The 115,343-nt window shown below is 43.6% G+C and carries 72 protein-coding genes, 1 pseudogene and 1 riboswitch (1 of these 74 cut by a window edge); of the genes and pseudogenes, 31 read left to right on the top strand and 42 right to left on the bottom strand.

The genetic code is table 11. The annotated features are described in order from the left end of the window. Nucleotides 1-223 precede the first annotated feature (223 nt). Nucleotides 224-1,765: an alanine/glycine:cation symporter family protein gene (locus tag AACU28_RS15385; protein WP_121603171.1), complete on the top strand. Its 1,542-nt coding sequence runs from the start codon at nucleotides 224-226 to the stop codon at nucleotides 1,763-1,765. A gap of 143 nt (nucleotides 1,766-1,908) precedes the next feature. Here AACU28_RS15385 and AACU28_RS15380 read toward each other — a convergent pair whose 3' ends face one another. From AACU28_RS15380 to AACU28_RS15370, 3 genes are all read right to left on the bottom strand, one after another. Continuing rightward, a complete protein-coding gene (locus tag AACU28_RS15380; protein ID WP_102488449.1) occupies nucleotides 1,909-2,151 on the bottom strand; it encodes a hypothetical protein in 243 nt (80 codons plus the stop codon). A gap of 323 nt (nucleotides 2,152-2,474) precedes the next feature. Continuing rightward, on the bottom strand, nucleotides 2,475-3,209 hold the full coding sequence (locus tag AACU28_RS15375) for a chromosome partitioning protein ParA (RefSeq protein ID WP_102548786.1): 735 nt from the start codon (nucleotides 3,207-3,209) through the stop codon (nucleotides 2,475-2,477). Nucleotides 3,210-3,381: 172 nt separating this feature from the next. After that, complete coding sequence (locus AACU28_RS15370; protein ID WP_004733573.1) at nucleotides 3,382-3,540, bottom strand: hypothetical protein; 159 nt, start codon at nucleotides 3,538-3,540, stop codon at nucleotides 3,382-3,384. A 301-nt stretch (nucleotides 3,541-3,841) separates the two neighbouring features. After that, nucleotides 3,842-3,976: riboswitch (glycine riboswitch) on the top strand. Nucleotides 3,977-4,104: 128 nt separating this feature from the next. On the opposite strand from AACU28_RS15370, the gene AACU28_RS15365 reads away from it, so the two are divergent. The 4 genes from AACU28_RS15365 to AACU28_RS15350 all read left to right on the top strand — a co-directional run bounded on the left by AACU28_RS15365 (nucleotide 4,105) and on the right by AACU28_RS15350 (nucleotide 9,240). After that, nucleotides 4,105-5,475, top strand: a complete 1,371-nt coding sequence (locus AACU28_RS15365; protein ID WP_102456111.1) for an alanine/glycine:cation symporter family protein — start codon at nucleotides 4,105-4,107, stop codon at nucleotides 5,473-5,475. 376 nt (nucleotides 5,476-5,851) lie between these two features. Beyond that, entirely contained in the window at nucleotides 5,852-6,730 is an 879-nt protein-coding gene (locus tag AACU28_RS15360; protein WP_121603170.1) for a winged helix-turn-helix domain-containing protein, read from the top strand. Further along, a complete protein-coding gene (locus AACU28_RS15355) occupies nucleotides 6,727-7,188 on the top strand; it encodes a hypothetical protein (RefSeq protein ID WP_121603169.1) in 462 nt (153 codons plus the stop codon). The genes AACU28_RS15360 and AACU28_RS15355 overlap by 4 nt, the downstream gene beginning before the upstream one ends. Nucleotides 7,189-7,764: 576 nt before the next feature. After that, nucleotides 7,765-9,240 (top strand): aerolysin family beta-barrel pore-forming toxin, encoded by a 1,476-nt coding sequence (locus tag AACU28_RS15350; protein WP_121603168.1) that lies wholly within the window; start codon nucleotides 7,765-7,767, stop codon nucleotides 9,238-9,240. A gap of 154 nt (nucleotides 9,241-9,394) precedes the next feature. Here the strand turns inward: AACU28_RS15350 and AACU28_RS15345 are convergent, their stop codons facing one another. Further along, nucleotides 9,395-10,030: a LysE family translocator gene (locus tag AACU28_RS15345; protein WP_017077131.1), complete on the bottom strand. Its 636-nt coding sequence runs from the start codon at nucleotides 10,028-10,030 to the stop codon at nucleotides 9,395-9,397. 298 nt (nucleotides 10,031-10,328) lie between these two features. On the opposite strand from AACU28_RS15345, the gene AACU28_RS15340 reads away from it, so the two are divergent. Continuing rightward, a complete protein-coding gene (locus tag AACU28_RS15340; RefSeq protein ID WP_029222940.1) occupies nucleotides 10,329-11,801 on the top strand; it encodes a carboxypeptidase M32 in 1,473 nt (490 codons plus the stop codon). A gap of 102 nt (nucleotides 11,802-11,903) precedes the next feature. Here AACU28_RS15340 and AACU28_RS15335 read toward each other — a convergent pair whose 3' ends face one another. Then, the gene (locus AACU28_RS15335; protein WP_121603167.1) at nucleotides 11,904-12,908 is read right to left on the bottom strand and encodes a metal-dependent hydrolase; all 1,005 of its coding nucleotides are present in this window, start codon (nucleotides 12,906-12,908) and stop codon (nucleotides 11,904-11,906) included. Between the two features lie 226 nt (nucleotides 12,909-13,134). Then, on the bottom strand, nucleotides 13,135-13,944 hold the full coding sequence (locus AACU28_RS15330) for a sulfite exporter TauE/SafE family protein (protein ID WP_054542162.1): 810 nt from the start codon (nucleotides 13,942-13,944) through the stop codon (nucleotides 13,135-13,137). A 343-nt stretch (nucleotides 13,945-14,287) separates the two neighbouring features. On the opposite strand from AACU28_RS15330, the gene AACU28_RS15325 reads away from it, so the two are divergent. After that, nucleotides 14,288-15,265, top strand: a complete 978-nt coding sequence (locus tag AACU28_RS15325) for a DUF1852 domain-containing protein (RefSeq protein WP_029222390.1) — start codon at nucleotides 14,288-14,290, stop codon at nucleotides 15,263-15,265. A gap of 45 nt (nucleotides 15,266-15,310) precedes the next feature. After that, a complete protein-coding gene (locus AACU28_RS15320; protein WP_121603166.1) occupies nucleotides 15,311-16,339 on the top strand; it encodes a methionine synthase in 1,029 nt (342 codons plus the stop codon). A 107-nt stretch (nucleotides 16,340-16,446) separates the two neighbouring features. Here AACU28_RS15320 and AACU28_RS15315 read toward each other — a convergent pair whose 3' ends face one another. After that, the gene (locus tag AACU28_RS15315) at nucleotides 16,447-16,884 is read right to left on the bottom strand and encodes a MarR family winged helix-turn-helix transcriptional regulator (protein ID WP_017072718.1); all 438 of its coding nucleotides are present in this window, start codon (nucleotides 16,882-16,884) and stop codon (nucleotides 16,447-16,449) included. 84 nt (nucleotides 16,885-16,968) lie between these two features. On the opposite strand from AACU28_RS15315, the gene AACU28_RS15310 reads away from it, so the two are divergent. Further along, a complete protein-coding gene (locus tag AACU28_RS15310) occupies nucleotides 16,969-17,415 on the top strand; it encodes a hypothetical protein (protein ID WP_102453794.1) in 447 nt (148 codons plus the stop codon). Between the two features lie 44 nt (nucleotides 17,416-17,459). On the opposite strand, the gene AACU28_RS15305 is transcribed toward AACU28_RS15310, so the two are convergent. The 13 genes and pseudogenes from AACU28_RS15305 to AACU28_RS15245 form a co-directional block, all read right to left on the bottom strand. Further along, nucleotides 17,460-17,942, bottom strand: coding sequence for a tetratricopeptide repeat protein (locus tag AACU28_RS15305; protein ID WP_102451575.1), 483 nt, complete (start codon nucleotides 17,940-17,942; stop codon nucleotides 17,460-17,462). A gap of 27 nt (nucleotides 17,943-17,969) precedes the next feature. Next, a complete protein-coding gene (gene cyaB, locus AACU28_RS15300) occupies nucleotides 17,970-18,521 on the bottom strand; it encodes a class IV adenylate cyclase (RefSeq protein WP_121603165.1) in 552 nt (183 codons plus the stop codon). A gap of 89 nt (nucleotides 18,522-18,610) precedes the next feature. Further along, nucleotides 18,611-19,003, bottom strand: coding sequence for a hypothetical protein (locus tag AACU28_RS15295; protein WP_050621150.1), 393 nt, complete (start codon nucleotides 19,001-19,003; stop codon nucleotides 18,611-18,613). Next, the gene (locus tag AACU28_RS15290) at nucleotides 18,996-19,445 is read right to left on the bottom strand and encodes a GNAT family N-acetyltransferase (RefSeq protein ID WP_121603164.1); all 450 of its coding nucleotides are present in this window, start codon (nucleotides 19,443-19,445) and stop codon (nucleotides 18,996-18,998) included. Before AACU28_RS15290 ends, AACU28_RS15295 begins: the two co-directional genes overlap by 8 nt. Before the next feature lie 69 nt (nucleotides 19,446-19,514). Then, nucleotides 19,515-20,015: a hypothetical protein gene (locus tag AACU28_RS15285; RefSeq protein ID WP_050644724.1), complete on the bottom strand. Its 501-nt coding sequence runs from the start codon at nucleotides 20,013-20,015 to the stop codon at nucleotides 19,515-19,517. A gap of 61 nt (nucleotides 20,016-20,076) precedes the next feature. Further along, complete coding sequence (locus AACU28_RS15280) at nucleotides 20,077-20,517, bottom strand: hypothetical protein (protein ID WP_121603163.1); 441 nt, start codon at nucleotides 20,515-20,517, stop codon at nucleotides 20,077-20,079. A 400-nt stretch (nucleotides 20,518-20,917) separates the two neighbouring features. Continuing rightward, the gene (locus AACU28_RS15275; RefSeq protein WP_010438444.1) at nucleotides 20,918-21,391 is read right to left on the bottom strand and encodes a response regulator; all 474 of its coding nucleotides are present in this window, start codon (nucleotides 21,389-21,391) and stop codon (nucleotides 20,918-20,920) included. Continuing rightward, complete coding sequence (locus AACU28_RS15270; RefSeq protein ID WP_121603162.1) at nucleotides 21,378-22,733, bottom strand: ATP-binding protein; 1,356 nt, start codon at nucleotides 22,731-22,733, stop codon at nucleotides 21,378-21,380. The genes AACU28_RS15275 and AACU28_RS15270 overlap by 14 nt, the downstream gene beginning before the upstream one ends. A 6-nt stretch (nucleotides 22,734-22,739) precedes the next feature. Continuing rightward, on the bottom strand, nucleotides 22,740-24,158 hold the full coding sequence (locus AACU28_RS15265; RefSeq protein ID WP_004733551.1) for an SLC13 family permease: 1,419 nt from the start codon (nucleotides 24,156-24,158) through the stop codon (nucleotides 22,740-22,742). A 240-nt stretch (nucleotides 24,159-24,398) separates the two neighbouring features. Then, nucleotides 24,399-24,610: pseudogene (locus tag AACU28_RS15260) on the bottom strand (hypothetical protein); the annotation flags it as partial. Between the two features lie 141 nt (nucleotides 24,611-24,751). Further along, nucleotides 24,752-25,516 (bottom strand): 3-methyl-2-oxobutanoate hydroxymethyltransferase, encoded by a 765-nt coding sequence (panB, locus tag AACU28_RS15255; protein ID WP_121603161.1) that lies wholly within the window; start codon nucleotides 25,514-25,516, stop codon nucleotides 24,752-24,754. Between the two features lie 202 nt (nucleotides 25,517-25,718). Next, on the bottom strand, nucleotides 25,719-27,257 hold the full coding sequence (locus tag AACU28_RS15250; protein ID WP_121603160.1) for a hypothetical protein: 1,539 nt from the start codon (nucleotides 27,255-27,257) through the stop codon (nucleotides 25,719-25,721). 135 nt (nucleotides 27,258-27,392) lie between these two features. Beyond that, a complete protein-coding gene (locus tag AACU28_RS15245) occupies nucleotides 27,393-28,196 on the bottom strand; it encodes a hypothetical protein (protein ID WP_121603159.1) in 804 nt (267 codons plus the stop codon). A gap of 621 nt (nucleotides 28,197-28,817) precedes the next feature. On the opposite strand from AACU28_RS15245, the gene AACU28_RS15240 reads away from it, so the two are divergent. Both AACU28_RS15240 and AACU28_RS15235 read left to right on the top strand, forming a co-directional pair. After that, the gene (locus AACU28_RS15240) at nucleotides 28,818-30,641 is read left to right on the top strand and encodes a M4 family metallopeptidase (protein WP_121603158.1); all 1,824 of its coding nucleotides are present in this window, start codon (nucleotides 28,818-28,820) and stop codon (nucleotides 30,639-30,641) included. 324 nt (nucleotides 30,642-30,965) lie between these two features. Beyond that, complete coding sequence (locus tag AACU28_RS15235; RefSeq protein WP_121603157.1) at nucleotides 30,966-32,177, top strand: DUF3103 domain-containing protein; 1,212 nt, start codon at nucleotides 30,966-30,968, stop codon at nucleotides 32,175-32,177. 92 nt (nucleotides 32,178-32,269) lie between these two features. On the opposite strand, the gene AACU28_RS15230 is transcribed toward AACU28_RS15235, so the two are convergent. Beyond that, nucleotides 32,270-32,587, bottom strand: coding sequence for a Dabb family protein (locus AACU28_RS15230; RefSeq protein ID WP_102510859.1), 318 nt, complete (start codon nucleotides 32,585-32,587; stop codon nucleotides 32,270-32,272). Nucleotides 32,588-32,800: 213 nt separating this feature from the next. After that, a complete protein-coding gene (locus tag AACU28_RS15225) occupies nucleotides 32,801-33,040 on the bottom strand; it encodes a hypothetical protein (protein ID WP_017081013.1) in 240 nt (79 codons plus the stop codon). A 256-nt stretch (nucleotides 33,041-33,296) separates the two neighbouring features. On the opposite strand from AACU28_RS15225, the gene AACU28_RS15220 reads away from it, so the two are divergent. Continuing rightward, complete coding sequence (locus tag AACU28_RS15220; protein ID WP_121603156.1) at nucleotides 33,297-34,181, top strand: LysR family transcriptional regulator; 885 nt, start codon at nucleotides 33,297-33,299, stop codon at nucleotides 34,179-34,181. A gap of 166 nt (nucleotides 34,182-34,347) precedes the next feature. On the opposite strand, the gene tnaA is transcribed toward AACU28_RS15220, so the two are convergent. From tnaA to AACU28_RS15205, 3 genes are all read right to left on the bottom strand, one after another. Further along, complete coding sequence (tnaA, locus tag AACU28_RS15215; protein WP_102441962.1) at nucleotides 34,348-35,820, bottom strand: tryptophanase; 1,473 nt, start codon at nucleotides 35,818-35,820, stop codon at nucleotides 34,348-34,350. A 743-nt stretch (nucleotides 35,821-36,563) separates the two neighbouring features. Further along, entirely contained in the window at nucleotides 36,564-38,264 is a 1,701-nt protein-coding gene (locus tag AACU28_RS15210) for a GTPase family protein (RefSeq protein ID WP_121603155.1), read from the bottom strand. Further along, nucleotides 38,251-39,363 carry a YcjF family protein gene (locus tag AACU28_RS15205; RefSeq protein WP_029225580.1) on the bottom strand — a complete coding sequence of 371 codons (1,113 nt, stop codon included), beginning with the start codon at nucleotides 39,361-39,363 and terminating at the stop codon, nucleotides 38,251-38,253. Before AACU28_RS15205 ends, AACU28_RS15210 begins: the two co-directional genes overlap by 14 nt. 239 nt (nucleotides 39,364-39,602) lie before the next feature. Between AACU28_RS15205 and AACU28_RS15200 the strand changes: the two genes are divergently transcribed. Then, nucleotides 39,603-40,130: a peptide-methionine (S)-S-oxide reductase gene (locus AACU28_RS15200; RefSeq protein ID WP_029222391.1), complete on the top strand. Its 528-nt coding sequence runs from the start codon at nucleotides 39,603-39,605 to the stop codon at nucleotides 40,128-40,130. Nucleotides 40,131-40,297: 167 nt separating this feature from the next. Here the strand turns inward: AACU28_RS15200 and AACU28_RS15195 are convergent, their stop codons facing one another. Then, nucleotides 40,298-41,914 (bottom strand): polysaccharide lyase 6 family protein, encoded by a 1,617-nt coding sequence (locus tag AACU28_RS15195; RefSeq protein ID WP_121603154.1) that lies wholly within the window; start codon nucleotides 41,912-41,914, stop codon nucleotides 40,298-40,300. Nucleotides 41,915-42,000: 86 nt separating this feature from the next. Beyond that, on the bottom strand, nucleotides 42,001-43,773 hold the full coding sequence (locus tag AACU28_RS15190) for a sodium:solute symporter family transporter (RefSeq protein WP_017092962.1): 1,773 nt from the start codon (nucleotides 43,771-43,773) through the stop codon (nucleotides 42,001-42,003). Nucleotides 43,774-44,282: 509 nt separating this feature from the next. Between AACU28_RS15190 and AACU28_RS15185 the strand changes: the two genes are divergently transcribed. From AACU28_RS15185 to AACU28_RS15170, 4 genes are all read left to right on the top strand, one after another. Then, nucleotides 44,283-44,891 (top strand): toxin-antitoxin system YwqK family antitoxin, encoded by a 609-nt coding sequence (locus AACU28_RS15185; RefSeq protein ID WP_004733536.1) that lies wholly within the window; start codon nucleotides 44,283-44,285, stop codon nucleotides 44,889-44,891. A gap of 476 nt (nucleotides 44,892-45,367) precedes the next feature. Beyond that, nucleotides 45,368-46,921, top strand: coding sequence for a methyl-accepting chemotaxis protein (locus AACU28_RS15180; protein WP_017092961.1), 1,554 nt, complete (start codon nucleotides 45,368-45,370; stop codon nucleotides 46,919-46,921). A 781-nt stretch (nucleotides 46,922-47,702) separates the two neighbouring features. Continuing rightward, nucleotides 47,703-48,962: an alginate lyase family protein gene (locus tag AACU28_RS15175; protein ID WP_102450741.1), complete on the top strand. Its 1,260-nt coding sequence runs from the start codon at nucleotides 47,703-47,705 to the stop codon at nucleotides 48,960-48,962. A gap of 76 nt (nucleotides 48,963-49,038) precedes the next feature. Beyond that, nucleotides 49,039-49,713, top strand: a complete 675-nt coding sequence (locus AACU28_RS15170; RefSeq protein ID WP_065682232.1) for an oligogalacturonate-specific porin KdgM family protein — start codon at nucleotides 49,039-49,041, stop codon at nucleotides 49,711-49,713. A 137-nt stretch (nucleotides 49,714-49,850) separates the two neighbouring features. On the opposite strand, the gene AACU28_RS15165 is transcribed toward AACU28_RS15170, so the two are convergent. The 3 genes from AACU28_RS15165 to AACU28_RS15155 all read right to left on the bottom strand — a co-directional run bounded on the left by AACU28_RS15165 (nucleotide 49,851) and on the right by AACU28_RS15155 (nucleotide 53,376). Then, complete coding sequence (locus AACU28_RS15165; protein WP_017077162.1) at nucleotides 49,851-50,567, bottom strand: 3'-5' exonuclease; 717 nt, start codon at nucleotides 50,565-50,567, stop codon at nucleotides 49,851-49,853. After that, nucleotides 50,567-52,429 (bottom strand): DUF294 nucleotidyltransferase-like domain-containing protein, encoded by a 1,863-nt coding sequence (locus tag AACU28_RS15160; RefSeq protein WP_004733532.1) that lies wholly within the window; start codon nucleotides 52,427-52,429, stop codon nucleotides 50,567-50,569. The genes AACU28_RS15165 and AACU28_RS15160 overlap by 1 nt, the downstream gene beginning before the upstream one ends. Nucleotides 52,430-52,656: 227 nt before the next feature. Further along, nucleotides 52,657-53,376: a FadR/GntR family transcriptional regulator gene (locus tag AACU28_RS15155; RefSeq protein ID WP_004733531.1), complete on the bottom strand. Its 720-nt coding sequence runs from the start codon at nucleotides 53,374-53,376 to the stop codon at nucleotides 52,657-52,659. Nucleotides 53,377-53,718: 342 nt separating this feature from the next. Between AACU28_RS15155 and AACU28_RS15150 the strand changes: the two genes are divergently transcribed. From AACU28_RS15150 to AACU28_RS15140, 3 genes are all read left to right on the top strand, one after another. Continuing rightward, entirely contained in the window at nucleotides 53,719-54,495 is a 777-nt protein-coding gene (locus AACU28_RS15150; protein ID WP_004733530.1) for an SDR family NAD(P)-dependent oxidoreductase, read from the top strand. Between the two features lie 200 nt (nucleotides 54,496-54,695). Further along, nucleotides 54,696-55,418 carry a FadR/GntR family transcriptional regulator gene (locus tag AACU28_RS15145; protein WP_004733529.1) on the top strand — a complete coding sequence of 241 codons (723 nt, stop codon included), beginning with the start codon at nucleotides 54,696-54,698 and terminating at the stop codon, nucleotides 55,416-55,418. 147 nt (nucleotides 55,419-55,565) lie between these two features. Next, the gene (locus tag AACU28_RS15140; protein ID WP_017081002.1) at nucleotides 55,566-56,933 is read left to right on the top strand and encodes an MATE family efflux transporter; all 1,368 of its coding nucleotides are present in this window, start codon (nucleotides 55,566-55,568) and stop codon (nucleotides 56,931-56,933) included. A 259-nt stretch (nucleotides 56,934-57,192) separates the two neighbouring features. On the opposite strand, the gene AACU28_RS15135 is transcribed toward AACU28_RS15140, so the two are convergent. Then, nucleotides 57,193-58,230, bottom strand: coding sequence for a polysaccharide lyase family 7 protein (locus AACU28_RS15135; RefSeq protein WP_004733527.1), 1,038 nt, complete (start codon nucleotides 58,228-58,230; stop codon nucleotides 57,193-57,195). A gap of 538 nt (nucleotides 58,231-58,768) precedes the next feature. Between AACU28_RS15135 and AACU28_RS15130 the strand changes: the two genes are divergently transcribed. Both AACU28_RS15130 and AACU28_RS15125 read left to right on the top strand, forming a co-directional pair. Continuing rightward, nucleotides 58,769-59,629, top strand: a complete 861-nt coding sequence (locus tag AACU28_RS15130) for an oligogalacturonate-specific porin KdgM family protein (RefSeq protein WP_004733526.1) — start codon at nucleotides 58,769-58,771, stop codon at nucleotides 59,627-59,629. A 192-nt stretch (nucleotides 59,630-59,821) separates the two neighbouring features. After that, on the top strand, nucleotides 59,822-61,621 hold the full coding sequence (locus AACU28_RS15125) for a hypothetical protein (protein ID WP_102442564.1): 1,800 nt from the start codon (nucleotides 59,822-59,824) through the stop codon (nucleotides 61,619-61,621). A gap of 707 nt (nucleotides 61,622-62,328) precedes the next feature. On the opposite strand, the gene AACU28_RS15120 is transcribed toward AACU28_RS15125, so the two are convergent. The 6 genes from AACU28_RS15120 to AACU28_RS15095 form a co-directional block, all read right to left on the bottom strand. After that, the gene (locus tag AACU28_RS15120; protein WP_065606746.1) at nucleotides 62,329-63,897 is read right to left on the bottom strand and encodes a polysaccharide lyase family 7 protein; all 1,569 of its coding nucleotides are present in this window, start codon (nucleotides 63,895-63,897) and stop codon (nucleotides 62,329-62,331) included. A gap of 422 nt (nucleotides 63,898-64,319) precedes the next feature. Then, entirely contained in the window at nucleotides 64,320-66,062 is a 1,743-nt protein-coding gene (locus AACU28_RS15115; protein WP_102568821.1) for a polysaccharide lyase family 7 protein, read from the bottom strand. Between the two features lie 237 nt (nucleotides 66,063-66,299). Further along, a complete protein-coding gene (locus AACU28_RS15110) occupies nucleotides 66,300-68,171 on the bottom strand; it encodes a methyl-accepting chemotaxis protein (protein WP_121603153.1) in 1,872 nt (623 codons plus the stop codon). 1,058 nt (nucleotides 68,172-69,229) lie between these two features. Next, nucleotides 69,230-70,111, bottom strand: coding sequence for an NAD(P)-dependent oxidoreductase (locus AACU28_RS15105; RefSeq protein ID WP_121603152.1), 882 nt, complete (start codon nucleotides 70,109-70,111; stop codon nucleotides 69,230-69,232). Nucleotides 70,112-70,760: 649 nt separating this feature from the next. Next, nucleotides 70,761-72,839 carry a DUF4962 domain-containing protein gene (locus AACU28_RS15100; protein WP_017086751.1) on the bottom strand — a complete coding sequence of 693 codons (2,079 nt, stop codon included), beginning with the start codon at nucleotides 72,837-72,839 and terminating at the stop codon, nucleotides 70,761-70,763. A 218-nt stretch (nucleotides 72,840-73,057) separates the two neighbouring features. Continuing rightward, nucleotides 73,058-74,836, bottom strand: a complete 1,779-nt coding sequence (locus tag AACU28_RS15095) for a sodium:solute symporter family transporter (protein ID WP_076648068.1) — start codon at nucleotides 74,834-74,836, stop codon at nucleotides 73,058-73,060. 985 nt (nucleotides 74,837-75,821) lie between these two features. Between AACU28_RS15095 and AACU28_RS15090 the strand changes: the two genes are divergently transcribed. The 4 genes from AACU28_RS15090 to AACU28_RS15075 all read left to right on the top strand — a co-directional run bounded on the left by AACU28_RS15090 (nucleotide 75,822) and on the right by AACU28_RS15075 (nucleotide 79,282). Next, on the top strand, nucleotides 75,822-76,292 hold the full coding sequence (locus AACU28_RS15090; protein ID WP_121603151.1) for a hypothetical protein: 471 nt from the start codon (nucleotides 75,822-75,824) through the stop codon (nucleotides 76,290-76,292). A gap of 25 nt (nucleotides 76,293-76,317) precedes the next feature. After that, nucleotides 76,318-77,244, top strand: coding sequence for a tripartite tricarboxylate transporter substrate binding protein (locus tag AACU28_RS15085; protein WP_017080996.1), 927 nt, complete (start codon nucleotides 76,318-76,320; stop codon nucleotides 77,242-77,244). 85 nt (nucleotides 77,245-77,329) lie between these two features. Then, a complete protein-coding gene (locus tag AACU28_RS15080; protein WP_029222392.1) occupies nucleotides 77,330-77,785 on the top strand; it encodes a tripartite tricarboxylate transporter TctB family protein in 456 nt (151 codons plus the stop codon). Between the two features lie 9 nt (nucleotides 77,786-77,794). After that, nucleotides 77,795-79,282, top strand: coding sequence for a tripartite tricarboxylate transporter permease (locus tag AACU28_RS15075; RefSeq protein ID WP_121603150.1), 1,488 nt, complete (start codon nucleotides 77,795-77,797; stop codon nucleotides 79,280-79,282). Between the two features lie 288 nt (nucleotides 79,283-79,570). Here the strand turns inward: AACU28_RS15075 and AACU28_RS15070 are convergent, their stop codons facing one another. The 4 genes from AACU28_RS15070 to AACU28_RS15055 form a co-directional block, all read right to left on the bottom strand. Then, complete coding sequence (locus AACU28_RS15070; RefSeq protein ID WP_108111442.1) at nucleotides 79,571-80,287, bottom strand: FadR/GntR family transcriptional regulator; 717 nt, start codon at nucleotides 80,285-80,287, stop codon at nucleotides 79,571-79,573. A 390-nt stretch (nucleotides 80,288-80,677) separates the two neighbouring features. Further along, nucleotides 80,678-81,532, bottom strand: a complete 855-nt coding sequence (locus AACU28_RS15065) for a fumarylacetoacetate hydrolase family protein (RefSeq protein WP_121603149.1) — start codon at nucleotides 81,530-81,532, stop codon at nucleotides 80,678-80,680. Between the two features lie 498 nt (nucleotides 81,533-82,030). After that, nucleotides 82,031-84,184: a heparinase II/III domain-containing protein gene (locus tag AACU28_RS15060; RefSeq protein ID WP_102444754.1), complete on the bottom strand. Its 2,154-nt coding sequence runs from the start codon at nucleotides 84,182-84,184 to the stop codon at nucleotides 82,031-82,033. 2 nt (nucleotides 84,185-84,186) lie between these two features. Further along, on the bottom strand, nucleotides 84,187-86,394 hold the full coding sequence (locus AACU28_RS15055) for a heparinase II/III domain-containing protein (RefSeq protein ID WP_121603148.1): 2,208 nt from the start codon (nucleotides 86,392-86,394) through the stop codon (nucleotides 84,187-84,189). A 333-nt stretch (nucleotides 86,395-86,727) separates the two neighbouring features. Between AACU28_RS15055 and AACU28_RS15050 the strand changes: the two genes are divergently transcribed. The 5 genes from AACU28_RS15050 (at nucleotide 86,728) to AACU28_RS15030 (ending at nucleotide 92,435) form a co-directional block, all read left to right on the top strand. Further along, a complete protein-coding gene (locus AACU28_RS15050; protein WP_004733502.1) occupies nucleotides 86,728-87,063 on the top strand; it encodes a cupin domain-containing protein in 336 nt (111 codons plus the stop codon). Between the two features lie 34 nt (nucleotides 87,064-87,097). Next, a complete protein-coding gene (locus AACU28_RS15045; protein WP_017077178.1) occupies nucleotides 87,098-88,030 on the top strand; it encodes a sugar kinase in 933 nt (310 codons plus the stop codon). A gap of 73 nt (nucleotides 88,031-88,103) precedes the next feature. After that, entirely contained in the window at nucleotides 88,104-88,730 is a 627-nt protein-coding gene (locus AACU28_RS15040; RefSeq protein WP_017069898.1) for a bifunctional 4-hydroxy-2-oxoglutarate aldolase/2-dehydro-3-deoxy-phosphogluconate aldolase, read from the top strand. An 859-nt stretch (nucleotides 88,731-89,589) separates the two neighbouring features. Continuing rightward, a complete protein-coding gene (locus AACU28_RS15035) occupies nucleotides 89,590-91,356 on the top strand; it encodes a sodium:solute symporter family transporter (RefSeq protein WP_004733505.1) in 1,767 nt (588 codons plus the stop codon). A gap of 314 nt (nucleotides 91,357-91,670) precedes the next feature. Next, on the top strand, nucleotides 91,671-92,435 hold the full coding sequence (locus AACU28_RS15030; protein WP_076648086.1) for a transporter substrate-binding domain-containing protein: 765 nt from the start codon (nucleotides 91,671-91,673) through the stop codon (nucleotides 92,433-92,435). A 120-nt stretch (nucleotides 92,436-92,555) separates the two neighbouring features. Here the strand turns inward: AACU28_RS15030 and AACU28_RS15025 are convergent, their stop codons facing one another. Further along, a protein-coding gene (locus AACU28_RS15025) for a retention module-containing protein (RefSeq protein WP_121603147.1) crosses the window boundary here: on the bottom strand, nucleotides 92,556-115,343 show its 3' portion. Its footprint extends 2,535 nt past the window's final position; 22,788 of the gene's 25,323 nt are visible here — the last part of the coding sequence; the start codon falls outside the window, past its right edge; the stop codon is at nucleotides 92,556-92,558.

Genomic DNA, 115,343 nt, shown 5'->3' with positions numbered 1-115,343 from the left:
GTAGGACTTGGTAGGCCGAATACCATAGTCTTATTGGTTCACATACCAAAAGGATATCCATACAAAGCAAGATCAGTACTTATATTTATTTCGTTTTTCGACCTAGCTACAGCCGTTTATGTTGCCGTCGAATGAAGTAGATAAACCACTGAAATGTAAAAAATCAAATAAAAAACAAACACAACAGCAGCAAACATAATTTAATAAAAAGACAGGGAAAACCATGAAAAACTTACGTGAATTATTTTTTGGGTTTATATTATTGTTTAGTTCCAGTGCATTTGCAGAAGAAGGATCATTTAGTCAAAGTATCAGTAACTTGAGCCAAAGTGTTGATGGTTTTTTCAATGACTACACAGGTTGGTTCGTTGGATTAATATTTAAAAGTATTCCACTTGGTGAAGCAAACTTCCCAATCATTGTTGGCTGGCTATTGCTCGCCGCGATTATCTTTACTGTTTATTTTGGCTTTGTTCAATTTAAACGTGTTGGCATGGCCATAGACATTATCAAAGGAAAGTATACCGACCCTAACTCCAAAGAGGATGGCGAAGTTTCTCACTTTCAAGCGTTAACAACTGCGCTTTCTGGTACTGTCGGACTTGGTAATATTGCCGGGGTTGGTGCTGCACTTGCGATTGGTGGCCCTGGTGCGACATTCTGGATGATCTTGTGTGGTCTTCTGGGTATGGCGTCTAAATTTTGTGAGTGTACTTTAGGTGTAAAATACCGAACTATCTTACCTTCAGGTGTCGTTTCGGGTGGTCCAATGTACTACCTAAGCCAAGGCCTGAGCGAAAGAGGACTCGGTGGACTAGGTAAAGCCCTTGCAATTGGTTTTGCATTAATGTGTATTTTAGGTGCGTTGGGCGGCGGTAACATGTTCCAAGCTAACCAAGCACATGCCATGTTAACTTACGCATTCGATGTACCAAGTGAATACGGTGTCATCACAGGGCTTGTACTCGCTACCTTAGTGTTTTCCGTTATAGTTGGCGGTATGCCTTCTATTGCGTCCGTAACAGAAAAAGTTGTTCCTTGGATGGCTGCTCTGTACATCGGTATGGCTCTGATTGTTATCGGTTCTAATCTTGATCAAGTTGGCCCTGCGTTCAGCGCAATCTTTACAGGTGCATTTACCGGTGAAGGTGTGGTTGGTGGATTTATTGGTGCCCTAATCCAAGGTCTAAAACGTGCAACATTCTCAAATGAAGCAGGTGTAGGTTCAGCAGCAATTGCTCACTCAGCAGTTAAAACAAAAGAACCAATCACTGAAGGTCTTGTATCACTACTAGAACCATTCGTTGATACGGTAATCATTTGTACAATGACGGCATTGGTAATCACTATCGCTGGCTTAAACGTAGGTCCATATGATGGAACAGGTTTAACGGGTGTAACGCTTACTGCTGCATCATTTACTGAAACGGCAGAAGTATTTAAATACACACTTGCTCTCGCGGTAATCATGTTTGCGTTCTCGACGATGATTTCTTGGTCGTACTACGGTCTTAAGGCTTGGACTTACCTATTTGGTGAAGGCAAAACAACGGAACTGATTTTTAAAGTGATGTTCTGTGTGTTTGTTGTTATTGGTGCGACGATTCAGTTTGGCGCGGTAATCGACTTCTCTGATGCGGCTATCTTTGCGATGTCTATCTTCAACATTCTTGGTCTGTACTTCCTAATGCCTGTTGTGAAGAAAGAACTGCAATCATTTGTTGCTCGTGTGAAATCAGGTGAAATCAAAACTTACGATAAATAACATTTAGTGGAATGATGTTGATCTAATAACTAATTTAGGTCTCATAACGATACAGTTCTAATAAACGAGACTGTTCTAAAAATTTTTGTAAGACCCTTTGCTTGAGAAAGCGAGAACAGGACTGCAACTTATCCAAATCCCTACTAGCTTTGCTTGTGGGGATTTTTTATGCCTGAATGATTAGGCGAGTTGCTATCCTCAATGCCCTGCTCACTCTTTTCACTCTTTTCACTCTTTTCACTCTTTTCACTCTTTTCATCATCGTGTTCAACGTCGAAACGACGAACTAATTCTTCTACTTCGATCATATCTTTTTGCGCTAATGGCGAACAACAATCATCGAAACAATAAGCTATGGTGCAGTTCTCACAAAGATACTCTGGCATCACTTCATCCCTTGTCGTCAAAGCAGCCAAATGCGAGCTAGCAATCGACTGCGTGTTCATCCTGAACAGCACTATTATGCAGCGACTCTGATCTGAAAATATGTATGCAAAGTCATTTAATAGACAACAAGTAACATATCGTTGTGGATATACGTAACTATTCACAAATATCTAAGCAAACAATGAAAACACTCAAATAATCAATAATGAGAAAGCACCGGATCTATACTGTCGAGAAAACGCAAAACGCCCACATCACGTGTGTGATGTGGGCGTTTCAATATTTACTGCAAACTATCTTTGGGTTGATTAAAGCCTGTGGCTTATAGACCCATCTCTTCAGTGAGCGTTTTGATCTGCTTAAGATCCATGGTGTGGACTTCAATCATTTGTCTGATATCACTCAGACGAGAGTTGGCGTTATCCTGCTTCTCACACGCGTCAGATTTAGCATCCCATGATGTGCCATCTAAGAAAACGTCGCACGCTTTCTTTAGAGAACCAAGGTTCTGCTCAAGTTCATTTTTTTCTTTCTCAAGCTTTTCAAGTTCTTGAGAGATCTGTAATTCTTTTCGGAAAACTTCACGCGAACGCTCAAACAAGGTCGATTGCATGTCAGCCTGACGATTAAGTTTCTGGTTGTCTTGCTGAGTTTGCTCTAACGTTTGCTTCTGTTCGTTTAGCTGCTGCTCTAACGAGTAGTTCGCTTTCTCTAAAACCGAAGACTGCTTCGCTAGGTCTTGGAGCTCTTTTTGATGTTCTTCTGTTTGTTTTACTAGAGCGGCTTCTACTTTTGCATCGATTTCGGTATCGACTTTTGCCACTTTACTTTCAACGGATGTCATCAACTGTGTTTTGCTGTCATGCAGTTCTTGATAACGAGTTTCGAGTACCTGATAAGTGGACTCCCACTTCGAAGCCGTGATTGTAGAACCGATCAAGCCACCTAACGCCAAACCTATAACCGCAGCAATGCCGATATAAAGCTGACTGCGCTTATCGCGTTCTTCAATAACAACCACTTCATCTTGTTCGCTTTGTCCAGATTGCTGGTTCACTGCGGGTACTCCCAAAAATTTGTTTAACGTTACACGGTCACTGATACTGATACTGATACTGATACTGATACTGATACTGATACTGATACTTTAAGCTCAGTTAAACCTATTGCCCAAGCCCGAAGCACTTGAGCTTTGCTAACACGTTTATCCTATCTGCTCACAGACAGATTTAACGAGTTAACTCCGAAATCATCAGGCTGGCAGTATACAAAAGGAAGCTGCTAACGATAACAATCACTACCCATTTTTGCAGTTTTTCGTTTGTCCGGTAACGAAACAGCACAAATGCCAAAGCCAATAAAAAAACAATCGCTATTAATCGAGTCATAACTCCTCCTTGTTTCTCTATTTTATACCATTTAAATAAGCAAGTTACGTCAGAGACTCGTTGTTTGATCATTTAGTTGAACAACATTTGAGCAAACAGATATTTTGTAGCTGACATCACATTTTATATGATCTAGGATACGCCTACAGATTACCTAATTATTTAGGTAATTGTTCCGATGAAGACTGCAGGAGAGTGGTTTTTAACTAAATATTAACATTTAGTTAGATAAACCCGCCGAAGAAGTAAATCTTTCAGGCGCTTTGTGCTGGAGAAATCCAGAAAAGTGAGGACTGTCGTTGGAGGAACCTCTGGAGAGAACCGTACTACTTTTTTTGTAGCAAGCGGTCGCCGAAGGAGCAAGCTTAGTGCCCGTTACTTATCTATAAGTGATTCGCTAAGTGAAACTCTCAGGCAAAAGGACAGAGGAGTGGAAAGCAACAGCCTTAATTAACAAAAGAATTCTATCTAGAAATCCGTATGTATTAAGTAGTGCTATCGATCCCTGTGATCTGCACTGCCTTCCCTCTTCTCCTTAAATTTTATATTTATTAAGGGGAAACTATGAACCATCTACAAGCTACACTTCAAACCATCAACCAATTCGTTTGGGGACCACCACTGCTTATTCTGCTAGTGGGTACAGGTATCTACTTTACTTTTCGCTTAGGCTTACTCCAGTTTAGACACCTTCCAACTGCGCTAAAAATGGTGTTCACCAAAGACAAATCAGGTACGGGTGACGTATCGAGTTTCGCCGCTTTGTGTACTGCACTTTCCGCAACTATTGGTACAGGTAATATCGTTGGTGTAGCGACCGCAATCAAGATTGGTGGCCCTGGTGCCCTATTCTGGATGTGGCTTGCCGCTGTATTTGGTATGGCGACCAAATATGCAGAATGTCTACTTGCCGTTAAATACCGCAGAACCGATAGCAATGGCGAAATGGTTGGCGGCCCAATGTACTACCTGCAATACGGTGTCGGCTCACGAATCTTAGCGGTAATGTTCGCTATCTTCGCGTTAGGTGTTGCCTGCTTCGGTATTGGTACCTTCCCACAAGTCAACGCAATCTTAGACGCAACTCAAATTTCATTTGGTGCTTCTCGTGAGATGTCTGCTGTCGTTCTTACGATATTGGTGGCAGTTGTAACCCTTGGTGGTATTCAATCTATCGCGAAGGTGGCAGGAAAAGTGGTTCCAACCATGGCAATTATGTACATCGTCGCGTGTTTGAGCGTGCTGGTTTCAAATGCCGACCAACTACTGAATGCCATTACCCTTGTGGTTACCTCTGCGTTTACCAACACCGCTGCAACCGGTGGTTTCTTTGGTGCAAGCATCATGCTTGCTATCCAATCAGGTATCGCTCGTGGTGTATTCTCGAACGAATCTGGTCTAGGTAGCGCGCCTATGGCAGCAGCAGCGGCTAAAACGGACTCGTGCGTGAAGCAAGGCCTTATCTCGATGACAGGTACCTTCTTTGACACCATCATCATCTGTACGATGACAGGCTTGGCGCTAATCTTAACGGGTGCTTGGCAAACCGACCTCTCTGGTGCAGCGATGACCACTCATGCATTCGCTGTGGGTTTAAACGCCGATACTTTAGGTCCAATGTTAGTTTCGATTGGCTTAATCTTCTTTGCGTTTACAACGATTTTAGGCTGGAACTACTATGGTGAGCGCTGTGTTGTTTTCTTACTAGGTACCAAAGCCGTACTGCCTTACAAAATCATCTTCATTGCGTTGGTTGCCTCTGGTGCATTCCTAAAGCTCGACATGATCTGGCTGATGGCGGATATCGTGAACGGCCTAATGGCTATTCCTAACCTAATCGGTCTTATCTTGTTACGCCACGTTGTCATCGAAGAAACAAAGCTATTCTTCAAACCTTTAACTTCTTCAAATGATTGTGAAGCCGTTAAAGCATAACTTGAATTGATTGAATACAAAGCCCGCAATAAATGCGGGCTTTTTTATTGATTCAACACTTAAAGTGACTACATTATTACTTGCCCTATATACCCACAAATATAATAAGATATTTATTCGGCGACTGTTCTAATTAAAATAATGCAAAGACTAATAAAAAGGCCACTAATAAAACCAACGCTTAATTAGATGTTACTTATATTTAACAGGTTGTGTCTAAATAGCGTCATTTTTATCATAAACGAATAAGAAACATTTTGTTCCAACCACACAAAAAGACACCATAATAAAATATGTGACTTTAATTCACATATGAGTCAGTTTATAGTCATCTACACTCTTGAGAGAATTATAATAAAAATAAAATGTTGGCTATATGATCAGATTTGACCCAATTAAAAACCGTATTTATAACGACGAACGTTCTATTAAAATAGGATATCGTGAGACTCGCGTTTTAGAGTTATTACTTAAAAAATCTCCCGAAATTGTGCGCAAGCAAGATATTATTAGTTTCGCATGGGGAAGCGAATTCATTGGTGATACGTCACTAGCGAAATGTATCAGCTTGCTTCGCCAAGGATTCGTTAAGCTCGGTATCAAAGAGACGCCAATCGTGACTGTGCCAAAGGTTGGTTACCGCCTTATCGATGGTTGTGTCTTGATCGAATCGCAACCACAAATTGGAGCCACTATTCCTCTCACTCCAGTGAGCGACCACATATCACTATGTCATACCAGTTCACTAGGTCATAGCGGTACACTAGGTAATCGCTGTTCACTAGGTCATGACAGTTCACAAGGTCAAAGCAGTATTGCGCTCTCTCTTGCAAGTAGCCATGAATCTGAATCTAAACAGGCGACACCTGCTTATCATCAAGTCGGCTCATACCGAAATAGACTGTGTTATTTCACTACTGGATGTTTGCTGCTGGCATCTGCGTTGTTGGCTTTCGCTAAAGTTAATGAGAGAAACCTCATTGATATCAACCCTGTTAATCGACTCAACGAGCAGTGGATTGGTCAAGTGCAAGTTTTCCAAGATCCTGAAATGGCGATGACTCCTGAGCTAGAAAGGATCCTCTATCAGTATCAATGTGATTGTGTGGCGTACGTTAGCGAAGAGCCCGGCTATTCAGAACTCTCCGTACTCAACAAAGCAACACGCCAGTCTGTCAATATCTTTTACACGTCAACACAATTGGATCAAGCCAGCACCGAACTGGCGCTATTCTTAGAGAGAGGCCAGCTATGATGCCATTCGTTGCACTCATTTCCGCATTCGCTTTATTAGTTGGTATATGGAATATCCCTTCGCCCCAACCAAAAGAAGAGCATCGCTATCAACATAGCGTGGTGGACTTCATAGTGGATGACAATGTATTACGTACCGATGGATTAACAAAAATAAGTAACAACGAAGTCCTGCATCTTATGTCAGTCCAATACGACAACATGCCCAACCCGATTGTCCTGAGATTCAAAGGAAAAGCTAACCCTTCTCAATCATTTTTCTTTTCTATATCTGGCACCATCGACTTAGTCTCTGTACAAAAAATAAATAAAACAATGAATGACAGCCTATTGTCACCTTATCTTTTAATCAACAATGACCCATTAACGGTAAAGATTGATATCTTAAGTTCAAATGATTTATTTGCCATAATAAAAACGTGTAATACAGGCCGAACACAACTTCTGGCTAAGCGATAATTAGGAACAGTTTGGCCACCAGCAACCGCTACTTTATTATCAAATGACGATCCTTGTCGATATTACACATAGAAAACGGATGGTTATTTTTATTCATCTATCAGTAATACAATGACGACTTGATCCTGACTTAAGGTGTTTCAATGTTAAAAAGGTCGCACATCAAGATATCCAATCTAGATTTAGACTCCTTATGGTTAAATAACCACCTTAAAGTTACGAACATTGTGAATGGTTATATCTAGCTTTCTACTTAACCATTCACATCAAGCGTAACGAAATAACATCAAGCGTAACGAAATAACATCAAAGCGTTTTGACGTTTAAGCCAAAATAATAACACTCTATTTTTCTAAAAACGGTTTGAGCCCCATCAAATAATTTCCTTTAAGTTGCACACACTTTCACCATATAAACACATTCAACAATACAACCCGATGAATTTAAAGGGCAAATTAATTCAAGCCTTTTCAGTATCTATCTATTTATCAACATGAAAAAGTGAACTTGTCTTGTTAACTACACGGCACACAAAACATTATCAAAATAGAAAAATTACAAACGAGGGAATTGTTAATGATTAGTATAAACAGAAGTCTCTTAGCAACCGCAGTGTTGTCTGTTCTATCAACCGGTGTAAACGCAAAGGTGTACCCGGACCAAATAGTGTTTGACCAACTTGGTGAAGATGTATGTCGCTCTGGTTATCGTCCTTTAGACCGTTATGAAGCCGAAGAGCAGAAGAGTGCTTTGGTCGCTCGTATGGGCACTTGGCAGATTACTGGGTTAAAAGGAAACTGGGTAATCATGGGGCCGGGTTATCATGGCGAAATTAAACAATCAAATAGCGGGTCGACGTTCTGTTATCCGAACAATGACCAATCTGAAATACCAAATTACTCTGCTAAAGCCGTCACAGAAGGCAGCGAGATAGACGTTGAATATGACTTAGTGAACAACCGCAATGATTTTGTACGCCCTCTTAGCTATCTAGCTCACAACCTAGGTTATGCATGGGTTGGCGGTAACAACAGTCAGTATGTTGGTGAGGACATGACGATTAAGCGCTCGGGTGACTCTTGGGTAATACAAGGCAACAACAGTGGCTCTTGTGATGGTTATCGCTGTAACGAAAAGACTAAGATCACCGTCGACAACTTTACCTACACCGTTAACGACAATAACTTTTGGCACGGCGATGTCGTCGAGTCCGATCGTGAACTGGTTAAAACAGTTTACGCTACCGCGAGAAACAGAAGCGACATCGCGCAGCAAGTCGTTGTCGACCTAAAAGTCGATGAGTCTACAAATTGGTCGAAAACGAATAGCTATGGGTTCTCCGAAAGTGTTCAAACAGAGAATACATTCAAATGGCCTTTGGTTGGCGAGACTAAGCTAACGATTAAATTAGAAGCGAATCAGAGCTTCGCTGAAACCAATGGTAACTCCACGAGTGAGCAAGTCACACTTCAAGCTCGTCCTATGGTTCCAGCGAATTCAGAACTGCCGATTCGAGTTGAGCTGTATCGTTCAACCATCTCTTATCCTTACCGATTCAACGCCGACATCAGTTACGATGTTGAATTTAACGGCTTCCTTCGTTGGGGTGGTAACGCATGGCACACCCACCCAGACAACCGCCCGTACAAAACTCACACCTTCACTATGGGCCGCAGCAGCAATGAATCAGCCGATATTCGCTACCAATGGGATCACCGATACATCCCAGGCGAAACGAAATGGTGGGACTGGGGCTGGGCGATCAAAGAAGCCGGTTTATCAAGCATGCAGTACGCGACTGGAGGAAGCTTACGCCCATTCCACTCCTACGTATCCGGTGATTTCAACGCTGAATCTCAATTTGCAGGCACCATTGAGATTGGCCAAGCGACACCAATTACTAACAGTGTTCGAAGCAAAAGAAGTGTTGATTCAGTCAACGAAACCACTGAGCGCATTGGCGATATCGAAGTTACCACCAACTTCAATGCAGATGAGTTGAGTGACTTAGGTTTTGAAGGTGCTGAGATGAACATTAGCGTTGTTGAATAACGCAGTGGCTCACATCTAACACTCGAATTACCAATAACAAAAAAGCCCACGGCAGTGTTTATATACAAACCTGACGTGGGCTTTCTTCTTTTTAATTCAATTGTGTAGAGCCTTTAGGACGACTCTCAATAACCTATACCCAAAACGGTTCAGGTTATACTGGCTCTTCCATCAGAAGCTTAACACCCAGCCCCACCAGCACCATACCCGTCACACCTTCCATCCACTTCATAAAACTCGCGTTCTTGAGCAAGTTTTTAGCTGAGTTAAGTGCCCCAGCCAAGCCGCATTGCCACACCATCGCAATCATAAAGTGGACCGAAGCCATCAACATAGATTGCAATAAAGGCGAACCTTCAGGGTTTACAAATTGAGGTAAAAAGGCCAAATAGAAAACCGCTGTTTTGGGATTAAGAACGTTAGACAAGAAGCCTTCACGCAAAGAACGTTTTGCACTGTATGCTTGCTGAGCTTGTTCACCAACCTTCAAACCGCCACCGTTTTTCATCAAAGCGCGTAAACTGCTTAAGCCAAGCCAGATGAGGTAAACCGCACCCACCATCTTAACGGCTTGAAAGAGTTCAGCAGACTGGGCAAGAATTGCAGAAATACCCACAGCAGAGAAAAAGGCGTGTACATAAAGGCCGCTACAAATACCAAAGCTCGTCATAACACCGTCAGATAAACCCGAGCGGCTCGTGTTGCGAATCACCAAAGCCGTATCTAAGCCCGGCGTTAGCGTTAAAATAGTGATGGCAATTAGAAATGCCTCAAAGTTCAAAATATCCATATTATTGTCATTGTTGTTCAGCGAACTATCATCAATACCGCTTATCTGAACAATTCGCAAGCAACAATTGCCATCTGCTATACAAGTCACTGATTTTGTGCACAATGGAACAGTTTGATTTGTTAAGAAATAGTAAATTCTAGGCATCGTACTGCCTCATGCTTTTATCGCTATATCTTCGACTGCGAAGGTCAGCGTCATTAAAAAGCAGAGCCATAATCAAAGTACACCAGAGATGAACCTTAAAGCTGACGCTGTCCTAGGGATCATTTAAAGAAACCAAATTAAGAGTAGTCAAATGAGCGCATTCAAAAAACTAGTCGAGCACTCTCAAAAATGTTCACGCTTTCAACACCTCGCCTCTATTTGTGGTTGGGACCAAGCTTCAATGATGCCTGCCGGTGGTAACCAAGCTCGTAGTGAAGCGATGGCCGAACTTTCGGTTCATATTCACGGGTTGATGACACAACCACAGCTTGGCGATTGGATTGCAGACGCTGAAAACGAAGCGCTAAATGGCGAGCAACAATCGTCTCTACGTGAAATTAAACGCCAATGGCAACAAGCGAACCTACTTCCAGAAAAACTGGTTGAAGCGAAATCTCTAGCGGGTTCAAAATGTGAACATGCATGGCGAAGCCAACGTGGTAACAACGACTGGGTTGGATTCGAAAAGAACTGGCGTGAAGTGGTTGAGCTATCTCGTGAAGAAGCGCAGATACGCGCCGATGCAGCGAACCTAACGCCTTATGATGCAATGCTGGATATCTATGAACCGGGCACCAGCTCTGCTTCGCTTGATATCTTGTTTGCAGACGTTAAAACTTGGCTTCCAGGCTTGATTGATGAAGTGATCGAAAAGCAGTCGAGCGAGCAATTTAATGCGCCATCTGGCACCTATTCAACCGAGAAACAGAAAGCACTGGGTTTAGAAGTCATGAAGCTGCTTCAGTTCGATTTTGAACACGGTCGTTTGGATGAAAGTGTTCACCCATTCTGTGGTGGCGTACCTTCAGATGTGCGAATCACAACCCGCTACGATGAAGCGGAATTCGTTCAATCATTGATGGGCATTGTCCACGAAACTGGGCACGCACGTTATGAGCAAGGTTTACCAAAGCACCTAGCAGGCCAACCAGCGGGCGAAGCGCGCTCTATGGGCATCCACGAATCTCAATCTTTGTTCTTCGAGATGCAAGTTGGCCGCAGCGACCCATTCATCGGACACTTAGCAAACTTGGCGGGGCAGCAATTCTCAGGTTCAGAGTTTGAGAAAGAGAACTTCCAGAAGATCTACACTCGCGTGAAGAAAGACTTCATACGTGTCGACGCTGATGAACTCACCTACCCTGCACACGTTATCTTGCGCTACGAGATTGAACGTGACTTGATCAACGGAAAGATCAAACACACCGATGTGCCAGAACTATGGAATACCAAGATGCAGTCATACCTTGGCTTAAGTACTCAAGGTAATTTCACTAACGGCTGTATGCAAGATATCCACTGGACAGATGGAGCCTTTGGATATTTCCCTTCATACACATTAGGCGCTATGTACGCGGCTCAGTTCATGGCTTCAATGAAGAAAACTGTCGATGTGAACGCTGTGATTGAAAGTGGCGACCTATCACCTATCTTCACTTGGTTAGAATCGAATATTTGGAGTAAAGGCAGCCTGCTTAACACCGATGACTTGGTGAAAGGCGCAACCGGTGAAACCTTGAATGCGCAATACTTCAAAGACCACCTAAGAAGCCGTTACCTTTAATGTTTTATTAAAGAGTTTTCGAACAAATAAAACTAGGTAATAGACGAATAAAAAAGGCTGAGCAGATTATCTGACTCAGCCTTTTTACTGTTTAAAACTAGCTCATTTATCGCCAGTAAGCATATCGAAGAAGATCTGTCTCGATTCTGGAGTGTTGTCTCTGTGCGTTTCGTATTTTACATGCGTATTTGCATCAACTGCTTTTGATAGCTTGATGCTCCAAAGTGCTTTCATTTGATTCGGTACAATTGAATATCGGACATCGATAATACGTAGCTCGTCTGTTGGGTCCTGAGCAATATAACCATTTGAAAACCAGCGGAAGCGCTCAATGTCTTTGGCTTGTTGAGAGTCAGGATCAAGCCAAAGTAAATCCCTGCTAACGTTCAGCTTCGCAATCGACTCTCCGGGATATACGTTTACCGATGTGCCAAACCGCACGGCGTCTACATGATATTGAGCCTCTGTTTCGTACACCACTTTCCAAACCAAGATATTAGCAAAGCTTGGTTTTGCCTCTAATCGAATCGGTGTGTGTTGCCTTTCTTGCGCTAATTGCCACCCAACCGCCTCTGCCCTGTCTCGCTGAATCATCCCTAACGTTGGATAAATTAGCGCCCAAGCAAATGCGACACGCGCTAGCCAAGGCGCTCGTTTCAACGTTGCACACACAAGCAACACTAGGATGGGAAGCGTATAAGCAGGATCGATGATTGAGATGGTGTTCCAAGCAAAACGTGCGTTGGTGAAAGGCCAAAGTAACTGCGTACCATAAGTGGTACAAGCGTCTAACAGTGCATGAGTGCCATAACCCAAAGCACAAAACAGCCAGCTTTGTTTGAAAGAAAGCCCGCGCCTTTTTGCAATGAGATGATGCAGAGCCAAAGCACAGATCAAACTGCCAATGGGGATAAAGAAGAGTGAATGGGTAAATTGTCTATGAAACTCCAAAGCCAACAAAGGGTCACTTTGAGACTTAATCAGTGCATCTAAATCTGGAGCCAACCCGGAGAGCAGCCCTAATACCCCAGCAACAACCAAATGTTGTTTTTTGCTGGCTGATTGTGACAAAGAAGCGCCTAACACGCCCTGCGTTAAAGGATCCATAAATCACTCATTGATAGCATTCCGTTGAATCAAACAAGATACATTTAGCTATAGTGGTGAACTGCTCATAACTAAACGGTTTTATCAATATACTCATGTACATAGCTGTATAAGCATAGACCGATAAACAAAAAAAGAGCAGTTATGAAACTGCCCTTTTCTAATTATTGGTGGTTGATCAATTTATTCGTTTTTATTCTATATATTCACACTGAACGGTCTTTAATTAACGCGCCACCATGCTTGCCGCGATAACAACCAACAGTACTGAGAAGATTTTCTTAATCGTCGGAACAGGTAAATGGTTGGTTGCTTTTGCACCTAACGGAGCCGTAAACCAAGACGTGCACACAATACCCAACAGCGCAGGCAGATAAACAAAGCCAGCAAAACCGTCTGATAGAGCAAAGTGGCTGCTACCTGAACTGATGTAACCTATCGAGCCAAATAGCGCGATCACAATGCCACAAGCTGAGGCACAACCTATGGCCTTTTTCATATCGACAGAGAAGAACGTTAATAGCGGAACCAGCAATGCACCACCACCAATGCCTATCATGGCAGACAAGCCACCCGTAATGGTTGTCAGCACAGTTAGCACGCCCTTGTTTGGCAGTTTTCGTTCCTTAGGTGCATCATTTTTACTGCTTAAGAACATCTTGATCGCAATAAGAACCACACTCACGGCGAACACAATACGAACGACTTTTTCCGGCAACAGAGCCGCCATAAAGCCACTAACCAGTGCACCTAGAGCAACACCGAGCATGATCCAAGGCGCCAGATCCCAAGGCACGTTTCCATTCTTGTGGTGAGCAAGTGCAGAAGAAGTTGAGGTGAACAGTATCGATGCCAACGAAGTAGCGATGGCCGCAACAACCACTTGATCCGCAGGTAGAATCTCTAAGTGAAGTAAAATGCTGCTTAGCACCGGAACAATGATCAGCCCTCCGCCAATCCCCAAAAGCCCGGCAAGAAAACCAACACCACTGCCTAATAATGCACAGTATAAAATCAACAACAGCAATTCACTCATTTCATCCATCTCTTAATTAAATTAATCGTCTTAAATAACACACTATTAATGTGGTTATATTTCCATCAAGCTAATTAATATAACTGACACCGGCTTAAATATTCAAACAGAATAGATCATGAATATTCCTCATGTTCAATGTGAAGTAATACCATTGTTAATGGTGAACCTATCAACGTATAAAAACCTTAAGCGATTAACTTTATACGACATTAATTCTGCTAAGCATTAATGTCAGACAGCATAGCCTTCGATTCTTAATCCGGTCACAAGCAAAAAATAAAAGCCGTTTTAATACTAAAGACCGAGAGAATCAGCAAACAAATTGGGATACCAAATCAGCATGAATAAAGAATTTAATTTTACGATTAAGAGCATTAGCCTCGACGAAAACTACCAGCCTGCAGACAGCACGCGTATCACAACCAACTTTGCTAACCTGGCTAGAGGCGACAGCCGCCAAGCGAACTTGCGTAATGCGCTACAAATGATCGATAACAGTTTCAACGCGTTAGCACACTGGGACAATCCTAAGGGCGACCGTTACTCTGTTGAGCTTGAAATCATTTCTGTTGATATGGACATTGAAAGCAACGGCGAAGCATTCCCTTCAATTGAAGTACTGAAAACCAATATCCTGGACCGAAAAACGAACGAGCGTATTGAAGGTATTATCGGAAATAACTTCTCTTCTTATGTTCGAGATTATGACTTTAGCGTACGTCTATTGGATCATAATAAAGGCCAAGATAAATTCAGCATTCCAGAAGATTTTGGTGATTTACACGGCAAGCTATTTAAATATTTCGTTAACTCTGACGCTTACAAAAAGAACTTTAATAAGCCACCTGTTATTTGCTTAAGCGTGTCAGATAATAAAACCTATTACCGCACTGAAAACCAACACCCAGTATTAGGTTTTGAATACCAACCGAATGAGTCTTCTTTAACTGAGCAATATTTTAAGAAGATGGGCTTACAGGTTCGTTATTTCATGCCGCCAAACAGTGTTGCACCTTTGGCCTTCTATTTCTTTGGTGATCTGCTGAACGATTACTCTAACCTCGAGCTTATCAGCACCATCAGCACAATGGGTACGTTCCAGAAAATCTACCGTCCTGAGATTTACAACGCGAACGCGGTTGCAGGCAACTGTTACCAACCAAACTTGAAAAACTTGGATCACTCGCTGACTCAAATTGTGTATGACCGTGAAGAGCGAAGCCAGCTAGCTGTTGAACAAGGTAAATTCGCAGAAGAGAAATTCATTAAGCCGTACCAATCAGTTCTAGAGAACTGGTCGGCAAATTACGCACTTTAATCGCCTATTGCGCTCTCAAACCACCCAAGGATAGGCAGTATTATTATGAAAACACTATTACCGACTTCAACAGCGGGCAGCTTGCCGAAACCGTCTTGGCTTGCAAAACCAGAGACGCTTTGGTCGCCATGGAAACTTCAAGGCGATGAACTCACAGACGGCAAACAAGATGCGCTGCGTGTCTCTCTGCACGAGCAGCAGCAAGCAGGCATTGATATTGTGAGTGACGGTGAGCAAACACGTCAGCACTTTGTAACGACCTTCATTGAACACTTGAATGGCGTTGATTTTGAAAAGCGTGAAACCGTTAAAATCCGCGACCGTTACGATGCAAGTGTTCCTACAGTCGTTGGCCCTGTTTCTCGTCAGAAATCCGTGTTTGTTGAAGATGCGAAATTCTTACGTCAGCAAACGGATCAACCGATTAAATGGGCTCTGCCGGGGCCTATGACCATGATAGATACACTTTACGATGCGCATTACCAAAGCCGTGAAAAACTGGCGTGGGAATTTGCGAAGATCCTCAACGAAGAAGCGAGAGAGTTAGAAGCAGCAGGCGTTGATATTATTCAGTTCGATGAACCTGCGTTTAACGTGTTCTTTGATGAAGTGAATGATTGGGGCATCGCGTGCTTAGAAAGAGCCATTGAAGGGCTTAAGTGCGAAACAGCAGTACATATTTGTTATGGCTACGGCATTAAAGCGAATACGGATTGGAAAAAAACGTTAGGCACCGAGTGGCGCCAATACGAAGAAGTATTTCCTAAGCTGCAGCAATCGAATATCGATATCATCTCTTTAGAGTGTCACAACTCTCATGTACCTCTTGAGCTACTTGAACTGGTACGAGGTAAGAAAGTGATGGTCGGTGCAATCGATGTGGCTACCGATTCCATTGAAACACCAGAAGAAGTGGCTAGCACTCTTAGAGAAACACTTAAGTACGTTGATGCCGATAGGCTCTACCCTTGCACCAACTGCGGCATGGCACCCCTGCCTCGCGAAATTGCCTCAGCGAAGCTTAATGCGCTCAGTGCTGGAGCAGAGATCGTTCGTAAAGAGCTTTCAGCGTAACGCTTTCCTAAAGAACAAACGCTATCCCCTGAAGCCTAAGTATCACATTGATGCTTAGGCTTCCGTACTCTTCTCAACTTCCACTCTCTATTTATTTGTCTATTTGTCTATTTGTCTAAGAAGGTAGCCATCTTCTTCAGAGTGATTAGCGCCTTATCAAGCTCGTCTCTTTCAATGCCTTCAGCGCCACTTTCAGCCCATACTTCCTGTTTTTTATCTAATAGCGAATACGCTTCCTTGCCCTTTTCAGTCATGTTAACCAATTTTGCTTTTTTGTGATTCGGGTTATCAAGCCAAGTTAGCAGGCCATCTTTCACCATGATGTCGGTAACACGCTGAGTCGCTTGTCTGCTTTGCCCCATAATACGAGCAATTTGAGAAACGGTGACCAGATCATCGGACTTCTCGATCGCACCCATCACCTTCCATCTGGCACTGCTTAACCCTAACTCTTCGGTTAATTTGTCACCCTCAGCATTCAATAGACCACTGACCTTAAAGATCTCTAGTGCGATCTTTGTGAAAACTTCTCCATTCGTATCCATAACACTCACTTTGACAACATGCTGTCATTAAATTAGACTTAAACCAAATTGACAACATGTTACCAAATTAAAGGCGCAAATGATATGAAACCAATAATCCACAAAACAGCGGCATTAACAGCAACACTGTGTGTCGCAACATTCTTTACCAGCACATTGCTTGTAGAACTGTTTGGCACTTTGGAATCAGTGAAGCTAGTCAAGTCGATGATCGTTTTTCCGGGCTTGTTTATTCTTGTCCCAGCCATTGCTATCACTGGTGCGACCGGCGCAGCTATGGCAAAACAACGAAAAGGGAAAATAGTTGAGCGTAAGAGTAAACGCATGCCAATTATCGCGTTCAACGGGATCGTTATTTTGATTCCGGCCGCTTACTTTTTAAATCAGTGGGCAAGTTTAGGAGAGTTCGACTCAGTGTTTTATGGCGTTCAGGTTTTAGAACTGATAGCAGGCGCGACCAACCTAACACTGATGTCTTTGAATATCATGGACGGCAGAAAGTTTCGTCCTAAGAAGGCAACACAAAGCTAAGCTCATCGTATTTAAGCAAACAGATGAGCTTTATACGCGGCTGTTTACCAGGTTTTATCTAAGTCTTGAGCATATAAAGAGATCGCTCGTTGGTACTCTTTGATCGCTTCGCTATTCGTCGTGGAAACTAAAAGCTCAAGTAACAGCGATGTCGCCTCTTTATGGCGACCTAAATTGTACAAACACATTGCGTAAAAAGGTTTCACTTCTATCGAGTCAGGATACTCAGCCATAGTCTGTTCGAAATAGCCTAAAGCCTCTGCATAAAGGCCAAGGCTTCGATAAGTACTCGCCAAGCCGAACAGTGCATCAAAACGCTCTACTGAAGAAAGCACACCAGACAGAGACTGCACATAGTGATCAATCGCCTGTTGCTCTTTGCCTTGGTTGTCGTAAGACCACGCAATCTGTAAATGAGCTTTCGCCGCATAGTTTTCATCAGTGAGTAGCGTTGCCAGTAAGTCACGCGACGCTTGATACTTCTCTTCTTTTCGCAATTCGATTGCTTGTTTGATAATGGTGTCCATAACTCTCCCTTACGCTTAAGCGCTTTGCTATGCGTTCATTTCCTCGAACATCTGTTTATAAGACTGAGTTTGTAGTGCCGATTGAGTCAACCCGAACTTACTGGCTAACAACTCAAGCTCACTTTTATACACAGACAACTTAGATTCATCGTCCGTCATGATAGCAAACTCAGCAAAATCACCGATACCCGCAAGAGAATCGACCGTGATGTGGAACTCTCCAACAAAATAGATACTGCGAGTTTTCTGCGCTTCAAGAATCACTTCGTAACCCAAGTTCTCAAGCATACTCTTCGCATTCGACGCATCGGTGATGTTTGTCGCTTCGCATCGGTCAGACTCTGGGCCTTTTACAATCCATAGCTTAATGCCCGATGGCTCCATTGTGCGAATACACAAGCTTTTATTCTGAGCCTGTAAGCTTCTATCAGGGCTATCGAAATACCAATCACATTCTTGATTGTCTTGCAGCATTACTTCATGAGCAATTAGGTTCAACGTTTTCAAGAACTCAGACTTAGAGCTAAGTCGGTACTTCAGCTCAACCTCATATTTGCCTTTGAAATGATCGTTAGTCATGGATTAGCTCGATGCAAAAAAAGCGATACTAGCACACGAACCAAATCCGAAATACAAACTGACGCACAACACAAACGAAAGCAGTGGAACTATGTTCGACACGCTAACACACGCTGCCATTCATCTTGGTTCATGGCTCCTTTCGGAAGGTAAATATTGCGTTTTTGCATCGCACCTTTTGTGTAGGAAAGCTTGATAACTGACCCGATCCCAAAAGGAAGAATATTTCCCTGTAACTTGATATCGCAAGCGTGACCATCGAAACAAACATGGTTGTTCGATATTTCAAAAGAGCGATTGCGGAACTGCCACCATAACGTGACGACTTTTAATACCGCAACAGCACTGAACATCAACCCAATAGTTGGCAGTGATTGAGGGTTATCACCAAATAGCCAATAAATAGACACTAATAAGAACGCAGCAAGTACGAACTCAAGCAATGTATATTTAACAAAATTTAATCGTATACGGTTATCCATGACACCCTCTCAATGATGATCCTAAAAGCAGCTCCATTTCAACGAGCCCTTTCACTTCAGACAACTTAGTAAAACCTTTTGATTGATAAAGCTTAATCGCGGGATTCTCACTGAACACTCGCAACACTAACTGAGCCGATGATTGATTGTTCGCATGTTCAATAGCTAAATCGAGACACTTAGAGCCAAAGCCTCTACCTTGATATTCAGCTAATATCTGCAAGTCCCTAAGAAACGTTGTATCACTGGTGTAACTGAAGCGGATAACACCAATACGGCTATCCCCTACATAAATTTCATAATTATCCAGTTCATCCCAGCTACGTAAAAACTGACTATGACCCCAAGCGATTCCACGAGCTTGATAGTAACTCGCCATATTCGTTTTGGTGATCGATTCAGCGAACTTAGGATCGGAACCTTTGACCAACCTTACTTCCATATTGTGTCCTTTGTTTTCAAATCACATCTTAATACGGCATAGCAAAATGCCGCATATGTTGAATCACTTTTAGGTACATTCTGGTTTCACTTCCTCCCATTGTGTATCCCAATCTTCGCCTAACAAATTAGAAAGTTTTTCACAGTCGTATAGATAGCGAAGACTATCTTTACAGTACGCAGTAAGTATTTCAGTTAACTGAGCAGACGCTTTCTCGTTGTCTTTGAGTTTTCCGTACATCATCAAACCAGTCCTAAAGGTGTCTTGATCGAGGTCAGACGCTTGCTTCGATAACATCCCAAAGGAAATAGCGTTAATAGACAGGGTTAATGCAATCGCATCGCCTTCATCTCCCTCTAATTCACAGGCGCTGTAGCGCGCTAACAAGTTCGATGTTTTTATTAATGAGGTAAGATCATCTGTGTTTGCATATTTATAGGTTTCAAAACCTTGCCGAACCGCAGCTTTATGACTGTCTTTAATGCTCACAACATAGTCTGTCAAAACATGTAAGCTCGCATATGCGCCTAGCCCGAAAGCCACAATGAACACGGCGATTAATCTGATCACTTATCTCTCCTAAAAGAACCTTGTGCTGGTTAATTTTAAACGGCGTCTTGTAGTAACAACCCTACTTGCCATCGACCGTTTCTAGAAACCAACTTCCTTGGCACGGGCCATTGGTTAAGTGCCAACGGCCATCAAATGTATTGCCACTGCCATGTGCGGAAAAACGATAATCCCATTGGCGATGTTTGGCATATAAACGTAAGTCGCCGCTTTCCGTAATCCAGCCCTCTAACGGGGTTCCATTGTAGGTAAGCCTTATGGTAACTTTGCCCTCACGAATGGTTCCGGTAATAGTTGTGCGTTCACACATATTATTGCCAGTGGTGTTAATGCGACGGCCTAGCCACTCACCGTCGAAATCGGTAGAAGGAACAAATTGGGGAATATCAGGAAGTTTAGGAAACAACTCGGAATTACTAGACCCGAACCACTGAAGAGCACGACCAACAAGGGAGAAGACAACAAAGCCGATTGACATCGCTATCACAAATCCCTTTTTCATTATCCTCTTCCTAATCAGATGACCTCAAGAAAAGAACCCTAACATAATGAAAAGTAATAACTTACTATCAATTTAATTAATTTTGATATATTCCACAAATTGCATTCAAATGTTGAATATAGAGAAAGCGGCATTGAACGAAGTTCTGCTGCATGTTCAGGGAATCTTTCGTGAAGAAAGCACAACGCATCCGTTGGCGTAGCGTATGAGTTTTAGACTTAAGCCAGCAACCAGTGTGTTAATAACTGAATACTAAAACCTAAATTACTAAAAGAGATAGGTAATATATGCACCGAAGATTACATCTTTCAAAGACAAAATCCTTCAGAAAGCGTCCTTCGGTGCATACAATTTCAAGCGACTGACATAGATGACTAGCGTAAGTCGCTAACATAAGTGACTAGCGTAAGCGTCTCAACACAACCTGCTGGTCGAGCTCATTCTGATAGTCCGTGTAATCAAGCCCTTGATCAAATATGTACTCAGTGACAAGAGTGCGAATGCATTCAACTAATGTGCTTGCTTGCCAAGGTTTTTCAAAGTAACGGTCGATGCCTGCTGCATTAATCGCATTGATGGTATCGGTATGAGTGGCCTGCCCCGTAAGAAGAATTTTCTTTGTATTCGGAAAGCGGCTGTCATGGAACACGTCAGTGAGTAACTCCACACCCGTTTTCCCTGGCATCACATGATCAGACACGATGACGGTAATGTGTTCGCCTTCTGCGTCAAGTTCATCAATGAGATCAAGCACTTCTTGCGCTGATTCACAATCTTCAATATTCAGCCAACTCGCCAGCGGCTCTAAATCTTGTACCACTGCGCTCAGTACTTCTCTCTGGTCATCGACACAGATTAAATTAAGCTTCTCCATGTTCACCCTCTACTGGTAACTTGATTCTAAATACAGTTTTAGAAGCATCACTTTTGACAATAATACTTCCGCCATAACCCGCCACAATCCGCTTAACGATTGATAAACCCAAGCCCAATCCAAACGATAAACCACCTTTTTTAGTGGTGAAGTTGGGCTGAAATACCTTTCTACGAGTCGCCTCGTCTATCTCAGGGCCGTTATTCGTGATCGTAACTAATATTCTTTTCTTACTTAATCTGGTTTGAATTTCTATTGCAGCATCGTCTGAATTCGACATTGCATCACAAGCATTCTTTACAATGTTGACCCAAATCTGAACGAGCTCTGTTTTCGAGCCTTTAAAACGCGGCAAATCTGCAGGGCTCAATCGCACAGACACTCTACGTAACTCACTTTGTAACAACGATAAGGCATGGTTAATGGAGTCGTTAATATCAACCGCTTCTTCGGTGTCAATATCAATTCTGCCAAGTTGTTTAACCGATTTTACGATGCCAACGGTGTGTCTAGATGCCAAACGTAAATCATGTAAATCACAGCCCATCTGCCAAAAGCGAATCGCTTCTTCTGGTTTTTTCAGCCAATGTTTTGAAATAACGTCTGTTGCATATGAAGCGTCAATTGGAATCGCCTTTGCAAGAGAGCGAGCAATGTTCTTGTCTAAACCATATTTTCTTTCAAATTGTCGCCCACGTGTTCGCGCTTCTGACGACGACGTTTTCTGACCATGCATTAACCCAAAATCGAAAAATTGACTGGCTTCTGGATGCACTTCTTCAAGTAGCTCCATGATGACCGTTTCAAGTCGACCAGATTTACTATTTACTACACCAATAGCGTTGTTAAGTTCATGAGCAATCCCTGCAGCTAATTGACCCAAGGTCGTCATTTGCTCAGCAGTATGTAATTTCTCTAGCGCTTTTTGTTTCGCTATCGCTTCTTGTGTTGCGCGGCGTTGACGACGCGACAACTCATTGACGATCACAGGTGTGAACTGTGCGGTAAGAGGGCCAAAGTTACGTTCATCTTCTGCAGGCGTGTCTTTATCGATCCACGCTAACTCAACATCGGTTTTAGCAACAACCGTTGAAGATGCTGTCCAATTACCTGAAAAGAAGCTATGAACGCCTATAAAAGCCCCACTACCCGCGCTAAATACTCGCACTTGCGGTGCATTCGCTTCGGTATAAAACCCTTCCAGTTCTCCACTAAACACATAATATAAACGAGTGTTTAACGCTGATTGTTCAATAATGGTGTTACCAGCACGGCACGTCACCCGACGTTCTGTCTGATTAAAATAACGATCGATAAGTGCTTCTAGCTTTTGTTGATACACGTATCGTTATCCTATGTGACCAATTGAATGTAGCACCCACACCATAACAAAACTCAGTAGCACACCAACCACACCCAAAATAATACCGATTCTGGCCATTTGATTACTTTGCACATGACCCGTGGCATGAGCCAACGCATTCGGTGGCGTACTGATTGGCAGCGACATACCTAATGAAGCGGCAAAAGTCACAACCAGAATTAACGTTAACTCACCGCCGAGTGGCGTGAGTGAAGCCATAGACGAACCTAATGCAGCCATAATTGGCATTAACAAGTTAGCCGTTGCGGTATGAGACATAAAGTTTGCCATTACCAAACACAAGAACGCCGCTCCGAACAACACCACATAGGGTGAGTAAGCATCAAACGGAATGCTGTGTACCACGAGCCTTGCTAAGCCAGTTTTATCGAGAGCTAAACCAAGCGCAATACCACCTGATACAAGCCACAGTACATCCCAAGAAATCTTTTTAAGGTCTTCTTTATTGATGATCCCTGTGAGTGAGAACACAGCGACAGGAATCAGAGCGACGGTATAAGAGTTCATGCCATGGCTTGAGCCCATTAACCAAAGAATGATGGTCAGCGCAAAAGTGACGTATACCGCAATGGCTTTTGGCGTTTTAAGGAATTTACCTTTAATGCTTAGCTCGATTTTCTTTTGGTCAGCTTTGTACATAAAGCCTATTAAAAACCACGCTAACGCCATCATAATAACGACAAACGGCACACCAAATGCCATCCATTCACCGAACGTAATGAGGTTATCGCCAACTAAATATTTAAGTGCGATAGCGTTCGGCGGGGTACCGATCGGGGTACCAATGCCACCGATGTTAGCGGCAACAGGGATACAAAGCGCAAATGCTATACGACCGGGGTCTTTGGGGCCAAACACAGCCAGTACCGGCGTTAAAATAGAGAGCATCATTGCCGTTGTTGCCGTGTTAGACATAAACATCGAAAAGATACCAGTGATCAACATTAAGCCGAGCATCACAAACTTTGGGTCTTGTCCAAATGGCTTCAACAACACGCGAGCTAAGTTTACGTCTAATCGATACTTAGTGGCGGCCATCGCTAAGAAAAAACCGCCCAAAAATAGCATGATGATTGGGCTGGCGAATGTCGCCATGATGTCGCTGTATTTTAACAACTCACCAAAATGTTCCTGCCCATGCTCAAACCTTAAAAAGATCAGCCCTTTATCCGACAACATCAATAATTGCAGAACGATAATAACAACAGACGTCGCGTAGATCGGGATGGGCTCGAACACCCAGCACAATGCCGCTAATAAAAATATCGCGATAACGCGTTGTTGAATAATCGTAAGGCCTTCAAATGGAAACGCTGATAGCGGCATTACGAGGATAATGAAAGGAATTAAAATAGGGATAATGTATTTAATATAGGGGCGCATAGCACAAAAACTCTTCCTGAGATAACAACTACTTAGAAATTAGATTTAAAGTTCTAATTTAGTCCGACAACGAATTATCGACCTCTTATCATTATCTCACTATCGGCTAGATCAATGATTACGTAATCGCGATATCCCCTTTTTCGATTCTGTGCGCTACCTCTACGTTTGTGTGTCATTTACTGTTGCTATTAAATTTCGAGAAACAAAAGGCAAACGTTCGCCCCTGCGTGGGAGAACCGTAAACTTTGACGCTTGTAACGTTGCTGAGTACTCACCTAAAACTTCAATCTCAGTTTGGTCTATCAGCTCACTCGTTTTAAGCCACACATTGTTGGTTGTTCTGAAATAGTTATTAAGGTGATTCGTTGCTAAGTAGGCTTTAAGCGAGTGAGGTTGTGGATGCTGGCACTGCTATAAAGTGCCTTTTCCAATAGTTGGTCGCTTGTCATGTTTCCTCCTTGAAACTGACGTTTGGTGAGAGAATCAAGAGAGTTCAACACCGAACGTCCAAATACACATCATATGCTTATCGTAATGCACGGAAAAATACCATGCATTACGATTCAACCTAAAGCTATTATCTAAGTGGCCTATTTGCTCAGGTTGTTCGGAAATACGTTCGTTTTGACTTCCGTAGCAAACTCATTTGCTGCGTCAAAGATAGTTTGGCTGCAATGGGCGTACTGTTTTGAAAATGGAGGCCATCGGTTACCAAGCCCAAGCGCATCATTGATCACTAATACCTGCCCATCACAATCGGCTCCCGCACCAATCCCAATTGTAGGAATGCTTATCTCTTGAGTAATCGATTCGCCAAGTGAAGAAGGTATGTGCTCAAGCACCAACATAAACGCACCCGCTTCTTGAATCGCTTTTGCTTCCTCGCTAACGGTTTGAGCATCTTCAGCAGATTGCCCTACTTTCTTGAAGTTTGTTGCCGTTTGCGGAGTTAACCCCGTGTGGCCAACAACTGGGATATTGTTTGCTACAAGGTGAGCAATCACATCGAGTTTTGCACCTTCCAGCTTTATGCTGTCGGCACCTGCCTGCATCAACCTTTTAGCATTAAATAACGCTACTTCAGGAGAACGATCGGTTAAGTATGGGAGGTCACCAATAATGTGAGTATTTGGAGCACCTCGACGCACTGCCCCTACATGATATTCCATGTGCTCAATGGTCACATCTCGCGTACTGCTAAAGCCCATTTCAACCATGCCAACAGTGTCACCAACGAGAATAATAGGTATCCCAGCAGATTCGATACTTGCAGCCACTGGGAATGTATAAGCGGTCAACATCGGAATACGTTGTTTCCCTTTCATTTCCATAAAAGAACTTGGAGTGTGTTTCATGTTCTTGCTCTCATAAAATCATGCGTTATTAAAGCACTGATACTATTAGTTTTAATTGAGCTATGGAAGAGAAAATCTGGTGTTAACTAAACACCCACAAATTATGTTCAATTCAGCAAATGCGTTGAGTTAGCGGGAGTTAAACCCACGAAGAGTAATGATTAAAACCAACTATTGGAGAGATAGTCGTTTGTTAATCATCTTACTCAAAGTAGTATTGATTCCCCTCCAACCACCGTTGTTCAAGTTGCTTTCCTAAAATAGAGCTTACATATTGCGATTCAAACTCAGAGCCCGTTGTTCGATTTGTACAGATTACGCCATTTTGTACTTTGATCACCCTTAATTCATACAGATGATCGCATCCAAACTTACACATAGGCATTACAATATTAGGGTCTACACGCTCATTAAAAGAGCACATTGATCTTGGTTTTTTATGCGCAGTTACCAGCGATTGGATGGAGAATTCATTTTTACAGCAAGCGCACCTTTCTTTTTCTTTATCACCAAACAGCCAATCACGTAGAATATGTTGTTCTTTCCTCCTATTTGCAGGCGTATCAGAGTCAGTGCCATCCTCACAAACGTTCAATAGCTTTTCCTTGAAAAGGCTATAACGTTCTAGTCTCTCGACCGTTTCATATTTATCGGATCCTAGTAACGTATACGTGTAACTTTTCCTAAGAGTCTTATCTGCATATACTAATGGTGAGTTTAGAATCGCTTTGTCTATTGAAGGCTTACTGTAGCCTCTTTCTTCTAGATACTTTTTAACACCAACAAAACCAACAGTACCTTTCCCCTCCATAAACTCGATAATGTCCTGTTCAATTTCATTTAAACTTGTCGCTTCGAGTTTCAACTTGACCGCAGTGCCATTGAACTCTGTGAACCTTGAGTATTGCAAATAGCTTTCAATCATTTTCAAGGGGGGGTAGTGATTTCCTTTCGGCGGGGTTCTTCGTTTAAACGCGTTAGAGAGTACAACCGAGAGTGTATCTATGTTCACTGAAGTAGTGATATTTTTTATCTTTTCGAGATTGTTTATTAATGTATTATCCCGTTCTTCTATTATGTAGTAAATCTCATCATCAATTTGTGATATCCATGTATCACTCCTAGATCTTAGAATATCCAACAATATCCCTTCATATTGTTTATAGTTTTCATTTTTATCAAAGAACGAATTAAATTTGGCAATACCTACTAGCCCAGGAAACACTACAATCTTTTTTAGCGCTGCGCGGATATTTTTTATTTCAGTCGAGTTTAAAACATACAGTTTTTTTTCTGACTCTATTGTATTCCTTGATGCTTGAACCAACATATTGGTATAGATGTTATAGCTTCCACATAACCCTAATTGCTGTAACAAGTTGAGTATACCTTTGATACTGAACTTGTCAGGGACTAACTTCATCTCAACAAGCTTACTAGATAACTCATCTACAGTTATAAACGTCGCACTATCAATTACCTCAGAGACTTTTCTAGCTACAGGTAACTGACTAACATCAACCCTACTAGTGAACTTATCTTTTATAATCTGTCTAGGCCTCTCTGATCTACGTTTATCAGACTCACCAACATCAAATTTAAGTGCCGCATCTTCCAATGTTGGCCATTGCTCTCCACGAAAGCCAAAGAAAAATAGGATCAGTTGGATATCACGATATTTATTGTCATTATCTCGAACTGAATCATGCAAAAAATCTAATAATTCTTCTTCAATGTTCATCTTAACTTACTTCCATATTATTGAGGCTTAACGCCAAATTACGGTGTGAGGCAGGCGATACCGAAGGTACCTTAATGACTAAAACCAACGCACATTAAAAATGCCACGCATTGCGAATCAATCTTGAACAGTTTGTTATGTACACTTTTTTCCCCACTCGGATTCTTTATATAACTCCGGTGCTTTGAAACGAATAGGAGATATGCTGATCACTTCACAAAAACCCTTTTGACTAAATGCACGATCTACAAATGAAGCAGGTACAAGCCCGTTAATGAAGAAAGAAAAGCAATATATTAACATCGATACTATCAGTGCTTTAAAAAACACCCAAAGCGACTTTTTTTGTGATTTTCTATATATAAAGAGTGTCACTGGCAAAAAGTACAGCCATGCGCTCACGAGTAAAAAGCCAAGCGAGATCTCATAAGAGTATTTAAAACGAGGAAAATAATACTCGAAATATTGTGGCATCACTCCGTGATTCAAGTACAAAGACATGATAAAAATAAAGCCTAAAATTGCACATACTACAACTAATGCATGAACTCTTATGAAATGGAGCGCCATAAAATACGCGTCCATTAAATAGCTATCACTCTTCGCTCTTAACTTAAACACCATACAGTATAAGCTATAAATAACCGAAAATTGAATCGCGGTATAATAGACAAATGAAAGGGCAAACCACTCGAAGTTAAAGATTTTCAAAATTTGACGAAATGAGACTTCATTTTCATTTGCTGGTAACAGAGCGATAACGACTAATGCTACAGAAAATGCCAAAACATAGTCTACAAACGCAAACCTAAGTACATTCGACTTTAACTCTTGCTTGCTGATAATAGGCTTTACTATAAAACATAGAAGTCTCCAGCCGAACTCTAAGAAAGGAACCTTTTCTATCACTAGCTTAAAGGGAATTAAATTGACTGTCACTGTTTAAAGCCTCCTTGTGTACATAACAACTATTAGACAAAAACTATGTATCTAAATGTAGCGTTTGTCCGTCTAGTTTCTTATTCCGTCCATTTTAAGCGACTTACTTTATTCATAACAACGACTTATCGTTCTTAGTTTGTGATTGAACAAGAAAATGTAGATGTTTTCCTGCCTAACGAGACTAAGTGTTAAAAAAGGTGAGCTCTGTACTTAGCGGTATTGTTAAAAAAGTTTACTATTGATAATAAAGACAATATTTCAACTTACAAAAACTCGGTTATTTACTCATTTGTAATTAAGATAAAAACAGAAAAATATCGAGATTAACTTAAAGAAATTTATTCTATCAATTCAAACAAAGCGGGTTTTAATAACTCCCGACCCTTCATACGTTTACGATAAATAACAAACTTAAATTTTATAAAAACAATTTGGTTAATAAGAACTTTTGTAAACTTTGAATTACATACTCTAAAAATAAATCTCCTTGATAAACTTGTCATAAATCCAAATGCTCTTCCAATCTTGATTCGCAACACATGGCATTATCGTGTTGCATATAGACTTCCTATAAAGCCGTTGGGAAGAAGGAGTTTATATTAAAATCAGGAACGAAAAATGAACCAACAACGTCAACTAAGCTGGAAAATAGCAGCTATTCTAGGTACATCTTTTGGCTTTAATGCACACGCTGCAGAAATGGTCAGAGTCGATAATGATGCATTACTACAACAAAGCCTCGTCGCTCAGTCGAAGAGTATTGCTCCACTTGAATTAGGTTTTTCTGAAGTAAAACGGGTGGTACTGCCCAATGGAAAAACCAAAGTCCGCTATCAACAAACTCACTTAGGTTTACCCGTCTTTGATACTTCGGTCGTGGCCACCCTTTCCAAGAACCAACCCACTCAGGTGTTCGGCTCCATGGCACAGGGGATCAGTGGTGACCTATCCAGCATCGCGCCAAAACTGAATCGAGAACAAGCGATTGAAGCTGCGATATCCTCTCACCGCACGTTTACTGTCGGCAAAAAGTCGATTGAAAACAAAAACGCGAAACTGATGGTGAGATTGGATGAGAACCAAGTCGCCCAAGTGGTGTATCTGGTCGATTTCTTTATCGCGTCCTCAATCCCAGAGCGTCCTTTCTACTTTATTGATGCTACGACTGGCGATGTGCTCCAAAAATGGAATGGACTAAACCACGCTAAAGCATTGGGTACTGGCCCCGGTGGTAATATAAAAACCACTCGATATGAATATGGTAGTGACTTCCCTAGCTTTCCCATCGACAAAACAGGCACAACTTGTACGTTAGAAAATGATTCCGTTAAGACAGTCGATTTGAGGAACGGAACGTCTGGCAGCGCAGCCTACAGCTACAACTGTGCCGACGGAACCAACTACACCGATCATAAATACATCAACGGGGCTTACTCGCCTCTCAACGATGCGCACTATTTTGGTAATGTCGTATTCGATATGTACAAAGAGTGGATGAACACGTCGCCTTTAACTTTCCAGCTGACGATGCGTGTTCATTACGGTACCGATTATGAAAATGCTTTCTGGAATGGTACATCCATGACTTTTGGAGATGGCAAAAACACCTTTTACCCATTGGTCGATATCAACGTGAGTGCTCACGAGGTTAGCCACGGATTCACCGAGCAAAACTCCGGCCTTGTGTACCAAAACATGTCGGGCGGTATCAATGAAGCCTTCTCCGATATTGCGGGCGAAGCGGCCGAATACTACTTACGTGGCAGTGTGGATTGGGTGGTCGGAAGCGATATATTCAAATCAGAAGGCGGCTTGCGTTACTTTGATCAACCTTCAAAAGATGGTCGTTCGATTGATCACGCCTCGCAATACTACGATGGCTTGAACGTTCACTTATCTAGCGGTGTTTATAACCGTGCCTTTTATCTTTTAGCGAACAAGTCGGGTTGGAATGTACGTAAGGGCTTTGAAATATTCACGGTTGCCAACCAGTTGTATTGGACGGCAAACAGTACCTTTGACGCAGGTGCTTGTGGCGTAGCGAAAGCCGCAGCAGACATGGGCTATGTGGTTGCCGATGTTGAAGATGCTTTTAATACCGTAGGCGTTAATGCGAGTTGTGGTGTCACGCCTCCAACTGGCAATGTATTAACGAAAGGCACACCGATTTCGAACTTAAGTGGAAACCAATCCTCGGAGAGCTTCTACACGTTCACCGTTGATTCTGCATCCAACGTGACGGTTTCAATGTCTGGTGGTTCAGGTGATGCCGACCTTTATGTGAAATCGGGAAGCAAGCCAACAACATCAAGTTACGACTGTCGCCCTTACCGTGCTGGAAACAATGAGCAGTGCAGTGTGAGCGCTCAGCCGAGTGTGACCTATCATGTGTTACTGCGCGGATACTCGAACTACTCTGGCCTAACGTTACGTTTAGATTGAGTTAGAGCGAGCCTCTCTAATAAGCTGTAAATCGAGAACTAGCGGTTAACCGCGAAATAAAAACCTACTCACTTTGAGTAGGTTTTTTTATGACACACCCTAGTAGCTAATAATATTGTAAGTTATTTACTGATACGTTTATTAATTTATAAATATCAAGGTTACTTAAGCATTATTTTATAAAAACAGTTTAAATTGAGATCCTGTGCTGCACAACGAAACAAAAATAACTGACTAACTTTTGAACACATTCACGTTACTGATAGGTTAATCCTTATAGGGCAAATGCTCTATTAATGATAAAAATTAAAATAAGGATTATTTATGAGACCATCTTTTCCTATCAGTATGGTGCTTGCAACGACAGTGGTTGGCTTCCAGTCTTTTGCGCAAAATATTGAGACAACTGATTCATTAGGTATTGCAGAAAGTAGCGCAGCGCAAAAGCAATCTCTGGCGTTGCAAATCAGCGAGCGTTATTCCGATCTTGAGCTTTCATTGAAGGCTCAGATCTCAGAAAATAACTTATCCGCGCCTGTAGATAAATTGAGCTCTACTCAGCCCTACTCTGCATTTTCAAGCAGGATGCAGAAAGCGGATCTTGGTTATCGCAAGATGAAAGGGATCAACGACTTCAGCGACTCTGTGTTAGAGGTTCGCATGGCTGATGAAGCGATGATCGAAGCTTGGAAGAATGGTGAAAACCCGCTGTTTGCATTTGAACCATCAGGCGATGATTCGAATTGGCAATACATTGAAGCGTATGACGTGTACGGACAGGTTCATGAACTAGACGTATACCAAATGCCAGACGTTCCAGTGTTTGTGGTTGATAGTAACGGTGCTGAAGAGCTCAAAGCCGGCTTAATGGCAATGCAGGCAGAGATGCAAAAGCTGGGTACTACAACGCAAATCAATGCCGTTAGCGATACCAATGCCGACGAGAGTCAACCTCAAAAATCGTCTTTGATGAACAGGGCACGTCGCTCGATGGCCTTGTCGGAACCTGAGCCGTTGAATACCACACAATTAACCAAAATCCGTTTAGCCGTCGACCAAGAACCTTGGATCTCTGGTAAAGCGGAAATCTACGCTATCGTGACGGGTGTCGATTCAAGTCGTTTAGAGCCCCAAATCGACCTCGTTGAGATGCCTTATCTGGACTACGACAAACAGACGTACTACCCGAACCAGACCGTCATCTTCTGGCCTCGCTACCGTTGGGGCGCTGCAGACATGATCTTAATGGAACACGATGATGGCACAGACTACAAAGCGCTAGCAAAACTCTTGGTTCAAGCCGCAGAAGAGATACTGAAGATGATTCCTGATCCAGAAGTTCAAGGTTATGCGATCATCCCTCAGATCACAGGCAAGATTATCGATGTGATTCCTGATGGTGTATTAGTGAATGATGATGACTTCGTGGATGTGTACTACACCTTAATGCAGAACACACCTTATGTAGACCGTCCGGGCGCAGGCGGAAATGCTGTCGCATCGTTTGCACCAGTCACGATTTCACCAACAGAGTAAGTCGTTTCTTATTTAGTTAGGGCTTAAACGCTAGGCCCTAACTCTTCATTATCGAAGGTAAGTCAAACACAAGAGACCTGCTCAGAACCTAATTACAGGGAGTAATCAAACACAATAATGTCTTCTAAAAGCGGACGAAACACATCTTTCAGCGCATCATGCTCAGGGTGCGGAAGGTAATTCTGGCGGCCTTCTTCATCAGCGAAAGTCATTAACACCGAGTGGGTATAACCTTGATTCTTGTTTTCAGGGCTGTCATTTAATCCCCATTCTACTGAAGTGACCCCTTCAACCTTGTTTGGCATCGCTTCAAACAGCACCTTTAGTTTTTGAACCTCTGAAGCCTCAGCGTTTTCTTTAAACTTAATCAGTAGAATATGACGAATCATTCCCGTTTCTTTTTGAGTCATTCCTTGTCCTTTCGAGTCGTTCGCTTACTGGTTTGTAATGCTTAACCAACACCCAATAGCGATCTAAAGTTAGAGCACAACAAAATGCCACACGTTACACAACATGCCAAGGCTAGATCGCTAGAGTTTATAAAATACTCCACAACCCAATAACGAAAAATGCCGCACCGAGGGCGCAGCATTTCTCATGACAATGGTAAGCACGTTTTAACGTTAATCACGACGACCTGTAAGCTGGATCGTTTGGTCTTGATCTACGTTCTTTTGGAATTGGATTCCGCCGTTAGACGCTTCATTTCTTCCTTCCAGTGTTAAGTCAGATTCAACACGCTCAGCCTTTACTTGATTACCTTCGCTTCTTGTCATGTCGATAGTCCCTGTATACGTACCGTCGGCAGCAAAAGCAGTATTCATTGAAAGAGCCATTAAGCCTAGTGCGATTAACTTTTTCATACATCACCTCATATTATTTTTAATTATTTGTTCGTTTGGTATCTGTGTTTCTTTGTTGAGGTAACTTTAGCGCTTGAGTGAAAGCCATTCGAGGAAAAGCAAGATTTACCAAATGGAAAATCAAGGGATTAGCGAAGTTCTGACGCTGTTCTGTCTTATCTGTTTTGTACTGCCACTATGATATTAGAGTCACATAATTTCTGTACGCCTACCGCACCGAAATTACTGCCTATAAAAGGATTCATTTGGAGAGCCTGTGGACATCAATCTAGACATTCAAAATATCCTCGTCATCAAGCGTATGTATGAACTTCGCAATGTTGGACTGGTTGCGGAGTCGTTAGGAAAAACCTCTGGGGCGATCAGCAAGAACCTTTCGAAATTAAAGTTACAGCTCGACGACCCACTGTTCATTCAAACCAAACACGGGTTTGAACCCACGACTTTTGTTGAAACCAACATCGAAAATTTTGAGCAGATCTTGAGCAGCGTTGAAGCCATTAAACACCAAGTATTTTCGCCAGAAACTTACCAAGGTGATATCAAAATCTACGCGAATACCCTGTTCTGGGAGCGCTTTGGCTCGAAGCTCTACTTTGCTCTGAGTAAAGAAGCCCCGCATGCTCACTACTCATTCGTTCGGTGGGGAAGCAATGTGAGGAACAGGCTCATCGACGGCGAAGAATCCATAGCGGTTCATTACTTTGATGAAACCTTGCCACAGTCAATTTATCAAATGGAATTCGGTAAAGGAAAAGTGGTGTTCTTCGTGAGAGAGGATCATCCAGCGCAAGACTTTGAGTCGCTCGCCAACTACCCAATCATTCTATTTAAAACCCCGGGATGGAATGACAATAAATACCCGATCCTTGATCGTCTTAGAAATATCGGATTTCACGTCAGCCCAAGAGTGGAAGTCGACCACCCTGCGATGATTCACGATGTTGTGTTCAAATCCGACTATTTTGGTATCACCCTCAATGGCAGCGTACCAGAAGGCTGTCGTAGTATTGATTTGCCCGAAAAGCTGACGATCGATGTGGGTTATGTGATGAGCTGCCGTCGTTCACAGAAAGACGCGCCTTTGAATCAGTGGCTATTCCAAATGCTAAAGTCTACGCTAAAAAACAAACAAGCGTAGTTCAACATCTAAAGGCCTAAATGATTAACGGGTTAAGAGCTTAAAAGCGTAAAGGCTTAAAGGCTTAGCTGCTTAACGACATAACTCCCCTATCATCCAATAAAGAAAAGGCTCCCGAGGGAGCCTTTGATTATGTTTCTAGTGACTATTAGCTTATGTTTTTATTTTAAAATGCTTCTTCGAGCGTTTGTTCGTTCTTTTTTTCGGTTTGTTTTTCAACGGTTTCAACCTCTTTCAAGCGCGCAGTGAAGTGTCTTAACACCGGCGGCTCGTAGGTAAAGTCGAGCCCTTTCACTTGTCCTGCATTCTCTTTCACTTTTTCGAATGCTTCGATAATGAAGTCCATGTGTGTTTGTGTGTAGGTCGCGCGAGGAATGGTAAGGCGCAACAACTCAGCAGGACATGGGTGTTGTTCACCGGTTGCTGGGTCGCGACCTTGCAGCAATGAGCCAATCTCAACCGCTCTGATACCCGCGACTTTATAGAGTTCACACGCCAAAGCATGTGCTGGGAACTGACCTGCAGGAATATGAGGAAGCAGTTTACCCGCATCCACAAACGCAGCATGACCGCCTGCTTGCTGGCACACGATGCCCATCGCTTCTAAGCCATCAACTAAGTATTGAACCTGGCCAATGCGGTACTCTAACCAATCTTGGCGCATGCCGTCATAAAGGCCAACCGCAAGACGCTCCATTGCGCCACCTTCTAAGCCGCCATAGGTTGGAAAGCCCTCTTGCACCACACACAAAGTTCGACACTCTGTGTACACATCCATGAAAGAGTCGTCTTTAAAGCACAACAATCCGCCCATTTGTACCATGGCATCTTTCTTAGCAGACATGGCTAAGCCATCCGCGTATTTGTAGGATTCACGCGTGATCTGTTCTATTGTCCAATCCTGATAACCCGATTCACGTTGTTGAATGAAATAGGCATTTTCAGCGTAACGTGCCGAGTCCATGATCACTGGAATATCGTACTTCTGAGCAATTTCATAAACGGCTTTTAGATTGGCGATAGACACTGGCTGTCCACCAGCAGAGTTACAAGTAATGGTACTCACAATGTAAGGAACGTTAGCCGCGCCCGCTTCTAAGATCGCTTCTTCCAGCTTCACCACATCGAAGTTGCCTTTGAAGTCCGCATTCACTGAGGTATCGAACGCTTCTTTGGTATAAACGTTTTTCGCCACACAGCAATTCACTTGGGTGTGACCTTGTGTTGTATCGAAGAAGTAGTTCGACAGAGCGACCATTTTGCTGCGATCGAGCCCTTTTTCCATTTCACGCTTCTTGATAAGAACAGGTATGTAGATCTGCTCTGCGCCGCGCCCTTGGTGTGTTGGAATCGTCAACTCGTAACCGAAGATATCCTTAACCGCATTCGACAATGCGTAGTAACTGCGGCTACCACTGTAAGCTTCATCGCCCATTAACATCGCGGCTTGCATACGTTGGGTGATAGAACCTGTACCACTGTCTGTCAGTAAATCGATAAACACATCATCACTGTCGAGCAAAAATGGGTTCATACCCGCTTCGACAATGGCTTGTTCACGATATGCAGAGGTTGTTCTTTTTACTGGCTCTACAACACGAATACGAAACGGTTCTGGTAGATGTTTGAAGTTTTCCATAATAATACCTTTCAATACATTCCGATCAGGTCGAAATGTATTTTCTTTAGATGTCACGAATCCTCACCATTAAATTAATAGATCCATATAAAGACACACGGAAAATTAACAGTGAAAATAAACAAGTTAAATAATTATTTATTAATCAAACCTAAACAGAGGCTGAGATAATTAGCGAGAACGACAAAACAACGAATATTCTTCACGAAATAATAAGTGCGACATTCATGCGTTCAAAGGTTATCAAAGCTGCTGATAGGTAAACAAAGCACGCTGCTTTGCTGGCGCGTGACGCCTAGAGGGTACTACTCTGAAGAAAGGCGGAACGAGAGCTGGTGATCTAAGGTATACCAAGCTAACAAGGTTAGCCATGTTGTTGATTGCCATTTCAGATACATGTTCACAATATATCCCTACGTTGAAATCAAGATGATCCGAAATTTAAATATAGTGCAATTGTTTTATAAATACAGCTTAGAAAAGTATAAATGTGATCAACATTTAGAATGATAATTAAATACGATAGCGTGTTATATAAACTGTGAATCACAGCCGTTTATATACTATTAAACTAGTTCAGCGAGTTACTTAATAATAACGGACATTTTTAAATTCAATGCTTATCCGATATAGGATGAAGGTGGCTGTTTTCTAAAAAGCTATCTTCTAGGAATCTAGTGAGCTAAAAAGATAAGCTCTGATGAGGCTCAAACCTCACCAGAACCGTATTCGCAGTGAATAACTTACTTCTTCTTCACGACTTGCTTGATGGCCATTTCAGCCAGTTTTGGCGTCGCTGCTTTCAATGCACTGGGGGCAACCTTCTTACCCGCCTTGACCGCTTTATTCAGTTGGCCTTTAACCGACGTGCCTCTTTTCATGGCTTCTAAACGTTGGCGATTTCTCTGAACGTTATTTGCGTCAGCGATACGCTCGATCAACGTCTGCCTTAAAGTATCTAAACCAAACTGTACCTTTTCTGGCGCAATCGCCAGCGGTAACACGATATCGGTTTGCAGCAATATATGATTGTATTCGAGCGCTTGAGCAATGATCTTTGCTTTGGTCGATGTTGGATTCTCTAAGTCATACGGTGGTTGCCAATCGTCTACAGGCTTTAATCTGTCTACCTGATTCACAACCGACACCACAATCGGCTTCTTGCGTGAGATGTTCTTAGGATCGTCATAGAAAGCATCAAATCTATCTTTCAATTGCTTATCCAAATCACGTGCAGATTGATTGGCTTTAAGCACCCATAGCACCACATCGGCTTGGGTCATCTCTTTCAGCATTAAGGCTTCGGTTTTAGGATTGCCATCAAGCCCCTGAAGATCAACCACGCGAACATCATTGTCGTCGACAAACGCGTTGTAAACCGTTGAAGTGTCGGTTGATGGCAGTACATCCACTTCAGCTACCAACTCTTGCTTAAGCGCATTGATAAGCGAAGATTTACCAGAACTGGTTTGCCCCACCAGCACGATTCGCACAGGCTCTAATTCAGGAGCAAAGCGTTGTTCGTCGAGTTCAGACACATCGGATGCTTTAAGTGCTTCATCTTCAATGCTGAAACGTCCGCTATAGAGATCAATCGCCACCGCCGCAACTTCATCTAATAAGGCTTGTTTAGCGGCGTATTGCATGTCATCAACCACACCTCTTGTCATTGAAGATGTCGCTTGCTCTCTACCTAAATCAGAAACAACTTTTAACGGGTTCAAATAGAGGTTTTTGAGGTGATTTCCCCAAATAGCGGCCTTAACGATCTTCTGCCCTAGCTCGCCATATTTGTCATAGGCTTCGTAGCCCGCTTTGATGTAAGAAACCTTGAGATACTCAATGCCCGGTATATGCTCTCGCACTACCAGTTTGTAGCGTCGGCTTACCTCTTCGAACAGCTTTAGCCCTTCAGGAATCGAGAAGTCGAGCGATTTCTTATCAAACTTTTTCGCCACAAACTCAAGTACTTCTAAACCGGTTTGGTCTAGGTTGCCCCATTCGATGTCGATCATTAATTGTTGGCGTACATGGTGTTTTGAATCATTCCAGATCGACAGTTCTTTTTGAGACCAATCAGTCGAAGCCTTAACCAATGCATCGTTGATATCAGCTTTGTTATGTTGTGATTCAGATTCAGAAGCATCTTCGCCAAGGCCGTCGCTCTCTTTATTTGAGAAGGGCTCCGTACTTGAAGATCGGCGTGAAGAGCGGCTTGAAGAATCGCGAGAAGAACGGCTAGAAATAAACAAAGGAATGGTGAACACCAAGGTACTCACGGCAATGGCAATCGACATTTCGAGTAGGTAACCGTATTTGATCGCCAAGAACACACCAAAGCCCATCATGATAATGCTTGGGAAGATGGCCAAAATAAGAGCAATACCCCAACGGCCGCTCGATAGCACCGCCAGTAATCGAAATAGGTTTCTAATTTTCTTCATAGCCCGACGCCGCCTTACCTTTTTTCAGGGATTCTTTGTAGATCTTCTGCATCTCTTGTTCAGACACTTCTTCGCCTTTGTTCTTATGATAGAAGTAAAAACAAGCCGCGCGACCTAAACCATAAGAGGTGCCGAAACTCATTGCCGCTGCAGCCACTGCCCCTACCGTTTGACCATAAACTGGAATCAGCTTTATCAACTGTCGAGTGCCCAGCTTCATTCCGTATTGCAACGCAAAGCTGCTTCCCAGAGTGCCTATCAACTCACTGAAGACTCTCTTGTTCCACTCGACCCCATATTGATTCGCCAAGCTATGAAGCATTTTCGCTTGAATCGCAGGTACCGACACCAACCCAACACCCGGAATCAGGTCGCTCGCTGCCGCACTTCCCGCATACCAAAGCACTTCGTTTTCTACTTGATCAAAGTTGGCTTCTTCTTGAGTGGAGTGCTCTTTGTCTTGCACCATCATTCCAATAACAGGAAGAATACTGGTCAGCTTTTCTAACAAGATGTCATAGTTGTAAATTGAACCACTGTTATTGCTCGAGTCATCCGTTTCGAAATCGACCGCGACGGATTCAAACTCTTTACCCCAAGCCTTCTCTACTTGGTTGGTGTTGAACTGAACCTGCCTTGCTCGATCTGTTTCACCGGAAGACAACACTGCAGTATGAACAAGCAGCAAGTGTTTAATTTTCTTCTGTTTCTTAATCTGCTTTAGAGCCGCAAGCACTGAGGATTGTTCAGGTTCGTCGGCTTTCATTACAACGACTAATGCATTACCTGCCTGACCAATCTCTTCCAGATCCTCTTTCGCATCATAATTCGCTTCGCTTAGTCCTCTGGTATCGAGAAAGCGCATCACGGGTTTGTCTTGTGGGAATTCGTAAGACATCGCCGTCATGGTACAAGGTGCAAAACCATTGCCCACTTCAACAGAAGAGTCGCCAGTCACCGCCTGAATAAACGATGACTTGCCCGCCCCCGTTTTTCCCAACAGCCACAATGTTGGCAGATGCTGACGCTGGTATTCATGGGCCTGAGTGAGATCGGGGTTCTTGCTCGGATTGATGAAGTCTTTTATTTGATCAAACATGTTTAGAGTAACGCTCACTTGATGTTGAGATTCGAGTTGATGACAAAGCAATACTGACTTATATAATCACAAATCATATTAAACTTATGTTTGTTCAGTCGCACAGGTTTACAATACCTAAACGCTTGTTTTTATTTGCGCGCTCATTTTTATAGACGCTTTTTTATACGTGCGGGTATCATCGTATTGATTCACGCATCGAACGAACATTAACAAACACAGAGAAGTAAAAGGTAAGTATGGAACAAATTTATTTAGCTGGCGGTTGCTTATGGGGCGTACAGGAATTTATTAAGTACGTTCCTGGTGTTATCAGCACAGAAGCAGGCCGTGCCAATGGAAGCGCCCAGCTAACAGAAAACGGGTCGACACAATGCGATAGCACGCAATGCAATGGCACACAAAGCGATTACGATGGCTATGCAGAATGCGTACAAATTGAATTTGATCCAAGCGTTACGTCTGTAATGATTTTGATGGAACACTTGTTTGAGATTATCGACCCTTACAGCGTGAATCAACAAGGTGTCGATGTCGGAGAGAAATACCGCACAGGCGTATACAGCACTAACGCAGAACACTTAACCGAAGCTAAACACTATATTGCCTCTCGTGACGACGCAGACCGTATCGCACTCGAGATATTACCGTTAACTCACTATGTCGCGAGTGATGATATCCATCAGCATCACTTAAGTCACTTCCCTGAAGATCACCACTTATGTCATATCCCTTGGGATCTGCTGCATAAGTATAAATCACAGTAGTCACGACGTAAGATCGAGATAGTCACGACCTAAGATCGATAAAGCCTCAACAGATATTACCCGTTGAGGCTTTTTAAGTGCTAATGGCCAAGACAGCTATCGTGAATTGGTTTGATAGCTCAAGCCATTAAGCAATAACCAATAACCAATAACCAATAACCAATAACTTACTTAGTCGTATTCTCGAGCATGTAGTTCGGACCCGCGGTTTCAGCCGTCACGACCGCAAGTTTAGACACATCTGCGCCTTCACCTTGGTAAGCGTTAATACCGTTAGTAACTGTCATTGCGGGCAACTCAACAGAGAAGCTCGAGATCTGCTCAGATGCTGTCACTTGGCCAACATATGTTTCATTGTCATACGTTGCGCCCATTAGCGGGTAATCTTGCGTTGCACGCACACTGACAAACTCAGGAGATTGCGAGTTATCAACCACGTTGTGTTTGAACGCCACATCAACACCTGCATAAATCTTTTCAACTTCCGCATTATTGAACAGGCTAACACGGTGAGTTTGGTTGCCATAGATAATGCCCCACTCAGTGTCGACTAGAGAGTTATTTTCGATGGTGATATTTTTCGGCGTCCATTGCTTGTTCAGCTCTTTGCCCTTCACTGACTGATCTAGCTGCTCACCATTCGCTACGTCGATAATGCCGGTATTAATAACAATGCCGCCACGTAGGTCAGCATTGCCTTCAATCACACCGTCACGTCCACGAGTATTTGCAATGTAGTTATTACGGATAACATGGTCTTCGTCGTAGATTCGAATACCACCCGTTAAGTTCTTTTTATTACCTAGAATAATGTTATTTTCAACGCTACTTCCTTTGCCATGACGCAAAGAAATCAAAGCTGAACTTTCAAAAATTGTATTACCAGAAATTGTGTTGCCACCCGACTTAACTGAGACAAGCTCGCGCTCGCCATCCATGTCGATCATCAAGTTATTAACGAATTTTGAATTAGAGTCCCACTGAGAAGATTTTGAATCACCAATACGAAGTGCTTCCCAGCTGTTGCCGTTGTAACGAATCGCCTCTTTGATATCGAATTCATTGAACTGGTTAGGCTTTTGATCCATGAAGATATTATTTGCGATTAGATGGTTGTCTGACGTGTCATCTTTTTGCACACCAATCAACGTGCCGCGTTTTTGCTTACCTTCAAAACGGTTGTTGATGACTTTACCGTCTTTACCCCACAAAGAAACCCACAGGTATCTTGGGTATTCAGAACGACGCTCATCTGGTTGATATTCATAAGCGTGGTTGAAGTAGTAAAATGTTGAGTTTTGAAGCGTGTTGCCATTACCCATCATACGTACTGCACCAAACCTTTCGTTTGGACCGCCTTCGGTAAACACTAGGCCATCAAGCGTGATGTCATCGCCTTTCAGTTCAAATTGAACTAGGCCAGTTAACCACGCAGAACCTGCTTGTTCGGCTTTAATGGTGATGTCACTCGCCGTGATAGTCACTTGACCTAAGTTCGCGTATTTACCAGCAGGGATCACCACTTCGTCGCCATCTTTTAGGTTTTCAAATTGTGCTTTAAGTGCAGCCACTTGTTCTTCTGAAGCAACGGCTAAAGTGTCGCCATCGACCTCAGTTAAGCGGTCACTGCTCAACAGGTAACTACGGTCGATTTCGCTAATAGCTGGCGCAGCTTGTTCAGCGACACTGACTGCGGGTGCTGTTTTTTCTTGGGTTGTACAGCCAGTTGCAAAAGCGAGCGTGAACGCGCTAATAATGCTTACCGATAATAGTTTTTTGTTCATCGTACATCTCACGTTAAAGTTTGGATTATAAAAAATGACGGCCACCCATTTAGGTGGCCGTGATGTTATTTAGGATGCGTATTAAATTAGCCTTCGGCTGGAGTTACTTCGTCTTGTTGCTCGACTTTGTCATCGACCGCTTTAACAAGTAACAGGCCGACAGAGAACACAATCAAACCACACAGAACGAATACCATGCGTCCCCACATTGGGTTTGGCAGTACAAACATAGTCATTACGCCCACACCCGCTACCGCGATAAGTGAACCCAACATACGACGTTGCTTGTTATCCAGTTTCTTCTGTTCATTACTCTCAGCAACTAATGGTGTCGCTAGGTTGTTGAAGAACTTGTCGACATCTTTCTCACGGTGTTCCGGTAATGGCTTGTAGAACAATGTTGAAAGAACGAAGAAGCCAGCAGTAAATACGATGTGACCGATAAGGCCGATAGCCACTTTCAGGTCAGCCCACTCACGGCCAGTTAGTTCGTTTAGACCGAACCAGTTTTGAATCATGTCCGCTGTGATAACGAAACCAACGAAGTAAGAAACCACACCACCTACAACTAGCGTGCCCCAACCTGCCCAATCCGGTGTTTTACGGATGAAGAAGCCACAGAATGCTGGAATCGTCATAGGGAAGCCGATCAATGCGCCCACGTACATCATGGTGTCGAAAAGGCTCAGACCTTTAAGAGAGTTAATGAACAGAGCAACCAAGATGATCGCGATGCCGAAGAAAGTAGACGTTAGCTTAGAAACAACCATTAGCTCTTTCTCTGTCGCTTTAGGGCGAAGAATCGGCTCGTAGAAGTTCTTAACAAAAATACCTGAGTTACGGTTTAGACCAGAGTCCATTGAAGACATTGTTGCTGCGAACATCGCGGCAATCAGAAGGCCAACCATACCAACCGGCATGTACTCTTGAACAAAATATAGGTAAGCGAAATCAGCGGCTTTGCTGCCAGCTTCTGGGTAAGCTGCTGCTAAATCAACACCTTGACCTGCCATGAACCATGAAGGCATGAACCAAATGATTGGACCCAGTGTCATTAGTACACAAGCAAGCAGTGCTGCTTTACGTGCGTTGTTTGAGTCTTTCGCTGCAAGGTAACGGTAAGAGTTCAGCATGTTATTGGTGATACTGAACTGCTTCAAGAAGATGAACACCGCCCAGATGCTGAAGATACTTAGGTAGTTAAGGTTATCACCGGTGATAAATGAATCGGTTGGGAAATCATTGATGATTTGCGTAACACCGCCACCGTGGTAGACCGCTACTACAGCACACGTTACGGTCACTGCCATGATGATAACCATCTGCATAAAGTCAGATGCGATTACCGCCCAAGAGCCGCCCGTTACTGACATCACCAGTACAACCAGACCCGTTAGGACAATCGTCGTTGTCATATCAAAGCCGAAGATACCCGATGCGATGATCGCAAGGCCGTTCAACCAGATACCTGCGGAAATAACGCTGTTTGGCATGCCAGACCAAGTAAACACTTGCTCATTCACCTTACCAAAACGCATACGAATCGCTTCAATAACCGTCACAACGCGCAGTTGGCGGAACTTCGGAGCGAAGTAAAGGTAGTTCATTAGGTAACCGAATGCGTTCGCGATAAAGATAATCGCTACGGCAAAACCATCGGTAAAGGCTTTACCTGCTGCACCAGTAAATGTCCACGCACTGAACTGGGTCATAAATGCGGTTGCACCTACCATCCACCACAGCATATTACCTCCCCCACGGAAGTAATCACTCGTCGTACTTGTAAACGTTCGGAACATCCACCCTATTGCAATTAAGAATAGGAAGTAGATGCCAACTATCAGGGTATTGAGTTCCATCTTGAGACCTTTATTTATGTTTTTTGTTGAGGTCACTATAGATAGATGGCAAGTACATTTGTACTACAATAATCCAAATGCGTGACAGTGATCTTACAGTCTGACACTCAATTAATCATACAAGTGATCGAGTTCAAAGTTGCACCACCTACGAGCATAATTCCTCAAGTGAGTGCAGCCATCCGTAGTGGATTTCGACAAAAACCCCGAAAAACATGAACTAACCCTCTAAAAAACGAATAATTATCGACAAAAACTATTATTTGTCACGATCAAAGCTCAAAGAAGAACAGCAAAAATATCGTTAGATATAATTTATAAAAATGAATCAAACCAACACATTTGTAGTACAAATAGAATTGGAAATTTGCTTTTAAAAGTTCCCTATATTAGGTAGCCAATAATGAAAACTTGAAAACCACTATTAGATACTGACAGTGGTTCTCGGAAGTGAAATGCTTTTAACACACCAGTTACACTTTCCCCTCGTCCATTAAAAAGGTGTCATTATGAAGAAATACGTTCCAATCTTAATTGCTCTTAGTACGGTATCTTCTATGAGCTATGCAGCCACCAGCGATGATGCTGTTGACTACTTACAAATGCGCAAAGGTGTGGCTTATCAAGTAAACCACTCAAAACCCTTTACTGGTCAATTTGAAGAGAAGTTCGATAACGGCCAAGTCGCGACCCAAGCTCAATTTGCCGATGGCCTAGAACTTGGGTTAGAAACCAACTGGTACCCAAATGGCCAAGTTGCTTCTAAAGTGAATTACGTTAAAGGTGAACTGCAAGGTAAGGCCGAGACCTGGTATCCAAACGGACAGAAAAAAGCGGAGCTCAACTATAAAGACAATGAGCTGTCGGGTGTTGCCTCTCGCTGGTATCCGAATGGCGAACAAAGCCTAACAGCCGAATTCAGTGACGGACAAAAAGATGGATTGGTAACGGACTACTACCCTAATGGCAATAAGGCCAGCCAAGCGAAATTTGATGAAGGCGAAGTAGCAAACGGGAAACTCACTCGCTGGAATACTAACGGAGACAAGGTTGAAGAACTGACCTTTAAAGACCACAAAGTCACGTCTAAACAGGTTTGGATGCCGACGGAAAGCTAATACTAAAAAACGGCTCTCACAGGGTTAGTCTCATACATATAAACGACTGCTGCGAATCCGCCTGCAGCTAACCGTCTGCTGCTAACCCGTCTGCAATTAAGCGACAAGAGCAAGAGACACAACAAGAGAAGACAAGAGAAGAGAAACGAGCATTCATGTGACTAAGCGTGAATGTTCGTGGCTTTTTCACTTGCTCTTTTCTCTACCACTTCCCCTCATCACTTGGGTCCGACTATACCTCAGTCTCTCGTTATTATTTACAGCACTCCATCTAGTGATAAAACAATCACCAATAGTCATTGAAAATAATAAATATTTAACTTGCGCATAACCTTTCCATAAAATACTGTAAGCAAACGTTTCCGTTGCGAGTCAGATCCCAGTTATCCGCTTGTAAGCTACTGATCACGCAAATAAGAGAAACGAGATTCCCAAATACGTTGTTGAGTCATATTGTTTTGCTTTGGTGCCTGCCTATGAAAATTAAAACCTCCCTTTTTAGCCTTGCTTGTTTATCCATTATTTCGTTATTGGTTGTCGTCTCATTCACTGAAATGGCAAACCTAAAGCTGATCAAACTTGAGAAAACCCTGATCAAGGTGAAGTCGCTTGAAGTTTCGATGCTTCAACTAAATCGAACGGAACTAGAGTTTCTGATCAGCCACGACAAAGCCCTCAAGCCTAAATTCGCCAAAGAGTATTCACACTTCCAACAGTTGATGAATAGCTTCTCTGTTTTACTTGAAGAGTCAGACATAGCGGTGCCTGAGTTAGACAAACTGAATCGAGAAGTAAAACAATACGACAAAGATTTTTCCTTGATGGTAGACGCGATAGAACGCAACCCAGCAAAGGTCAGCGAACTGAAATCAGAAATGAAAATGCTGTTTGAAGATATCATCTCGATATTTACCGGCGTTGAAGGTCGTTTAGAACAACAGGTCGAATCGATTCAACAAACCATCACTACGTTTATTGTGAGTTCCGTAATCGCCGTCACTGGATTACTGATCGCACTGTCCTTTGGGATCTCATCGCGTGTCGCTAAGAAGATAGCCTCGTTAAACGCAACCATGTTGCACGTATCCCAACAACGTGACTTTACCGTTAAAGCGGAAGACAGCGGTTCAGATGAAATTGCGGATATTGCCAAGTCATTTAACACCGTATTAGAAGATATTCGTCAACTTGTTGGTCAAGTACAAGGGTCGATCCAAGAGCTCGGCAACATTTCGAACCAGTTGCAACACGACGGCATAGAAGTGGAAAGCGCTTTAAACAAGCAGCAACGACAAACAGAAAATATTGCGACCGCGATAAATCAAATGGGCAGCAATATCCAAAGTGTTGCGACCAATAGTGAAAATGCATCAGCAAATGCACAAACCAGCTTCTCCACGGCAAATGATGGCCTGAACGATGTGGCCTTCACCAGAGACACAATCAATACGCTTTCAACTGACTTAGTGAGTGCGAGTGAAGAAGTGAATCGCCTTTCTGTGCACTCAGAAAAGATCAATACCGTACTAGAAGTGATTAAAGACATTGCTGAACAAACCAACCTACTCGCTTTGAACGCCGCTATTGAAGCAGCGCGCGCTGGAGAGCAAGGTCGTGGTTTTGCGGTCGTCGCCGATGAAGTGAGAACCTTGGCTGGCAGAACACAGCTTTCAACCGAAGAGATCTCAACCATTATTCAAGGGGTTCAAGATCAAACCCAAATGGTGGTTAACACGATTCAAAATTGTTGTGAAAAAGGTAACAGCAGTGTCGACTCTTGTGAGAAGGCACATTCAAGAATCACATCGGTTATCGCAGACATGGAAACCATTCTAAATAACAGTTTAGAAGTCTCCAATGCTATGAAGGAGCAAAGTGAAGTTACGTCAGAGATCATCGAAAACGTAGATGCCATTAAACAGCTGACACTGACGAATGTAACGAGCGCTTCAAAAAACGCCGCTTCTGCAACTTCAGTAGTAGAACAAACAGACTCACTTGAACGCGCTGTCATCAACCTAAAAGCTTAGCTCTTAAGCCGCGGATTACACGTTTTTGCTTATCAAACTATTCTCTACTCAAATTTCAGATAAAAAAACGCTCATGTTGCCTGTATCAACATGAGCGCAAGGGTAGATCTTCGACTACCGTCTCCTACCTTTCTAAACGAAAGCAGAAGTTATAATTAGAATAGTTGGGAGCAATAATCAAAATGCTTTCGCAAGCACTTCAACGATTTCTTCTTTGTCACTAATAAGAACAACGGGTAACCATTCGAACCCTGTTCATTCCTATCAAGTTCATTCCTATCAAGTTCATATCTATATAGCAGGCTATGTCACTGCCTTGCCTACTACATTTCAAATCATCTCTGGCCGAGCTCTATAACACCTAAAACAAATGCCTAGCGGTTTAAAGTATTTTGGCTTCTAGCCATTTTTCCTTTCTAACCATTTAGCCTTTAAATCGTTCTTACTTATCCGCTTCGCAGCGTCAGTTCATGCAATCAACACAGCAAAGTTATGTGTTGCTACAGAAAGTTAGTAAATAATAATGTATTACAAATAAAAATGACATCTAAAGATTCAATTTTTTGCTGTAGCGCACATTTATTGATGAACAAAACCCTTAAAAATCATTATCAACAGACAAATAAAACACTAAAAATCAAACGCTTACCAAGGAAAACTGACTTTGTAACCCTTTGTAAATAGTGGTTTTGTCCCCACAACACGATCCAATTCACAGATCATGCGCCTTCAAATCGTTAGCATATTTGTATTATTTTAACTCAAAACAAAAGGCGTAAATATGAAAGCCCCTCGACTCCTACATCTTGCTGCTTGTATTGGTGCTATCACCTTTGGTTCTCAGGCTATAGCCGCTGAATTCGTTTTCTTAGACGAAGCAACATTAGAAGCGAACCGTACTCTTCTTCAATCAGACAATGCTTCTGAATCAATGAAAGACGCGTACACAAAGCTTATTGAAGAAGCCGACCTAGCAATGAACGATGGTCCTTTTAGCGTTGCTGATAAAGGAATGGTTCCGCCAAGTGGCAGTAAGAACGATTACATGAGCATCAGCCCATACTGGTGGCCTGATGAATCAAAAGAAGATGGGCTTCCATGGATTCGCCATGACGGAAAAACAAACCCAGCATCAAAAACTGACGAAACTGACTCAAAACGTATTGGACACTTCACCCGTTCTGTTCGTGCATTAGCGGTCGCCTACTATTTTAGCCAAGACGAAAAATATGCTCAGCAAGGTATCGAATACATAAGAACTTGGTTCTTCAACGAAGACACCAAGATGAACCCGAACGTGAACTACGGACAAGGTGTTCCTGGTGTAGCAGAAGGTCGCCGCGGTGGAATCATCGATACAAGAACGCTGACTGATCGCATGTTAGATTCAATCGCTATTCTGTCTCAATCACCTACCTGGTCAGAGTCTGACGAAACACAAATCACCCAATGGTACAGCGAATACTTGGATTGGTTGATCATCGATGATTTATCTGGCGGTCCTAAAGGCGAAGCTTACGCAGAAAACAACCACGGTACTTGGTACGACTATCAAGTTGCAGGTGTTTCTTACTTTATTGGTAACGAAACGCTTGCTAAGCAAATGGTTCAAAAAGGCAAGATGCGTATCGACACTCAATTCGAAAAAGACGGCTCTCAGCCTCATGAAATCGAGCGCACGCGTGCTTACCACTACCACTATTTCAGCCTAGATCCATTGATCGGTATGGCTCAGATCGGTGACAAGGTCGGTATCGATCTTTGGAACTACACCAATAAGAAAGGCGGTTCTTTAGACACAGGTATTCAGCTAATGGCTGATTACAACGACCTATCGAAAGAGTGGCCATACACACAGAAAGACGAACGTCGTCGCGTTGAACGTATGACTCCGCTTTACCTGAAAGCTGGCGTAGCTATGGAAAACCCTGAATGGGTAAAACTAGCAACAGAGACCGATTTCAGTGAATTCACAGTCAAGAAGCAGCTAGCTGAAGTGTGGGCTCAACGAGACGTAGAACTACTTTACCCAAAACTATAATCCCAAATACAACAAAGGGCTCAACGTTGGCCCTTTAGTAACCCCTTTTTATTTAGATACAGTGGAAACAATAACAATGATAAAAACGAATAAAGTAACACTTGCAGTATTAGCGACTCTTTTCGCAGGCAGCGTGTCTGCCGCATCACTCGACGCGCGCCAAGAGTACAAACATGGCTCAGAAGACTGGGCAAGTCGTATCAAGATGAGCGGTTCTGTCGATAACCACTTCTTCGGCGCTGAAATGAAGCAAAAAGGTAAGCCTTTCTCTGAGTGGGAAGCGGCAGACAACGAGTTCGAATACGGTTACAAATTCAAGCTTAACGAGCACTGGTTAATTCAACCAAGTATGCCAGTAACGTTTGGTTCTGATAGCGTAACCTACAAACCGCAAGTACGTGTTCAATACTCTTTCGAATCAGGCCTAAAGGCGAAACTTCGCTACCGTCACGAGTTCCGTGACTACACATCTGACTCTTCAAACGAGAATAAGAACCGCAGTAAAGTTACAGGTAACATCGATTACAACTGGAATGCATGGCAGTTCGGCTTTGAAGCTAACTACGCAGAAGACTTCATTGACAACGAGTGGACTGGCGGCGGTGGTGCTGACAACGAGTGGGATTACAACTTTAAAGTGGGCTACAAAGAGGCTGACTGGAGCTGGCGTCCATACGTTGAGTTAGGTAACGTTCAAGACAGCCGTGACCGTCAATTACGTAGCCGTGTAGGTATTACTTACAGCTTCTAATCGATAGCTATATAAATAATCTAAGATAATTACTGTCCTAATTTTCTAAGACCTAAAAAAAAGCCAGCTTAATCGCTGGCTTTTCTTCTTTCAAATCAATTCATTCAAATAAGAGCGAGTACTTAACGCTCCTCACCCTAGTGACTGATCCGATAGAGAAATGCAACTGTCACGTCATCGTTAGGCACAACTCGCTTCTGCTGAGCTAAAAACAATTCCGCAGTTGATACTGCATCAGCAAGCGCATTATGATTGTTGTATTCAGGAAGCCCGTATCTTTCGCGAGTGCCTGCTAGAGTCAAATCCACTTCTTCATGATTGCTGATCGCTTTCTCCATACTCTTTTCGATACACAATGTGTCTAGCCAAAGCAGAGGAATCGCTCGTAAACCATAGCAACGAAGAAGATATTGGCTAATGAACCTCTCTTCTACCATGCAAGCGTGCGCGACAATAATCTTGCCTTTCGCAGCTTCGAAGAACGTCAGCATCGCATCATGAATAGAAGCGCCCTCTTCTAACATTTGCGGTGTAATATGGTTGATCACGGCGGTTTCGGCGTTGATCTGCGAATCGTTATCCAGGTAAATATGCTTGGCGGACGCTAAGTCTATTCGCCCCTTGACCACATCGACCCAACCCATGGACAAAATCAGATCTTGTTCGCTGTCTAGACCCGTGGTCTCAAGATCCAGCACGATATAGTCACTGTCTTTGGCCAAGTCCGTCATTTCAGGGCAAGGCTGATCTACGAGATCATGTAACGCTTCTGGCAACTTAACCGTTCCCAGATATTGCTTACGTTTACGTTTAATTCGCTCAAGCGGATGAAAGTAATTTAAAAACGATTTCATTAGCGCGCTCCGAAACGAATTTTCGCCGCTTCTTGAAGGTCAGCAATGATCCTAAAGGCATCTTTCAAGTGTTTACGCTCAAAGCTACCAAAGCTATCTGGATTGATATTGTTGTCGGGCACATCTCCGTTCTTCAACGCTTCAAGTTGATGACCGAATCGGAAAGAGAGAATGAACTGGTAAGCACCTAGAATGTTTTTGAATGCGTCGTCGCTCAGCATGCCTTTTTCATTGGCTGCCGCAAAGCGTTCATCAGTGGCCGACAAGTCACACTCCACTGCGAGACCATAAATACGCGCTAAATCAATAATCAGGTTGATGGCGTATTTCTTCACGTTCAAGGTTTTCTTGTTCTCACCCGATTTCTCTAACACCAAGCTGTTGAAGATACCCAAAGGTGGATTGGTATTGACCGCATCTTTCACGAGCGTACTTAGGAACTCACGGTTGCCGCGAATATTGGTATGCAGCTCATCACGAAGAATGCCTTCGAACTCACTGTTGCCATAAATAGTACGGATCTCTAGGAACACACTGATGTTGAGTAGGCGTTCATACTCAGGGTTGGCAACCCACTTTTTATAGTAGTGCTTCCAAACATTGAGTGGCTGACACCATTTTGGCGTCGCTGCCATGAATTTTCCTGGGCATAACGGGTAATCGCAGCTTGCCAACCCGTTGGTCACCATCATCGCTAAGTGTTTGAAATAAATACGGTCACTGTCTGTCGCATCATCAGCCAGTACAATCGCACTGTCTTGATCCGACAGCATGTGAACTTCGTTACGCGCGTGCGATCCCGCTACGATCCAAGAGAAATCACACGGTGGTGGGCCTAACTTATCAATCGCGATCTGAATCAATCGGCGGGTGTAGGCATCCATGATCATGGTCATTACCTTACCGACGGTTTCCGGTGCAACCTTGCCTTCCACCAGCGCTTCAAAAATAGCTTGTCGCTCTGGGGTAAACGAAGACATGGTTTTCACACTGCCCGCGTATTTGATTTTCTCGATTAAGAAGATCGCTTGGACACGGTGGTTTTGAACTAAGTGAGACGTGGTGAGGAGACCAACGACCTTATTTTCTTTCACAACGGGCAAGTTACGGATATTGAATTGCATCATGATAGATGCAGCATGCAGCACTAAATCATCGGGTTTCACTGTGAGTGGAGAGTGTGTCATTACCTCTGAGATCAGGCTATCAGTACTGACACCGTGAGCGATCACTCGCTTAGTCATGTCACGGTCGGTAATCAAACCAACAATGGTTTCACCCTCATAGATCACCGCACATGGCGAGCGTTGATGAAGCATTTCCACCGCTACCGATTGGATGGTTTGCTCAGACTTAACAATGGCTACCTGCCCGCTTGCCACTTCTTCAACCTTACGAATGAACAAGCCTTTCTCTTTATTTGACCACACAACATCCAATGCCGACTTCAAACGAACCTGAGCCTGTGAAGCAAAGTGTTCTGCGCAACTTGGAAAAGCTTTGAAAAGCGTTTGAAGTGCCGAGTGTGGAATCACATAAAGCAAGGTGTTCTCAATTGCGATGGCTCTATAGCCTTTCTCGTCGTTGACTTCAGAATCTAAGAACGTAAAACCGAACAAGTCTTCGCTACCTAAACGTGCGCGAAGCACACCGTCCGATTTTCGTTGCTCCATAGAGCCAGTTCGAATGATATAGAGCGACTTTTCCTTGCCCGATTCACACAGATCAACCACATCACCTTTGCCGAGGTAAGTGATCTGAACATTAGAGGCAAGTTCACGCAGCGCTTCTTTAGGGATCTTATCGAATGGGTCTATCTGACCGATAAACTGAAGAATATTTGGTAATAAAGACTGAGGCATAATCACACTCGCAATAATTTGATTAGTATTATTATATAACTAACAAGACTGGTTGCTAGTGGTTTTAACAAAACAGCAAAGAATAGGTCAAATATTGGACATCAGTCAGGTTTCCATCAAATTTAGATACAAAAAAAGCACGTATTAAACGTGCTTTTCTGGTGTACCTTTGAGTTCCAATGAACCAGTTCCAACAAAGATTCAAAGTGAAAATCTTTTTAAAACAATTAACTAGCGATTGGTAACCTGTGGTTCGTTTCTAGCAAGTGACTCGCTGACGCTTGACGCGCTTTATCACTGTTCCCCGCCATGATTGCTTCATAAATTTGGCGGTGTTCTTCAATGCAGGTACTTCCCTCTTCAGAAGAGTGAGAAATAAAGTTAACAAACATAGTCGTTAAGATATTGCCGAATGGTAGGTAAAAGTCGTTCCCTGTCGCGTTGAAGATTAGGCTATGGAACTTCATATCAATATCTAGCCAACGCTCTTTATCAAGAATCTCTTCGCTAGATATCTCCACCATTTTTTGGAAAATTTCTGATAATTCAATTCGTTGATCCGCAGTCGCAAATTTAGCGGCCAACGCACAAGCTTCAGGTTCGATGGCACGGCGCAAGCCTAAAAACTGATGGCAGAATTGGTCGGTGTCAGCTAAACCGTCCATCCATTCGATCAATTGTGGATCTAAGAAGTTCCAGAACGCGCGGTCAACAACACGAGTACCAATCTTAGGGCGAGATTCTAATAGGCCTTTTGAAGTAAGAAGCTTAACCGCTTCTCTTAATGCTGTTCTACTGATACCAAATTGCTCACACAGAGCCATTTCACCAGGGATAATAGAACCTTGAGGCAAATTGCCCGACAAAATACCACGAGCGATTTCACGTGCAACTTGCACATGAAGGCTTCGCTTAGAGCCTGAAATAGAATTGAAATGACCAGCCATGTGTCTACTTACTTATTAGATATGTATTATTTAATTCGTACTATAACACTGATTTATATCTCTACCAACTCAGTATCAGAATAACGTGAGGTCACTACCAATATAGGCTAGAGCATTATTTTGACAATCTTGTAAATATTAACCTCATCAAACCAAACATACCCATTTATTCATACAAATAGTTCTTATTTACACATTTTTTGTATGCGTGAACTCACAAAACCACTCTTACTCTCACTATTTATGTCGGTAATGATCAGTTTTTAGATGAACACTCTTGAATATAGCAAGTGTTATTGTATGATTTATTAACGCAAGTAATCTACAATATAGGCGACTCTGATGTTTAACGATTTAAAAGGCAAACGCATTTTAATTACTGGCTCTACTGCTGGTATGGGCTTAGCTACTGCACGCATTTTTGCAAAGTACGGCGCAAAGATTGGCATCAATAGTCGTGCTTTCAGCCCAAAAGTCGATGACGTTCTCACCGAACTCACCGCATTGGGTGGCGATGTTGCGTTTTTTCCTGCAAACCTAATGGACACATTAGAGTGCGAAAGGTTAGTCAAAGAGTTCACCGACCATTTTGGCGGCATGGATGTGTTGATTAACAACGCAGGTGGCCTTGGTGGGCGTGCAAGTCTAGAAAATATCGATGACGAGTTTTATGAGCGTGTGATGAACCTAAATGTTCGATCCGCGCTGATGACAACTAAGTTCTCTATCCCACACTTGCGTGCATCTGCTGCTCTATCCGGGCAAACATCGTGTGTGATTAGCACGGGCTCTATTGCCGCTCGCGAAGGCGGTGGTGTGGGTGCTGGCGTCTATGCCGCATCTAAAGCGTGGTTACACGACATTCACCGCAATTGGGTGAAAGAGTTCGCGCAAGACAATATCCGTTTCAACATTGTTTCACCGGGCACTATCGACACCGCATTTCACGATGGCAAAAGCGACGATCTGAAAGCGACCATTGCTAACAACATTCCAATGGGACGCTTTGGCAATATTGATGAGGTTGCCCCTTCATTTGCTTTTTTTGCATCGCACGCTTGTAGCGGGTACATCACAGGACAAATCCTAGATGTTAACGGCGGACAAATAACGCCCTAGCTAGCTGACTGATATAAGCTCACTAAGTTATATAGAATCGTTAAGTTATATAAAGTCGTTAAGATCGTCACACTAAATAAGGTCATCAGACCCAAATAGATGAGGAAAACCTCACACTAAATTCGACGTATACACTGACTCTAAGCGCCAGATTCGTCTGGCTTTTTTTGTTTTCAAAGTTTCAATTTCAGGTGGTTTAAATGTCAATATTTACATTGGTGGAAGATTCAAGCCGCCGAATTCATGTTCAAGTCGCGAGACAAATTGCTCGAAAAATCTTGTCTGGCGAGTTGAAAGAAAATCAGAAGTTACCTAGCGAAATGGAGTTGTGCGAGATCTTTGGAGTCAGCAGAACTGCCCTTCGAGAATCCACTAAGCTGCTTTCAGCAAAAGGGTTGATTGAATCAAAGCCTAAAGTGGGCACTCGTATCAAACCAAGAACGCAATGGCACTTTTTAGACCCTCAATTACTGTATTGGATCCAAGATTTAGAAGACACCAAACCCTTTTTATCTCAATTCTTGGGCTTAAGAAAAGCGATTGACCCAGAAGCGTGTGCACTTGCAGCATCCAACGCTACGGTAGAGCAACGCAAAGAGCTTTCGATCCTTTTCCAAAAGATGACCATTGCCGCAAACGGCTTTGATTATCAAGAGTGGACAACCAACGATCATCTGTTTCACCAAACGATTTTCTTATCGACGGGTAACCAGTTTTACATTCCGTTCGCGAACATTCTGTCGACGATTTTCAAACAGTTTATCGACCACTCTGCCGAAGGCGGTCGCTTCTGTTTAGAAGAGCACAAAGCGATATACGATGCGATTATGTCAGGCAATGCGAATCAAGCTCGAATAGCCTCTCAAGCTTTACTTGATGATGAAAACCAAAAGCTGTCTAGGGTTGAATTAGCAATCGCATAACCAAGATTGACCAGACTGACTCGTGTATCCCAATACACGAGTCAGTAAGTTTTAGCGCCCATTTTTAACCATCCATTACCGTAGTGTTTCATCTTTAAATGTTGAACTCGGGTCCTCTCAGAGAAAACTTACGGTTACACACATAAGGTGTTGTTTGTGTCTACACAATCGTATGTAAGGAAAAATTTCTCTCTCGCCTGGCCCCTAGCCCTAAACGGTATATTGATGCAGTCGATGTTGATGATCGATACGCTGCTGGTTTCTCCTCTTGGTGAAATACCTTTGGCTGCCATGGGAATTGCGACCACTATGGTTGCCTTTGTACTCGGTATTCAAATGGCGCTGGCAAACGGCACTCAGCTAGTATTGAGTCGCGCCGTGGGTTCTGGCATTACCGCTTCATTATCCAAAGCGTTTTGGGCAGGTCTGTTCATCAACTTAGGTATCGCGACAATATTTTGGTTTCTGCTCACCTTTTTAGAACAGCCTTTAATTCAAGCCTTAACCGACGATAAAGCCCTTTACTTAGAAATCAGCCACTACCTTGATATCTCAAAGTATCTCGTCATTTTCACAGCATTAACGCAAGTAATTATCGCCCTATTTAATGCATTAGGAAGAACCAAAATACCGTTTAAAGGGTATTTGATTGAATTGCCGATCAACGCTGTACTTTCTTATGGACTCATTCACGGCTTTTCAAATTTCGAAGGTATTGGTGTTCAAGGCGCCGCGCTAGGCAGTGTTATTGCTATCACCCTTCGCCTTGTGTATCTGGTTCTTTGCGTGTATTTGAGCTCAGCAATTTCACTCAAATTAGACGCCCAGCGCTCTGAGTTCATGACAAACGTTCGTCGTCACTTTATCGAGATATTCCCTGTCGCAGCAAATGTAACCATGCTATTGATTGGCGCAACGATTTATCAGTTACTGTATTCGCAACTTAACATCAACGCGTATGTTGCGATTACTTTGGTGATGCCTTGGATTAGGGCTGTCTCTCAATTTATTACTGCTTGGGCTCACTCTTCCGCGATTACTATCAGCCAAGCGATTGGCTCTAAAAAGATGGATGACCTAGTCAAAAACGTCGATACCAGTATTGATATTGCGGTCGTCATTTCTTTTGTGTGTGCAATCTTGTTCGCAGGATTAAGTCTGGTCATTGGTGACATTTACCCGAACTTGGATGAGTCTACCTATCAAGCATTGGCCGTTATCGCCCCACTCTACATCTTCTTGCCGATTGTCCGTGGCTACAACACGGTTCATGGGAATGTACTAAGAGCACTAGGAAAAACGACCGCAGTCTTCAAAATCAACTTTACTGGTCAATGGGTAATTTCAATTCCATTGTGTGCATTGATCATCTTTGGATTAGACGGTTCTATCTTTTGGGCCTTCGCTATCCAACCATTCGAAGAAGTCGTTAAAGCTTTCCCATTCCGTCACTTGGCTCGAAAGTCTCTTAAAGAGTTTGATGCCGACAAAGCCAAAGAGTTGATGTATGACTAAACTCCGTATCGAGTTGTCGTCCTAAAATCTTCCTACGCTTTCTGAATACAACCTTGTCTTTTGACAAGGTTGTATTGTTTTAGCTGTACCTTTCATTGGTAGGCTTCATGTACACCCTCATTGATACCAAGGTCACATTAATACCAAGTTCATCTTAAAACTCATATAAAACAAAAAGACCACTCAACATTCGGTTAAGTGGTCTTCGAAAATATTCCTTAAGGACTGCGTCTAGCTAGACTATTGGTTATGCTATGTGCTATTTACCGTTCAACTTAAGCGCAGAGAAAGTCACACTGTTGTAATCGCCATTCTTTTTATCGACAGCGAAATCGCCAGTACCGCCACAACCTGGCCCCCATACAGGGTGAGAATCGCTCACACTACATTGGCCGTATGCGCCCGCTTTGTAATAGAAATCATCTTCAGCATAACCCGTTGGTGAATCAAGTTCATCGATGCCCTTACTCAGGTCGATTTCATACTTAACGGTATCGTGACGCTCGGTTTCAAACGTTAGGTACATCATGGTGCCTTTCACTTCCACTTTGTAGCTAAACTCTTCACCAAGAGCAATACCCGCTTCACCCGGCTCTGCAGGGTTTTCCCACGTGTTACCCCACACTGGATAAGCGATATCGGCACGGTTAGGATCTTTTTTCTCTAGGTTACGTTCATAGTTCCAGAATACTGAACCCATTTCTTGGTCAGGAAACTTCTTATAGAAGATCTTTAGTGGTTCATTACCATGCCCATAACCGGTTCCAGCTTTGATTAGCTCGTTGTGTTTTTTAGCATGAATCTGACCAACCACAACAGAATGAGCTGGGTATTTTTCTGGGAACTTAGCGTTAACTGAGACGTGATTCACTTTTAATGTCGCTTCTAATGTTCCGCCAACAGCACTGTATTCACTAGCCGCTGGGTGACTCGACAGTGCCCACTGGTTTCCTTTATCAGCCGTATCGATAGAGAAATCTGCGCCTCTTGGCATTTGTCGTAATTCAGAACGCGCATTCTTCGAGTTTTTCGTCGTAATCGCTTGGTTCTGCACTTCAAATACAAGGTTGCCGTCTTTATCAAGATGGAAGAAATCACTATGTGAGTAGCTCATCATAGCGACCCCTTCGATTTCATCAACGCGACCATCTTCATTAATATCTGAAGGTATGGTTATTTTCCAATTATGCATATCGAATTTATCGGCAGGTACGGGGTAAGAAACACCGTTATTTGCGAAAGTAACCATTGGCACAGTCGCTAATAACGCCACTGCTAATATGTTTTTCTTAAACATGACTCATCCTTTATTGTTAACAGATACTGAGTACACTCTCAGCACAGAAACTACTTTTGAACACGAATTAGTACTAAATATTTTCTCTTCGACTTAAATAAACCAACCAATAAATAGAATTTACATTTCGCCATCTTTTAACTTTTACCAAACATTTGGCGGTGGTTTATATCTATATCCCTCCACATGCCCCGTTATGTTTAAACCACAACAACTAGAACATCGATATGAAATCGTGGGAATATTCTTATATTTGTATTATTTTAACACATGCAGTTAGTTGGTCTTACAAGGTTTGTTAATATGAGAACTGAGTCATGATTGATTTGATTGGTAAGCCTTAAATTGAGATATTCATAACATTTAGCTATATAAATAGGCCATTAGTCGGAACTTTTGATAGATCTCACAGAAATCTACCCTAAGAATAAATACCATATTTGTCATACATTAATTTAATACCATGTAAGGTATTGGTTTGTGAGCCAGGGGTACATTGGATGTATCCAGAATAAAAAAATAATAGTGAGACAAAGGTATGAATTCTGTTACAAAAATTGCTGCAGCTGTTGCATGTACTCTTTTAGCGGGCACAGCTGCTGGTGCATCTCTTGATTATCGTTACGAGTATCGTGCTGCGACGGATTATACAAAGACTAATGGTGATACGGCTCACGTAGACGCTCGCCATCAACACCGAGTTAAGCTAGGTGAAAGCTTTAAGCTGTCAGATAAGTGGAAGCACTCTACTGGTCTAGAACTTAAGTTCCACGGTGATGACTCTTACTATGATGAAGATTCAGGTTCTGTTAAATCAGCAAACAGCCAGAGTTTTTACGATGGCAATTGGTACATCTATGGTATGGAGATCGATAACACTGCGACATACAAAATAGACAATAATTGGTATCTGCAAATGGGTATGCCTATTGCTTGGGATTGGGATGAGCCTAATGCTAACGATGGCGACTGGAAGATGAAGAAGGTTACGTTTAAACCTCAGTTCCGCGTTGGCTATAAAGCAGACATGGGTTTAACGACCGCAATTCGTTACCGTCATGAATATGCTGATTTCCGCAACCACACACAATTTGGTGACAAAGATTCTGAAACTGGCGAGCGTTTAGAATCAGCTCAAAAGTCTAAAGTTACACTGACGGGCTCTTACAAAATTGAATCTCTACCTAAGCTTGGCCTTTCTTACGAAGCAAACTATGTAAAATCTTTGGATAACGTACTTCTTTATAATAGTGATGACTGGGAATGGGATGCTGGCTTAAAGGTAAACTACAAGTTCGGTTCTTGGAAACCTTTTGCTGAAATCTGGTCTTCTGATATCAGTTCATCTTCAAAAGATCGTGAAGCTAAATACCGTGTTGGTATTGCTTACTCATTCTAATAATAAAATAGTCAAAATATAAAATAGCCCTCTCCTCTTGTAATTTATTTGGGCATATTTTAATTACTTTATTTTAAATAATAGGATGTTCTAATCAGAATTAGCTTCATTCTAATAAATATTTAACGACTATTCATTATCTATTTCTTATGTGATTTACATATGGATTTAATATCATAAAGAGAATATTTTATGCAAATTTCTAAAGTCGCTACAGCTGTCGCTCTTTCGACAGGTTTATTATTTGGTTGTAACAGTGATGGTTTACCTATTCCGACGGATTCAGGTGCAGGCAGCCAAGAATCAGTACTAACAACGGGTTACTGGCAAATTAGTGATGGTAGCTCCGCTTCAATATCCGCGTCATCTAACGCAGATCTACCAAACGTGTATGTTTTCCAAGAAGACGGTAATCATAAATACTATGACGACGACGATGACTTAGGTACATACACCATTAAAGATGCAAGTGCTTCTGCCAATAATTACGATGATGAAGCTGGCACTGTTTCTTTTACTTACTATGAAACTGGCTCGTCAACTCTTGAAATTTTAGATGGTGCGTTTACCTTTGATGATTCAGGCGCTCTCACCATTTCAGATAACTCAACTGGTATTGCATATTCAGGTTCAGATCAGACAGAAACTGACGCCGTACAAGAAGCTATAAGTGAAGCCAATGAAGCAAGTGGCATTAATGGTTATGTTCAAATTTTAGATACCAACAATGGCGGCGTAAAAAATGATGTTGGTGAGTTGCGTTTAAAACTGTCTGACAGCAGCACAGGTGCAACGGTAGACACTATTGCATCAGGAAAAGTGACCGTTGATTTAATCTACCAAGTCGATGAAGACACGGCACAGCCAGAAAACGGCTCAGGTAACAACGCTTATATTAGTCTCTACGCTTCAGGTACATCTAATACGAACCTGCACGGCGAAGTCATTTTTAACTCTGGAGAAATTTTCTACCGCTCTACGGTTACCGATAGTAGTGGTAAGCCTCAAATTCCTGATGAGCCTGTAGGCACTTACACTTTAGGCGAGGATCTAGCGGTTGAAATCAACTGGGCTAACGGTTATTACACATTCAAGGTCAATGACACCGTATACGACAATAGCGGCAACGGATTTGAGGCTTTCGACAAAGCTGCCGTTACTATCGTGTCATTAAAGCTTGGTGATACTTCTAACACCACACATTACGAATTGAACGCTGACAACTTTAAAGTTTATTCGAATGACACAACGACTGATGAGCTGGTGTTTGAAGATAACTTTAACAATTACCCGAATGGCCAAGCGCTATCAGGTAATCCTTACAACAACAACACAGCGGAAGCGACTGTTATTGTTGACGGTGGCAGTACTGAGCCTGACCCAGATCCTACTGACAACCAGGTAGCGGCTATTACTGATACGGATATTAGCGATACTGGCGAATTACGTTACAAGTTTGATTCAGGAATGACGACAGGCACACATAAAGTTTCTATGTACTATGACGTTGCTGAAACGGAATCGGCTTATGTTTCTCTCTTCGATACTAAAAATTCAACATCATCATTGATTGGTGAATTTAAAATCGATGAAGGGAAAATCACACTCCGTGGTGAAGACACTCAAGTAACAACATTCACTCCAGGTACATGGATTGACCTTGAAATGTCTTGGGACACGTCAAGCTTGAGTGCTGCAGGCACTTATACCGTTAAGGTCAATGGTACAGAGTATGGTCCTTATGCATCACAAAACACTACTCCAGGTGTGGAAGTAACTGCGACAACCATTAAATTCTCATCAAACGGTGGAACAGCAGATACAACTTTATACGTCGATGACTACAAGGTTTATTCCGATACAGCAGGCTCGACTGAAATATTCTCTGATGACTACGAGAACTACAGCATTGGCGCAGATTTAAGTGCATCACCATACAACTCAAGTACATTCTCTGCAGTTGTTGCTGAAGATCCTCTAAACGCTGAGTAATAAGTTAAGTTAACCTAAAACTCTGTCAAAAATGCCGTCCTAGTGACGGCATTTTTATTTCCATTCAACTGAACAAATCGTTCATTTGGCAAAAACTAACTCGCAAATAGCCCACTTACCCTCTCCATTAAGAGACTTGTCATTCCATACAAAATTCAAACCTCGAAAGCTCACCAATCCCCGCTTCGAATTCTCAATGTAATTAATAATTAAACTAATCGACATGTTGTTCTGATGCATATCACTAGTAACTTAGGTTAGAAATGGCTCTACATAAATCATGTTGTAACTGCAAGCTCTTCCCTACCTAGATACTACTACAAGTAGCCTGTTTGCCTGGGGTTTAGGATTTAGGATTTAGGATTTAGGATTTAATCACGATATACAAACCAACCTTAAACACCTAGCCATGAGTCGTCGAGAATACTTAATATGTAAATACAAGCTCGTGCGAGCAACCTAAGCCTATCGATCCCAGCAACATTAGCTTGTAACCGCTATTTACTAAGATAGGCAAATGGGAAGCTATGTTGAAGATTGAGCAACAAAATATAGAACTGAGAAACAAGGTTAACCACCAGCCTTTTATCCGAGTTATTGAGCGACCTGTTATTCACTCCACCCAAACGACAGACACAAAAAAGCCTCCAAACCCTAAGGCTGGAGGCTATTGCAATACCTTTAATATTAAGTGTTATTCGGTTAGATTACTTTTGGTATTGATCGTGCGATACGTCTAGCTGGTAGAAAGTCGCTTGTGAGTAATCATCTAGGTCGCCGCTGATGTTTTGGTTGTAAACACCGGCCTTGAAGTACATGTACTTGCCGCCTGCATCGTAGCCACTGTTGCTCATATCAACCACTTGTACAACATCGTCTTTGCCTTCACGCATTAGCGTTACAGTCATCGTGTTGCCTTTAACGTCAATACGGTAGCTGAACACTTCGCCAAGCGCGATACCATCATCACCCACTTCAGCCGTCATGTCGCCCACGAGAGGGTAGAAGTCCTCTTTAGTTGCGTCTTGGCTTTCATGTGCAAAGTAAACTGCGCCCGTAGCTTGGTTTGGCAATTTACGGTAGTACAAACGAATTGGTTCATCGTTTTGATCGTGAATCTGACCAATGATAAAGCGACCTACTTCATTCGCATTACCCGTCGTTGTTGCATGGTCGATTTTCAACGTCGCTTCTAGAGCGCCGTCAATACCCGCTGCCGACTCTAAGTCAGATTCAGGAGCGCTTGAGAATACCCAGTTATTCTTGTTAACACCTTTAGTGCTAATAGACTGATCACCACGACGCATCATTTCACGAAGCTCTGTACGCGCGTACTTAGTGTTTTTAGAGGTACGTACACCTTTCACGTAAGCTTTGAATACTAGGCCGCCGTCATCAGCTGTGTAGAAGATTTCTGGGTGCTGGTAACCGTTTGCAAGGTTCCACTCAGACACATCATCAGGCTTGCCGTTTTTATCATGGTCAAATGGTTGAGATAGGTACCAATGCGTCATGTCAAAGTTTTCGCTTGGCGAGTTACCTGCAACTGGTGTCGCTGGCAGGCCTGTCGGAACTGGCAGTGCACTGCGTGTGTCGCATTCAACGGTCGTATCGCAAGGGTAAACCGCTGCTACGCCGAAGTTACCAGAGCGTAGATCTTTGCGCGCATCTTTACGTGCTTTTTCTGCCGCTTTCATTTCCGCGATAATCACGGCTTCTGCTGCTACCACGTCTGAAGTGATGATATGGCTAGCAGGACATGCGTTAATGCTACAGTTAACCGCCGCTAATCCAGTCACACTGTTCCAACCGTTTTTGGTGTTACCGTGACCAACGTATCTTACGTAGCGTGCTTGCACTGCTGGCTCAAATTGGAAACGCTCTAGGCCGATCGCTTTACCTGAGCTTAGTTGGTTTTCTAGTACCGTTGTCCAGCTTTCGCCATCAACACTCACTTGGATATCAAATTTAGATTGGCGCTGATTACCTTTACTGAAAGATGCCTGAACCGCGTCAAACTCTTGTACTGAACCATAGTCTAGCGTTGCCCACTCGCCGTCACCCGCAGATGACCAACGTGTAGTTAGGTCTTGGTCAACGAGACGATCAGGTCCGTTACCATCATGGCTACTAGCGGAAACAGCAACTGGCGTCAGAAGCGCTTCACCAGTTTCTTTGTTATTTGGAAAATCAGCAGTAGGCGTGCTCGTGCTCGCACAACCAACCGCAAGTAGAATAGAAGAAGCGAGTAAAGTTTTTAGAGTAATTTGTTTCATATTTAATCCATTATTATAATACAAAGACAGCGTTCGTAAGTGAAAGCCAAATCAGCAAACACGAGCTATAAGGCGATTCACCTATCAGTATTTGCGATAACACGAAAATATTACGTAATCTTATAATACAAATAAAACACTTCGTTGGATAAATGAGACTAGGAACACTTTCCGATTTTTCCATACTTTAACTGGATCACATTTCCTATTGATAAAAGACAATATATAAGAATTTGGAATGCGAAATGAGCTAGCAAGGCAGAACAAGCGAGCTGTAATCGTGTGTATTTGCATGATTCGAGCAGAACATTTGTCCTTCAAAACACATCACTGTAAGTGTCCAAAAACAAAAAAAGACCACATTGTTAGGAATCAATATGGTCTTTAAAGCAGTCATTGTTGTTACTCAAACGTTAGCTAATTCAATAATGTTCAGCTCTAAGAGAACTAAAGCTCACATCAAACACCTCGCCGATGTAGTCGCTGTCCGGCTTAAACTGTGGATAGATGCCTGCTTTGAAATAGAAAGCGATGTCTGTCGATGTCCAATCTGATGTTAACGAAACCGTGTCCCCATTTTTATCTGGGTAATCCTTTCCCCACGGGATCAGGTGAGAGACTGTATTAGTTCCATCTAAATCATGAGTCGCTAAGTAGATACCGTCTTGATTGGCTCGAATCGTATATCGCCACTCTTCACTTGCCGAATAAGTACCTAACTCGACACTGAACGGGTCACAATGGTTACAGTCTTGGTTGTTGCGCTCAAAATCAGAGTTCAGTATCACTCTTACTGGCTTACTCTCGCCTTCCCATAACAACTTCACCAATGCTTGATTGATCTTCCAACCGTGTATTTGCCCAAGCACCACTTTCGGGTCTTGGTTATTAATGTTCGGGTAGTCTTCAATTCGTAAGCTTGCGGTTAACTCGTGACTGGTAGCGTTCGTTCTAGTGTCGTCCAAATACCAACTTGTATCTTCATCACTGGTGCTACAATCCGGTTGAACACTGCTTTGATACAACTCCCTGAGCTCAGAGCGAATATAGCTAGAATTTTCGGTAGAGGTGCCATATCCCATATCCGCTCTAAAGTGCACTCTCCCTTCATCGGTATTGAAATAAGAAAGACCAATATCGCTGTCGTAGACATCACTGTCGTTGGCGAGAAGGTCTTTGCTCGATTCGCAGCGCTCAGGTTCTAGTTCAGCCGCACTGTCACCCCCACTTCCATACCAAGTGTCTTTACTCGCAGGAATCGTCAACTTCCAATCATTAATATCCCAATCGTTTGAGCCGTTGACCTGTGTGGTGGTGTATCGCAGTGCCTGAAAGTGAGCCGTGGCTTCACCATTTTCAAATTGATTGTAGATACCCGCTTTAAAGTAACTCAGTAGGTGTTGCCAGTAGGTGATGTCTTCGTCGACTTTAACTTCATCGTTCACTTTGATCGAAAGGGTATTTTCATAAACAGAAAGATCAAACTTGGTGAAGTTATCGAGATCCGCCTCTCCCAAATCGTAGCGATTATATGAAGTGGCATAACAATCCGAAGAGTCAGCGGCACTGCTACAGTCAATGGCATTATTTTTCATGACTGCCCAGTAGTGACCTGTGAGGCCATCTCGTTCTTGCTCCCAAACCACACGCAATAGCGGATGAGGGATATAACCCGTGCCACTCTCGTCTGTACCTTTATTGTGGATCTGTAGCACGGTCACTTCATCGTGATCTGCGGGAGAACTCGCCATTACATGCTCAATATCAGGTAGGCTTATTTCCGCATGTAGACTGCGTCTTACGCCTGCTTCATTGATATCGAAGTTTTCTCCTTCACGAACTTCAGAGCGCATCTTGTAGTTCGCCATTTTGAAGATCAGATTTTCCGTCTCTTCGTCAGCATAAAAATAATCACTGACATAACCATCGAAGTTACCATCTTTGACTTCAGAGGTTTTATTGCCCTCCTCTCCATTAGGATCAGACACCTGAAGATCTGAGCTGGAAAGGATGTTTTGATACTTGGCAATATCATAGGGAGCAACAACACCATAAGATGCTCCTGGGTTATTGGTATCAGAAGGGTCACTAGAGTCACTGGAGCTGCTTCCACCGCAGCCATACGTAAGCGAAGCGAGTACGACGACAAAGATTGGCTTATTCACATTTATCTCACTTATCCATAAGAGTAGAGTGACAATGTATATTTGTACTATTTTATGTCAATTATCTATTTATCAGAATGTGAGATGCGGCAAATGAAGTGAAATGAACGGATATTACGTAGAGTTAGACTCAAGAACAACGCAGAAAAGCCACTCTAAACTCGACAGTTACTGAGTGGCTCTCAGATCAACAACTAAAATTAGTGTGTTGATTTTTAAATATAAATATTAGAAAAGTTAAACCTTAAAGCTGCTCATCAAGTCACTAACGCTGCCGTTAAGTGTTTTGATTTCTGCTGATTCAATCAGCTGATCTTGGCTTAGCTTATTAAGCTCCTCAACAAAGCTTTCAATCTTATGCATGTTCTTAGCAATGCTCTGAATAAGGGCATTTTGCTCAACAGACGAACCCGAAATGTCATTATTAAAACGACTTACTGTTTCCATCTGTTCGGTTAGCTTCGCCAACATGTTTACCGCTTGAACAACTTGAGCGCGAGTCAGTTCACAGTTACTTTTGGTCAACTCAATAGATTTAACCAAACCATCTGATTTAGACTGCAAGCCAGATAACGCTTCATCAATTTCAGAGGTACTGATTTGCGTTCGGTTGGCTAGCGCACGGACTTCATCAGCAACCACCGCGAAACCTCGACCATGTTCACCCGCCCTCGCCGCTTCAATTGACGCATTCAATGCCAGCAAATTAGTTTGTTCCGCAATTCCGCCAATCACAGACACGATAGACTGGATGCTCTGCGTTTCATTGGCCATTGAGCGAATATCATCAGAGGTGGTGCAGACTTGCTTCTCAAGATCACTGATATAGGTTTCCGTCACTGTGTTAATCTGTTTCGTCTCATCACTGAATACAGCCGCTTCTCTTGCTGCTTCTGCCGCCGACTGAGAACTCTTCTCTACTTCGTTTGATGCTTCAGACAAGCCGTTAATCGCAGAGACCACTTGAACCGTTTCATCAGTGTGAACTTTCAGTACATCGCTGGTTTCTTTACAACCTTCGCGAATACTCAGTACCTTGGTATCGAGATCCGAGTTCTTGTATTTCACATCCTTAACCATCTCTTGTAAGCCGATAATGAACAAGTTGATGTCTTTGGCGATATGTCCTAAGTCGTCATTCCCCTTCTCAGCAAGCCTTTGAGTGAGGTCTCCGTTACCTTGAGATAGATCGTGGACGATTTTGCGCAGTGACACGATTGGGCGGTAGAAACGATTCAGAAGTAAAATCATCAATATCACCGAGCCAAGTACACAAGCGACGATAAGGATGCGCGCACTCGACATCACGCCATTCAATTGATTGAGCGCGAGTTCAGGGTCAATACTAGAGAGCATAAACCACTCTTTCTGGCTGCCAATATCCACTTTCTTGGCCATCAAGATTCTCTGGTTACCATCAATCACACCCTCAATGAATTGATCAGGCTGTTCAATGGCACTGTTGAGTCTCATCTGCGTATCTGCGGAAGATATCTTGCTTTGCGGAAGTACGTTTTCGATTGTTGAAGCGACCACCATCCCCTTTTCGTCGATGATAATGCCTTTGGCTTCGTAGATGCTGTCCAGCTGTTCAAGCTGCGTTTCCAAATCGTCAAAGCGTATATCGGCCATGATGACACGATCTTGGTATGAGTAAGTCACACCGATCATAGGCACTTGAGTACTCTTAGTGAAAAATAGATCGCTAAAAGATAAGCCTGATTTCAATTTGGCTTGTTGATACCAAGGTCGAGTGGTTGGATTGTACTTTTCTTTTATTCCAACACCGTTAGGGAAAGACTCTGAAGGGCGAGAGGTATAAGAACGGCCGTCGTCAAAACCCACTACAATCTTGTCAATGCCACCAAGCTTAGCCGCATAATGCATGAGTGCTTCATTCGGCACTTGGTATGGGGATTTCATGAACTCTTGTGCAACAGAGTTAACGGTATCGATGGTGCGCTGAACGGTATTTTCTATTTGATTGATTTCTATCGTAAGCGAGTGATCAATCTCGTTATAAATCGTTTGGTTTACCTGTTCAGTGGCCAAGTTAAGCGTAAACCAGTTCGTAAATGCTAAAGCACTAGAACTGACGATCGCTACCATTAAAATCAATTTTCCTTTAAACCCTAGAGACAATTTTGAATTCATAAAACTCATCATCCATATCAACCTATGTCTATTATTTTCATCCGAATGAAATGGTCATTTTTTACATTTTCGAAGATACGGAAAGCGAAACTTGTTCATGCCGATCCATCGTCACAACCATCAATTTAATTAATATTGTATGCTTAATTAGCCAGATGTTCTGTGAGCGATCTTGGTATATTAAAACTGGCTAAAACCGCCCTGTGACATAGGTATCATTTATGAGTTTGGATTTTGTTCGAAGTTAAACATTGACGCATAACACATTAAAATAGATCGATTTTTAGATAATTGGCTCATCATTTCTCCGATAACATCTTTTCGAAAACTCTTCTTCTTTACCTCACCCAGCTGAGTGAAAAAATGAGTCTTAACTCACACTTCCACCAACTAACCATTCACTAAAGGCATTCAATTTTAAAATTTATTTGTAATACAATAAGTCTTGAGCTATGGTGTATTTGAATCATAACTTAAGTTCTTTCTGGATGCTTTTGTTCAATTCAAAGTGATAATTGAAGCAGCCGCTTTAAGGTCATTGAACGCGTTTAACGTAGAAACTGTCGGGGGATCTCGTTATTCGTTTTTTCACTTACTATTGCTCATTTGTTTGTCCAGACGGCTCGTCCGAACATGCCCATACAGTCACCAGCTGTGTGGGCTTTTTTTTACTTTCTTTTCAGGCCCGATACACGAGCGGTGTTAAGTCATCACCAACAATCCTGTAAGTGCACTGGTTTTAAGTTTACGTAGAAAAGTAAGTGAACGAGTGGGTGCTAGAAGGCTTTGAATTTGCCGTTAGAAATAGATATAGATGTAGATATAGAAAAAAATAGGAATTGAGGCAGTAACAGAGTTAAACAGAGTTTTGATTAGGTGTAGCTGAGGAAGTAGAAGTAGAAGTAGAAGATTTTAACGAGGGAACAAAGGTTGGATATGGCAGATAAAAACGAACCTCGCTCAGGTATCGCTGCCTAGAAGACAGGCAATACCCGAGCGAGGTCGTACGTCGATTACTTCTCTAGTTTAGCGAAGTAGTCGAAGATTACTGGTACGTCGTTGTTACCCATGCCAGCATCTACAGCAGCTTGTAGGCTTGTTGCAGTACCTTGAGCGATTAGAGACTCAGTACCTAGCTCTTCACAAAGAGCAAGGAAGTAACCAAGGTCTTTGTTTGCGTTAGCAACAGAGAAACCTAGCTTCTCTTCGCCGTCTACCGCGTAGAACTTACAGAATTGCATGAACGGAGAGTTAGATGGACCTGCAGACATGATGTCAAACAGTTGTTGGCCATCAACACCAGCGCGTTGAGCAACAGCGAAAGCTTGAGACATAGTCGCAACAGTCGTCATACCCATGAAGTTGTTTACAAGCTTAGTCACGTGACCAGAACCTAGAGCGCCTAGGTGGAATACGTTTTCGCCTTGCTCTTCAAGAACAGGTTTAACTTTGTTGAAAGTTTCCATGTCGCCAGCAGCCATGATGTTCAGAAGACCATCTTTAGCGTGTGCAGGAGTACGACCTAGAGGAGCGTCGATCATGCCCGCGCCTTTTTCAGCAAGAGCTGCGCCAATTTTCTTAGTAGAAGCAGGGATAGAAGTACCGAAGTCTACTAGTACTGCGCCTTCTTTGATGCCCGCTAGAACGCCGTCTTCGCCGTAAATGATTTTTTCAACAACAGCAGAAGTTGTCAGACAAAACTGAACGATGTCACTTGCAGCAGCTAGTTCTTTAGCAGAAGTGAATGCAGTTGCGTTGCCGCGATCTGTTACGCGAGCAACAGCTTCAGCGCTTAGATCCATTACGTTTACGTGGTAGCCGCGCTTTTGTAGGTTTTCAACCATGTTGCCGCCCATAAGACCTAGGCCAATGAAACCGATTACAGGTTTAGTCATGTTCAAACTCCAAATATAGTATTGTATGATTATATGCTCATTATAATAACGACGTCTTTCTCGTTACGCAATAGTTTTAGGGCATTGATTTGATGGTTAGACGCAAGTTGTGACGGGGGTTCACTTTACGAGAAAATATGGGGCACGCTTTGTACTTACAGGAACTATTTGCCACTTTAAAAACCGTCTATTGATGAAATAACATACGTTAAATGTCATACGATTAGTAAGAACAAGCTACGCCTTTATCTATGTATAGTTCACTACTCCCTTACTCAGCCAGTGATTAGGCTGTTCACGGAAAAGTAAGTCATATCAGTTTTTAGGAAACAGGTGTTGCGCCCTACTCTTCTAACAAAGCGACACATGCGAGTCTCGTATACGACTCCTGCAAATTTCATTGAGCATAGTGGCTAAGTACATGCCCGGTCTTTGTGTGTATCAGTGTCCAGATTTAGCCCTGAGCCACTGACTTGGCATCGAGAAGCTATTTATCTCTGACCAATTAAGTTTTCTTGCAACCTGATGGGTTTGCCACTTATCCAACTTAACTGACTTATCCAACTCCAACTTAATTGGCTAGCCAAACAAAAAAACTCCGAGCTTTCACTCGGAGTTTTTGGTATCTAGCTTCTGTTACTTCAGCGGATTACAGTTCGATTGAAACCGTTTCGCCGTCAACATTGAGCAGTAGCGTGTTGCCTTCAAGCTTGTGAGACACTTCAACTTGCTCGCCTTCGTTCTTATTAGGAACAAGAAGCGTCAGGATGTTGTGCTCTTTCGATGGCTTGAATTCCACTTCAACGTGACGGTGGATTTCAAGATCTTTGAACTCGTATGGGTCAACTTCGCCAAAGCCTTCAACGTTCTTAACTGAAGTAATGTTATCAGCAGACTCGTTGATGAAGTTTACGTCTAGGTGCGCAACTTCGCCACGGATAGTGAAAGACTTGTCTGCCACTTCGTTTGCGAAAGTTGTGTGCATTAGCCAAGTCATGTCTTTCTCTTCAGAAAGCGTTGCCTTGTCTTGCATTACGAAGACTTTACCTTGAACGAACCAAACCTTACGCTTGTAAGATTCAATTTCAGGAACGAAGTACTTGTAAGATGCCGTTGCATCACCTTCAACCATCTTCACATCAGATTCAGTGTCGAAGTCAGAGATAGTGCCGCCCGCTTCGATACAGAAGCGATCTTGGTGGTTTTCGTAGCCTGTGTTCTTGTTCTCGCCGTACTGACCTTTACCGCCAAATAGTGGCAGGTTTTTAGAGAACGTTTGACGACGCCACTTAGTGTGCATGTCTACACCGAAACCACCGTAGTAACCAGTGATTGACGCTAGCGTTTCACCGAAAGCATGCAACGTGAATGCGTTTTGGTCACCGTGAGAGTGGCTGATTGAGCCAAACGGTGAACATTTAAATACCATATGGATATGGTTATCACGCTCAGTCATCTTGTTGTGGAATGCAGCCCAACCCGTGATTGGGAATACCTTCAACAGTGGATCGTTCGATGGGGCTTTCTCTTCAGGTGCATCCCAAAGGAAGTTAAAGCGAAGATCATCGTAACCGAAGTCCCACCAACCGAAGTTGTAGAATTTAGTGTGTGCTTCAGTATCACGGCCTTTCAGTTGGTTGTAGTACCAAACGTACTCAGGCTTCTGGTTAACGCCTGCGTAATGCTTGATGTTGTAAGCCAGTTTTAGACCTGGGAAATCACCGATTGAAGACTGGTCACAGAAGCTCGCGCGCTTAGAGTGAACAGGCATGCAGTAAAGCGGGAAATCACCTGTGTTTTCGTAGAATGTTTTGTTAAACATGTCTACACCACAGTATGCTTTCAATAGGTCAAATGCTTCGCCTAGGAATGCAGTTTGCGTGTTCCAGTAATCAGGACCTTCAGCCCAACCGCCGTCTACACCGCCCCATGGTGGGTAATGTACTGCGTAGTATTCTAGCGCGTATGCAATGTACTCACCTGCTTTAGGGTGATCGTGGTAAAGCGCGATACACGTTGGGATGATAGCAGAAGAGATAGAACGAACACCGTGGCTGTTTAGTGGGTTGTTCAATAGATCAACCGTCACTTTCAGGTGGTGCATGATTTCGTCTAGACGCTCAATCAAAGCATCTTGAACTTGCTGGCGTTCTTCATCTGTGAAGTAGCCGTGTAGCCAGTCGTAACCCCAAGCCATAGCAGCGATAACACGGAAAGCCGCTTCATCGTTATAGCCACGAGAAGTCACGCCTTCTGGATCGTACGTAGACAGTTTTAGAGTCCAAGCTTTTGCTTTCGCAATGAGCGCTTCGTCTTCTTTTACAACACCAGCAATCGCTAGGTTACGTGTCGCGTTCAGTGCCATTTGGCAATCAACGTACATTTGACGCCAATAAGGACGCCATAGAGAAGCTTTACCTACCGTCTCAGCTGGGTACGCTTGAGGCTCTTCGAAAGGAGCAGTCTCAAGGAACTTAACGGTAGAGTTGTTGTAGAAATCATCAAACATACAGTGAGCTTGATCAGCTTTCACTTTTGCTTTGAATTCTTCTAGCTGATCAGCTTGAACAAGAAGACGCGGACGTGCTTCGCTCAAGGTGTCTAGGAATGATAGATCGAAGTCACGTGTTTGAACTTCGATAGGGAGTAGGTCTACAAGATTACCTGCTGAAGTATCGTTTTCCAGCTTCATCTTCCTGATTGCATCAAGAGATTTTTGGTCGCTCATTCTAACTCACTTATTTTTCAAGTTGATTGAAAGGAATTAGCAACAATATACGTCTTATTGTAGGACAATTGAATGTATTTCGTTTCAATCGTACAATTTTTTACAGTTTTCGTGATTTAGGTCTGATGTTGTAAGGCTGACACGTTTACTCGCTTCGCAAAGCAAAAAATGCGACGCCCTTTCGAGTCGTCGCATTCTATCTAAGTGTTAGCTATATATTAGCTTTCAGTTACAACTTTAGCTTGCTTGCCGCCGTCATCGACCGCTTTCACAAGTAGAACACCGACACCACCAACTATCACACCACATAAAATGAAGACTAGGCGTCCCCACATTGGGTTCGTCAGAAGAGCCATCAGCATAATACCAACACCCGCTACTGCGATAAGCTTACCAAGCATTTGACGTTGTTTGTTATCCAACACTTTTTGCTCTGCCGATTCTGCTACTAATGGTGTATCTAAGTTGCCAAAGAACTTATCAACATCCGCTTGACGTTCTTTTGATAGAGGCTTGTAGAACATCGTAGATAGTACGAAGAAGCCACCGGTTAGCGTGATGTGGGCAATGAGACCAATCGCAACTTTAACATCAGACCATTCACGTCCTGTTAGAGTATCAAGACCAAACGCCGCTGCTACCATCTCCGCGTTGATAACAAAACCAACCACATAAGATACGATACCACCAACAACTAGCGTTCCCCAACCAGCCCAGTCCGGAGTCTTCTTGATGAAGAAACCAAGGAATGCAGGAATCGTCATAGGGAAGCCGATTAACGCACCTACGTACATCATCGTATCAAACAGGCTTAAGCCTTTTAATGAGTTGATGAACTGTGCGATTAGGATAATAGCGAAACCAAATACCGCTGAAGTAATTTTAGATACGGTTACTAGCTCTTTCTCTGATGCTTGACCTTTACGAACGATTGTTTCGTAGAAGTTCTTAACAAAAATACCTGAGTTACGGTTTAGACCTGAGTCCATTGAAGACATTGTCGCTGCAAACATCGCGGCAACTAGAAGACCAACCATACCTGCTGGCATGTACTCTTGTACGAAGTATAGGTAAGCAAAGTCACCCGCTTTTTTACCTGCATTCGGGTAAGCCGCTGATAAATCAACACCTTGGCCTGCAATGAACCAAGAAGGCATGAACCAAATAAACACACCACACAACATCAACACACAAGCAAGCAATGCGGCTTTCTTTGCATTCTTTGAATCTTTTGCTGCTAGGTAACGGTATGAGTTAAGCATGTTGTTCGTGATTGAGAACTGCTTAACGAATATGAAGAATGCCCAAATCGTAAAGATGCTTAGGTAGTTGATGTTGTTGCCCCAAAGGAACGAACCACCATCTTGTACTGGGAAGTTGTTAACAATCTCACCAACACCGCCACCTTGAACAACCGCTACAACCGCACAAGTCACCGTTACCGCCATGATGATAACCATCTGCATGAAATCAGATGCGATTACCGCCCATGAACCACCTGTTACCGACATTGCCAATACCACTAGGCCAGTCACCCAGATAGTCATGTTCATGTCGAAACCGAAGATACCCGAAGCGATGATTGCCAATGCGTTTAACCACACACCCGCAGATACCACTGAGTTCGGCATTGAAGACCAAGTGAATACTTGTTCGTTGGTCGCACCAAAACGCATACGAATCGCTTCGATTACCGTAACAACGCGAAGTTGACGGAATTTCGGCGCGAAGTACGCGTAGTTCATGAAGTAACCAAATGCGTTGGCTACGAAGATGACCGCTACAGCGAAACCATCGTTATACGCTTTACCTGCTGCACCGGTGAATGTCCATGCACTAAACTGGGTCATAAAGGCGGTTGCACCAACCATCCACCACAACATGTTACCGCCCCCGCGGAAGTAGTCACTAGTAGTACTTGTAAATGTTCTAAACATCCAACCTATCGCAATCAAGAATAGGAAATAAATGCCGACAATAATCGTGTTGAGTTCCATCGTGTATCCTTTGTCCGTTTTAATTTGTTACGAGGACTATAGGAAATTCGACCCTTTATTTGTAGTACAATAATCCAAATAAGTGATGGTGATCTTATTTTGATTGATTAAGTTAATTATATATATGACATAGGATGGAATATGGCTAATCCATTAAGGAAATTGTTAGGGTTTTAGGTAAAAACTCAAAAGATCAAACACTAAAAATAAACCTCACTTTAAAAACAACAACTTAAAACAAAAGTGAGACTTTGCACACTTATTAACAAATACAACCAAACACATATAAACATAAAGATCTCAAAAATAATAAAAGAGAATCCTTGACCAAATCCACATCATTCATCACACAATAAACCAGTGTTTTTTACGAAATCGAGCGGGTAATATCATTAGAATTCAATTTAAATTTGTGTAGTGCTCTTATCTTTAGATCTAAATATAAATGGATGAGAAATCACCTCAATCGAATGACTATTTCAACCATTTCCTGATGAGTTAAGAGAGGAAATTTAAGATGCTGTCTCTGGGAGTGATAAAGAGAACGTGCAAAGATTAGAGGGTATTGAGCAACCCGAATAGCTAAAGAAAGATGGAAAAATAATTGAACCAAAACAGTGCAACACGCTTCCTAAAAACAAACAGATTAGCTCGCTAACATGTTCGTATGTCTCCCATTGTTTTATTGGGTGCTTATTATCACGCCAAAATTTTCGCCCATATGAATAAACAGAACGGTGACCATATGATGGTGAACTCATATCTAAAAAATCAGCCAAAATAAAACTGGGTCTTTGTGCATTTATATCCAGCTTAAAAAAAGACCAGAATCACACTATTTCCGAAACAATACGGTTAAAACAAGATCGAAGTCTAGTTAGAAGACTTCCGGTTGTGATCGCTCCGCGCTTCCAAGCTTTCGTTAATTGAAGAATTATTGTCATACAATATTCTATATACCTAACCAGACATAAGGACATGTGGCATGCGCTCAATGAAAGATATCACTCAAGACGCTATCGATATCGTTAAACCCTCTATCGACAAACTGTTTGAAAGAACCAATAGAAAAGAACTGCATATTGTCGTTATGAATCCACATCTCAAACCTTGGGAAGCCTCTTTCGAAGACGCCATTCTTTATGAAGAGTCTTTAGGAACCCCTGATAACTGGACTATCAAGTTTGATCACCTTGCTCGTAAGAAAGCTCAGCAAGCATGGCGAGAATCGACAAACAATCTAACACTTCATTCTCAACACCCATCTTCATTACGTGACGAAGACTTACTGTTTTATGGTTCGTTTGTTTACGGAAACGTGGTTGTTGCCTGCAGTGGCGTACAACAATGGTATGACATGCTGATCAGTGGCTGGATAGCGGTAGCTATTGAACAGCTAGCAATGCACGAATACCAAACAGAAAAAGCAGAAAACCCTACAAAAACATATCGCTAATAATTAGAAACAGAAGGAACTTACTATGAGTAAATTATTGAAATCCATCATGCTGGCAGCTGGCATACTTGTTTCTGCAACGTCGATTGCAGCAGACTACCCGAGCAAAAACATTCGCTTAGTTGTCCCATTTGGCGCGGGCGGCGGTACAGATGCCGTTGGCCGTACCCTTGCAAATAGTGCGAAAGACATTCTAGGACAAAACATTTCAATCATGAACCGTACGGGTGGTGCGGGCGCCGTTGGAATGAGCTTTGGTGCCCAGCAGCGTGCGGATGGTTACACATTAACAGTAGTAACACGTGAAATCGCTTCGCTCCCTCAAATGGGTTTGATGCGCCATACCGCAGACGATTTTAGACTCATTCGCTTAGTTAACCTCGACCCAGCGGTCGTATTAGTTGCAGCCGATAGCCCATACAACACCATTAATGATCTGATTAAAGAAGCCAAAGAAAACCCTGGTAGCGTGAAATTTGCTTCAACCGCTGCGCCAAACTTCTACTTAATGTCTCTTGAAAAAGACCAAGATATTAAACTCAACGCTATCCCTTATAACGGAGCATCTGAAGCGATTCCTGCAGTACTGGGCCACCACACAGACGTAACCATGGTGACACCGGGTGAAGCTATCGCTCAACTTCGTTCAGGCCAACTAAAAGCATTAGGTGTCATGTCAGAAGAACGTATTCAGTACATTCCCGATGTTCCTACTTTGAAAGAGCAAGGTATTGATGTAGTAACAGGAACATGGCGTGGTATCGGCGCTCCAAAAGATACGCCGGATGCAGTAATCGAGAAACTAGGTGCGGCATTTGATGAAGCAATGGCAAGTGAAGAGTTCAAGTCTTTCATGGCAAAAGGCGCAATGACTATCCACAACCTTGACGATAAAGCCTTCACTACGTTCGTTTCCGAAGATACAAAATCGCTTACTGAACTAATTCAATAACATTCATCCAGAGGCACAACGATCAGTTGTGCCTTTTTTATCGGTATGTACCTTTCCCTTGCTTTACTTTTTAGGGGTAAATTCTATGTCTAATGCCAACTTAAATCGGAATGTCGTTTTCCCTTCCATAATCATCATATTAAGCGCAATAGCACTCGCGTTGATTACTCAGTTTGATCGTCCGATGTATCAAGATGCAAGTGTTGATGCAAAATTCTTCCCGATGATGATTGTGATTGCTCAAATTGCTATCTGTATTGTTCTCATCGTTCAGCACAAACTCAAAGGTGTTCCAGAACAACAAGAAGCGATGATAAGCAAGATGTCTATCTTCGGCGTGGCCTTTCTTATTGGATACGCGTTACTCATCAGTGTGGTTGGCTACCTTTACGCGAGTTTGATTGCCTTTATGTTCTACCTCGTTTACTTCAAAGTTAAGAAGCCAATCTACTACGTTGTCGCCGTTGTCTTTGTGTTTGCGGTTTACTATTTGTTTGGCGAGGTGTTCTACATCGCGCTTCCTGAAGCAACCTGGTCATAGGAGGTCATAATGTTTGAATATCTAATCGATGGTCTCGCAACCGCTGTGAGTTTTGCAGTACTTCCTGTCCTTGTTTTTGGTGTACTAGGCGGTGTAATTTTAGGCGCACTACCCGGTCTAACAGCGACGATGGGCGTTGCGATTCTCCTTCCGTTTACCTTTGGCATGGAACCGACGTCAGCCCTCGTGATGTTAATTGGTGTATACATTGGTGGCATTTACGGTGGTTCTATTGCCGCAATACTGCTTAAAACACCAGGGACACCAGCGTCTGCAGCAAGTGTACTCGACGGCCACACCATGGCTGTGAGAGGACAAGCAGCAAGAGCATTAAGTATTTCGGCTGTTGCTTCATTCATTGGCGGGTTACTCAGTACTATCGTCCTTATTGCCATTGCGCCTAAATTAGCGACCTTTGCACTTCGTTTTAATGCTCCAGAGTACTTCGCACTTGCTCTGTTTGGTTTAACTATCATTGCGAGCGTTTCTTCGAACAACATCTTTAAAGGGCTACTTGCGGGTACGATTGGACTACTGGTTTCTACCGTTGGGCTCGACCCAATCAGCAGTGTGCCAAGGTTTACTTTTGACATCATGGATCTCTACAGCGGAATCAATGTCATCCCTGTTTTGATTGGTTTGTTCGCTCTATCTGAAGCATTAAACCAACTAGAGAAACTGTTCTCTGAAAAGAAAGTCGTCGCGCCGAAGTTTGACCACAAATTATTGAGCAAAGGCGACCTTAAAGAAATGCTACCAACCGCAATAAAAAGTGGTTTGATGGGAACAACCATCGGTTCTGTACCGGGTGCTGGTGCTGATATTTCGGCATTCGTTTGTTACAACGAAGCAAAACGTTCATCGAAAAATCCCGAAGAGTTTGGTAAAGGATCAGTACGAGGTCTAGCAGCAGCCGAATCTGGAAACAACGGTGTAACGGGTGGTTCGTTAGTTCCATTGTTAACACTTGGCGTTCCGGGGGATGCTGTGGCAGCGGTTCTTTTAGGCGCACTCATTGTTCAAGGTTTAACACCGGGGCCTCTGTTGTTTGCCCAAAACCCCGAAGTGGTTTATGGCGTATTCAGCTCGATGTTGGTTGCTAACCTTGTGATGCTAGTGATTGGTTTACTGGGTATTCGTTTCTTCTGCCGTATCATTGAAGTACCCAAGATCATCATGATCCCAATTATTGTCTTCTTGTCGATCGTTGGTGCTTACGCGATTAACAACTCGATGTTTGATGTGGGTATTGCGATCGGTTTCGGTCTGTTGGGCTTTATCTTAACTAAACTGGATATTCCGTCTTCGCCAATTCTGCTTGCAATCATTTTAGGTCCAATGGCAGAAACAAATCTGAGGAAATCACTGTTGATGTACGATGGCAGTTGGTCTTTCCTTTATGAGCGCCCTATTGCACTCGCGTTTATCGTGTTAGCTGTATTCTCTGTTTATTCAACGTTAAAAATGAAGAAGAAACAGAAACAAAAGGAAACTTAACAATGTCCATAGTTGACGGCTTGTTCAATGGATAGCGGTTAAGGCAGAATATTTAGCTTATAACCTATAAACTTAAACCTTAAACCTTAAACCTTAAACCTTAAACCTTAAAAACCACAGCCAGAGACCTACGTCTCTGGCTTTATAGTACACAATAAACAATCAATTTCTGTAAAAACAGACAATAAAAAAGGCATGCACTAGGCATACCTTTTTAAATCGTTTATCTGAGCGTGTGCCTGTTCATCTCGATGTGAGATGGCTCAGGTGCGCTTTAAATCATTTCGCCTACGCTGTAGCCAAACGGTGGTTGGCATCTTGCAAGTGAACGGCAGAAGCAATTCTAGCCTTGTCACAATCACCGGCCATGATAGCTTCATAGATTCTACGATGTTCATTGATACATGTGCTTCCCTCTTCAGAAGAGTGCACAATGAAGTTAATGAACATAGTTGTCAGAATGTTGCCAAATGGCAAGTAGAAGTCGTTACCGGTCGCATTAAAGATCAAGCTATGGAAACGAGTATCAATGTCTGTCCAACGTTCTTGGTCAAACACTTCAGCCTCATCCACTTCGACCATCTTTTGGAAGATCTCTGAAAGCTCGATACGTTGCTCAGCCGTCGCAAATTTTGCCGCCAGTGCACACGCTTCAGGTTCAATCGCACGGCGAAGACCTAGGAACTGTGAACAGAACTGGTCCACGTCGGTTAGGCCGTCCATCCATTCAATCAGTTGAGGATCAAGGAAGTTCCAGTATGCGCGGTCGACTACACGAGTGCCGATTTTCGGGCGGGACTCTAACAGACCTTTAGAGGTCAATAGTTTAACTGCTTCACGAAGTGCCGTTCGGCTGATACCAAACTGTTCACACAACGCCATTTCACCAGGAATAATAGAACCTTGCGGCAGATCACCAGACAAAATTCCACGAGCGATTTCGCGTGCTACTTGCACGTGCAGGCTACGCTTCGAGCCCGAAATTGAATTAAAAGTGCTAGCCATAAGTTCGCTTATTTATATGTTATGTTTATGTATTATTTAAGGAGCACTATAACAGTATTTCAACCTACAGCCAATTGAGTAAAATCAAAGCGGATAGTACCTATTAATTTATGCAATTAATCAATCACTTAGAAAGCATCTAATTTCTCTTAGCTAGAAACACTGTGTTACACCACTAACAAAACCCTCGCCGAGCATGTAGGTTCGTCATTCTCGTTTTCTCTGCTCGCTTCCAAAAACATCACTCAATTGGGCTAAAATAATGGAACCGAAAAACGGTTAGTTTATTCACTACACAAGTTAACCTAGTTCAAATTAATAGGTTCAAGTCGTCTACGTACTGCAAATTCAGACATAAGCTCTGTAGCTCCCAACGCTAATTCAATTCCATCAGAACCGCACTTCGTTGACCACAGTCCCTATCCCTTCAATCGTGACACTCACTTGGTCCTTGTCGGACAAAGCATAGGTTCTTCCCGGCGTGCCCATGAAAACAAGATCGCCCGGTTTGAGGGTAAAATAGTGGCTCAAGTAGCTGATGACTTTTGTAGGTTTGTGAATCATAAACGATGTATTCTCTTGTTGAACAACCTTGCCATTTACACGCGTGGTTAATTGCACGTTGTTATAATCGATACCACGAACAATCGTATTACCAATGGGGCCAAAGCCATCTGAAGCTTTCGCTCGAAGCCATTGTAAATCCGTGCCTTGCCAACTTCTTTCAGTAATATCGTTGCCCACCGTGACGCCAAAGATCGCTTGTTCGGCTTCTTCTTCACTGGCTTGACTGAGCTCTCTACCAATCACAACCACCAGCTCGCCTTCAAAATGAACATTTCTTGCTTTTGGTGGCACTTGAATCACTTCGCCTGTGAGAATCAAAGAGGAAGGAAGTTTAAGAAACATCGGCGGTGGTGCATCGGCAGGTGAGGCTAAGTGGCTAGCGAAGTTCATCCCGACGGCGAATACCTTCTCTGGTTGTGTTGGCAGTAGCACTTCAACCGAATCCAGTGGAATCGAAGCCTTCGCGACTGAATATTCGCCAAAGATGTCGCTACTAATTGGCAGCACTGCGCCTTTATCTAACTTTCCATAGCTGATCTTGTCTTGATATTGATAGCGCACGAACTCCTCAGTTTCGACACTGCTATCAGACTCGTCATTTGCTAAAACAGCGTTAGCAAAAACAAAGGTAGAACAAGAGACCGCAAGTATTGATACCAACCCTTTCATTAACTTCATGGTTCACTCCCTAACCGTTTATTCCTATCAGTTACTGTAGCCTAAACACAGGTGAACATTAGCTATTTCCCTTCGCTTGGGTTAACTCTTTATTCCTTATCCTTTTTAGCAAGCCGTTCTATTCTGTTTCCTACACGCATAAAAAAACCGAGCAACTCGCAGTGAGTTACTCGGTTTGACTTATTCCCGATGTTTTCAGTCGTTGTTGATATCAACGAGCGTTGTTGGTTTCAACGAGCGATCTTGCAATCACGACTGAATTCAATGTGATGCTTCGTTCCCGCAAAGCACCACATCAACACAAGCCATCGTTAAATAACTTGCGTGTGATACCAATCGTAGTAAATAACTGATCACCCTAGCTTGTTAAAAAGCTCGATAACTTCGTTAGAATTTTTGATTGTAGAATAACTACTTATCGAAAAATTCTGCCTTGTTCTCAAGCTTTTTTCCTGCGCTATTTCTGCTCACTTACTTACTGTGATTGGTATTAATCATTTACAGTTGAGCAAATGATCCTTGCCACGAGTATGTCTCACCCGCGAACTCAACAGTGTGAGTTGCTTGCTGCGTGTCTTCAGCTTGGTTTGAGATACCGTAGTGGTAAGTGTTGCCAGAAGTAGTCTGAATGCGAACAACAGTCCCGACACTGTTATGGCCCACAACAGACACTGATTTAACTAGACCACGAGCGCCTACAGAGGCTTCGATAGACTCGTTAAAGTAACCATGCGTTTCTAGTACAGAAGCAAACACGTGGTTTTGACCAGACTGACGTAAGATGAACGCAGGCTCACTCTTAAGGTTGAAGTCTGGATCGTTAGCACCAGTGCGAGCAAAAATCACTTCGCTGCCCGCATTCGCGCTAGTTACTAGGCTGTAGTAGCTGCTGTCATGTAGCCAGCTTACTAGAGAGCCTTCTTCATTCACTTTGCCTGAAGCAACGTTCCATAAGTGCTGGTAACCGTTGTCTTCACCTAGCGGCTTAAGCGTTTTTTCCATGTTGTAATCAAAGTCAGTACGGATGATCTGACCAGAGTGGTGAACGGGTAGGTCGTACTGGTGCTCAGCGTCCGCTTCGATGCGGTATACGTCGATAACAAGTGGCTTCTCGAACTCAGGAAGTTCAGCAAGAATCACGCTGCGTTGCATGTCTACGCCTGTGTAGTACTCAGAAATTGTGCCGCTCATGCCTTGTAGAGACTGGTCGTCTGCTACGAAGAAGTGCTTCTGACCAAACTTAGACTCAGCCAATGCTGTGTTGAAGTTGTTCTGCGTTTTCTGATCAACCGTTACCGTGTTGTGAGCAACCGTCTGCTTACAGTAAGACTTGTTCTCTGGGATGTAACGACCGCCAAACTTAGGCTCAACGTTTACCCAGCGACCGAAGCCGTAATCGTGCAGCACTTCGTGGCCACGGTTGAATACGCTTAGGTGCAGGCCATCGTAGTGACCGTGGTCTAGAGCAGAGTGGTACTGGTGATCAGAACCGTGTTGACCAAACCAGATCAACGCCATCGTGTCGTCATCTTGCTCGTCACGGTGACGAAGGATGCTTACGCCGCCTTTTTCGCCTTCAGGGCCGTCGGTTACAAACAGGCTACCCCAGTTGAATGCTTTGATGTCGTCTGCTGAATCAACCGCGTCAGACAATGTTTTACCTGAAGCATGAACCCAAACGTTTTGTTGGTGGTTAGCCATACCAAGCAGAGTTTCAGTCTGCTCGTAACGGTGGTAACACACAGACGTTGCCATGATAACGCCTTCATCGTTGATAGAGATTGTCTTCGATGAATCGTTCAGTGCTGGCAATGTACCGTCTGGGAATGCCGTTTTGAATACAGAGTAAGACGTTGTCTTGATCACTGAATCGTTGAATTCATAGATACCGACCTCAGGCTGACGACGTTCAATCGCTTCTGCGAACAGGTAGATTGGACGTAGAGAGAAACGGTGGTAGTAAGGACCTTCCATGTAGTAGCCGTCTGGCGAAAACAGTTGGTCAAGTTGCGCTAAGAAACCGCCGCTTACTTTATCTAGTTTCAGGCCGTAAAGCGCTTTGTCTACAGACTCTTGGTCGTTGATTGCGTAACCACAGATACCTACTGCAGCCACTGCCCATAAGCCGTGGTTGTGTACGATATCGAAGTCGTGTGCGTAAGTCACAACGAACATTTCGATCATTTGCTTAAGAAGATCGTCTTCGATCAGACGCTTTTGCTCTTCAGAGATCGTGTGGTAGATGCAGCTGTACGCGCAAGAAGCGTAAAGCATCCACATGTTCTCGTTCAACGTTTGGTGGAACAGCTTACCCGGAGGGTTAGAGTCACGGCTTACGTTGCTTTCAAGTGTTGGGTACACCGTCGCGTACGCTGTTAGCATATCAACGATGTAATCTCGGTATTTTGTTTCCTCAGTGATAAGGAACAAACGACCTGCTAGATCCATATGGATGTAGTTTTGCTTGTGACGGTTGTGCTCGTAACCGCCGCCTTCACCGTGACCTGGTACTTCAATGCCAACTTCCGCCATGTAAGCGTCAGTTTGTTTAATGTCGCGAGTCAGTGCGTTACCTAATAGGCTATCCTTGCCAAGTTCTTTACGAAGTTCAGCTGCTTCATCAAAGTTAAGTAAAAGTGGTTGATAGCTCATTATTATTTCCCCTGCCCTGCAGTGCTAAGTTCTTCTGAATTCGTTTCTTGTAAAGTTGTCTCGACTGAGTAGAAGCCTTTCCAGCTGTATACTTTGCCGTTCAGTTCTACTTTGTGTTCAGTGTTGTCAGTCGCGCCAAGTTGGTTGCTGATCATCACTGTCACGTTTGATTTCTCTGTGGTGATCTCAACTACCGAACCGATATTCGTGTGAGCCACGACTTTGATGTCTTTCACAACACCACGTGCATTAACTGATTGCTCGAACTCTTCGTTAAAGTAACCGTGCGTTTCAACAACAGAAGCAAACAGTGTTGTTTCGCCCTTGCTGCGTAGAATGAACGCCGGCTCTGAACGTAGGTTAAAGCTTGGGTCGTTAGCGCCAGTGCGAGTAAAGATCACTTCAGCATTATCGTTAGACGTTGCACCTAGCCATGTGTAGTAGGTGTTGTTTTGTAGCCAGCTTACAGTTGCTGTGCCCTTCACTTCACCGCTTGCGACGTTCCATAGGTGTTGGTAACCGAAATCGTCACCTAGCGTGTTCAGCTCTTTGTTTGCTTGGTATTCAAAGTTAGTACGAACAATCTGACCTTGATATTGGTGTGAGTAATCGTATTGATGCTCGCCTTCGCCGCCCTTTTCAGAATCTAAACGGTAAAGGTCTAATAGTAGCGGAGATTCTATCTCTTCAAGGTTTAGCATGAACACGCTGCGTTGCATGTCAAAGCCTTGGTAGTGATCGTTAGCAAATGCACTCATGCCGTTGATTTGCTCATCTTCTACTTTAAAGAAGTGAGGTAAACCGTGTACAGCGTCTGCACGTTCAACGTCAAAGTTGTTCTGACATTTTTCATCAATCGTGACTGCGTTGTGAGCAATCGTTTGACGAGCGTAAGATTTGTTTTCGTCTAGGTAACGGCCGCCGAATTTTGGCTCCACGTTAACCCAACGACAGAAACCGTATTCACGTAGCACTTCTTGACCGCGGTTGAAGAAAGAAATACCCAGCGTATCAAAGTTGCCGTGACCCATGCCGTGCTGGCCGTAGTTCATAACAAGTTGAGAAACATCGCCTTTCTTGTCCTGCATGCGGATAAAGCCTTGCGCGCCGTTGTGACCTTGAGGGCCTTCATTCAATTCAACACTAGGCCAGAAAGGCATGCCGATTTCTTTCTCTGCAGAAGCGGCTTCGTAGGCTTTAGATAGCTCAAGACCACATGGGTGCATCCATACCGCGTCTTGAATCTTCGCCATACCCAGAATATTTTGGTCTACGCCGTTTTCAGAAGAGTAATGCTTGCTGTAAACACTTACCGCAACCTGAACACCCATGTCTGTGATACCCATAGTACGAGAAGCATCATTCAGAGCTGGGAACTCGCCGTTCGGGTAAGCCGTCGCAAGCATCGCTTGTACTGTGTTACCAATCACGCCGCCTTTGTAGTTGTAGATATCAACTTCAGGCATATGACGGTGAATCACTTCAGCGAACACACACGTTGGGCGAATCGCATAACGATGGTAGTAAGGACCTTCCATGTAGTAGCCAGAAGGTGCAAACAGTTGAGAAACTTGCGCTAGGAAACCGCCAGTATCATTACGGTCGATGCCGTACACTGACATTTCTAGGTATTCACGTTTGCCTAAAGCAAGACCACAGATACCCACAGCGGCGACAGCCCAAATACCGTGGTTGTGAATGCGGTCGAAGTCGTGTGCGTATTTAACCGTGAACATTTCTAGCATGGGTTCGAAAATGCGAGACTCAATGTTGTCACGCTGATCTTGTGTCAGTGTTGAAGCAACACAAGAGTAAGCTAAGCTTGAGAACATTAACCAACAGTGTTCGTTTAGGATTTGGTGGAACAAACGACCTGTTGGGTTGGTGTTTTTCTGTACGTGGTAATCAAACGTTAGATATTTGTCTGCGTACTCTTCTAGTAATTCTGTAACAAAGTCAGCGTATTTTTGCTCTTTAGTGATCAAGAACATGCGACCAGCTAGGTTCATATACGTGTAATTTTGCTTGTGGCGGTTATGTTCGTAACCCCCAGCTTCACCATGACCCGGGACATCAATAGGTAAACGCATGAATGCTTCTAGGTCTTTCGCGTTCGCTGCAATGGTTTTGCCCATTAAGCTAGAACGGCCCACTTCAAGATGAAGCTGTTCGATTTCAGCTTCAGTCAACAATATTGGTTTAGTCGTCATATTCTTTGTCACCCTCAATAAAGAGTTTATCTGCTTAAACTTTGATTAAATTTTCAAACTCCATATAAAGTAATACAATATGAGCTTTAATTATACCTATTCGTCGCCAAATGATGAGTAGAGTCACATAATTCACCGTAAGCCATTGATGCAGTTAACTAATGCCAGATACCAAGCATTTCTTAAGTTGTTGATTCATTTACGCTATATAAAGTATCGCTTGATCAATATCACACAAATTTAGATATATTGTATTACAATTGGGCTCATTCCCTTATGATGGTTGCAAGTTAAGTAACACTTAAAAGATTTAAACAGATTAGGAGATACACAATGAACTCTTTCTTTATCCTAGATGAAAACCCATGGGAAGAACTTGGTGGCGGCATTAAGCGTAAAATCGTTGCTTACACTGACGACCTTATGGCTGTACACCTGTGTTTTGATAAGGGCGCGATTGGCCACCCTCATACTCACGAAATTCACGACCAAATCGGTTATGTTGTTCGTGGTAGCTTCGAAGCTGAAATCGACGGCGAGAAGAAAGTGCTTAAAGAAGGCGATGCTTACTTCGCTCGTAAACACATGATGCACGGTGCGGTTGCACTAGAACAAGACAGCATCCTTCTTGATATCTTCAACCCTGCGCGTGAAGATTTCCTAAAATAATAACTAGCGCAACCTCAGTTGCTAAGGTAAGCATATGAAATCATTAAACATCGCGGTCATTGGCGAGTGCATGGTTGAGCTACAAAAGAAACAAGACGGGCTTAAGCAAAGTTTTGGTGGCGATACGCTGAATACTGCACTTTACTTGTCACGCTTAACAAAAGAGCAAGATATCAACACGAGCTACGTAACTGCACTCGGCACTGACCCATTCAGTACCGACATGTTAAAAAATTGGCAAGCGGAAGGTATCGACACGAGCTTAATAGCTCAGCTGGATCACAAACAACCAGGGCTTTACTACATCGAGACCGATGAAACTGGTGAACGCAGTTTCCACTACTGGCGTAGTGATGCTGCAGCGAAGTTCATGTTTGATCAGGAAGACACGCCTGCTCTTCTTGATAAGCTGTTCTCTTTTGACGCGGTTTACTTAAGTGGTATTACGCTGGCAATCTTGACAGAAAATGGTCGCACGCAGCTATTCAACTTCTTAGACAAATTCAAAGCTCAAGGCGGCCAAGTATTCTTCGACAATAACTACCGACCTAAACTTTGGGAAAGCCAACAAGAAGCGATTTCTTGGTACTTGAAAATGCTTAAGTACACAGATACGGCTCTGCTGACGTTTGATGATGAGCAAGAGCTATACGGCGACGAAAGCATTGAACAATGTATTACACGTACGTCTGAGTCTGGTGTGAAAGAGATCGTCATTAAACGTGGCGCGAAAGACTGCTTAGTGGTTGAAAGCCAAAGCGCTCAATACGTTGCACCTAACCCTGTAGATAACATCGTTGATACGACTGCCGCTGGCGACTCGTTCAGTGCAGGCTTCTTGGCCAAGCGCTTGAGTGGCGGTAGTGCTCGTGATGCTGCATTTGCAGGTCATATTGTGGCAGGAACCGTGATTCAGCATCCAGGTGCTATCATTCCTCTAGAAGCGACGCCTGATCTGTCTCTATAATTACGCACTTTAACTATTAATCAAGGGTTTGCTTAGTTGAAAGCAGGCCCACATTTAACGTGAGAAAGAATTCATGACGACATTAAATGAACAACTAGCAAACCTAAAAGTAATTCCTGTAATCGCGATCAACCGTGCTGAAGACGCTATCCCTCTAGGTAAAGCGTTGGTTGAAAATGGCATGCCATGTGCAGAAATTACACTACGTACAGAATGTGCAATCGAAGCGATTCGCATCATGCGTAAAGAATTCCCAGACATGCTAATCGGTTCAGGTACGGTACTGACTAACGAGCAAGTTGACGCATCTATCGAAGCTGGTGTTGATTTCATCGTAAGCCCAGGTTTCAACCCGCGTACTGTTCAATACTGTATCGATAAAGGTGTTGCAATCGTACCGGGTGTTAACAACCCAAGCCTAGTTGAGCAAGCAATGGAAATGGGTCTTCGCACGTTGAAGTTCTTCCCTGCTGAGCCTTCAGGCGGTACTGGCATGCTTAAAGCACTAACAGCAGTTTACCCTGTTAAATTCATGCCTACTGGTGGCGTAAGCTTGAAGAATGTAGATGAATACCTATCGATCCCTTCTGTTCTTGCGTGTGGCGGTACTTGGATGGTTCCAACTAACCTTATCGATGAAGGTAAGTGGGACGAACTAGGCAAACTTGTTCGTGACGCAGTTGATCACGTTAACGCTTAATCGGTTTTAGATTTAGTGATGAAGCCTCACCTCGGTGGGGCTTTTTGTTATCTGGCGTTTATTGCGCTGACTAACAGTAAAACACGCTCAATCAACGTTCTGTTTCCCCATACCCTATCGCCGTTCTCCCTATGGCCTCGTACAGCTCCGTGACTAAGACAGGCAAGAACGAGTGATGTAAGGCTTTCAAGCGACCTCGGTGCATCTAGCGAAGCGTTACTGGTGCTCCCTACCGCTTATTCAGCTCCTTACCCATCCCTTTATCCGACAATATTCCTTTGCAATACGTCGTCAAACATCTCTCATAGCATGCACTGAAGACCACGATAGACAAAGTGAGCCGAAAGTGTGTCCCGTCGTCCAATTTAACGCCGACTCAGTGACAAACATTCCAAATACGCGTCTCTCTAGCACGAAAAAATTAATCAATAGCATGGAAAGGCGACAGAACCGCAGACAAACAAAAAATAGCGATGAAAAAACAATGAGCTACACTTGAAATCCCAATACAAAAATTTTCAGTATAGAGTTCCAAATTAACGTGAATGTCGTCGCACAACCGCACTCAGTTGTAGCATATTTGTTACGGTTATAATTAAAATCTTATAAATAAGGCAAACTAAAGCCTCATTACTTATATTGTAATACATATAAACATTTTGACTTCAATTTATCTTGGATCTAGAGCAATTCATAAAAACAATTAAACTAAATAAAAACAGCAGGTTAGATTAACTTACTGTGCATACCCAAAAATCAATGCGACCCAGATCATACTAAAGACATATTGTAGTACAAATAAACCTTTGAACGCGTTAATCTAAGCCCAGTTAATTATGATATTTAAAAGGCTGAAAAGATGACTATTGATACTTTTGTTGTTCTCGCCTACTTCTTCTTTTTAATCGCTATTGGTTGGATGTTCCGTAAGTTCACCACGTCGACTAGTGATTACTTCAGAGGGGGCGGCAAAATGTTGTGGTGGATGGTTGGTGCAACCGCCTTCATGACACAGTTTTCAGCATGGACGTTTACAGGTGCCGCAGGACGCGCGTTCAATGACGGTTTCGTTATTGTAATCCTATTCTTAGCCAATGCTTTTGGCTACTTCATGAACTATATGTACTTCGCTCCAAAGTTCCGCCAACTTCGTGTGGTAACGGCGATCGAAGCTATTCGTCAGCGCTTTGGTAAAACGTCTGAACAGTTCTTCACATGGGCAGGTATGCCTGACAGCCTTATCTCTGCGGGTATCTGGCTAAATGGTCTAGCTATCTTCGTAGCAGCGGTATTCAACATCCCAATGGAAGCAACCATTGTGGTAACGGGTATGGTTCTAGTATTGATGGCAGTAACAGGCGGCTCTTGGGCGGTTGTTGCTTCTGACTTCATGCAAATGCTTGTTATTATGGCGGTTACGATTACTTGTGCGGTTGCAGCTTACTTCCACGGTGGTGGCCTAACTAACATCGTTGCAAATTTCGACGGCGACTTCATGTTAGGTAATAACCTAAACTACATGAGCATCTTCGTTCTTTGGGTTGTATTCATCTTCGTGAAGCAGTTCGGTGTAATGAACAACAGCATCAACGCTTACCGTTACCTATGTGCGAAAGACAGTGAAAACGCACGTAAAGCGGCAGGCCTAGCATGTATCCTTATGGTTGTTGGCCCACTAATCTGGTTCCTACCACCTTGGTACGTAAGTGCATTCATGCCTGATTTCGCATTGGAGTACGCTTCAATGGGTGATAAAGCTGGTGATGCTGCTTACCTCGCATTCGTACAGAACGTAATGCCAGCAGGTATGGTTGGTCTTCTTATGTCAGCAATGTTCGCTGCAACAATGTCTTCTATGGATTCAGGTTTGAACCGTAACGCTGGCATCTTTGTAATGAACTTCTACAGCCCGATTCTTCGTCAAAACGCGACTCAGAAAGAGCTGGTTATTGTGAGTAAGCTAACCACTATCATGATGGGTATTATCATCATCGCGATTGGCTTGTTCATTAACTCTCTACGTCACTTGAGCTTGTTCGATATCGTAATGAACGTAGGTGCGTTAATTGGCTTCCCAATGCTTATTCCTGTACTACTTGGTATGTGGATTCGTAAGACGCCTGACTGGGCTGGTTGGTCTACGTTAATCGTCGGTGGCTTTGTATCTTACATCTTCGGTATCTCGCTTCAAGCAGAAGACATCGAGCACCTATTCGGTATGGAAACAGCGCTTACTGGCCGTGAATGGAGCGACTTGAAAGTGGGTCTTAGCCTAGCTGCTCACGTAGTGTTTACTGGTGGTTACTTCATCCTAACTTCTCGCTTCTACAAAGGCCTATCGCCTGAACGTGAGAAAGAAGTTGACCAACTATTCACTAACTGGAATACGCCGCTAGTAGCGGAAGGTGAAGAGCAGCAGAACCTAGATACTAAACAGCGTTCAATGCTTGGTAAGCTTATCAGCACAGCAGGTTTCGGTATCCTAGCAATGGCTCTGATTCCAAACGAACCAACAGGACGCTTGTTGTTCCTACTATGTGGTTCGATGGTACTCACCGTTGGTATCCTACTGGTTAACGCATCTAAAGCTCCGGCTAAGATGAACAACGAGTCAGTTGCTAAGTAGCTAAACAGCTAAACAGCTAAACAGCTAACAAGCTAACAAGTTAAACTAAAATGAAGCCCATGTTATTCGATAACATGGGCTTTTTGTTTACCACTCAAACTTGCTGATACTTTTAACTCTGATTAGCACTTTAATGTGTCTCCTCTCCTTCTCGAAACCCATCCAATACACCCGTTACCCCCTCTTTCAGACAGAGTTTTCTTACCTCTATTTTTTGTAATCTCACTTTCTTTTAAACTTTCCAATGGTTTGATCTCTTTCTGCTTTTCTTTCTGTTACTTTTAACAACTAGACAAACACAACAGATAATTACAATGAAAAAAATATCACTATTACTTGCTTCCATTGCTCTGGCACTTTCTGGTGTCGCACAAGCTGACCAGCTAGAAGACATTCAAAAATCAGGCACACTTCGCGTCGGTACTACAGGCGACTACAAACCTTTTTCTTACTTCGACGGCAAAACCTACTCTGGTTATGACATTGACGTAGCCAAACATGTTGCAGAGCAGTTAGGCGTTGAATTACAGATTGTTCGTACCACATGGAAAGATCTGCTAACCGACCTAGACAGCGATAAATACGACATCGCGATGGGCGGTATCACACGTAAAATGCAGCGCCAGTTAAACGCTGAACAAACTCAAGGCTACATGACCTTTGGTAAGTGTTTTCTAGTCGCGAAAGGCAAAGCTGGACAATACGACAGCATTGAAAAAGTGAACCTTTCTTCTGTGCGTGTTGGCGTTAATATCGGCGGGACTAACGAGATTTTTGCGGATGCTAACTTGCAAGACGCGAGCTTTACACGTTACGAGAACAACCTAGACGTTCCGCAAGCCGTTGCGGAAGGTAAAGTTGATGTAATGGTGACAGAAACTCCTGAAGGTCTGTTCTATCAAGTGACGGACGAACGTCTTGAAGCGGCACGCTGTGAAACACCGTTTACCAACAGTCAATTCGGTTACCTGATACCAAAAGGTGAACAACGCTTGTTGAACACAGTGAACTTCATAATGGATGAGATGAAATTGAAAGGCGTCGAAGAAGAGTTCCTGATCCACAACTCTCTTAAGTAACTCTTTACGATTTATACAGTGACAAAAAAGAGGCCAGCAATGCTGGCCTCTTTCGTTATGGTTAAATGGTTCGCTTTTAGTTTAATCGTTAGATTCTAATAGCTAGCCTCCAATTTGGCGTTAACCGTGAGTGATGACATTTTGTTGCACTAACGCATCCAGAATGTCTGACGGCATGGTGCCACTTAAGGTTAGTTGTGGCGCAAGGTCTTCAACCACAATCACCTGTTCCGTAGTGCCTAAACCATCAGGGTTGATCGTTAGTTCAATATCATCCCCTTCCACTTTCGCGTCTATCTGTTGTAGCAATGCAGACATGTCTGGAGATGTATTCTTCAACTCAGGTAATACTTCTCGTAGATCGATTTGGTCTCCTTCAGACAGGCTGAAATCGGTAATGGTGTCTTCAACGCCATCTTCAATATTGAGCCATACAAACGAATCCATACCATTGCCACCGGTTAGAATATCGGAACCGCCGCCACCAATGAGTGTGTCGTTACCGTCACCGCCAACCAGCGTATCGTCACCCGCTCCACCTACAAGTCGATCATTTCCAGTTCCGCCAGTGAGGTTAGTATCAAAGTTACTCGCTAAAAGTTGCACATCGTCTGTTTCAGAAGACAGATCGAGATCTATTGGATTGGCAACAATATTGAGATTCAGATCGATGTTTTGAGATATCGCAATATCGTTGTTGTCCACCTCTTCAGATAGCGCCTCAACTTTCAAGGTGTAATTACCCGGGGTTAACGGCTTGCCTAATGATGACTGCTCGACGAGTCTGAGACTATCGATCGCATCAGCGGTCGCTATCCAAGTATCACCCACCAACGAAACCGTACCCACATCACTGGTTACATCAACACCATCCGGAACATCACTGATCTTCAACGTTAACTCTTCAGTAATGTCCGTCAATGCAGCGACAATTCCAACTAAAGCGACTCCACTATTAGCGACCACAGATGAGCTGGTCGTAATGTTTCTCACATAGTTAAATGCCGGATCAATAGACAAGGTTGGCGCATTAGCGACTGGTGTCACTGCGATATTATAAACCACTGGTGCAGTTTCAATCGCGATACCAGAAGGGTTACCGCTGTCTTTGGCGATTACTTCTAAGCCAATGCTATTGGTTGGAGACAAGCTCGCATCGAGGTAGACACCGTTTGGACTGGTTGGCGTATCAATCAGCGCATTCAGGTCACTCAAAGTACCAACTAAGATAACCGAACCAGTGTTGTTGCCGTTGACCATCACTGTCGTCACTGCCGGAAGTGATACGTTCAATGTACCGTAATCCACTGTCAGCGTGACTGTCATCAAGTCATTAGAAAATGCATCCACATAATCTGGGTCACTGACATTGATACCACTCAATAGCTGACCAGCATCCTCGTCAACAATCGTAGTGACACTGTCACCATTAACAACAGGCGTATCGTTCACTCCGTCGACAATCGCTGTGATCTCTGCAGTATCCGTTAGGAAATCATTAGCGCCGTTGGTTGTACCATCATCCTCGACGGTATAGGTGAACTTAACGTTACCGTTGTATTCATCAGCCGCCGTAAAGATCCAGTACGGGCCAGTAATCATAGCGTCATCAGCGCCACCGACGTTCTCGAAGCGCTGTAATTGGCCTTGGCCTTCATCGAGCACCAGATTAGTCACGGTAATCGTGTCGTTTTCCGGATCGCTCGTCGCTGTAATTAAGTCGCCCTCTTTAATGATCAACTGCCCTTCTTCAAGGATGTTTCCTAAGTCGATATCCGTTGCCACTGGCTGATCATTCACTTCCGTTACCACAACGCTAATTTCGCCGGTATCTGTTAAGAAATCATCAGTGCCGTTGGTTGTACCATCGTCCTCAACGGTATAAGTGAACTTAACATCACCGTTGTATTCGTTGGCTGCGGTAAATACCCAGTACGGGCCAGTGATCGTAGCATCATCAGCACCGCCCACGTTCTCAAAGCGTTGTAATTGGCCCTGACCTTGATCGAGCACCAAACTGTTCACAGTAATCGTGTCGTTTTCCGGATCAGTGGTTGCGGAAATCAGGTCTTCCTCTTTAATGACCAGCTGACCTTCTTCAAGCATGGTGCCCAAATCAATGTCCGATGCCACTGGCTGGTCGTTGACTTCTGTCACCACAAGGCTGATTTCAGCGCTATCGGTTTTAAAATCATCCGCACCATTGGTTGTACCATCATCGATAATGGAGTAATTGAATTTAACGTCGCCGTTGAAATCATTATCTGCAATGAATATCCAGAATGGCCCCGTAATCCCAGCGTCATCAGCACCACCAGCATTTTCAAAGCGCGTTAGCTGACCTTGCCCTTGAGTAAGAGTTACGCCGGTTACCGTGAGGTTATGGTTTTCTAGATCAGAACTCGCTGCAATCAAGTCACCTTCAACAATCACGATTTGACCATCTTCCGCAATCGAACCTAAATCAACATTAGTCGCCACAGGAGCATCATTCACTTCCGTCACCTTAATAGTGAAGGTAGCTTGATTGGTTTGACCGGTATTCGGATCACCTGCGTCAATCAGACCGTTATTACCACCATCATCGAGGGTCGCATTGATTGTGACTAAACCACTCTGGTTGAGGTAGTTCTGGTCTGGGTCGGGTTTGAATGTCACTGCTCCATTAGTCAATGCGGTATTGATGTCGGCTTCTTTACCAGTAATCACCAATGAGCCGTCTGGCTGCAATACAAACGTCACGTCAGGTGAGCTGGTAAACTCAAACACGCCTTGCGCTCCCGGCAGTGTTTGATCCACTTGCAACGTAAGAACATACGGCGCATCTGGGTTGTCAAAGTTAGCGTCGACGTCGTAGATACTAAAGTTATCGATGGCAACACTGATGTCTTCCGATGTTTCAATATTCGTTACGTTCACAAAGATCGGTTGATCGTTAATAGGATCAATCACCAGATCGACATCGAAGCTGGTTGGCGTACCTAGGTACTCTGTATTATCAGCATCAGTATCTACAGAACGTACCGTAATCTGCAGTGGACCATTGATACCCAGTACATTGCCTGTATCACTATTATGTTCTCCAGAATTGAATACGATCTTATCGAGCGACTGTGCAGGAACATCAAGTGTCCAAAGCTGTGTCGCCGGATCGTAGCTAGCCAATGTCGTGCCATCTGGATAGAAAATAGAAGCATCTTGAGGAACACCCGCCACTTCAACTCGAAGCGTTTCGGGCGCATTCTCGGTATACGTCCCGCTTCCTGTTGCAGACAATTCTTTATCCAAAATAGTCGCATTGATTTCGATATCAATGTTTTGGCCTTCATTACCTGTCACAGAATCAGTCGGGTTAGTATCAACATCATCACCAACAGGTACCACATGCAGTTTGAAGCTTGGCAAGTTTGCCGCCGCAGTAGGCACACCCAGCAACGATTCTTGAGTGAAGACTTCCACACCAAACTCAGCAGTACCACTGAAGTTTTTAGGCGGCAAGATCGAAATCTCACTTAAATCGAATGACAACCCCGAAGCTTGAGGCAGTTGAACACTCCACTCTCCATTACCATTATTTTTCACGGTATATGTCGAGTCTGCATCTGCACGCATTTGGAAGCCATCAGGGACATCGGTAAACTTAATCGACACAAACTGTTCTGAACCATCAAGGTCAGTCAGTGCAATCGATACAGGCCCCGTACCTGACAAGGAAATAAGTTGGTCTTCGTTACCTGTAATCTCGATAACATCCGGATCGCTACCCGGTCCAGTGACAGACACTTCATCGACCACAGGAACGACTTCAAAGCTGACACTCGTAGAGAAAGTATCTGAGTCTGTTGCCGTACCCGCAGGAGAAGCAGGATCATTATAGGTTGCGGTATCTGTGACTGTACCGCTGACATTAACCTGCACTTGGTTAATATCATTACCCGTTGGGTAATTTTCGATTGCCCTAAAGAGCACGTTATCGAGTGCACCCGCTGCTATTTCAGCCTGATTAAACGTAACAGATGTACCTAATGAAGTACCCGTGTTGTCATAGAATGCACCTATAGAAGGGTCGTCCAACGTTAAAGTAATGGACGTAAACGCTTCTTGGCCGCCTTCGACGCCGGAAACCTGATCCGAAATGGTCGAATTGAAGTCGAGCTGAATATAAGTGTCTTCGTAACCCACCGGATCTTGCCCAGCTTGACCGTCGGTATCAACAGGATTAAAGGCATCATCAAGCGAACCCACGACATTCACCTCAATCGTTGGATCCGTCTCAGCATCTGGTGCGACTTTGATGATAACTTCAGTCACTAAGGTCTTCTCATCACCAGAGAGCGTGTCTTTGGTGACGATTGTTAGTGGTAATCTAAAGTCACCAGAGTAGTTTGGTGGCAGATTCAATAACAAACCCGATGAATCGACGGCTACGCCCTGTTCGACAGTCGTCTCGTAAACATATTTCCCATTCACAAAGTCAACATCACTTGTTCCCGACAGGCTAATTGGGAATGATGTTGTAGCATCAATGACCAGAGTACCATCAATGATCACCGTCACTTGGTCAGTAGAATCATCGCGACCCGTCAAGCTCAAAATGCCGTTGAGTGCCGCGCCGAGATCAAGCTGAGTATCCTCAACGGCGTCGATAACACTGTCTGGCACAATCGCAATATCTGCAGCAACTTTGTCAGGTGCCGTCAGCACCTCAGGATAAGAAAGCGTTACCTCTCCGGTGCGTTGCACTTGGGCGGACGTTTCATTGTTAGCGTCACCAGGATCTGATACCAAAGTGAAAATTGTCATCTTGATATCATTGAAATCAGTAGCGACATCATCCGCATCATTGGCAGGGGTGAAATCTAATCCATTGGGCGCACTGACGCTAAAGGCATCTTCATTGGTCACAACCCAACGGCCACCGCCTTCGTAAGAGGCGCCAGTTACTAAAAGTTGCCCTAAGATATCATCAGATAACGCGCTTCCGTCGGTGTTAGTCAACTGAACAATCACTTCGTCGACTTGCTCTTCTACTGTGCTTAAATCCGTTTCTTGGTATCGGACGACGTATTCACCGTCCCAGATTTCGTCTCCGTTAGTATCAGTCGTTTGGTTATCACTGTTAGTTGTAAATTTAATGACACCATTAGCATCAGCCGTAATCGTAGTGAGATCTCCAGAGCCATCTTCGTTTGAAACGACAATCTTGTTGTCGGCATCTCCAGGTTCAACCACAGGTCGTACTTGAACGTTAATGATTCCGGTTATATCTGGATCGGCTTCGACATAACCACCATCTTCATCCTCTAGGCCGCTAGACGTATACTCATGATCTCGCTCTTCCATTTTAAGTTCGGTGGTCAACGTAAAATCTGCACTAGAATCAGCCGGAGGCGTCATTTGAATGAAGTTATTAGCTAATGCAATTTGAGTAAATTGTTCAGGAGTTTGGGAAGCATCTTTAGGCGTTATAATCAATGTTCCTGGGGTTGAGTCATCAACGGTCACATCACCGTTGACTACTGCAGTAACACCCAGTGGTATTCCATTAATAGTTATCTTAGTGAAATGCTCATCGTCATCAATGTAATCCGTGCCTTCAGGGTGCCAATCAATATTGATAGCCGTATCTTCATCACCGTTAGTCGTATTGACATAAGTTGCTGATGTGTCGATTCGAGGTATAACAAGCACTCGAATTTCTTGATCAAACGTAAGCGTGTGACCATCGTTCTCAGTCACAATCACTTTACCTTGAATGTGAATATTCTCGGTTGAAGAGTCGACAGGTCTGATGCGAATGCCTGAAGTTTTACCCGCCTCAGTAATGTTCGCTTCGTAGATAGGTTTGGATAAGTCAGGACTACCGCCCGGTCCGGTTTCATAACCGACAAAGTTAAGGTCAATCACTGTACCGTCACCGTCTTCTAGAACAACCCCATCGGGTATACCCGATAGAATAACGGTTATTGATTCTGACCCATCGTCAGCTAATGGTGTAGTGCCAGTATCTGGTCTTCTCTCTCCCGACAACACGGTGAAATCAAGCTCAGCAAAGGTATCACCATTTTGGCTCTCTTGAATCGTGGTTTGAACACCAGATGTAGTGCCATCTGTAATTGCACTCCAAGCCGTGCCATTCGTTCCACCATAAGGAGTATCGGCAACGCCTTTGACTTCAACGTTGACGGTTTTAGTTCCTAGTATCTCCTCATCGATTTGGGCGCCCGTGGATAGATTTGCCGTATCTTTGACCACTCCCGTAACATCGAAGGTGAAATCGACATTACTGTGTTTGGTTGGAACAACCTCAACGTTAGCCAAATCGGAATACGCGATTTCTTGATAATCCACACCATTGATCGTGATGGTCGGAACGACTGTCGTGGTGCCTAAGAAGTAAAGCACAGCTCCTTCCGTAACATTACTGATGCGCACAAACAGTTCTTCAGAACTGTCAGAATCGACCGACCCTGTCATGGTGATGACTTCGTCTAACGTGAACGCGTCTTTATTGTCCAAAGGCCCGACGTAATCTGGATCATCGATATTGTCTTCGTTGATCTGAATTCGACTAACACTGAATGTGCCAGGGTCCGCATCTGCGGTCACATCAATAACAATACTTTGTTCCACAGAACGAGCCGTCGTCTTATCGTTTGCTCCACCGTTGGCTGAATCATCGTATGGGTTAAGCGTCTCTTCCGTAATTGCCGTCGCTTTGAACTCAATCTGCCCTGAGAAGTTATCAATAGGGTTAACTACGGTGCTATTGATATCAGCAGATGCGATGATATAAACACCATTAACGGGCGTTAACACATTGCCATTTTGATCAAGTAACTCAAACTTCCCGTCGCCTTGAACTGCTTCAAGTTCATAAGTAATCGTCTCAGTATTACTGTTATCTTGCGACTCTGCGTTCAGCTGCAACGTGACATTGTCTTCATCTTCGTTGACTTGATACTGATACGTGCTGTTGGAATCATCCCAAGTCGCAATATCCGCTACCGCTTCAATCTCGATTCTGAAGTTTGAGTTAATGGTGTGCTCCGTAGTGCCATTTTTCTCAATTTCAAGCTCATAACGAACTCGCCCACCAGTTTCATCCGAACTAGCGTGTTGGTCTGGAACAAAGAACAGGTTGTCTATCGTCGCGATAGTTTGTCTTGGTTCACTCGGGTTTGGAGCGAAGCTTTGTTCGAGTTCAGGAGAGCCAAATATAATGCTCCCATTTGACTCAGGCACTAATTCTATGTAGTCAGCACCATCAAAGTAATAAAAAGTACCTTGATGACTATCACCTCCGTTCGGGCTTTTAATCGTCAACTGGCCAATAGATTCAGCGTTATCTTGGTCATACAGGCTAACTTGCAGCGCAACTTGAGCTGGTGCATTAGGCAAGCCATTTTGGTTATCTTGAACATTCTCAAGAGTCGGCTCATCGCCTGTTGCGTAAGGTATGGTTGAGTCTCTACCCGCATCCTCGAAGGTCGTCACTTTCAGCGCAATTCTTGTAGAATCCCTATCAGTAATCGTAATATCTAACGGTGTTTCAGAGGTGTCTAAATCGCCATCTGTCGCAATCACGTTAATCGAGAAGTCGATAGTGTCTAGGCCGTCATGATCGAGATAGCCGTTAGCTTTGAATTCAACCTCACCATTTGAGTTGATGCGTAAAGTACCAAGCTGCCTTTCCTGAGTACCACCATTGCCATCATCGGTTTGCTCATAAACGCGGATAATTCGACTTCCGCTTTGAAGATTTAATGCGTCACTGTAATCAGTCGCATTACCTCTTTGGAAAACAATATCTGCACCATTATTTGAGATACCCTCAATTCGACTCAGTACCGCACCATCAGCCCCCACATCCGTCGCATTAGCAAACATGTCGACTTTAGAGTTGTTGTAACCCTGCCCTTCAAGACGAGTAATCGATTGAGTTGTCACCAACGGAACATCATCAGTAACCGTGATTTTTAAATCGATCGCGTTTGATTGGTCTTGATCAAAATCTTCTGCAACAACAGAGAAATTAAGGTCAATCGCATTTTCATCTGCACCATCAGGGTGTTTAAGTGGTTTAAACAATTCAAATTGGTAGCTATTATCCGAGGTATCGAAAATAATCTCGAACACCGCTTCATTACTCGTTGCAGTTTGAGCAACGTAAGTAAATGTTGTGCCGTTTTGTGAAACAGCTAGCCACTCTAAGCTTTCTCCATCAGAGGTTAAGCCCGTCAGAACCAAATCTTCATCAACCAGCTCATACAGCACAACGCCATCCACACCTTCATCAACAGTGAACAGTCCATTGATAATGGTATCTTCAGATTGATCGGAACCAATACCAGTAAGATCGTCTTCATCAACAACCGTTTCACCCGTCGGCGCCGTCATTACAGGCGCATCATCGATCACCTCGATTGGTAATACATATTGGTTAGAATCGTCGCCATCACCATCAACAGCAACAACATCAAACGGTATTGTGAGTGTATCGAGGTTACTCGGTGTAGTAGCGTGATTGAGAGGGCCAAGCAAGGTAAACGTGTAAGCACCATCATCAGTCAGCACTAATGTGAAGATTGGTGTTCCACTTGGGTCAGTTACGCCTTGGTAGGTGGTCGTGTTAGCAGCACCTGTGATCTCAGCGATCTTAATACCTTCACTGCCCGACGATAGCGTTGCTTCCAACGTTGATATATTACGTAGTTCGTATACCTCGACTTGGTCTGCACCTTCTGTGGTAACAAACGAACCTGTCGCTTGTGCCAGAGCGCCCAAATCATCTTCATCAACCACAAACGTACTCGCGACAGTGGTGTCAGTAATGGTTGGAACATCATCGGTAATGGTCACGGTAAGGGGTTTCATCACTGAATCAGTGTTGTCTTTGTCGACTGCGATCACTGGCAAGGTGAAGATTTGATCATTGTTACCTTGTACAGGCAGGTGATCTAACTCTTCCAACAAGGTGAATGTGTACTCTCCTAGAACTACGCTGCTAAACGTGATGGTGAAGATATCCGTTTGAACACCGCCGCTTTCAACGTAACCAATATAATGATCGCTGTTTAGGGGATCTTCTTTTAACTGAACCACCAAACCATCCGCTTTCAGATCGCCTGATGTGTTGAATTGAGCCGGATCAATACGGAAGTGGCTCACATCATCACTTCCTGCTGTGAAAGTAATGGTTTCAGTTTGGCTAACAGGTAAACCCGGTGAAGAACCATCAATCAGATTTGCTTCAGCCAACGCGACAGTCGGTACGGTGTCGATAGTTGGTGGCGCGCCATCGGCAATAGTTAACGTCACTGTAGACGTCACGATATCGCCGTCTTTATCTTCAGATGTCACCGTAATGGTCTTGACGATATCGCCACTAGAGTGGTCTAGATTGCGGTTAGGTTCAAAACGTACATCCCCTTCGAGATTGATAAACAAGGAACCTTCAGTGAACACAAATTCTTGCTCACCCGTGTCGGTTTGTACCAAGGCTGTTTCAGCTTGATTGTCATACACAAACTTAGTGATTGTCGCGCCATCTGCACTTTGCGCAGGCATCACATCAAATGTCGTTGTGGTTGGTGTTCCCGTGGTTGGCTCAGTAATGTTGAGCGCACCTGACTGCATCAGCTGAACATCATCGCTGATGGTGACAGTCAGTGGTTTAGACGCTGAAATATCACCATCAGTATCTTCCGCGTAAACAGAAAGATCAAAGCTCAGATCGTTGTTTCCTAAACCATCAACATGATCTAAACGTTCAAGCAGAGTAAATGTATATTGGCTCGGATTCGTGTCATCAAAATCCAGAGTGAAGATTACTTTCTCAACACCTGAACCATTAGTAGTAAATGCAATATAGTCGCCTGAACCAGCTGGATCTTCACGTAAACTCAATTCAAGGCCATCAGACTTCAACGCGCCGTTGGTATTGAACAACCCTACTTCCACCACTATTTCAGCAATATCATCACTGCTTGCAAGTGAAGTAATGGTTTGAGTCATACTCACAGGGGTTACGCTAGGCGTCGAACCATCAGCAAGTAAGCTTTCTGACAATGCCACACCCGGCACAACGTCGATTGTTGGCCCATCACCATCAACAATGGTGAGCGTAACCGTCGACGAAAAGATATCGTTATCAAAGTCTGAAGACGTGAACACGATTGACTTAACAATGTTCCCTGCAGAGTGATCAAGGTTTCGATTTGGCTCAAACCTCACATCACCATCTAATGTCACAAACAGTGAACCTTCCGTGAAAACAAACTCTTGTTCACCGCTAATGCTTTGATTCAGAGTAATTGGAGAGCCACCGTCGTACGTAAACTGCGTAATGTTCGCGCCGTCTGCACTTGGTATTGGCATCACATCAACGGTAGTTGTTGTTGGAGTACCAGAACTTGGTTCGGTAATGGTTAAGAAGCCATCTTGCATTTGCTGGAGGTCATCTTCTATCGTAACCACCACATCGCGCTTCGTTGATTCAGAATCATCTGTATCAACAGCATAGATAGGTAAGCGGAAAGTAAGGTCGTTGTTGAGCACGCCATCAAGATGGTCGAGTGCCTCTATCAAGGTAAATGTAAACTGAGCTTTGTTTGCACTATCAAAGCTAATGGTAAATACATCGGTAACGTTACCCATACCATCATCGGTATAACCAATGTAATCGCCAGCAGAAGCTGGATCTTCTTTTAGTTGAACAACAAGACCACTTGATTTCAACAGATCGCCAGGATTGAATTCGTTGGTCGCAATTCTAAAGTGACTAAAATCATCACTTCCTTCGGTGTAAGTGATTGTGTGAGTCGAACTTACCGGAGAACCAGTTGGCGTAGAGCCATCCGCTAGGTTGACTTCCGATAAGTTAACATCTGGAACCACATTGATAACGGGATTGATACCGTCTTTAATCGTCAAAGTGACATCCGCGGTATCTGTATCGTTATCAAAATCACTGGTGGTGACGACAATCGTTCTTACAATGTCGCCAGATGAATGGTCTAGATCTCGGCTCGGTTCAAAACGAACTTCCCCTTCAATAGTGATGTACAGCAAGCCATCTGTTACGGTAAAGACTTGTTCTGTAGAGATGCTTGGGTCTAACGTTACAGCTGTGCCACCATCGTAAGTAAACTGTGTCACTTTCGCGCCATCAGCACTCTGCGTTGGCATAACATCAATGATTGGCGTCGTTGGTGGCGTACCCGATGCCAAATCAGCTAATGAAGGCTCAGTGATACTCAATGTACCATCTTGAACACCTTGTACGTCATCGGTAATCGCAACCGTCATTGGCGACATTGCAGAATCATCACCATCCGCATCAACCGCTAACACAGGGACATCGAAGCTTAGTATATTGTTTTGTAATCCATCGACATGATCTAATGCCTCAAGCAGTGTGAACGTGTATTGCCCTAAATTGCTCGTCGAAAAGCTGATCGTGAAGACGTTGGTTTCTACGTTAGAGCCATCTTTAACGAAGCCAATGTAATTACCAGAATTAGCTGGTTGCTCTTTTATTTCGACATCTAGACCGTTCGATTTCAAAGCCCCTGAAGTATTGAACTGCGTAGGGTCAATTCTGAAATGGCTTACGTCGTCACTACCCGCTGTATAGGTAATGGTTTGTGTCATTGTCACTGGATTACCGGTTGGCACAGAGCCATCGGCCAGATCCACTTCAGATAACGTAATTCCGGGAACAAGGTCGATAGTAGGAAGGTCACCATCAACAATCTTCAGTGTCACTGTCGATGTGACAATATCGCCATCGAGGTCAACAGACGTCACCTCAATAGACTTAGTAATGTCACCAGCAGCATGGTTTTGATTGCGCACCGGTTCGAAACGTATCTCACCTTCCGTCGTAATGAATACCGAACCTTCCGTGAAGACGAACTCTTGTTCACCATTCACATTTAAATCAAGGCTTTCTGCAGTATTGCCGTCAAAAACAAATGAAGTGACTTTGGCTCCATCAGCGCTTTGGTTTGGCATCACATCAAAGGTATTCGATGTTTCTACACTTGTTGCAGGTTCACGACTGGTGATTGTGCCGTCTTGCATCAACTGCACGTCGTCGCCAATGGTCACGCCAAGCTGAGAGACTAACGAGTCATCGCCATCACTATCCACCGCATACACAGGTAGATTAAAGCTTAAATCGTTGTTGCCACGCGCATCTTGATGATCCAGAGCTTCGATTAAAGTAAATGTGTATTCACCTAAGGTTCCGGAGTTAAAGTCCAACGTAAATACTGTTGTCTCAACATTAGACGAACTGGTGGTAAAGCCAATGTACTGACCAGAGCCTTGAGGTTCTTCGCGCAGTTCGACCGCTAAGCCATTCGATTTAAGTGCATCGTTAGTATTGAACTCGGTTGGTTCCAGACGGAAGCGAACCACATCATCACTTTGGTTGGTGAAAGTAATCGTCTGTGTTGAGCTGACCGCGCCAGCATTTGGTGCAGAACCATCAGCTAGGTTTGTTTCTGAGAGCGTAACGCTTGGTACCGCATCGATAGTTGGAATATCACCATCGGTAATGGTCAGCGTAACGGTTGAAGTCACAGGATCGTTATCAAAATCACTTGAAGTAACCACTATCGACTTCACGATGTCTTCGCTGGCAGAGTGGTCAAGGTCACGATTTGGTTCAAAGCGCACTTGACCTTGAAGAGTGATGAATAGCTCACCTTCGGTGAAACTAAACTGCTGCTCACCTACGATGCTTTGATCGAGTGTTTTGACAATACCGCCAAATGAGAATTCAGTGATCGTCGCACCATCGGCACTCTGATTTGGCATCACATCAATGGTGTTGGTTGTGATTGTTCCGTCTGCAAGATTTGGCTCAGTGATATCTAACGTACCGTCTTGCATGATTTGAACATCATCACCAATGGTCACATTGAGTTGAGACACCAGTGAATCATCGCCATCACTGTCTACCGCATAAACAGGAAGATCAAAACTCAGATCGTTCTTATCTAGGCCATCTGCATGGTCTAGCGCTTCAAGTAAGGTGAAGGTGTATTCGCCCAACGTACTTGTAGAGAAAGCAATCGTGAATACAGGAACTTCAGTATTCGAACCATCGGTAATAAAACCGATATAAGTACCCGGATTAGCCGAATCTTCTTTTATCTCAACCGCAAATCCATTCGATTTCAGTGCACCGCCCACATTGAACTCTGTTGGCTCAATACGGAAACTCGCCACATCATCACTTTGATTGGTGAAGGTAATCGTCTCTGTTTGACTTACAGCACTGCCGCTTGGCGCTGAGCCGTCACTAAGATTAGTTTCAGACAGAGTAACGCTTGGCACTGCATCAATGGTTGGGATATCACCATCAGTAATAGTCAGAGTGACCGTTGACGTCAGTACATCGTTATCTAAATCGCTTGAAGTCACCACAATCGACTTAACGATGTCTTCGCTCGCTGTGTGGTTTAGATTGCGATTTGGCTCGAAACGCACTTCACCTTGCAAGGTGATGAACAGTGAACCCTCAGCAAAGACAAACTTCTGTTCACCGGTGTCGTTTTGGTCGAGTGTTATTGCCGCCCCGCCATCGTAAGTAAACTGAGTGATTGTCGCGCCATCGGCACTTTGGCTAGGCATCACATCAACAGTGGCTGTCGTCGGAGTACCTGCAGCCAAATCAGCAACCGTTGGCTCAATAATATTAAGCACTTGGTTTTGCATGACCTGTACATCATCACCAATGGTCACATTCAGTTGAGACACCAGTGAATCATCACCATCGCTATCAACCGCATAAACAGGAAGATCAAAAGTCAGATCATTCTTCACTAAGCCATCTACATGATCCAACGCTTCAAGCAGGGTGAAGGTGTATTGACCTAAATTGGTATCCGAGAAGCTAATCGTAAACACGTTAGTTTCAACGTTCGAACCATCAGTCACAAAACCGATGTAGCCACCCGGTGTAGTTGGGTCAGCTTTCAGTTCGACCGCCAATCCGTTCGATTTCAGAGCACCACCAACATTAAAATCAGTCGGTTCAATACGGAAACTCGTCACGTCATCACTTTGGTTAGTAAAGGTAATGGTTTGAGTTGAACTTACCGCACTTGCATTCGGAGCAGATCCGTCGCTCAGATTCGTTTCTGACAGAGTAACGCTTGGCACCGTGTCAATAGTTGGGATATCGCCATCAGTAATGGTTAGCGTTACCGTTGAAGACACAAGATCGCTATCGGAATCACTTGAAGTTACGACTATCGACTTCACGATATCGCCACCAGTATGGTCAAGGTTACGACTTGGTTCGAAACGAATATCGCCTTGCAGAGTGATATATAATGCCCCATCAGCAACCACGAACTTCTGCTCACCTGTATCGTTTTGATCAAGCGTTAATACCGCCCCACCATCATAAGTGAACTGAGTAATGGTCGTGCCATCAGCACCTTCTTCATCAAGTACATTAACGGAAGCTGTCGTCGGAGTACCTGCTGCCAAATCTGCAACCGTTGGCTCTTCAATTGTGAGAGAGTCATTAACCATCACTTGAATATCATCAGTGATAGTTACAGCCAGTGGCGACATTAGCGAATCATCACCGTCGCTATCAACCGCGTAGACTGGCAAGTTGAATGTTAGATCGTTATTGCCTTGAACAGGCGTGTGGTCAATCGCTTCCAGAAGCGTGAAGGTGTACTCACCCAAAGTAGTACTGCTGAAATCGAGTGTAAACACAGTGGTTTCGACATTCGAAATATCGGTCGTGAAACCAATATAATTGCCTGATCCTGTTGGTTCCTCTCGAATCTCAATGATCAAGCCATCGGACTTGAGCGCGTTGTTAGTATTAAATTCACTTGGTTCTAAACGGAATTTCTCAACATCGTCACTTTGATTAGTGAAAGTGATGGTTTCCGTTTGACTAACCGCGCTGCCACTTGGCGATGAGCCATCAGTTAAATCAGCTTCTTCAAGTACAACGCTCGGTACCGAATCGATAGTCGGATTATCACCATCAGTAATGGTCAGCGTAATGGCTGAAGTCACCGGATCGTTATCGAAGTCGCTTGAAGTCACTACTATCGACTTCACGATGTCTTCGCTAACGGAATGGTCTAGATCGCGATTAGGTTCAAAGCGCACTTCACCTTCAAGGGTGATAAACAACTCGCCTTCTGTGAAGCTGAACTGCTGTTCACCAGTGTCATTTTGATCAAGCGTTCTTAGCTGACCGTCATAAGTAAACTGAGTGATCGTCGCACCATCAGCACTTTGGTTTGGCATCACATCAATGGTGTTGGTTGTGATTGTGCCGTCTGCAAGATTTGGCTCGATAATATCTAACGTACCATCTTGCATGATTTGAACATCATCACCGATGGTCACATTCAGCTGAGACACCAGTGAATCGTCGCCGTCCGTATCAACCGCATAAACAGGCAGATCAAAACTCAGATCGTTCTTATCTAAACCATCCGCATGGTCTAACGCTTCAAGCAGAGTAAAGGTGTATTCACCCAACGTACTCGTAGAGAAAGCAATCGTGAACACTGGAACTTCAGTGCCCGAACCATTGGTAATAAAGCCGATGTAAGTACCCGGATTAGCAGAGTCTTCTTTTATCTCAACCGCAAAACCATTCGATTTCAGTGCACCGCCGACATTGAATTCAGTAGGTTCAATACGGAAACTCGCCACATCATCACTTTGGTTCGTGAAAGTAATCGTCTCAGTTTGACTTACTGTACTTCCGCTTGGCGCAGAGCCATCGGCTAAATTAGATTCCGAAAGCGTAACACTTGGTACCGCATCAATCGTTGGGATATCGCCATCAGTAATCGTCAGCATCACTGTGGAAGTCAGTACATCGTTGTCTAAATCGCTTGAGGTCACCACAATCGACTTCACGATGTCCTCGCTAGCCGTGTGGTCCAAATTACGATTAGGTTCGAAGCGAACTTCACCTTCAAGCGTGATGAACAACTCACCTTCTGTGAAGCTAAATTGCTGCTCACCTGTGTCCGTTTGATCCAGTGTTCGAACTTGACCGTCATAAGTGAACTGAGTGATCGTCGCACCATCGGCGCTTTGCTCTGGCATCACATCGATGGTATTGGTTGTAATTGTGCCGTCTGCAAGATTTGGCTCAGTGATATCTAACGTACCACCTTGCATGATTTGAACATCATCACCGATGGTTACATTTAACTGAGACACCAGTGAATCGTCGCCATCGCTATCAACTGCATAAACAGGCAGATCAAAGCTCAGAACATTATTTGCCAAGCCATCAACATGGTCTAACGCTTCAAGTAAGGTGAAGGTGTACTGGCCTAAATTGGTATCTGAAAAGCTAATCGTGAACACGTTAGTTTCAACGTTCGAACCATCAGTCACAAAACCGATGTAACCACCCGGTGTGGTTGGGTCAGCTTTCAGTTCGACGGCCAATCCATTTGATGTCAAAGCGCCACCAACATTGAACTCCGTCGGTTCAATACGGAAACTTGTCACATCATCACTTTGAGTGGTGTAAGTAATAGTTTGAGTTGAACTCACCGCGCTGCCGCTTGGTGCAGAGCCATCACTCAGATTTGTTTCCGACAAGTTCACTGTTGGCACATTATCAATGGTTGGGATATCACCATCGGTAATGGTCAACGTGACGGTTGAGTTCAGCACATCGTTATCGGAGTCACTAGACGTCACCACGATCGATTTCACGATGTCTTCGTTCAGCGTGTGGTCTAGATTACGATTAGGCTCAAAGCGCACTTCACCTTCAAGAGTGATGAATAGTTCACCTTCCGTGAAGCTAAACTGTTGTTCGCCATTGTCATTTTGGTCAAGTGTTCGAAGTTGGCCATCATAAGTGAATTGAGTGATCGTCGCGCCATCGGCACTTTGATTTGGCATCACATCAATGGTGTTAGTTGTCACAATGCCAGCGGCCAAATCTGCGACAGTTGGCTCGACGATATCTAACGTACTATCTTGCATGATTTGAACATCATCACCGATAGTGACATTTAACGGAGACATCAGTGAATCATCGTCATCACTGTCTACCGCATAAACAGGCAGTTCAAAACTGAGGTCGTTGTTGCCACGGGCATCTTGGTGGTCCAACGCTTCAAGCAAAGTGAAGGTATATTCACCTAATGTGGTGCTAGAAAAACTCAGCGTAAATACCGTGGTTTCGACATTCGTCGCACTAGTAGTAAAACCAATGTAGTCACCCGACCCCGCCGGCTCTTCACGTAACTCAACGGCTAAACCGTTCGATTTAAGATCGTCGTTAGTATTGAACTCAGTTGACTCAATACGGAAACGAACCACATCATCACTTTGATTGGTAAACGTGATGGTTTGAGTCGAGCTTACCGCGCTGCCACTCGGAGCAGAGCCATCGCTCAGGTTAGTTTCAGAAAGGGTAACGCTTGGAATGACGTCGATCGTAGGGTTATCACCATCCGTAATCGTCAGCGTTACGGTTGAAGTCAGAGCGTCGTTATCGAAATCACTTGAAGTCACTACTATCGACTTCACGATGTCTTCGCTAACGGAATGGTCTAGGTCGCGGTTTGGCTCAAAGCGCACTTCACCTTCAAGGGTGATAAACAATTCACCTTCCGTGAAACTGAATTGCTGCTCACCGGTGTCATTCTGATCAAGTGTTCGTAACTGACCATCATAAGTAAACTGGGTGATAGTCGCGCCATCAGCACTTTGGTTTGGCATCACATCAATGGTGCTGGTTGTGATTGTTCCATCAGCCAGATTTGGCTCGATGATATCTAAGGTACCGTCTTGCATGATTTGAACATCATCACCAATGGTCACATTAAGCTGAGACACCAGTGAATCATCGCCGTCTGTATCAACCGCATAAACAGGCAGATCGAAGCTCAGATCGTTATTCGTTTGGCCATCTGCATGGTCTAACGCTTCAAGCAGAGTAAAGGTGTATTCACCAAGTGTGGTTGCCGAGAAACTAATAGTGAAAACTGGGATTTCAGTGTTCGAACCATCGGTAATAAAGCCAATGTAAGTACCCGGATTAGCAGAGTCTTCTTTTATCTCAACCGCAAATCCATTCGATTTCAGTGCTCCGCCGACATTGAACTCTGTAGGCTCAATGCGGAAATTCGCCACGTCATCACTTTGGTTCGTGAAAGTAATCGTCTCAGTTTGACTTACTGTACTTCCGCTTGGCGCAGAGCCATCGGCTAAATTAGATTCCGAAAGCGTAACACTTGGTACCGCATCAATCGTTGGGATATCGCCATCAGTAATCGTCAGCATCACTGTGGAAGTCAGTACATCGTTGTCTAAATCGCTTGAGGTCACCACAATCGACTTCACGATGTCCTCGCTAGCCGTGTGGTCCAAATTACGATTAGGTTCGAAGCGCACGTCACCTTGAAGAGTGATGAACAACTCGCCTTCAGGGAAGCTAAATTGCTGCTCACCGTTGTCAGATTGATCAAGTGTTCGAACTTGCCCGTCATAAGTAAACTGAGTGATCGTCGCGCCGTCAGCGCTTTGCTCTGGCATCACATCGATGGTGTTGGTTGTGATTGTGCCATCTGCAAGATTTGGCTCAGTGATATCTAACGTACCACCTTGCATGATTTGAACATCGTCACCAATGGTTACGTTAAGTTGAGAAACCAATGAATCATCGCCATCACTGTCGACGGCGTAGACTGGCAGATCAAAGCTCAGATCGTTATTTGCAAGGCCATCCGCATGGTCTAATGCTTCCAGTAAAGTGAAGGTGTATTGACCTAAATTGGTATCTGGGAAGCTAATCGTGAACACGTTGGTTTCAACGTTCGAGCCATCCGTAACAAAACCGATGTAACCACCCGGTGTGGTTGGGTCAGCTTTCAGTTCGACGGCCAATCCATTTGATGTCAAAGCGCCAACAACATTGAACTCCGTTGGTTCAATACGGAAGCTTGTCACATCATCACTTTGAGTGGTGTAAGTAATAGTTTGAGTTGAGCTCACCGCGCTGCCACTTGGTGCAGAGCCATCACTCAGATTTTTTTCCGACAAGTTCACAGTTGGAACATTATCAATGGTTGGGATATCACCATCGGTAATGGTCAACGTGACGGTTGAGGTCAGCACATCGTTATCGGAGTCACTAGACGTCACCACGATCGATTTCACGATGTCTTCGTTCAGTGTGTGGTCTAGATTACGATTAGGCTCAAAGCGCACATCACCTTGAAGCGTGATGAACAGTTCACCTTCTGTGAAGCTAAACTGCTGCTCGCCATTATCATTTTGGTCAAGTGTTCGAAACTGGCCATCATAAGTGAATTGAGTGATCGTCGCGCCATCGGCACTTTGATTTGGCATCACATCAATGGTGTTAGTTGTCACAATGCCAGCGGCCAAATCTGCGACGGTTGGCTCGACGATATCTAACGTACTATCTTGCATGATTTGAACATCATCACCGATAGTGACGTTTAACGGAGACACCAGTGAATCATCGCCATCACTATCTACCGCGTAAACAGGTAAATCAAAACTGAGGTCGTTGTTGCCACGGGCATCTTGGTGGTCCAACGCTTCGATGAGTGTGAACGTGTATTCACCTAATGATCCAGAATTAAAGCTTAATGTGAATACTGGAGTTTCTACGTTCGTCGCACTGGTCGTAAAACCAATGTAGTCACCCGACCCTGCCGGGTCTTCACGTAACTCAACAGCTAAACCGTTCGATTTAAGATCATCGTTAGTATTGAACTCCGTTGGCTCAATACGGAAACGAACCACATCATCACTTTGATTGGTAAAAGTAATAGTTTGAGTCGAGCTTACCGCGCTGCCACTTGGAGCAGAGCCATCGCTCAGGTTAATTTCAGAAAGCGTAACACTTGGAATAACATCAATCGTCGGGTTATCACCATCAGTGATCGTCAGCGTAATGGTTGAAGTCACCGGATCGTTATCGAAGTCGCTTGAAGTCACGACAATCGACTTCACGATATCTTCACTCACTGAGTGGTCTAGATCGTGATTAGGCTCAAAGCGCACTTCACCTTCAAGGGTGATAAACAGTTCGCCTTCTGTGAAGCTGAACTGCTGTTCTCCTGAAATACTTTGATCCAGTGTGTTTACGACACCGTCATAAGTGAACTGAGTGATCGTCGCGCCATCAGCACTTTGATTTGGCATTACATCAATGGTGTTGGTTGTGATTGTACCGTCAGCAAGATTTGGCTCGGTGATATCTAACGTACCGTCTTGCATGATTTGAACATCATCACCGATAGTCACATTAAGCTGAGACACCAATGAATCGTCGCCGTCCGTATCAACCGCATAAATAGGCAGATCAAAGCTCAGATCGTTCTTATCTAAACCATCTACATGGTCTAACGCTTCAAGCAGAGTAAAGGTGTATTCACCCAATGTGCTCGTAGAGAAAGCAATCGTAAACACTGGGATTTCAGCGCCCGAACCGTTGGTAATAAAGCCAATGTAAGTACCCGGATTAGCCGAATCTTCTTTTATCTCAACCGCAAAACCGTTCGATTTCAGTGCACCGCCCACATTAAACTCGGTTGGCTCAATACGGAAACTCGCCACATCGTCGCTTTGATTGGTGAAGGTAATCGTCTCAGTTTGACTGACTGCACTGCCACTTGGTAAAGAACCATCTGAAAGGTTGGTTTCAGATAAGGTAACGTTTGGCACCGCATCAATGGTTGGGATATCACCATCTGTAATAGTCAGAGTAACAGTTGAAGTCAGTACGTCATTGTCTGAATCGCTTGAGGTCACCACAATCGACCTAACGATGTCTTCGCTAGCCGTGTGGTCTAGATTGCGGTTTGGCTCGAAGCGAACTTCACCTTCAAGAGTGATAAATAACTCACCTTCTGTGAAGCTAAATTGCTGCTCACCATTGTCAGTTTGATCCAGAGTGCGAACTTGACCGTCATACGTAAACTGAGTGATTGTCGCACCATCTGCGCTTTGCTCTGGCATCACATCAATGGTATTGGTTGTGATTGTGCCGTCTGCAAGATTTGGCTCAGTGATATCTAACGTACCATCCTGCATGATTTGAACATCATCACCGATGGTTACATTTAACTGAGACACAAGTGAATCATCGCCATCACTATCGACGGCGTAGACTGGCAGATCAAAGCTCAGATCGTTATTTGCAAGGCTATCCGCATGATCCAACGCTTCAAGCAAGGTGAAGGTGTATTGACCTAAATTGGTATCCGAGAAGCTAATCGTGAACACGTTAGTTTCAACGTTCGAACCATCAGTCACAAAACCGATGTAGCCACCCGGTGTAGTTGGGTCAGCTTTCAGTTCGACAGCCAATCCGTTCGATTTCAGAGCACCACCAACATTAAACTCAGTCGGTTCAATACGGAAGTTGGTTACATCATCACTTTGAGTGGTGTAAGTGATGGTTTGAGTTGAGCTAACCGCGCTGCCACTTGGTGCAGAGCCATCACTCAGACTTGTTTCTGACAAGCTCACTGTTGGCACATTATCAATGGTTGGGATATCACCATCGGTAATGGTCAGAGTGACGGTTGAGGTCAACACATCGTTATCGGAATCGCTAGACGTCACCACAATCGATTTCACGATGTCTTCGCTCAGCGTATGATCTAGATTACGATTAGGCTCAAAGCGCACTTCACCTTGAAGCGTGATGAACAACTCACCTTCCGTGAAGCTAAACTGCTGCTCGCCATTATCATTTTGGTCAAGCGTTCGAAGCTGACCATCATAAGTGAATTGAGTGAGCGTCGCGCCATCGGCACTTTGATTTGGCACCACATCAATGGTGTTAGTTGTCACAGTGCCATCGGCAAGATTTGGCTCGACGATATCTAACGTACTATCTTGCATGATTTGAACATCATCGCCGATGGTCACACTTAACGGTGACATTATTGAATCATCACCATCACTGTCTACCGCATAAACAGGCAGTTCAAAACTGAGATCGTTGTTGCCTCGGGCATCTTGATGATCCAAAGCCTCAAGCAGAGTAAAAGTATATTCACCTAATGTAGTGCTAGAGAAGCTAAGCGTAAATACCGTGGTTTCTACATTCGTCGCACTGGTCGTAAAACCAATGTAGTCACCCGACCCTGCCGGATCTTCACGTAACTCAACGGCTAAACCGTTCGATTTAAGATCATCGTTAGTATTGAACTCCGTTGGCTCAATACGGAAACGAACCACATCATCACTTTGATTGGTAAAAGTAATAGTTTGAGTCGAGCTTACCGCGCTGCCACTTGGAGCAGAGCCATCGCTCAGGTTAGTTTCAGAAAGCGTAACACTTGGAATAACATCAATCGTCGGGTTATCACCATCAGTAATCGTCAGCGTAACGGTTGAAGTCAGAGCGTCATTATCAAAATCACTTGAAGTCACCACAATCGACTTCACGATGTCTTCGCTTACCGAGTGGTCTAAATTACGATTTGGTTCAAAGCGCACTTCACCTTCAAGGGTGATATAAAGCTTACCTTCCGTGAAGCTAAACTGCTGCTCACCAGTGTCATTCTGATCAAGTGTTCTTAGTTGACCGTCATAGGTGAACTGAGTGATCGTCGCGCCATCAGCACTCTGATTTGGCATCACATCAATGGTGTTAGTTGTGATTGTGCCGTCTGCAAGATTTGGTTCAACAATATCTAACGTACCGTCTCGCATGATTTGGACATCATCACCAATCGTGACGTTAAGCTGAGACACCAGTGAATCATCGCCGTCCGTATCGACCGCATAAACAGGCAGATCAAAGCTCAGATCGTTCTTATCTAAACCATCTACATGGTCTAACGCTTCAAGCAGAGTAAAGGTGTATTCACCCAATGTGCTCGTAGA

This window comes from Vibrio sp. SBT000027 (assembly GCF_963894355.1).
Taxonomy (GTDB): Bacteria; Pseudomonadota; Gammaproteobacteria; order Enterobacterales; family Vibrionaceae; genus Vibrio; species Vibrio splendidus.
This window is presented reverse-complemented; position numbering and strand designations above follow the sequence as displayed.

Excerpts from the sequence above, each read along its gene's own strand:
- AACU28_RS15385 (WP_121603171.1), top strand. The coding sequence starts at position 224 with ATGAAAAACTTACGTGAATTATTTTTTGGGTTTATATTATTGTTTAGT.
- AACU28_RS15380 (WP_102488449.1), bottom strand. The coding sequence starts at position 2,151 with ATGCCAGAGTATCTTTGTGAGAACTGCACCATAGCTTATTGTTTCGAT.
- AACU28_RS15370 (WP_004733573.1), bottom strand. The coding sequence starts at position 3,540 with ATGACTCGATTAATAGCGATTGTTTTTTTATTGGCTTTGGCATTTGTG.
- AACU28_RS15365 (WP_102456111.1), top strand. The coding sequence starts at position 4,105 with ATGAACCATCTACAAGCTACACTTCAAACCATCAACCAATTCGTTTGG.
- AACU28_RS15360 (WP_121603170.1), top strand. The coding sequence starts at position 5,852 with ATGATCAGATTTGACCCAATTAAAAACCGTATTTATAACGACGAACGT.
- AACU28_RS15355 (WP_121603169.1), top strand. The coding sequence starts at position 6,727 with ATGATGCCATTCGTTGCACTCATTTCCGCATTCGCTTTATTAGTTGGT.
- AACU28_RS15350 (WP_121603168.1), top strand. The coding sequence starts at position 7,765 with ATGATTAGTATAAACAGAAGTCTCTTAGCAACCGCAGTGTTGTCTGTT.
- AACU28_RS15345 (WP_017077131.1), bottom strand. The coding sequence starts at position 10,030 with ATGGATATTTTGAACTTTGAGGCATTTCTAATTGCCATCACTATTTTA.
- AACU28_RS15340 (WP_029222940.1), top strand. The coding sequence starts at position 10,329 with ATGAGCGCATTCAAAAAACTAGTCGAGCACTCTCAAAAATGTTCACGC.
- AACU28_RS15335 (WP_121603167.1), bottom strand. The coding sequence starts at position 12,908 with ATGGATCCTTTAACGCAGGGCGTGTTAGGCGCTTCTTTGTCACAATCA.
- AACU28_RS15330 (WP_054542162.1), bottom strand. The coding sequence starts at position 13,944 with ATGAGTGAATTGCTGTTGTTGATTTTATACTGTGCATTATTAGGCAGT.
- AACU28_RS15325 (WP_029222390.1), top strand. The coding sequence starts at position 14,288 with ATGAATAAAGAATTTAATTTTACGATTAAGAGCATTAGCCTCGACGAA.
- AACU28_RS15320 (WP_121603166.1), top strand. The coding sequence starts at position 15,311 with ATGAAAACACTATTACCGACTTCAACAGCGGGCAGCTTGCCGAAACCG.
- AACU28_RS15315 (WP_017072718.1), bottom strand. The coding sequence starts at position 16,884 with ATGGATACGAATGGAGAAGTTTTCACAAAGATCGCACTAGAGATCTTT.
- AACU28_RS15310 (WP_102453794.1), top strand. The coding sequence starts at position 16,969 with ATGAAACCAATAATCCACAAAACAGCGGCATTAACAGCAACACTGTGT.
- AACU28_RS15305 (WP_102451575.1), bottom strand. The coding sequence starts at position 17,942 with ATGGACACCATTATCAAACAAGCAATCGAATTGCGAAAAGAAGAGAAG.
- cyaB (WP_121603165.1), bottom strand. The coding sequence starts at position 18,521 with ATGACTAACGATCATTTCAAAGGCAAATATGAGGTTGAGCTGAAGTAC.
- AACU28_RS15295 (WP_050621150.1), bottom strand. The coding sequence starts at position 19,003 with ATGGATAACCGTATACGATTAAATTTTGTTAAATATACATTGCTTGAG.
- AACU28_RS15290 (WP_121603164.1), bottom strand. The coding sequence starts at position 19,445 with ATGGAAGTAAGGTTGGTCAAAGGTTCCGATCCTAAGTTCGCTGAATCG.
- AACU28_RS15280 (WP_121603163.1), bottom strand. The coding sequence starts at position 20,517 with ATGAAAAAGGGATTTGTGATAGCGATGTCAATCGGCTTTGTTGTCTTC.
- AACU28_RS15275 (WP_010438444.1), bottom strand. The coding sequence starts at position 21,391 with ATGGAGAAGCTTAATTTAATCTGTGTCGATGACCAGAGAGAAGTACTG.
- AACU28_RS15265 (WP_004733551.1), bottom strand. The coding sequence starts at position 24,158 with ATGCGCCCCTATATTAAATACATTATCCCTATTTTAATTCCTTTCATT.
- panB (WP_121603161.1), bottom strand. The coding sequence starts at position 25,516 with ATGAAACACACTCCAAGTTCTTTTATGGAAATGAAAGGGAAACAACGT.
- AACU28_RS15250 (WP_121603160.1), bottom strand. The coding sequence starts at position 27,257 with ATGAACATTGAAGAAGAATTATTAGATTTTTTGCATGATTCAGTTCGA.
- AACU28_RS15240 (WP_121603158.1), top strand. The coding sequence starts at position 28,818 with ATGAACCAACAACGTCAACTAAGCTGGAAAATAGCAGCTATTCTAGGT.
- AACU28_RS15235 (WP_121603157.1), top strand. The coding sequence starts at position 30,966 with ATGAGACCATCTTTTCCTATCAGTATGGTGCTTGCAACGACAGTGGTT.
- AACU28_RS15230 (WP_102510859.1), bottom strand. The coding sequence starts at position 32,587 with ATGACTCAAAAAGAAACGGGAATGATTCGTCATATTCTACTGATTAAG.
- AACU28_RS15225 (WP_017081013.1), bottom strand. The coding sequence starts at position 33,040 with ATGAAAAAGTTAATCGCACTAGGCTTAATGGCTCTTTCAATGAATACT.
- tnaA (WP_102441962.1), bottom strand. The coding sequence starts at position 35,820 with ATGGAAAACTTCAAACATCTACCAGAACCGTTTCGTATTCGTGTTGTA.
- AACU28_RS15210 (WP_121603155.1), bottom strand. The coding sequence starts at position 38,264 with ATGAAGAAAATTAGAAACCTATTTCGATTACTGGCGGTGCTATCGAGC.
- AACU28_RS15205 (WP_029225580.1), bottom strand. The coding sequence starts at position 39,363 with ATGTTTGATCAAATAAAAGACTTCATCAATCCGAGCAAGAACCCCGAT.
- AACU28_RS15200 (WP_029222391.1), top strand. The coding sequence starts at position 39,603 with ATGGAACAAATTTATTTAGCTGGCGGTTGCTTATGGGGCGTACAGGAA.
- AACU28_RS15195 (WP_121603154.1), bottom strand. The coding sequence starts at position 41,914 with ATGAACAAAAAACTATTATCGGTAAGCATTATTAGCGCGTTCACGCTC.
- AACU28_RS15190 (WP_017092962.1), bottom strand. The coding sequence starts at position 43,773 with ATGGAACTCAATACCCTGATAGTTGGCATCTACTTCCTATTCTTAATT.
- AACU28_RS15185 (WP_004733536.1), top strand. The coding sequence starts at position 44,283 with ATGAAGAAATACGTTCCAATCTTAATTGCTCTTAGTACGGTATCTTCT.
- AACU28_RS15180 (WP_017092961.1), top strand. The coding sequence starts at position 45,368 with ATGAAAATTAAAACCTCCCTTTTTAGCCTTGCTTGTTTATCCATTATT.
- AACU28_RS15175 (WP_102450741.1), top strand. The coding sequence starts at position 47,703 with ATGAAAGCCCCTCGACTCCTACATCTTGCTGCTTGTATTGGTGCTATC.
- AACU28_RS15170 (WP_065682232.1), top strand. The coding sequence starts at position 49,039 with ATGATAAAAACGAATAAAGTAACACTTGCAGTATTAGCGACTCTTTTC.
- AACU28_RS15165 (WP_017077162.1), bottom strand. The coding sequence starts at position 50,567 with ATGAAATCGTTTTTAAATTACTTTCATCCGCTTGAGCGAATTAAACGT.
- AACU28_RS15160 (WP_004733532.1), bottom strand. The coding sequence starts at position 52,429 with ATGCCTCAGTCTTTATTACCAAATATTCTTCAGTTTATCGGTCAGATA.
- AACU28_RS15155 (WP_004733531.1), bottom strand. The coding sequence starts at position 53,376 with ATGGCTGGTCATTTCAATTCTATTTCAGGCTCTAAGCGAAGCCTTCAT.
- AACU28_RS15150 (WP_004733530.1), top strand. The coding sequence starts at position 53,719 with ATGTTTAACGATTTAAAAGGCAAACGCATTTTAATTACTGGCTCTACT.
- AACU28_RS15145 (WP_004733529.1), top strand. The coding sequence starts at position 54,696 with ATGTCAATATTTACATTGGTGGAAGATTCAAGCCGCCGAATTCATGTT.
- AACU28_RS15135 (WP_004733527.1), bottom strand. The coding sequence starts at position 58,230 with ATGTTTAAGAAAAACATATTAGCAGTGGCGTTATTAGCGACTGTGCCA.
- AACU28_RS15130 (WP_004733526.1), top strand. The coding sequence starts at position 58,769 with ATGAATTCTGTTACAAAAATTGCTGCAGCTGTTGCATGTACTCTTTTA.
- AACU28_RS15125 (WP_102442564.1), top strand. The coding sequence starts at position 59,822 with ATGCAAATTTCTAAAGTCGCTACAGCTGTCGCTCTTTCGACAGGTTTA.
- AACU28_RS15120 (WP_065606746.1), bottom strand. The coding sequence starts at position 63,897 with ATGAAACAAATTACTCTAAAAACTTTACTCGCTTCTTCTATTCTACTT.
- AACU28_RS15110 (WP_121603153.1), bottom strand. The coding sequence starts at position 68,171 with ATGGTAGCGATCGTCAGTTCTAGTGCTTTAGCATTTACGAACTGGTTT.
- AACU28_RS15105 (WP_121603152.1), bottom strand. The coding sequence starts at position 70,111 with ATGACTAAACCTGTAATCGGTTTCATTGGCCTAGGTCTTATGGGCGGC.
- AACU28_RS15100 (WP_017086751.1), bottom strand. The coding sequence starts at position 72,839 with ATGAGCGACCAAAAATCTCTTGATGCAATCAGGAAGATGAAGCTGGAA.
- AACU28_RS15095 (WP_076648068.1), bottom strand. The coding sequence starts at position 74,836 with ATGGAACTCAACACGATTATTGTCGGCATTTATTTCCTATTCTTGATT.
- AACU28_RS15090 (WP_121603151.1), top strand. The coding sequence starts at position 75,822 with ATGCGCTCAATGAAAGATATCACTCAAGACGCTATCGATATCGTTAAA.
- AACU28_RS15085 (WP_017080996.1), top strand. The coding sequence starts at position 76,318 with ATGAGTAAATTATTGAAATCCATCATGCTGGCAGCTGGCATACTTGTT.
- AACU28_RS15080 (WP_029222392.1), top strand. The coding sequence starts at position 77,330 with ATGTCTAATGCCAACTTAAATCGGAATGTCGTTTTCCCTTCCATAATC.
- AACU28_RS15075 (WP_121603150.1), top strand. The coding sequence starts at position 77,795 with ATGTTTGAATATCTAATCGATGGTCTCGCAACCGCTGTGAGTTTTGCA.
- AACU28_RS15070 (WP_108111442.1), bottom strand. The coding sequence starts at position 80,287 with ATGGCTAGCACTTTTAATTCAATTTCGGGCTCGAAGCGTAGCCTGCAC.
- AACU28_RS15065 (WP_121603149.1), bottom strand. The coding sequence starts at position 81,532 with ATGAAGTTAATGAAAGGGTTGGTATCAATACTTGCGGTCTCTTGTTCT.
- AACU28_RS15060 (WP_102444754.1), bottom strand. The coding sequence starts at position 84,184 with ATGAGCTATCAACCACTTTTACTTAACTTTGATGAAGCAGCTGAACTT.
- AACU28_RS15055 (WP_121603148.1), bottom strand. The coding sequence starts at position 86,394 with ATGACGACTAAACCAATATTGTTGACTGAAGCTGAAATCGAACAGCTT.
- AACU28_RS15050 (WP_004733502.1), top strand. The coding sequence starts at position 86,728 with ATGAACTCTTTCTTTATCCTAGATGAAAACCCATGGGAAGAACTTGGT.
- AACU28_RS15045 (WP_017077178.1), top strand. The coding sequence starts at position 87,098 with ATGAAATCATTAAACATCGCGGTCATTGGCGAGTGCATGGTTGAGCTA.
- AACU28_RS15040 (WP_017069898.1), top strand. The coding sequence starts at position 88,104 with ATGACGACATTAAATGAACAACTAGCAAACCTAAAAGTAATTCCTGTA.
- AACU28_RS15035 (WP_004733505.1), top strand. The coding sequence starts at position 89,590 with ATGACTATTGATACTTTTGTTGTTCTCGCCTACTTCTTCTTTTTAATC.
- AACU28_RS15030 (WP_076648086.1), top strand. The coding sequence starts at position 91,671 with ATGAAAAAAATATCACTATTACTTGCTTCCATTGCTCTGGCACTTTCT.